The organism is Streptomyces sp. NPDC050508 (assembly GCF_040655155.1).
In the GTDB taxonomy this organism is placed as follows: domain Bacteria; phylum Actinomycetota; class Actinomycetes; order Streptomycetales; family Streptomycetaceae; genus Streptomyces.
Window position 1 is genome coordinate 227,887 of the sequence record NZ_JBFAJJ010000010.1, and the last position, 111,609, is coordinate 339,495.

Sequence of the window (111,609 nt, forward strand, 5' to 3'; positions counted from 1 at the left end):
GTGGCTGTGGGTGACCCGGCGGACCCACGGCACGGGCGGCGGGCGGGCGTTCGGGTACGCGCGGGGGCAGGGGACGATGACGGCCGGGCTCGTGTTCGTGTGCGTGATCGAGTCGCTCTGCATGTCCGTGCTGCTGCGGAACTGGCCGCGGACGCACCATGTGGTGCTCGCCCTGGACGTCTACACCGTCGCGTTCCTCGTCGGCCTGCACGCGGCGACCGTGGTCCGCCCGCACGTCCTGGAGCCGGGCTCGCTACGGATCCGCCGGGGCGCCCACGTCGACCTGCGCATACCGCTGGAGCAAGTCGCCTCCGCACGCCGGGAGTTGCGCATGACCCACGAGCGGACCGACGGCGAACTGAACCTCCCTGTCGGCTCGCAGACCACCGTCACACTCCAACTCACCGAGCCCGTACCGCACTTCACGTTCTTCGGTCGCCGGCATGACGTCGACACCGTCCGCTTCCACGCCGACGACGCCGACGGTCTCGTACGGGCGATCAGGCAGGCGATCAGTCAGGCGATCAGTCAGGCGATCACGCGGGAGCGAACCGTACCTTCGCCGTCCCCGGGTCTGCCTGGGTGAGGCGGACCCGCAGCCGCTCCCCCAGGGGCAGCGGAGTCGTGCCGCCCTCCAGCCGGGCGACCACGGCCGGGGAGTCCAACTGCACCTTCCCCACGGTGGGTTGGCGTTCCTCCACGTCCACCACACAGCCGTCGAAGAGGTCGCCGACGCGGTCCTTCAGCAGGGCGGCCTCGACGATGTCGACGCACTCGCGCTCGACGGTGCCCGCGAGGCGGGTGCCGTCGGCCATCTGCTTGGGGAGGGCGTCGAGCCCGGCCAGGACCCAGGCGGGCGGGGACCCGGCCGCGAGGCAGAGCTCGGAGGCGTACCGGTCGACCAGCCGTCGTAGGGGCGCCGTGCAGTGGGTGTAGGGGGCGGCGACGGCCGCGTGGGTGGTGATGGCGGGGAGGTTGCCGTCGTGGAAGACCGTGTAACCCGCGCCGCGCAGCAGCGCCGTGCACTCCTGGAGGAAGGCCGCGTGGTGCGGGCGGTGCGGGTCGAGGGAGCGGATGAGTGCGGCGTACGACATGTGGTGCGGCCAGTCGATGTGCAGGGCGTGCGCGGTGCGGTGGAGGCGGCCGACGGCGCCGTCCGGGGCGGCGGGCAGGGTGCGCAGGACGCCGGTGCCGTGCGCGAGCATCAGGTCGGCCGCGGCCATGCCGGTGAGGAGGGAGATCTGGGCGTTCCAGCCGTCGGCGGGGAGCGGGGCGCGGTAGGCGAGTTCGTAGGTGTGGTCACGTTGCACGATCTCCTGCTCGGGCACGTTGAGGGAGATGCCGCCGCGTTCGATCTCCAGGCGTTCGCGTGCCTCGCCGATGTCCTTCAGCAGCGCGAGCGGCTCCTCGGCGGTGCCCGTGTCGATCCGCTGTTGCGCGGTCGCGTAGTCGAGCTTGGCGCGGCTGCGGACGAGGGCCCGGCGGACGTCCACGGCGACCGTACGGCCGTCCGCGTCCAGGTCGATCGTCCACAGCACCGCCGGCCGGGTCACGTCCGGCAGCAGACTCGCGGCGCCCTCGCTCAGCAGGGGCGGGTGCAGCGGGGTCTTCTCGTCGGGGAAGTAGAGGGTGGTCACGCGGCGGTGGGCCTCCGCGTCCAGCGCGCCGCCGGGGGCGACGAAAGCGGCGACGTCGGCGATGGCGTACCGGACGCGGAAACCGGTACCCCGGCGGGACAGGTGCATCGCCTGGTCGAGGTCCATGGACGTGGGCGGGTCGATGGTGAAGAAGGGGATGTCGGTCGCGTCCTCGGCGGGCGGGGCCGGGGCCTTCGCGACGCGTTCCGCCTCCGCCAGCACCTCCGGCGGGAAGGTCTCGGGGACGCCGAGTTCGGTGCGGAGTGCGGTGAGGGCGGCGCGGAGCGGGGCTTCGGGGGTGCCGGTCACCCGGATGCGACGGCTGGGCATGACACGAGCGTAGGCACAATCCGCAGGCCCGCACCCTTTACGCTGGCGCAGCACCCACCATAAGGAGAAAACCACCGTGCTCGTCCTGCTGCCGCCCTCCGAAGGCAAGGCCTCCTCCGGCCGCGGTGCCCCGCTCAAGCCGGAGTCGCTGTCGCTGCCGGGACTCACCGAGGCCCGCGCGGCCGTACTCGACGAACTCGTCGACCTGTGCGCCGCCGACGAGGACAAGGCACGCGAGGTGCTCGGCCTGAGTGAGGGGCTCAGGGGCGAGATCGCGAAGAACGTCGACCTGCGGACCGCCGGTGCGCGGCCCGCCGGGGAGATCTACACCGGTGTCCTCTACGACGCCCTCGACCTGGCCTCCCTCGAACCGGCCGCCAAGAAGCGGGCCGCGCGCTCGCTGCTCGTGTTCTCCGGGTTGTGGGGCGCGGTGCGGGTGACGGACCGGATTCCGTCCTACCGCTGCTCGATGGGTGTACGACTGCCCGGGCTCGGGGCGCTGGGCGCGCACTGGCGGGCGCCGATGGCGGCTGTGCTGCCCGAGGTCGCGGGGAGCGGGCTGGTGCTGGACCTGCGGTCCTCGGCGTACGCGGCGGCGTGGAAGCCGAAGGGCGAGGTCGCGGGGCGGACGGCGACCGTACGGGTGCTGCACGCGCCGACCCGGAAGGTCGTCAGCCACTTCAACAAGGCGACGAAGGGGCGGATCGTGCGGAGCCTGTTGGCCTCGCCGGGCGCGCCCGGGACGCCGGGTGAGCTGGTGGAGGCGTTGCGGGACTTGGGGTACGAGGTGGAGGCGGAGGCGCCCGCGCAGGCGGGGCGGGCCTGGTCGCTGGATGTGCTGGTGGACGAGATCCACTGAGGGTTTCCGAGCACTCGTTGCAGCATGCGCAATGAGCTTTGCGCATGCTGCACCACCTCGGCAGGATGAGGCCATGCCTTCCTCACCCGTGCTCGATCTCGCTCCCGTTCTGCCCGTCGTCGTCATCGAGGACGCCGCCGACGCCGTACCGCTCGCGCGGGCGCTGGTCGCCGGTGGGCTGCCGGCGATCGAGGTGACGTTGCGGACTCCGGCCGCGCTGGACGCGCTGCGGGCGATCTCGCGTGAGGTGCCGGGGGCGGTGGTCGGGGCGGGGACCCTGCTCACTCCGGGGCACGTGAAGGAGTCGCTGGCCGCGGGGGCGCGGTTCCTCGTCAGCCCCGGGTGGACGGATCTGCTGCTGGAGGCGATGCAGGGGTCCGGAGTGCCGTTCCTGCCTGGGGTGTCGACCACGTCGGAGGTGGTGGCGCTCCTGGAGCGCGGGGTGCGGGAGATGAAGTTCTTCCCGGCTCAGGCGGCGGGCGGTACGGCGTATCTCGCCTCGCTGGCGGGGCCGTTGCCGCAGGCGCGGTTCTGTCCTACCGGTGGGATAGGGATCAACTCCGCGCCCGAATACCTGGCGTTGCCCAACGTCGGCTGTGTGGGCGGGAGTTGGATGATCCCGGCGGATGCGGTGGCCGCGCGCGACTGGGGGCGGATCGAGGCGCTGGCCCGCGAAGCGGCGGCGCTCAGCGCAGGTGGGACGTGTCGTTGAACAGCCGTACGCTCGCGTTGCCGTCCGTGTAGTACGCCACCGCCGAGAGGGAGGCCGCCGACAGTTCCATGCGGAACAGGGACTCCGGCGGGGCGCCCAGGGCGAGTTGGACGAACGTCTTGATCGGGGTGACGTGGGTGACGAGGAGGACGGTGCGGCCCGCGTAGGCCGCGATCAGCTTGTCCCGGGTGGCGGCGATACGGGTTGCCGTCTCCGTGAAACTCTCGCCGCCGCCGGTGGGTTGGGCCGTGGGGTCGGCGAGCCACGTGGTCAGGTCTTCGGGGTAACGCTCGCGGACCTCGCCGAAGGTGAGGCCCTCCCAGGCGCCGAAGTCCGTTTCGCGCAGGCCGTCTTCGATCGTCACGTCCAGGCCGAGGCGGTTCGCTACGGCTGCGGCGGTTTCCCTTGTGCGGGTGAGGGGGGACGCGATGATGTGCTGGATCGTGCCGCGGGTTGCCAACGCGGTTGCGGCTCGGGTGGCTTGGTCCTGGCCGACGGGTGAGAGGGAGGGGTTGGTGCCGCCGCTGCCTGAGAAACGCTTTTGGGGGGTGAGGGGCGTTTCGCCGTGGCGGAGGAGGACGAAGGTGGCGGGGGCGCCCATGTCTGCGGGGGCCCAACCTGGGCTGGGGGTTGCTGCGTTGCGCGCGGCGCGGGTGTCGGCGGTGGACTTATCGGTAGTCGTCACAGTGCGGGCCGGTGGGGGCTGGTCGCGCAGTTCCCCGCGCCCCTTAGGTGTCTCGCCTGAGCCTGCGCTGGAAAGCTGGTCGCGTTCGCGCCCCTGAAGAGCCTCAGCTGAGCCTGTGCTGCGAAGTTCCGCTGTCGAATCCGCCGCCGACCACTGCTCGCCGCGCTTCCCCGCGTCCATCGCCTCGTTGGCCAAGCGGTCCGCGTGTTTGTTCTGGGCCCTGGGGATCCACTCGTACGTCACCTGCTCGGGCGGAAACACCGCGCCCGCCTCTGCCGCCAAGGGCTTCATGTCGGGGTGTTTGATCTTCCAGCGGCCCGACATCTGCTCGACGACCAGCTTGGAGTCCATGCGGACGTGGATGTGGGCCGACGGGTCCAGGGCGTGGGCCGTGCGGAGGCCTGCCAACAGGCCCCGGTACTCGGCGACGTTGTTCGTGGCGATGCCGATGTACTCGGCCGCCTCCGCCAACGTCTCCCCCGTCGTCGCGTCGATGACGACGGAACCGTAGCCCGCGGGGCCCGGGTTTCCCCGGGAACCGCCGTCCGCCTCGACGATGAACTCCCGCACGGCACAAGCTCCTTACAGGCCGGACTCGGACGTGCGCACCAGGATGCGGCGACAGTTCTCGCAGCGGACCACCGTGTCGGGGGCCGCCGCGCGGACCTCGTTGAAGTCGGTGATGGCGAGCTCCTGGCGGCAGCCCTGGCAGGTGCGCTGGTACAGCTTGGCCGCGCCGATGCCGCCCTGCTGCTGGCGGAGCTTGTCGTAGAGCTTGAGGAGGTCCGCGGGGATGGTGGCCGAGACGACCTCCCGCTCCTTCTCGGCCGTGGCCTCGTCGGCGTCGAGGGTCTCGTAGGCGGCGTCCCGGCGGGCGGTCGCGTCGTCGATCTTGCCCTGCACGGAACCGACCCGCTCGGTCAGTTCGGCGGTGCGCTCCTGCGCGGACTCACGGCGCTCCATGACTTCGAGGACGATGTCCTCCAGGTCGCCCTGGCGCTTGGCGAGGGAGACGATCTCGCGCTGGAGGTTCTCCAGGTCCTTGGGGGACGTGACGGCACCCGAGTCGAGGCGCTGCTGGTCGCGGGTGGCGCGCTGGCGCACCTGGTCCACGTCCTGCTCGGCCTTGGTCTGCTCACGGGCGCAGTCGCTCTCCTCGGTCTGCACGGCCACGAGCAGGTCGCGCAGCTGGGTGAGGTCCTTGGTCAGCGAGTCGATCTCGGCGTGCTCGGGCAGGGAGTTGCGCTTGTGCGCGAGCTGCGACAGGCGTACGTCGAGGGCCTGGACGTCGAGAAGTCGGATCTGGTCGGCGGGCGCGGCGTTCAGTTGGGGGCTCCCATTGAGTCAGAAGAAGGAGGGCGCGAAGCGCTCGTTGGAAGGGCGGTGGTGGGCGACGGGTGGGCGGACGCCGCGTGGGCGGTCCAGGGGTCGGTGACCGTCTTGGAGACGTGGACCCTGAGGTCCCATCCCTCGCGGTCGGAGATCTCGTCGAGCTGGGCGGCGGCCAGCTCGCACCAGGGCCACTCGGTGGCCCAGTGCGCCGCGTCGAGCAGCGCGAGAGGGTTTTGGGGGTTCTGAGAGTTCTGGGCGCGGGCCTCGGATACGGGGTGGTGGCGGAGGTCCGCGGTCAGGAAGGCGTCCACGCCTGCCGCTCGTACGTCGTCGAAGAGGCTGTCGCCGGAGCCGCCGCTGACCGCGACCCGGTGGACCAGGGCGTCGGGGTCGCCGGCGACGCGGATGCCCTGCGCCGTGGCGGGCAGGCGCTCGGCGGCTCGGGCCGCGAGGTCGCGCACCGTCAGGGGGTGGTCCAGCTCGCAGATCCGGCCCAGGCCCCTGCGGCCCTCCGGATCGGTCGGGTCCGGTACGAGCGGTCCTACGACCCTGAGGTCGAGCGCGCCCGCGAGGGCGTCGGAGACTCCCGGGTCGGCGCGGTCGGCGTTGGTGTGGGCGACGTGCAGCGCGATGTCGTGCTTGATCAGGGTGTGCACCACGCGGCCCTTGAAGGTGGAGGCCGCGACCGTGGTCGTACCGCGCAGGTAGAGGGGGTGGTGGGTGACCAGCAGGTCGGCGCCCAGCTTCACGGCCTCGTCGACGATCTCCCGCACCGGGTCGACGGCGAACAGCACACGGGTGACGTCCTGGTCCGGGTCGCCCACGACGGTGCCGACCGCGTCCCATGACTCGGCCCGCTCGGCGGGCCACAGGTTCTCCAGCGCGGCGACGACTTCGGACAGGCGGGGTACGGACTGACGGGGCACGGGGAAAGGCTACCTGGCCGGGCTGAGGGGCTGAACCGCTGAAGCTGTCGTATGACGGCCTACGGCCCCGTTCAGCACACCCGCCCCGTTTTCCTCAGGCGAATCGTTACTTGGCCACCCTTATTGGTGAAGCGGCCACTCATCGGTCCCACGGCCGTACGTGCGAAAACTAGTTTCGTCGCCGGAGGTGACCGAACCATGACGGCCTGTGCGATCGAGCCCACGGCGGCGGACGAGGACGGGGACGAGTGCGGGGACCCGCGCAACGGTGGCACCGCGTGTGCGATCACCGCGGACGGGGCGTACGCCGCCCGTCTCGCACCGGCCGGCGACTGTCTGTTCCCGGAGCGGTGGACGCTGGACGGCCCCGAGCCGTACGCCGTGCCGCTGCCCGGCAACCAGCCCGAGGAGCCCGGCAGCGAAGTGCAGCCGATGAGCGACGGGCGGGTGCTCATCCGGCGGCTGGTCGACGGGCGGCACGCCTTCTCGTTGCTGTACCCGACCGGGCCGGGCACCGGTGAGCTGCTGCTCGGCGCGATCGAGTGCCCGGACCCGGACACCCGGCTGCGGCTGCTGCCGCCTGCGCCGGGCGGCGAGAAGGCGTACGCCCTCGCCGTGGGCCGGCGGTCCACCGCCGTGTGGCTGGTGGCGGGCGGGGCGTTCGGTCCGGAGCATCTCGCGATGGTCCCCGGGCGCTGTTCGGGCGGGGTCTGGCTGGACCGGGCCGGGCGGATGCTGGCCCTGGACCGGGAGGTCGGCGGGCGGACCAAGGCGATCGTGGTGGATCTGGAACGGGACGGCGAGGTGTCGCCGCTGCTGCAGATCGCCGCGGACAGCGACGACCGGCTGCTGGCGGCCGACCCGGACAGCGGGCTGCTCCTCATCCGCTCGGACGCGCCGTCGCCGGGGCGGGAGGACCGGCTGGGCTGGGGGGTGATCGGCTCCACGCTGCCGGTGCGGTTCCCGGAGTGCCTGCGGGTGCCGGACTGCACGGTGACGCCGTTCGCGATCCAGCCGGGGCAGGTGCTGATGCCGGAGAACTGCGGGGTGGCGCTGCGCGTCGACGGGCCGGCCGGCACCTGGTTCGCTGTGTGGCGGCCGGCCGAGCGGCAACTGCTCCAACTCCCGGCGCCCGAGGGGTGGTTGGCGGGCTCCGGGCTGTGGACCGAGGATGGGGTGCTGCAACTGCCGTATGCCACAGGGGATGTGCCGTGCGGCGTGGCACGGTTCGCGGTGCCCAGGGGGGCGGGGGGAACGGGGGACGCGGGGAGCCCGGGGGCTACGGGGGAAACACGCCCGGGGGATCCGGTTCGGGACGGGACGGTGGGCGCGCCTGGGGAGGCCGCGCCGGAGCCGTCGCCGTCGTCGGAACCGGATCCTCCGGTGCCGGTCGCACCGCGTCCGGTGCCCTTGCGGGAGGCTCCACTCAAAGGCCGGGTGGCGGTCGGGTAACGAACTGGTGTGCCTCGGTAACGAAGTCGTTCCGGACGGCAGGCCGTCTCGCTTCACCCCGGGAACGGCTGGATAAGATCGCCGGGCTGTAAGAAGGATCATGTTGCTACGGGGTGAAGTTTCCGATGAACGACACGAACACCGCGCAGACCATGTCTGCCGACACACACGAGGCCTCCGGCCACGGCAAGCACCGGGGCCCGGTTTCGGCCCAGGACGGCGATTCGGCCGCCCACGGCCGGCACCGCAAGCCGTCCGAGCAGTCCGAGTACGCGACTGCCTGAGTCAGTACCGCACGGCCCCGCTCGTCTCCGGACGGGCGGGGCCGTTCCGTTGCCTACCCCGCGCCGGGCTCCCGCCTGAGCCCGAGCACCTCGGCCGCCGCGAACGTCTCGCCGTCCGGCCGCCGCGCGTAGTGCGGAGTGAGTACGGCGTCCAGCTCGTCGTAGCTGAAGGTGTCCTGCTTGCTGTCGAACTTGGCCTGGACGTGCGGGCGTTCGACGATCGCGACCATGCCGCCGTGGACGACGAGGAGCTGTCCGTTGACGCGTTCGGCGGCGGGTGAGGCCAAGTAGCCGACGAGCGGGGCGACATGCTCGGGGGCAAGGGGGTCGAGGCCGTCGTCGGGTTCCTGGAAGCCGGCGAAGACGTCCTCGGTCATCCGGGTGCGGGCGCGTGGACAGATGGCGTTGGCCGTCACGCCGTACTTGGCGAGGGCGAGGGCCGTGGAGGTGGTCAGGCCGACGATTCCGCCTTTCGCCGCAGCGTAGTTGGGCTGTCCGGCGGAACCGGCGAGGAACGCCTCGGACGAGGTGTTCACGATCCGCCCGTACACCGGTGCGCCGGTCGCCTTGGACCGTTCGCGCCAGTGCGCGGACGCGTAGTGGGTCGTGTTGAAGTGGCCTTTGAGGTGGACCCGGATCACCGAGTCCCACTCGCCCTCCGTCATGGAGAAGACCATGCGGTCGCGCAGGATGCCCGCGTTGTTGACGAGGATGTCGAGCCTGCCGAACTCGGCGATCGCCAACTCGACCAGTTCACTGGCCTGTTGGGAGTCGGCGACGTCCCCGGTGTGGGCGACGGCCCGGCCGCCCGCCTCGCGGATCTCGGCGGCGACCCGTTCGGCTGGGCCCGCGGAGGCCTCGCCGGAGCCGTCCCGGCCCGGCTGCCCGTAGTCGTTGACGACGACGGCCGCGCCGAGCCGGGCGAGTTCCAGCGCCTCGGCCCGGCCGAGGCCGCGTCCGGCGCCGGTGACAATCGCCGCAAGTCCCTCAAGTGGCAACGACATACCCAGCCCTCAGATCTCGATGCACGTACGCAGGGCCGTCCCCTGGCGCATCTGGTCCAGGGCCTCGTTGATGTCGGCCAGCGGCACGCGGTGGGTGATCAGGCCCTCCAGGTCGACGCGGCCCGCCCGCCACAGGGCGATCGTGCGCTCGTAGGAACGCAGCACGTCTCCCCCGCCGTACATCGAGGGCAGGATGCGCTTCTCGTCGAAGAACAGCTCGAACATGCTGAGTTGGAGATAGTCGTCCAGGGCGCCCGCGCCGACGACGACGAGGGTGCCGCCGCGGCGGGTGTTCTCGTAGGCGGTGCGGGCGGTGGCGGAGCGGCCGACGACCTCGAAGACGTAGTCGAAGCCCTCGCCGCCGGTGACCTCCTGCTTCGCCGTGGGCAGCTCGTCCGGTGAGATCGCCCTCGTGGCACCGAACTTGAGCGCGGACTCGCGGCGTGAGGCGACCGGGTCGACGGCGACGATCTCGGCGGCGCCCTTGAGGCGGGCGCCCTGGATCGCGGAGATGCCGACGCCGCCGCAGCCGATCACGGCGACCGACGAACCGGCTTCCACGTCCGCGGTGTTGAGGGCGGCGCCGAGTCCGGTGGTGACCCCGCAGCCGATGAGGGCGGCGATGTCGAAGGGCACGTCGTCGGGGATCGGTACGGCGCAGCCCGCGTCGACGACGACCTCCTCGGCGAAGGTGCCGGTGCCCGCGAAGCCGAAGACGTCCCCGCTGGGGCGCTTGAAGTTGGGGGTGCCCGCGTTCATGAACCCGGCCAGGCACAGCTGGGTCTGGCCGCGCTTGCAGGCGGGACACGCGCCGCAGGCCGGCAGCCAGCAGACGACGACCCGGTCACCGGGCTTCAAGTGGCTGACGCCCTCGCCGACTTCGAGGATCTCCCCCGCACCCTCGTGCCCGGGTACGAAGGGGGCGGGCTGCGGCAGGACGCCGGCCATCGCGGACAGGTCCGAGTGGCACAGCCCCGTGGCGCGCACCCGGATCCTGACCCGGCCGGGCCCGAAGCCCGTCGCCTCGACGTCGTCGAGGACCTCCAGTTTGTCCTGGCCTATCTCGTGCAGTACGGCTGCGAGCATGGTGCGGCTCCCCTCAACTCTGGGCCTGTCTCAGGAGTGTTCGACGATCGTGTCGGCGAGGACGGGCGCGTCGTCCCGTTCTACGGCGCTCACCGCGACCCGTACGGTGCCGGTGCCTGGGCCGGCATCGCCCTGGCGCCACATGCGGATGCGCAGCGTCTCGCCGGGGAACACCACTCCGGCGAAGCGTGTGTCGTACGCGCGCACCCGGGTCACATCGCCGCCGAGCAGTGTGTCGACGACCGCCTTGAGCGTCATGCCGTAGGTGCACAGCCCGTGCAGGATGGGCCGGTCGAAGCCGGCGAGCTTGGCGAACTCGGGGTCGGCGTGCAGCGGGTTCCAGTCGCCGGAGAGGCGGTAGAGGAGGGCCTGGTCCTCGCGGACGGCACGCTCAACCACCTTGTCGGGATCGCCCGTTGGGGCCTCCGGCCGAGTGGAGGGGCCGCGGTCGCCGCCCCAGCCGCCCTCTCCCCGTACGAAGATCTGCGCGTCGTTGGTCCACAACGGGCCCTCGGCGTCGGCGACTTCGGTGCGCATGACGAGGACGGCCGCCTTGCCCTTGTCGTAGACGGCGGCGATGTGGCTGGTGGTGGTCGCGGCGCCCTGGGCCGGGATGGGGCGGTGCAGGCGCAGGGACTGGCCGCCGTGCAGGACGCGGGCGAGGTCGACCTCGATGCCGGGCATGGACAGGCCGCTGATCACACCGGGCGAGCCGTTGCCCGCGACGGTGGCGAAGCTCGGCAGGACATGCAGCCGGGACTCCAGGGTGTAGCGCAGCTCGTCGGGGTCGGCCGCCGGGGTGCCCGCGCCGAGACCGAGGTGGTAGAGCTGGACATCCTTGGTGGTCCAGGAGATCTCGCCGGTCCGGGGTTCGGCCGCGAGGGCCAGGGCTGCGTCGATGGGCATGGGGCTCCTGATCGCCGGTGGTCGAAGACCTCGGTGCGGCCGTCCGCACCGTCGGCCGCACCGAGGTCGTCACGGGCCGACCTAGAACGCGTTCCAGTCCGGCGACCCTTGTATAGCCGAGCGTCCCCCAGTTGTGAAGGCTCCTGACGCTGTGTCAGTTCTGCCGGGCAATGACATTTGTCCTGCCCGAGTCCGTACATGCGCATCTGCCGGGCGAGGGGTGCGGATCCGTAGCGTCGCAGTCATGACACAGACAGGTGGGACGGCGGGTCGGTCGGAACGCGCGGTGTCCTTCGCGGGGGCGGTCAAGACCTTCGGCGCGGTGCGTGCCGTGGACGGGGTGGACCTGGAGATCGGGTGCGGGGAGACGGTCGCGCTGCTCGGCCGCAACGGCGCGGGCAAGTCGACGGCGATCTCGCTGCTGCTCGGGCTGAACCCGCCCGACGCCGGCACGGTCGAACTGTTCGGCGGGGCACCGGAGTTGGCCGTACGGAACGGCCTGGTCGGAGCCATGTTGCAGGAGTCGCGGGCGGTGCCCCGAGTCACCGTCGGCGAGCTGGTCGCGTTCGTCGCCCGGCGCTATCCGGCGCCGATGCCCGTCGCACGGGCCCTGGAGCTGGCCGGTATCGGCGAGCTGGCCGGGCGGCGGGTGGACCGGCTGTCGGGCGGGCAGACACAGCGCGTGCGGTTCGCCGTGGCGCTGGCCGGGAACCCGTCGCTGATCGTCCTGGACGAGCCGACCGCGGCGCTGGACGTGGAGGCGCGGCACGCGTTCTGGCACTCGATGCGGGCGTACGCGCGGCGCGGCCACACCGTCCTGTTCTCCACGCACTACCTGGAGGAGGCGGACGCGCACGCCGACCGCATCGTCGTCATCGACCGCGGCCGGATCGTCGCCGACGGCACCGGCGAGCAGCTCAAGCGGGCGGCCGGCGGCAGCCTCGTCTCCTTCGACCTGGCGGGCCGCTCCACCGAGGACCTGCCCCTGCTCCCCGGCGTACGGACCGTCGAAGTACGCGGCGACCGCGCCCTGCTCCGCACCGACGACTCGGACGCGACCGTGATCGCCCTCGCCGCGCGGAACGCGATCCGCGGCCTGGAGGTCACCCCGGCGTCCCTCGACGACGCGTTCCTCGCCCTGACGGCACACGAGTTGGAGACGGTGTGATGTTCGACTACCTGCGCCTCGAAGTACGCCGCACCCTGCGCGACGTCGGCTTCGTGATCGGTGGGATCGCGATGCCGGTGATGATGTACCTGCTGTTCACGAACCTCGGTGGCGACGACAGCGGCTACAAGGCCACGGCGATGGTCGGCATGGCCGCCTACGGTGCGGTCGGGTCCGCGCTCAACACCGGTGGCGGGGTCGCCGAGGACCGGGCGATCGGCTGGCTGCGGCAGTTGCGGGTGACTCCGATGACCCCGCGCCAGGTCGTGCTCGGCCGGGCGCTGACCGGTTCGGTGACCGTGCTGCCCGCGATCGTCGCCGTGCTCGCGGCGGGCGGCCTGGTGAACGGCGTACGGCTGGACGCCTGGCAGTGGGCGGCGGTCGCGCTGCTGCTGTGGCTGGGCTCGATCCCCTTCACCCTGCTCGGTCTCGGCAACGGCTACGGGCTCACCTCCCAGACCACCGGCGTCGCCAACATGGCCTGCAACCTGGGGCTCGCGGTGATCGGCGGCCTGTGGTTCCCGATCAGCCTGTTTCCCGACTGGCTGCGCGCCATCTCCCACTACACCCCGACCAATCGCTTCGCCGAACTCGGCACCTCCGTCGCCGACGGGCACGCCCCGGCGCTCGGCGCGATCGTGGTGCTGACGGCTTGGCTGCTCGCGTTCGGTTCGTACGCTGTGCTGGCGTACCGCCGGACCGGGCGGACCGTGTGACCGGGGGAGCGAGAGAGATGACCTGGATGCGAGGGATCACCTGCCAGCTGCAGCAATGGCGGGCCGCGCGGGCCCAGTGGAAGGCCGACATGGCCGAGTTCAAGGTCGCGCAGAAGGAGGCGCGCCGCAGGGGCGAGTTTCCCGAGAACCCCGGCCCGCCGCCGACCGGCTTCTCGCTGCTGCCATGGCTGCTGATGGGAATGGGCTCCTTCTCCAACCTCCTCCAGGGCAAGACCCCCAACCCCTGGATCGGCGCTCTGGGCCTGCTCGCCTTCAACTCCCTCTACATCTACGTCGTGTTCCGCTCCTTCGTGAAGGAGAAGCGCACGGCGGTCTCGACCCTGGTGGCCCTGGTCCTGATGGGCCTGATCACCTGCGGCCTCGCCCTCGGCTACGGCGGCAACTGGCTCTACTTCTTCCCGCTGCTCGGCCTCGCCACGGGTGCCGTCGTGCGGGGCCCGCGTCTCGGCCAGGTCGGCCTCGCGTTGACCGCACTTGCCGCCGCGGTCTCCGTGTACCGGTCGGGCTGGGACGCCATCAACATCGCGTACGGCACGTTCCTGTCGACGATGGTGACCGCCGCGATCCTCTCCCTCTCCGAGGCCGTACGCGAACTGCGCGCAGCCCGCGAGGAGTTGGCCCGCCGCGCGGTCGAGAAGGAGCGGATGCGCTTCTCCCGCGATCTGCACGACCTGCTCGGGCACACCCTCTCGGTGATCGTCGTGAAGTCGGAGGCGGCCCGGCGCCTCGCACCCCGCGACATAGACGCCGCGCTCGACCAGATCACCGACATCGAATCGGTCGGCCGGCAGGCGCTCACCGAGATCCGCGAGGCGGTCACCGGCTACCGCGAGGGCAGCCTCGCCACCGAACTGGACCGCGCCCGCTCCGCCCTGTCCGCGGCCGACATCGACCCGGTGGTCCGCCAGTCGGGCCCGCCCCTGACCCCGCAGACCGAGGCCCTGCTGGGCTGGGTGGTCCGCGAGGCGGTCACGAACGTCGTACGGCACAGCGGCGCGACCCGCTGCGAGATCACCCTCGACGGCGTCCTGGACCGCGCCCGCCTGACGGTCGCGGACGACGGACCCGGGGACGGAGGACCGGCGGCGACCGGTCCCGCCGAGGGCATCGGCATCGGCGGAACCGGCCTGAAGGGCCTGACCGAACGCCTCGCGACGGCGGGCGGCTCCCTGCGGGCCGGCCCGTCGCCGCGCGGCGGCTTCACGGTCACCGCCGAACTCCCGGTGGAGGCCGTGGAGTTGACGTCCTCTTTCGTGGTTACGGCGCCCAGGGAGCCGTGACCACCCAACTCACGTCGTCCGTCCACGAGGTGGCGCTGTCGAAGGCGTTCGAGCCGCCGTCGCTCGCTATGTAGACGTTGTAGTTGTAGTGCCGGAGGTATCTGGTCGGGTAGTTGTACGACGCGAACGACGTGCCCGTGCCGCTCTTGCCGGTCGAGGCGCAGAACGTGGCGTCCTGTCTGAACTGCGTTGTGCCGACCATGGGTTGGCGGTAGAGCTGGTAGTTGTAGTGGCGCAGGAAGTCGCCCGGGTAGTTCCGTGACTCGAACGAATAGCAGGAGCTGTCGGCCAGTCCCCTGCGGACGATCCAGGTGGCGTCGCCCTTGTCGAGCGCCGCGCTGCTCGACGTGATGGCCGAGAGGACCGCCGCGTTGTTCTGGTGGCGGATGTAGTCGGCAGTGCAGCACGAGGTCGTCGCGCGCAGCGAGATCTCCGAACCGGCCGCCAGCGTGCCGGTGGTACCGGTCGAGCCGCCGTAGCCGACGGACACGATGTTGGCCTGTACCGAGTTGTCGGCGGCGTCCGTGGGGATGCCGGCGGTCATGACGCCCTCGAAGAACGAGCCGATGGAACCGTTGCTGTTGTCCCCGCCGGTGCCCAGGACGATCGCGCCCTCCTGGTGCATGGGCGAGTAACCACTCGTGGTGGGTTCACCCCCGGAATAGCTGGTCGTGAGACTGCCCGACTGCGCATTCCCGTATTTCAGCGCGAAATGGTCCTGACCGTTGTTTTTCAGCAAAGCGGTGACGAACGGTATCGCGCCGGTGCCGGTGTTCGCCGTGTTCTTGCTGTACCCGGAGTCCGACTGGAACAGCCCGTTCTCCAGGTCGGCCTGCACCCAGGGGCCCCCGCCGTAGCAGGGCGAGAACCAGCACTCGGTACCGAAGTTGATCGCGTCCATGTGACCGTTGCCGGTGTCCTGGTTGTTGGTCTCCGCGTTGCCGTAGTCGAAGCAGCAGCTGCCGTTGACGTGGGTGCCCGAGGTCACCATGTACATCCCCTCGGCGGCGCCGTTCGTGGCCACGCCCGAGGTGGAGTTGTCGCGGTAGCCCATGCCGGCCGAGATCTCCAGCCCGTAGACCTGGTGCCCGCCGACGGTCACCGGCAGCGCGTCCGCGGGCGCCCCGACATCGGCGACGCCGGCCCCGCCCGCGCCCTCGATCGTGAGGTCGTTGTGGCGCGTCGACTGGTCGTAGATCTTGGTGATAATGCACGTCGTACCGGAACAGAACGAGTCCTGGGCCGCCGCGTTGGCATACCCCCCGGCCGCCAGCAGGCCGATGTTCGCGGTGGCGCTGTCGGAGGCGCGCTGCACCTGGTACAGCGAGCCGTTGTACGACGAGTAGAGCGCCCTGACGAGACTGTGCGCGGCGACGCAGGGTGTCCCGGCGGCGGCGTAGATGTCGCACGGCAGCGAGGTGGCGGCGGACGCCTGCGGAACGCCGACGGCCAGCGCGACGACGGTCACGAGCGCGGACAGTGCGGCCAGTGCCGTACTTCTCAGCCGGCGCGGCCGAGTGCGGAGGAAACTCAAGAACACGGTGCACCTCTTCCGTTCTGGTAGGGCAGTGCGGGTGGAGCACACGGTGGAGCACCGGCGCCTGGTCGAAATACCGGACGCCGTTCGATCGATATACCGAACCCATTCGCGATCGAAATGTCGAACTGCCGAAAATTTGTCGAAAGGTTTCCGGAATCGGCCCGGTACGGGAAATTCCAAGGTGATTGCAGAATGCCGAGGCGATTGTTTGCCCGTAGCCGGAGACCGTCAAGACTCGCGGACGCGAACAATGAAGAGTTTTTGATAACCGCCCCGGATCTCCCTGGGCCTTACGCTTGCCCCGTGGATGAGATGCCCCGGGACCACCGGCCCGCCAAGTCCGTCAGAGTGCTGCTCGCCGAGGACCAGGGCATGATGCGCGGCGCCCTCGCCCTGCTGCTCGGCATGGAGCCGGACCTGGAGGTCGTCGCCCAGGTCGGGAGGGGTGACACGATCGTGGACGCCGCCCTGACCCACCGCCCCGACGTCGCCCTCCTCGACATCGAACTCCCGGGCATGAGCGGCCTGGACGCCGCCGCCGAACTCCGCGAACAGGCCCCCGACTGCCGGGTGTTGATCCTCACGACCTTCGGCCGCCCCGGCTATCTGCGCCGGGCGATGGAGGCGGGCGCGGCGGGCTTCCTGGTGAAGGACGGCCCCGTGGAGGACCTCGCCGCCGCGATCCGCCGCGTCCTGACCGGCGAGACGGTCATCGACCCGGCGCTCGCCGCCGCCGCGTTGAGCGCGGGCCCGAACCCGCTGACCGCCCGCGAATGCGATGTCCTCAAGGCCTCGGTGGACGGCGCGACGGTCTCCGACATCGCCACCCAGCTGCACCTCTCCGAGTCCACCGTCCGCAACTACCTCTCCTCGGCGATCGGCAAGACGGGCACCCGCAACCGCATGGAGGCGATGCGGGAGGCACGACAGCAGGGGTGGCTGTGACAGCAGGGGTGACTCTGTGACCTTCCGTCAGCCCGCCGCCGCGGTCTTGATGAGCGGCGCGTCCCGCGAGAGCTCCCGGAACCCGAGGCCGTAGTACAGCCCGCGTGCCCGGGGATGCCCCGGTGCGCCCAGGCAGGCGACCGTCGCCTGTGTGGCCCCGGCCGTCCGCGCCCGGTGCATCCCGTGCAGCAGCATCGCCCTGGCCAGCCCCAGGCGCCGGTAGTGCGGATGCGTCCCGACCGGCTCGAACTCGGCGGTCCTGTTCGCCTCGTCGAACCACATGATCGCCGAGGATGCCATCGTGCCGTCCGGCGCCTCCACCAGGAAGTGCAGGTCGCCGCGGTACGCCGTCGTCTGCCGGACGCCCTGATAGGCCTCGATCGTGTATGGCGAGGAAGGCCAGGCGTCCAGATGGGCCTGCACCGCGGCCTTCGGCCCGGCCTCGTCGGCGGTGCGGAACCGGAACCCGTCCGGCAGGACCGGCTGTTCCACGTCGACCAGGTCCCGCTCGTTGAGCTGGGTCCAGGACCCGTCGTCGCCGAGTGCGGTCAGGTCGGTCCGGTAGCCGTGTGCCGCCCATCGCCCGAGGGCGAACTCATCGGCGGCGCTCGGCATCACCGTACGTTCGATGCCCGCCGCCACACCGTCGTACCAGTCGATCACCTCGTCGACCAGCCCAGCGTGGTCGGGATGGACCTGGTACGTCAGACAGGCGTCGGTGACGTCCTTCACCGATCCGTCGCCGCGCCGCACCCGGTGCGGAAGCCGGGCCCAGCCCCACGCCACCAGATCCCCGCCGGAGAACCACAGCCGACGCGGCCGGTTCGCCCCGTCGCGGGCCTGCTCCCTGCCCCAGTTCCAGGCCAGTTCGCCGAACGTCGCTTCGGCGTTCACCAGGTCCTGGCGGGTGGCCGTGACGCGCTGCGCCAAACCCTGCATGAGGTGCACGTCCGCTGCGGTCACGAGCTCGACGTTCGTCATGGTGGGCCACTGTGTCAGGGGCCCCGGAAAGCCGTCGAACCGTTTTCCGGGGCCGCCGGTCGCGTCACCGCTAGTCGGTGGTCACCTCCGCCGACTGGTAGGCCGTCCCCGCCGGGGCCACGCACACGAACCAGTTGTCCGCAGAGCCGGCCGCCGGACGGATCGCCGCCTCGTCGCTGTTCACGTCGGCCCCCGCGGCAACCCTGCGGGCCACGGTGGACGAACCGTCCTTCCAGGTGCAGGTGACGGCCTTCGCGGTCCTGGCGACCTGGCCGACCACCAGACGCTGGGGGCCGTCGGTCTTCTTCGGGTCCAGGGAGGTCGCGCCCGACTTGAGGTCCGTGCCCGCCATGGTGTCCGCCTTGGAGGCCGAATCCCCCATCAGGAAAGTCGGGTCTCCGCTCCCGAAGGCCTGCTTCACGAAGTACGTGATCTTGCCGACCAGTGCGGACGGGCTGTCCTTGTCCCAGGGGTCCTCGTGGCGGTTGGCCATGGCCTGAACCTGGGCCTCCGCCTCCGCCTTGGTGAGGGGGGCGCCCCACACGTCGACCGAGATGTACCAGGTCTCGCCCTTCTCGGTGCCCGCCGCGAGCATGGTTTCCTGCGGCACGTACACATGCCGCTCCTCCGGGGTCGACGGCTGCGTCGCCGTCTGGGTCACCGCCGGTGTCGCCTCGATCCCCTTCCCGTCGCGCAACCCGGCCAGCGCCAGCGTGCCCGACGCGCCCGTGATCACCAGTGCCGCGGCCGTGGCGAGCGCCCAGCGGCGGGCCCGGCGCCGGCGGCCACCGCGGATCACCGCCTGGTAGGGGGCTATACCGATCTCGACCTCGTCCGCGGCGTCGGCCAGCAGGAGGGCGATGTCTGTGTCCGTCATGGTGTGGTTCTTCTCCCGGTCCGCGCTCATCACTTCGGCCCTCCCTGCGTCACCATCTCGGCAAGTCCTGGTATGGCGCGGAGCTTCGCGATCCCCTTGGCCGCGTTGCTCTTCACCGTGCCGACCGAACAGCCCATGGCCTGAGCCGTCTGTGCCTCGGTCAGGTCCTCCCAGTACCGCAGCACCACCGCCTCCCGCTGCCTCGGGGGCAGTTGGGCCAGCGCCTTCAACAGGGCGTTGCGATCCTCGGCCTGGGCGATGCGGTCACCGGTGTCGGCGACCTCGCGCACCAGCCCCGAGTCGTCCTTGGGAGCCAGGAACTCCTTGAGCCTTCTGCGGTGCTTGCGTGCGTGCGCGTTGATCATCACGCGCCGTACGTACGCCTCCGGATCGTCGGCCGAGCCGACCTTGCGCCAGGCCACGAAGACCTGTTCGAGCGTCGACTGGACCAGGTCCTCCGCGGCGTGCTGCTCCCCCGTAAGAAGAAATGCCGTCCGCATCAACCGCGGCCAGCGGCCGATGACAAAGCTCTGGAACCCGTCATCCCGGGCCTCCCGAGCCTGCTTGCGATCCCCCATGGGCACCTCCTAGATGTCTAAAGGAGTCCATGAGCCGCCCGGACCGTTGCCTCACTTCTCAAAAATCGTGGAAGTGGGACCCGTGGGAGTCGTAGGAGTAGTCGGAGTAGTAGGAGTCACGGACTCCGCAGGCTCCGTAGAAGTCCCGGACCCCGTGGACGCGCCCGGTCCCGCCCCCGGTCCCGCCGCCTTGCCCCAAGGCAGCCACACCGCCATCAGCACCACCCCGCCGAGCAGCACCCCCGTCCCCGTACGGAACGCCAGCGCGTACCCCTGCGTCAGCGCGTCCGGCGTGCTGCCACCGCTTCCCACCACGCTCGCGGTACGCGCCGCAGCGATGGTCGACATCACGGCGAGACCCAGCGAACCGCCCATCGTGCGCGAGGTGTTGATCAGCCCGGAGACGAGGCCGGCCTCCCCCGGCGCGGCGCCGGACGTGGCGAGTGCGGCGAGCGGGGTGGCCGTCAGGCCGGCGCCCAGCATCATCAGGATTCCGGGGAACATGATCTCGGTCAGGTAGTCGCCCCGCGCGGTCATCAGGGACTGCCAGCCGAAGCCCACCGCCGCGAGCAGTGTCCCGAGCACGGCGACGTTGCGCGCGCCGAGCACCGGCATGAAGCGGGGTGCCGACTTGGAGCCGAGGAGGACGGCCAGGGAACTCGGCACCAGTGCGAGACCCGCCTCCAGCGGGCTGTACCCGAGCACGTTCTGTGCGTACAGCGTCATGAAGAACCACATGCAGAACATCGCGGAGCCGGACAGGAACATCGCCGCGTTCGCCGACGACACCGCCCGTGCCCGGAACAGTCCGAGCGGCATCAGCGGAGCGGCCGTGCGGGCCTCGACGACGAGGAAGAGCGCGATCAGCGCGACTCCGGCGGCCAGCGGCACCAGGGTGGCGGCGGCCGTCCAGCCCTCGGCCTCGGTCTGCGAGATGCCGTACGCCAGCACGCCGAGCCCCGCCGTGACCAGGACGGCACCGGGCAGATCGAGCCGCCGCCGGTCTCCGGCCCGTCTCTCCGGGAGCCACCGCAGCGAGCTGAGCAGCACCACCGCGCCGACGGGCACGTTGATGAGCAGCACCCACCGCCAGGACAGCGTGTCCACGAGCACCCCGCCGACGAGTCCGCCCGCGGCACCGCCGCCGGCGCCGACCGCCGTCCAGGTGGCGATGGCCCGTGCGCGGGCGGCGCCCTCCGCCACCGCCGAGGTGACGATGGTCAGCGTCGAGGGCGCCAGCACCGCGGCCCCCAGTCCCTGCACGGCCCGGGCGAGCAGCAACTGCCAGCCGTCCTGGGCCAGTCCACCGCACAGCGAGGCCAGGGTGAACAGCGCGAGCCCGACCAGGAACATCCGTTTACGGCCGTAGAGGTCACCGGCCCGCCCGCCGAGCAGCATGAACCCGGCAAAGGCGATGGCGTACGCGTTGACCACCCACTGCAGCCCCGGCGCGCTCATCCCCAGGTCGGCCCGCATCGACGGGAGCGCCACGTTGACGACGGACACGTCGAGGACGACGAGGAACTGTCCGGCACACGCGAGCGCCACGACCAGCCAGGCGGGCGGTCCGCTACGACCGGACGGACGGGGTATTCGGGAGACATCAGCGGCTCGGGGCATGAACGTCATACTCTCAACCGGCCCGCGCCCCTTGCATCGGCATTTCGCCCGACCACAGGACCGCCGTACGACCTAAGCCGCAGCCGTAGCCGCCCGCAACAAGGTCACCACCGCGGCCCCGCCCAGCCCGATGTTGTGGGCGAGCCCCACCTCGGCCCCCGGCACCTGCCGCTCCCCCGCCGTCCCCCTCAACTGCCATACCAGCTCGGCAACTTGGGCGATCCCGGTGGCCCCCAGCGGATGCCCTTTGGAGATGAGCCCGCCGGACGGGTTGACCACCCACCGCCCGCCGTACGTCGTCCCCCCGGACTCGACGAGCTTCCCGGACTCCCCGGGCTCGCACATGCCGAGTGCCTCGTACGTCAGGAGTTCGTTGATCGAGAAGCAGTCGTGGAGTTCTACGACGTCCACGTCCTCGATGCCGAGTCCGGACCGTTCGTACACCTGGCGGGCGGCGGCCCGGGACATGGGCTGTCCGACGACGTCGATGCAGGAGCCGGAGGCGAAGGAGTCCTCAGTGTCGGTGGTCATCGCCTGGGCGACGATCTCGACGAGCGAGTCCGTCAGCAGGCCGCGGGCCTCCGCGAACCGTTCCGAGACGACGACCGCCGCCGCGGCGCCGTCCGAGGTCGGGGAGCACTGGAGCTTCGTGAGTGGGTGGTGGACGACCCTTGCCGCGAGGATGTCGTCGACGTCGTACACGTCCTGGAACTGGGCGTACGGGTTGTGCGCGGAGTGCCGGTGGTTCTTGGCGGCGACGGCGGCGAGCTGGGCCTCGGTCGTGCCGTACCGCTCCATGTGTTCGCGGGCCGCGTCGCCGAAGATCTGGGCGGTGGGCGGGGTCATCTCGAAGCCGTGCCGGGCGGCCATGATGCCGTAGTGCCGGGCGACGGGGGAGGTCGCGAAGTCCCCGCTGTCGGCGCCCCCGCCGAGCGCGCCCCGCTTCATCTTCTCGAAGCCCAGCGCGAGGACGCAGTCCGCCGCCCCGCCCTCGACGAGCTGCCGGGCCAGCATCAGCGCGGTCGAACCCGTCGCGCAGTTGTTGTTGACGTTGTAGACGGGGATGCCGGTGAGACCGAGCTCATAGGCGGCGCGCTGGCCGGCGGTCGAGGGCTGGAAACAGTACCCGACAGGAACGTGTTCCACCTCGCCGTAGGAGATGCCGGCGTCCGCGAGGGCGGCGTTCCCCGCCTCGCGCACCATGTCCCAGTACTGCCACTCCCGGCTCTCGGGCTTCTCGAACTTCGTCATTCCGACGCCGGCGACATAGGCCTTCATGGCGGCCGAGATTAGAACACGTTTCAGTAAATGGCCAGAGCTGACAGAGGGTCAGATATTCATGGGACGGTCAAGGATTCGTTAGTGCGCCGAAGCATCGGAATAGTTGCCCATGCATACGAGGTTTACCGTGCACTTATCCCGCACGGTTCAACCGGTTCCACCCCACTCCCTCGGCCTGGAGGCCTCACTCCATGACGCACACGTCGACCGACCAGCTGGCACGGAGGCCGTCCGGCGCCATCGTGCCGGTGCTCGCCTTCGCGGGCATCGTTGTCGCGGTGATGCAGACCCTGCTCGTCCCGGTCATCAAGGACCTGCCGCAGCTGCTGAGCACCGAGCCCAGCAACGCCACCTGGGTCCTGACCTCGACGCTCCTGTCCGGAGCCGTCGCCACGCCGATCATGGGCCGCCTCGGCGACCTCTACGGCAAGCGGCGGATGCTGATCACCAGCCTGGCCATCATGGTGGCCGGCGCCCTGGTCAGCGCCCTCACCAGCGATCTCCTCACGATGATCGCGGGCCGTGCGCTGCAGGGCTTCGCGATGGGCGCGATACCCCTCGGTATCGGCCTGATGCGCGACATGCTGCCCCGCGAGAAGCTCGGCTCCGCGATGGCCCTGATGAGCTCCTCGATCGGCGTCGGAGGCGGCCTCGCGCTGCCGCTGGCGGCCCTGGTCGCGCAGCACGCCGACTGGCACGCCCTGTTCTACGGCGCCGCCGGTCTCGGTGTCCTCGCCATCGCCCTGACCCTCATCGTCGTACCGGAGTCCCCGATGCGCGCCGAGGGCACCTTCGACGTGCTCGGCGCGATCGGCCTGTCCGCCGGTCTCGTCCTCTTCCTCCTCCCCATCACCAAGGGCAGCGACTGGGGCTGGACCTCCGGCACCACGCTCGGCCTGTTCGCCGCGGCGGCCGTCGTCCTGCTCCTGTGGGGCGTGATGGAGCTGCGCCTGAAGGCCCCGCTGGTCGACCTGCGCACCACGGCCCGCCCTGCGGTCCTCTTCACCAACCTCGCCTCGATCATGGTCGGCGTCTCCTTCTACGTCGTCTCCCTCGTCCTGCCCCAGCTCCTCCAGCTGCCCAAGTCCACCGGTTACGGCCTCGGCCAGTCGATGGTCACCGCGGGCCTGCTGGTCGCGCCGCTCGGCCTGACGATGATGTTCACGGCCCCCGTCTACGCCCGCCTCTCGGCGAAGTACGGCCCCAAGGTCACCCTGATCCTCGGCATGCTGATCATCGGCATCGGCTACGGCGCGGGCCTCGGCCTGATGAGCGCGGCCTGGCAGAGCCTGGTCATCGCGGTCGTGCTGGGTGCGGGTATCGGTCTCGCGTACTCGTCGCTGCCCGCGCTGATCGTGGGTGCGGTGCCGGCGTCGGAGACGGGTGCGGCGAACGGGCTCAACACCCTGATGCGGTCCATCGGTACGTCGGTCTCCAGCGCCGTGATCGGCATGGTGCTGGCCAACACCGCGAACCATGTGGGCGGGGTCGCGATCCCGACGATGCACGGCTTCCACGTGTCGTTCCTGATCGCCACGGGTGCGGTTGCCGTGGGTCTGCTGATGGCGCTGTTCCTTCCCAAGCCGAACCGGGCACCGCAGTTGAACTTCAGCAGCGAGGAGGAGGCCAACCTTGAGCGCGCCGAGGAGGTTCTTCGGGGCTTCCGCGGGCGGGTTCTGGGCGCCGACGGTTCGCCTGTCGCCCGTGCCAAGGTCACGCTGATCGACCGGCGTGGTCGGCAGGCCGGGGCGACGCTCTCCGAGGAGGACGGGAGTTACGTGCTGGCCGTGCCGTCTCAGGGGGCGTATGTGCTTGCCGCACGAGCTGCGGGGCACGGTCCATTGGCCTCGTCTGCGACGCACGGCGGGGACGAGGCCGCGGTTGACCTGGACTTGTCCTTGCCCGGTGAGACTGTCAGCGCGTAATCGGTAGTTCGTCGGGTGCAGGTGCGTGGGGGCTGGTCGCGCAGTTCCCCGCGCCCCTAAAAGGAACGTAGCCTGGCCGCGTTTGCATACTCGCCCCGTATCGAAGGGACCGCCGCCATGTCTCCGGCACCCAAGCCCGAAATCCTTGCCGCGTTCGAGGGGGCGAAGGGGTTCATGCCGGTCGATGAGGGGCTTGCCCTGTATGCCGCCGCCGTAGAAGCCGGCGGGCTCGGGCTGCCGTTGCTGGAAGTCGGGACGTACTGCGGGCGCTCGACGATCCTCCTTGCCGACGCCGCCCGCGAAGCCGGGGTCACCGCGCTCACCCTCGATCATCATCGGGGCAGTGAGGAGCAGCAGCCGGGGTGGGACTATCACGACCCGGAGACCGTCGACCCGGAGATCGGGCTGATGGACACGTTGCTCACGTTCCGCAGGGCGCTCCACCGGGCGGGCCTGGAGGAGCACGTGGTGGCCCTCGTCGGGCGCTCGCCGCAGATCTCGCGCATCTGGGGCACCCCCCTCGGCCTCGTCTTCGTCGACGGCGGGCACACCGACGAGCACGCGAACGGTGACTACGAGGGGTGGGCGCCCCATGTCGCCGAGGGCGGGCTGCTCGTCATCCATGACGTGTTCCCGGTCGTCGAGGACGAGTTCACCGGCCAGGCGCCCTACCGCGTGTACCTCAGGGCCCTGGAGTCCGGCGCGTTCACGGAGGTCTCGGCGACCGGCTCCCTGCGTGTCCTACGGCGCACCGGCGCCGGTATCTGAGGTCAACTCGGCAGTCCGGCCAGCCAGTTGATCAAGTGCTGGTTGACCTCCGCGGGACGCTCCTGCTGGATCCAGTGCCCGCAGCCCTCCAGGATGTGCGAGCCGCGCAGGCCGGGCAGGGTCGCGGGGTAGGCGGCGATCGCGTCGGACAGCCAGGTGGTGGAGGCGTCCAGGGAACCGCCGAGGAACAGGGACGGCTGGGTGACAGGCGCTCCGTCGAAGGAGGCCAGGTCCTCCCAGTCTCGGTCCATGTTCCGGTAGCGGTTCAGGGCGCCGGTCAGGCCGGTGCGCTCGAACTCCCCCGCGTAGACGTCGAGTTCGGCCTTTATGTTGGCGCTTCGTTCTGTCTCACATAGCACGCAGTTATGTTCGCGTGGCTGCTGTCTCAGGGGTTCGATGAAGCGCACCAGCACGTCCACTGCCTTCGGTCTGCAAGGCGCCGACACCTTCTCTGGCCAGTCGGCGCCGGAGGCCGTGGTCCTACTGCACCGGACTACACAGACCCGGACAACTGATCCGTGGCCCTTCGACGCGTCCGCCGTGCTCGAACGGGCGGGAGCGTGCGCCGGCAAGTGCTTCATCCTCGGCCCCGACGGTTCGTACGACGTCCAGTTGAACCGATTCGGGCGCGAACTCGCCAGCTGGGGCGTGCGGTCGGACAACGGGCACGAGGGCTACATGCGCGACATCATGCTGTACTGCCGGTTCCTGCACGAATCCCGGGGAGGGAAGTCGATATGGGAGACGGACAGCGCTGATCTGCGCGCCTACAAGGTCGTCCGCATGCGCATGGGTGACGAGAACTCGATCAGTGCTGCCACGTGGCGCCGGTCCATCGCGGCTCTCGACAAGTGGGTGGAGTGGTCCATCTACGAGGAGCTGTTGGATCACGAGCCGTTCCGGTACATCGATAAGACGGTGATGACGCCACAGGGACCGAAGCGACTCCGGGTCAACGCCGAGTACGACGTGGACGACGCCCAAGAGCCCCTGCACATCGTCCAGTTCGTCGACTACCTGCTGTGGCGCAATGTCGGTCTGCGGGGCGAGCTGCCGGATGGCAGGCCGGACCCGAAGTGGCGTGGCCGGCACGGTGAGCGCAATGCGCTGTTCGCCGACTCGCTCGTCTACACCGGCATGCGCCTGGGCGAGGGGGCGAGTCTGCTGACGACCGAGCTTCCTCCCGTGGAAGTGGGCCGGGGCGAAATCTACCTCGCGGCTCAGGTGACCAAGCGGCACAAGGCGCGCAGGGTGTTCGGGAATCGACGGACGCTGCGGGCGTGGCACCACTACCTGTCGATCGAGCGTTCGGCCGTGGCGGAGCGGGCGCGGGCCCGTGGGCGGTACGTCGGGCTGGAGGAGTTCGTTCCGGTGGGTCGTGCGGGGCGTCACGCCTTGACGGTGGTGGGCTCTTCTCGCGCCTGGGCGTACTCGAAGATCGGCGTCGGCGTGCGGCGGAATCTGTTCCGTGTGGATGCCGTCGGCCTGCCGCGGGAGCCGTTGGCGCTGTGGCTGGGCGAGGACGGGTTTCCGCTCAAGCCTTCCACCTGGCAGTCAGCGTTCCGTCGGGCCAACGAGCGCTGTGCGTCCTTCGGGATCGACGTAGAGGTTTCGCCCCATACTCTCCGTCATGTTTTTGCAGTTCAGATGCTTGGTCTGATGCTGCGGCAGACCATCCGCGCGCTGGGGCAGCGGGAGGACCGGCGATTTACCAGGGCGGAGTTGGAGCGGCTGCTGTTCGGCAGCCCCATGCGCAAGCTGCAGCTGCTTCTCGGGCATGCGCACGAGTCGACGGTCTACATCTACCTGGACCTTCTGGATGAGTTCCAGGAGATCGTCCTGTCCGCGCTTGCGGAGTGGGACACCCAGGTCGCGGCCCTGGAGGCCGTTGCTGCGGAGGCGGCGGCGGCAGCATGAGGATGCGACGCGTTCGGTTCCCAGCAGCGAGCGAGATCCCCGCTCTTCCGGACCCGGTGCCCGGTATCGGGCCGGTCGCCTTCTCGCTTCAGTTCGGCGGGAAAGACATCTACTACGACCTCTCGCGTCTGCCGTGCCCCCGCCTCGTCAGGCCGCTCGCCCAGGAGTTGAGCCAGATCGGGGGTGACGACGGGACGATGGGCGGCAAGGATGCCTTCCGCGACGCGATCCGCGCCGTGCGGCTGTTCGTCGAGTTCGTGGCTGCGGCCGAGCCCGGACAAGCCGACGACTTCGCGCTGGACGACCTCGAACCCGAGCTTCTGGATGCCTTCGAAGGGCGCCTGGAGCGGGCCTTCCCGAAGGAAAGCGGCCAGCCGTACCAATTGCTGGCGATGGTCGTGCGTCTGCTGCGTGCCGTCCACGAGTCCGCCCCGGATGCCTTCAGCGCTGAGATGCACGGGCGGATCGGGTTCACGGCGACGACAGTGGAACGGCGGACCAGCAAACCCCTCGACGCCTTCCCGTTGCCGGTGTTCGAGCGTATGGAGGCCGCGGCGCTTGCCGACGTCCGCGAGATCCGGGACCGGATTCTGCGCGGTGAGCGGATGGCCGAAGCCGGCCAGGACCCCGAGACCGGTGGGTGGGGGCGGCTGGAGAACGTCCTGTGGCATGTCGCCCGCAACGGGCCGCTGACCAACGACATCGTGCGGAAGCATCGCCCGCTGCGGGCCCTGGGCGGGATCAGAGCCGTCAACTCGCACCTGTTCCTGACCAAGGCCGACATGGTGCCCTTCTTGACCTTGCTGATCTGCCAGACCGGCCTTGAACCCGAGTGCGCAAAGACCCTCACGGCGGACTGCCTGTCCAACCCGGCGCGCGGGTTCGTCAGCATCGCGTACGTCAAGAAGCGCGCGCACCAGCACACTCACAAAACGATGCGGGTGAGCGACGGGGGTGCCCTGCACTACCCGGGTGGCCTGCTCCGCCTCGCCCTGCGGCTCACGCAGCGCGCCCGTGAGTTCGCCGGCACCGATTCCCTGTGGGTGCTCGCCCTGGACGCCGGGATCCATGACGTTTACCGGGACGGACGCACCCACACGGCCCGGGACGCGGTGCCCTGGATGGCCCGGCATCGGATCGATGAGATGAAGGACCGCGGCGGCGGCCCCGTGTCGATGAACATGCGTCGTCTGCGCAAGAGCTACAAGTCGCGGAACTATCTGCGGGCCGGCGGCATCCTCGACGACTTCGTGTCCGGGCATACCAAGGAGATCGCCGCCGGGCGCTACGCCGACATCGAGGCTCACCGCGAGGTGCACGAGCAGGCGGTGGAGGACGGTCTCCGCGAAGCCCTGGACGCGGCTCTGGCCGCGCCGGTCGTGCTGGACGACGACGGCAGCCGCCTGGACGGCGGGGACCAGGACCTGGAGCCGGAAGAAGTCCGCGCCGCGCTCGGGACGGACAACGACGTCTGGCTGGCCTCTTGCCGCGACTACTACGACTCCCCCTGGGCGCGGAAGAAGGGAGCGGGTTGCCCGGTCTCGGTCTGGGGCTGTCTGGAGTGTCCGAACGCCGTCTTCACCACCCGGCACCTGCCGAGCCTGCTGTCCTTCCTCGACTTCCTCGAAGTACAGCGCGAGGAGTACGCCGCTGCCGAGTGGAAGGCCCGCTACGGCCTGGCCTGGGAGCGGATCGTCAACGACATCCGGCCGAAGTTCAGCACCGAGCAGATCGCCACGGCCACCGCCATCGCCGAAGCAGGCGGGCCGCGCCTGTCGCTGCCCGCACAGTTTGTGGAGCTCATCTCATGACCACCGCACCTCAACTCCGCGCGCGTCCGGCGACCCCGGTCCCGGACGACGCGTACGTCGTGCCCAAGCACCTCACCACCGCCGGGACCGGCCGCGGGCCGCGCGTCGGCGACATGGTCTGGGACCTGCGCCCCTTCGTCCCCCGGACCGCCCGCAAGAACGCCGTCTGCCACTTCTCGGGATTCGCCGACGACACTGCCATCCGCACGGCCAAGGAGTACCTCTACTCACGGTTCCGACGGGGCATCCCGGCCAGCTACCTGAGCGTCTCGACAGTGAAACCGATGAAGATCACGTGGGCCGCACAGGAACTGGCCCGCGTACGTAACGCCATGCACGACCTGCGCGAACTCGGCATTACGCGGCTCTCCGCGGTCACTGGGGAAGATCTGGTGGCGTTGCTGGACAAGTGGAAGAAGGGGTCCCTCTCCACCGCGGCGGCGCTCGTCACCACGATGAAGCAGCTCGCCGCCCACCGTGCTTTCCTCCACAGCGACGGACTGGACGTCCATCCGTGGCCGGGCCGGACAGCAGCGGCGGTCGTAGGCAAGGAGCCGAGACCGGACGAGAACAGCACGGACCGCATCCCCGAGGAAATCATGGGCCCGCTGCTGCGCGCGGCCGTCTTCTACATCACCATCGCCAGCCGCGACATCCGCGCCGCCCGCGCCGAGATACAGGTCCTCCAGGAGGCCGCACGTCTGCGGCCCTACAGCATGGGCGGAGCGAAGGAAGCCGCGTTCTCCTCCTTCATCGCGAAGCGCCAGGCGGCCGGGCGTGGCCTGCCAGCCCTGCCGCTGGAGGCGGTTTCCCGGCGACCGGGCGCTGTCGTGGTCGACGGAGTCGTCCAGTCGCCGAACGTCACCCTGATCGAGCTGCTGATCGGCGGCTACGCCCGTATCGATCACCTCGTAGCGCAGGCGGCGGCTGAGCTGGGGTTTGAGGAAGGCGGCCTCGACACGCCGATGTCGCCTTGGTCGAAGTCCGACCGGCCGTGGCGGCCGCGGCTGGATCCCACGAGTGTGAACCGGGAGACCGAGCACCTGCGCACGGCCTGCTGGATCGTGATCGCGTACCTTTCAGGACTTCGCGACGACGAGGTTCGCCTCCTGGGCCGCGAGTGCGCGTTCACCGAGACCGGCGACGACGGCCGGATCCGCTACAAGCTGCGCGGCCGGGTCTACAAGAACCGCAAGATCAGTGGCGATGAGGCCGAGTGGGTCGTCTTGGGCATCGTTCACCAGGCCGTCGAGATCCTCCTCGGCCTCCATGACGATCCGGACCATCTCTTCGGCTACTGGGGTACGGACATCACGGGCTATCAGCTCTTCGGGTCCGTTCCCTACCGGCTGGGACGCTTCCGCGACCATGCCAACGAGCTCTTCAGCACGGAAGCGGGACTGTTCATCCCCAACGACACAAGCGGCGTCGAGGTCTACGCCGCCCCGGACACCCTCGATTCAGAAAGCCACCAACACGGCGGCGGGGGTGAGGACCCGGACGGGCCTCTCGGCCTTACCGAGGAAGAACCTGATCGAGCAGGGGTTCCCTGGAGTTTCGACACGCGGCAGTTCCGCCGGACGCTGGCCTGGCATATCGCTCACCAGCCATTCGGCGTTGTCGCCGGCGCACGGCAGTACCAACATGCCCGAATAGTCATGTTCGAGGGATACGCGGGTATATCGGAGTCCGGCTTCGCCGAGGAAGTGGCGGCCAACGACGCGGTGGCACGGATGGACTACCTGGAGGATATCTACCGGGACTGGAACAACGGTGGCGTCGCCTCCGGCGGGGCTGCCGAGCGGATCTCGGCCGAGTTCGAGCGAATCCGCCGCGAGCTCGGCGACCTGCCCGGCGTCGTCGCGTCGCCTGCGCGGCTGCGGACGATGCTGCGGCACCTGACCAAGACGCTGCACCCCGGGGTACTCAACGACTGCTTCTACCAAGCCGCCACCGCAGTCTGCCGCAAGCGCGCCAAGGCCCTCGGCCGCCCGTTGCCGCTGCACAACATGTGTCTGAACTGCCACAACGCCCGCCGGTCGGCAGTGCACTTGCCCCAGCTCACTACCGCACGCGACCAGGCCCTGTCGGTGCTCGACCTGCCCAAGAAGGAAAGCGAGGCCCTGCCACGACTGCAGGTGATCGCCCTGACCGACTACGCCACCGAACTCGACGAACTCATCCAGAGCATCACCACGGACGACACCAAGGAAGGCGTGGGATCGGAGTGAACGACGAGACACGGCTGCGCATCCGGCGCACCTTCGACCGGCTCTCGACCAGCGGCAGGGTGCTCACCGACATCGACCGCGCGCTGGTGGAGGCGTTCGAGGGGCTGATGCACGGGCTGCCCGAACTCACTGACGGCAAGATCACGGTCGTGAATGTGTGCACCGAGGCTGGTGTCTCCCGTGCCTCCTACTACCGCTCGCCGGTGGCGCAGGCGGTGAAGGAGATCCTGGAGACACCGCAGACCCGCCGCCCGGAACCGGAGGAGCTGCGGGCGGAGGTATCCCGGCTGAAGAAGGCGGAGCGTGAACTTCGCACCGACCATGCCGCCGAGGTCCGCGAGCTGAAGGACACCGTGGCCACGTACGCCAACCAGATCCAGGTCCTGACCTTGCGCAACGCCGAGCTGGAGACCCAGAACGCCCGTCTCCTCGAACGGCTTCGGCAGTCCGGGGACAACGTCGCGGTCCTGTCGATCCCAAGCCCTTCCTCACTCTGACCGGGCGCGACACCTGTCGGTTTGTGCGGCCGCGAGAAGCGGCGGGAGGCGCGTTCGTTGCCCTCGTTCGCCGAAGCCTGGCTCGCCGCGGGTTCCTCAGGCACTATGCGGCGCTCCCCGCGCTCTGCGAGGAAGGTAATTGAGGGCGAGGAGTTGGCGCAGTGCTGGGGCAGCTCGGCGGCAGCATCGGCCGAACACGTGGATGGCTACCGGGCAGTTCCTGTCTCGCCTACTTCCGCGTGGTGACTTCACGCAGGGTGCGCTCGGCTGCAGCTCGCCTCGCATGGCCGACAGGGATTCACTCTTCCTGGATGACGCACCCCCCTGTCAGCGCCGCCTGCGGCAGGTGAGGGGCAATGAGCAGCATGCCAGGGACCGTCAGGAGGGCAACTGCTCCGAGCGCGCTCCAGGGGGCGGCGTTCGCGACGTCGAACAGGACCGAGAACATCGTTGGCGCGATCGTGGTCGCGATGGCAAAGGAGTATTGGAAAACGGCCAGGTAGCGACCTCGGACTTCGCTAGGAGCAGCGTCGGCAGCGAGCGCGTTGGAGACCGGGGAATGTATCAACTGGGCTGCCGAGTAGCAGAGGACCGCAAGAGTGAGGCAGGGGATCCGGAAGCCTGCCGGCAGCCAGAGCGGGCTCATAGTCAGGAGGGACCAGGCTGTCCACAGGATGCCGGCCAGGCAGAGAGCGGAGTGCCTGGGTATCGGGCGGAGCAGTCGAACTACCAGCGGCTGGAGCACGGCTTGGACCAGCGTGTTCATGGCCAGCAGCGGCCCTACCACCCAGGTAGTCGACGGCAGACGATGAGCGACGAACGGCGGCAGGGCGATGCTCAGCATCACGTTGCACAGCGCGAAGGCGGAGTTGAGCGCCACCAGCGCCAGATAGGGGCGGTCCGCCCACAGCGTGCGGTAGCCGCGCTCCAGTCCTTGCTTCGGCTGGGTACGAGTAGATACGGCAATACGCGGGATCTGTAGCCTGACCAGCAGGGCGGCTGCGAGCAGCAGCGCGGCGTCTGCCGCGATCACATCCCAGTAGACAGACACCGACCCGATCGACACGGCGACGCCGGCGATGAACGCGCCCACGCCGTACCCTGCGGCCCGCAGTGCTCCGATGGTGCCGAACCAGCGTTCGCGGGCGCGTGGGTCGCCATCGCTGCACGCCAGGTTGTCGACGAGCACGAAGATGGACGACCAGAAGATCCGCTGCCCTGACGACGCCGCGATGGCGGCGATGAGGAGGGCTGGGCGGTTGGAGGTCACTAGGTACCCGAGAAACCCGGCTGCCTGCACCCACTGTGCTGCCAGTACGACCGGCTTGGGTCCCCGGCTGTCAACGATGCGCCCGATCCACAGGGGTAGCGGGAGAGACACGATCCCGGCCAGGCTCAGGAGAGTTCCCACCTGCAGCAGGGAAGCGCCGGAGACTCTCACCAGGTAGAGCAAGGACACCGGGATGAACATCCCGTTCGCCAGGGAGTCGATCATCAGCACGAGAAACACGGCGGCGCTCCCAGCGGGGCGCCGCCGCGTCTGGTCGGGCTTCGCCGGGGGGCCCGGCAGGCGGTCCAGTCTCAAGCTCGCCGACCAGGATGGTTAGCCCAGCACATCAGCGAACGGTGTCGAATTGACGGTGGAAAGGAAGCGTGCGCTGAAGTCGCCCAGGTCGTAGTCCGGATTGGCGTCCAGCAGGTCCCGGAAGAAGGCGACCTGGTCATCGGGCAAGCGCTTCTGGTCACAGAGAATCGCCGACAACTGGCTTAGTCCATAGTAAGCGGGCGCGTAGAGCCGGTACTTCTTGACGAGTTCCGCAAACCGCGACCAGTCGACCTCGCTGGCAGCGGTCACGCGGGCCGCGTCAGCGATCGTCTGCAGATGAGGATCATGGAAAGCCTGAGTTACGCTGTAGGCGCGCCCCAGATACAGACAGAGATATGCCTCGGGATCGAGCCCTGGATATTCCAGGCCATCCGGCAACGTGACGACACGCCGGGAAGGCCATTGATCAGACTCGTCAAATCCGGAGGCGATTGAGAAGTGCAGATCAAAGGCCGCTGATACATAGGGCTTGCCGTCTACGATCGGCACCGTCTCGGGTACATAGCGCTCCAGCAGGGCGACATGTTCGTTCAGCCACTCCTGGTGAACGAATTTATAGTATGCGTGCGCTTGGTGGTGATTCTGCAGCATCCAGTCGAGGTCTCTCGACTCGAGCGGGATGAGGTAAGGTCCCGTTCCGTCGGCGTTGGGTCGAGAGCTGTCGATCTCCCCCTGCTTGAACCCAGCGTCGAGCACTATCTGGTGCGCCCTGCCGAGGTCGTCCGGCCGAATGAGGGGGTCTGCGTCCTGGATGAATCTCTTTCCGCTTGCGTTGGGAAATGCGTAGATCATGTCGAAGCCCTTGATAGGCATGACTTCTACACCGGCCGAGTGGAGAAGCGTGAATACGGGCCCAAGGGTGTCGATTCTTATCGCGGTGACACCGTCGAGAACCTCGCACAGTCGCCACATCTCGGCGAACCGTGGATCGTCGAAGTGGTCACGCACACCAGGCATGAAGGCCAGGCACTTCTGTTCTATCAGAAACCGAACGAACTCTACGGTTCGCTCCGCGATGACTTCAATCGAGCATCGCTGGATGAGACGCCGCCCATAGTCCTGTGCGCCGGGATGACTGGCGGAGACCAGTCCAGCACCCAGAGCAGCCAGTGAGAAGTGAGTCCTCTCGGCATTGCGGATCATCCCCGGTTCCCTCCCTTGCAGAGAAGCTGAACTGGACCAAAGAGCGCATCCCGCATGGTGATTCCACCCAACGGATATCCGGCGAATCCGACTGCTTCATGGTCACGGCCTGCTTCGATGAAAAAGGCAGGCCACCGATACCCCATAATCAGGCCGCCGAGATAGGTGTCCATAGTATCCGGATACACCGCTTCGGCACTGTCCGCCGCTGCGGGTTTCTCGTACGCGGCAATAGTGCGGGGCAGGGGCGGGAAGTTGGTCTGGTCGGCCATCACTATCCCCTTAGAACGTTTCACCGACCTGGACGGTAAAGCGCCCCAATGCCCTTCAGCAACCTGCAGGGCGATCCATTGCGTAACGTTTACTCTCCATTATGCTAAATTTGCTTTGCCGGTAGACCAAATCGGCCACCCAGGCGCATACCTTTTTGCCCGATTCTCAACATTTACGGCACTTTTGCATCTTGGTCTCGTCCCTGCACTTTCGCAGGTCAAGCGGTTGAATGGCGCCGGTCCTGCCGGGGTGGCTGAATCACCTCTGCAGCCACGATGCTGATCTCTTGCACAGGTTACGGGCATGTGCTTGTGTGATAGATCGTTTCACGGCAAGCGCTTTCAGGGCGCGACCGTCGATTGACGCTGCCCGCGCCTCTCCACGGCACTTGACTGTTTCCAGCTTGTCCGTGTTTTAGCACTGCACGCCTTTCTCCGTGTCTACGCGCCTTTCTCTGCGAAGGAAATCGAAAGAAGGAAAGAAGCATGGCGAGAGCACGAACGGGAGCCGGTGTCTCCACCACAGCGTCGACTGTGCTGTCCGAGGCTTGCCGACTTTCCTGGCTTACGTCGTTGGCCGCGGCAGGTCTGCGGAAAGTCACCGTGGTAGGCGGCTCCGGCCGGCGCGGCTCTGTGCTTGTCCGGCTCTCCTGTCCGGCATCGACGTGGACGTCCTGCTCCTGGATAGCCGCCCGTGTAAGCCGCTCGCCTGTACCTACTTCGGTCACTGCGGCATCTCGACCCCGGCGACCGTTTTGCCGTCGACCTTTGCCCGCGTCGGTGCGGAGGTCCTCCTCAACAGCGCTCCACGGGGTATGCCTTGTGTCCGGGGCCGTCGTACGGACTTCCGGAAGGTCAACGCGCACGGCGGCGAGAGCGTCCTGTCGGCCGCGCAGGCTGCCGGAGGCACCACGCGCAAGAGTGACGAGGCCGACCTCTGGGCCAGAGGCAGGTCCGACTCAATACAGAAGGCGGAGAACACGTTCCGCCGCGGTCCGGCCACGTGCCCGGACGATCCTCCCCCCTCCCCCCCTTCACGTCGCTTACCACCTGCGGAAACTGTGACGCATTGTGGCGTGGCCGGACGTAATCGGCGTCGGGAACCGGCGAGGCATTCCGGCGGCACTACGCCGCCGGCCCACTGCACCTCGTGACAAACCCAATGACTCCGTGAAGGAGGCGTGTGCTTGTGGAGCTGGAGCGTACAACGACAGCGCTGGATGTATTGGCCGAGGCTGTTCGGCTTGCCTGTGAGCCGAACGCAGCGGCACCGGCGAACCTGCCGGTTGATCTGCCATCCGTTCTGATTGATCCGCAACTGCTGCAAGGGGTGCTTGAAAGCTCCTTGGAGTCCAGGGTGGGGCCCATCCGCATCACCGGCTCCTTGGAACGACGACTCGTCTTCATTGAGCGTGCGGACGGGCGATGGGTCGTGGCTGATCTCGCCAACCAGCCGCACTCGACTCGTGATTGGCCCGTTTGGACACGCGCTCACCTATCACTGGACGACCCGACGTCCGCCGTGTGCCTCGCCCAGCTCAGCGAGGAGGCCAGCCACCGGCTGTCCCGTCCACGCGTCCTCCTGGCAGCCCTCTATCACCCTGAGTACTTTCCGTTGCCCCGTTTCCCCCTCGGCATCAGCGACGTAGCCCGAGCCGCCCGATCCCAGTTACTGGGGACTGTCACCCTGGCGGACATGCAACTGGGCAGCGATCTCGGCACGTTGATCGAGCAGGTCACTTCCGAGCTGCCCGACATTCTCGGCATCAGCGTCACCTTCGGCCAGCACGACCTACTCATAGAGCTTCTGGAGACAGTCCACGCCCTGCCGGAACCGCCCGTCGTCATCGCTGGCGGCAGCCTGACCGTCCGCAACGAAGGACTGCTCCTGCAGCGGTATCCGAAGCTGCTGATAGCACGCGGTGGCGGAGAGGCGACGATGGAGGCCCTATTGCAGCATTGGCACGGGGACATCGACAGACGCGAGATACCCGGCCTCGGGTTCAACGGTGCCGCACGCGGCGGAGCGCTGGCCATCGGAAGGCGTCACACCCCCAAGCCGGTGGCGCGAGATGCCAGTAACGACATCCTCCCCGAACTTGATCTGCTGCCGGCGACACTTCAGCGCCACGGTGTGGCCCAGCTTGAGACCAGCCGAGGCTGCACCAACTACTGCTCCTTCTGCCCACGGGGTCACAAGGGCATCTGGTCTGGCTCACAGCCGACCCAACTTCCCTGGATCCTCGGTGAGATCGGCAACGTCTTCGACCGTCACCCCGACATCGCGCGCGTCATCTACCTTGTCGACGAAGAGTTCATCGGCCGCGGTGACACAGCCGTGCAGCGCGCTCTGGAGGTTGCCGGGGCTGTGCACGACGCAGGTTTCAAATGGGAGTCGAGCTGCCGGATCGACCAGGTCGTCCTACCGGATCGCGACGAGGACTGGCATGTCGAGCGAGCCACGATGTGGCGCGGCCTCCTTGACCGCGGCCTGCGCCGGATGCTCTTCGGCGTCGAGTCCGGCGTCGACTCCATCCTCGAGCGGTTCAACAAGGAAACAACTGCTGACCAGAACGCTCTGGCCATAAGGACACTGTCGGCTCTGGGCGTGCCGACCCGTTTTACATACATCACCTTCGACCACCTGATGACGATCGAAGAGCTGAAGGCGACCCACGAATTCCAGGGCCGCACCGACTTGTTGATAAAACCGCAACCCCATCTGCCTGTGGAGGAGGTCGTGCGTGGTGTGCGTGACGAAGAATTCGTCTCTGCTCACTCCTCGGGACGTGCACTTCATACCGGCATCTCGTACATGTTGGTAAGCATGGAGTGTCTGATCGGTGCCGCATACACCCGACGGGTCGAGCAAGCAGGATTGGCCGGACAGTCTCGACCTTCAATGGGCCGGGTGGACGCGGAGTTCGCGGACTGGCGCATCGGTATGGCCTCCTACTGGTCCCAGCTGTGGGTGGACCGCAACTTCGCCCTGGACTACACCCTCAAGTCTCAGGAGAAGATCCTCGATGGCACCCCGCGTCTGGTCGTGCGCGAGACGCGGAGCGTGCTCAAAGACGCGAGCTACCGGGTACTCGGCGCGATGATCGACGCAATCAACGAGCAGCCGGATCAGCGCCTACCTGCAGCAGAGGCCGTCCTGAACGGGCGAATCGAACGGATCCTGAACCGGGAGATCGACGTCCTCCGGGACCGTATGAGTGAGGTCTTGACCCAGACTGTGTCGGTCCTACCCGCGGAGCACCGCCGAACCCTGCATGCCCAGCATGATCGTTGGACGTCAGCAGGCACGTGGGAGCTCATCAACGCCTCCGACTCGTGCGGCACGTGACGGAGATGACTGCGCGCAAGTCAGTTCCCGAAAGGGATGAATCCGGAACAGAAGCGGCGATAGGGCATGAGCTTCCATGCGGAGTACTGATCTCGTTTCTTCGAAGCATGCAGCAGTTGCTTCACCCAGGTGAATCGAATCCGCTCGTCTCGCTCCATGCCGGTGTCGATGCACGTCAGCATACGACGCGCCTTCTCGTAGACATCGGGCGTGACAACGCTCAGGTCCACCGTCGACTCGCCGGTCCGCCAGGTGAAAGCGAGGCGACTGCTCCCGAAGGGAGTCCGGACCACGCCGAGGCAGTCCGCCTTGTCCTCCAGCGCAAGCCGGATACGCGGCCACTGGCGGCTCTTCACCCCGACGCCGAGATCCACGTCCGAGCCCGGAAGATTAAGACGCAGGCCCTGCGATCCGAAGTCGCACCAAGCTGCATCAGTGAGTCGTCGGATCACGGCCCCTGCCGCTGCGCGAACACTGTCCAGATACGCGTCTTCCGCGCGGATCCCGTGCCAGAATCGGCGGGCCCTCTCGAACTCCGCCGCGGTGAAGTCGCCAGAGTCCACCCAGCCTTGCGCCACGATCGCGTCCAAGTCGAGTGAGGTGGCTACAGGTGTCATGGAAGCGAAGGTAGCTGATCCAGCTGCACCCACCTGTTCGGAAAGGCGAGAGTGACATGCACGATCCTTCAGCCGGTCCCGAGACTGGCCGGCCCCACCGCATCCTGAACGGTGGACTGAAGGTGTTCCCTCTGGGAGGCGGATGCTGGCCGATCGGCGGGCCAGGAGTCAACCGCGGTGTGCCGATGGGCTGGTCCACGACGAATGATGCCGCCTCCCGCACAGCACTAGAGGTGGCGTACGAACTCGGTGTCAATCTCTTCGACACTGCCGACGTCTACGGACACGGTCACTCCGAACGTCTCCTGGGCGGTCTGCTGCGGCAGGTTCCGCGCTCATCCGTCGTCGTCTCCTCGAAGGTCGGCTACTTCTCCGGCACCGCGGCACACGGCTACCTGCCCTCTCACATGCGCCGCCAACTGGAGACGTCATTGGAGAACCTTGGCACCGACCACCTGGACATCTACCATTTCCATCACCCCGACTTCGGCCCTGGAGACCGATACCTGGACGCTGCCATCGCTCAGATGCGGGGATTCCAAGCGGAGGGCCTCGTACGCAGTGTCGGGCTGCGCGGCCCGCACCGTCTGGCCAGCGAACGAACACAGCTACCTCCGGATGAACGGGAGGACAAGCACACTCGTTTCCTGCGCATCTTCGCGGCCGTACGCCCAGACTTTCTCGCGGTGCGCTACAACGCGCTGACCCCGGCCCCTGATCCGGGGCAGGTCGACGTCTTCGCCTTCGCGAAGGCAGAGGGCGTCAGCGTTCTCATCAACAAGCCCTTGGGTCAGGGGCTGCTCACCGGCAAGTACCACCCGGGAGAAATCTCCCGATTCGGACAGGGCGATCACCGACTGCGCAAGCGCTGGTTCACGCCCTCCGCACGGCAGGTGGTCCACGCGGAACTCGCCCCGCTGCGCGAACACTTCGGTCCCGGGACGGCTGACCTGTCACGCGCCGCATTGGGTGCCTGCCTGCGTTTCGGGGAGCACACGGCTGTCCTCGCCGGATTCACTTCTCCGGAGCAGGTGCGGCAGAACGTGGCTGCTGTTGACAACCCCCTCACGGCAGAGGAGCTAGCGCTTGTGATGACCACCGGCCTGTCGCTGCAGCGCCGCTTAAACGCGCTCGGCGAAGTCTTCGTCGACGAAAAGGTGAACGTCCGATGAGCAGCGGCCGACTGTCCATGCTGGTGTTCAACGCCCAACACGCGTCGCCGGAGCGAGCTCGCCGTCAGGCCGCGTGGCTGGCCGAAGAGCCGCAAGCCGACCTCCTCGTGCTGACCGAGGTCGGTCCTGGGCCCGGGGGAGACGTCCTCATCAACGAGCTCACCGTCCTCGGCTACGCCCACTGGCACGCACTGCCCGCATCCGGCCGTGATTTCCGCACTCTGCTGGCCTCGAGAGAGACCACGCTGGAGCCAGTGGACCCGCGCATCGAGACTTTGCCGCATCGTGGCCCCGCGGCGATCCTGCAGTCGGACAGCCATGCTCGGCTGGGCATCTGGGGCCTGTACGTCCCCTCGCGTGGCCCGCGGGAGCGTCGTAACGAGGACAAGCGCGCCTTCCAGCAGGCCGTCACCGAGGCGTTGCCCGGCCTGCTGAAGCAGTTCGGTGACGCCTGTGTCGTTGTCGCAGGCGACCTGAACGTCATCGAACCCAATCACGTCCCCGCCCACCGTGTCTTCGGACGCTGGGAGTATGACTTCTACGAGGCGTTCGGACGGTCGGGGCTGACCGACGTGTTCAGCACAATGACACCGCAGGAACGCGGGCATTCGTGGTACGGCCGAACCGGGAACGGCTTTCGGTTCGATCATGCCTTCACAAATGTGCCAGGGCGTGTCCTGACCCGTGCATACGACCACGCTCCACGTGACCTGGGTATCAGCGATCACGCATGCCTCCGACTGGGTCTCGACCTGACCGAACACCCCTCCCGGTAAAGGAATCGCCTCATGACCGCGCCGTTCATCGTCCTTGAGGGTCCGGATGGAGCCGGCAAGACCACGCTGGCCCGCTTGGTGGCCTCGATGCTGGCCCATCGTGGCCTGCGCCACCTCGATCGGCGCCAAATAGCCGACACCTCCCCCTTCGTCACCCACCTCATGCAGCAGCTCGCGAACATGCTCTGGAACTCGGGCGACAGCCGTGACCTGGCAGACGACTTCTGGGCTCACCTGCAGGCTTCCTGGTTCAGCGCGCACGGTCAGCACGTGGTGACCCCGGCTCTCGCCGAAGGCCCCGTCATCGTCGACGGCTGGTACCACAAGATGGCGGCCAAACTGTCGGAGCAGGACTGGTCCGAACCGGACCTGGACCGACTCTTCGCCAAGGTCCGCCGACCGGATCACGTCATTCTTCTGCGCACCTCCCCGAAGACGATGTGGGAACGCCGCGAAGGAACCCTGCGTCCCACCGAACTCGGCATGCACAATCGCCAGTACGCGGAGCTGGGCGAGCAGTCGTTCCTGGACTACCAGCAGCGCGCACTCGACAACCTGACCACCACGGCGGAGAGTCAGGGTTGGCACGTCGTGGACGTGGCGGACGACGAGGACGCAAATGAGACCGCAAGCCGACTGGTGTCGCTCCTGGAAGGCGTCCTGGATGCCCCCGCGGCGCCCACTGAGACCGCCGGTTCCACGGAGTTCAAGAGCACGTATGTCTGGCCCAACCCCACCTCGTCCTTGAAGACCACGGTGCTGAAGCAGATGAACCGCTCCCTCTCCGATCGAGATGGACGCGGCGTCATCGGCGAGTTCGAACGCACCTTCGCCTCCTTTGTCGGTACTAAGTACGCTCTGGCGCTGTCGTCGGGCACTGCGGGCCTGCACGCGATGTGTGCCGCCGCCGGCCTGGCCGAGGGCGACGAGATCATCGCTCCCGCATACACCTTCTTCGCCACTGCCACGCCGTTCGCCTACGAAGGCGTGCGGGTCCGTTTCGCGGATGCGGACTCGTACGGCAACCTCGACGCCGCATCGCTGCCGGGCCTGCTGACCGAGCGAACTCGCGCGGTCATCGTTACTCACATGTGGGGCATCCCCTGTGACATGACCGCCATCAGTGCCTTCTGCCGGAACAACGGCTTGCTCCTGCTGGAAGACTGCTCTCACGCCCACTTCGCCACTTGGGAGGGCCGTCGGGTGGGTACCTTCGGCGACATGGCCGTCTTCAGCACTAACCAGAAGGCGATCACTACCGGTGAGGGCGGCGTACTCGTCACAGACAATCCCCGCTTCCAGGAGCTCGCCCTTCTCCACGGTCAGTACAACAAGCGCTGTTTCCAGGAGATCCCCGGCGACCAGCCCCACGCGCGCTATGCGCTCACCGGCATGGGCCTGAAGTCGCGCTCCACCACGCTGGGCGCAGCCATCGGGATCAACCAGCTGGCGATCGCTGATGACATCAAGTCCCGACGGCGCGACATCCTGGACCGCTTCGACAAGGCGTTGGCCGACAATCCCGTCGTCTCGCTCTGCCGCAGCGCCGGCGGCCGAGGCCAGCACGGTCTGTACGTCATGGGACTGCGCTACGACGAGACAGCGGCAACCTGTTCCATGGCCGAATTCGTCGACCGCCTCACCACCGATGGTGCCGATTTCGACATCCCCGGCTCCACCGGCGTGATCGCTCACGAACCTCTCTTCCACCGCACGCAGCGCAGCCAGCCTTGGACCGAGGTTCCCGACGTCAAGGCCGAAGGCTTCCCGGGAGCGGATGCGTTCATCGGCTCGTTCTTCAAAGGGCCCCTCTATGGCTACCCGGGTGACGAGGAATCGGTCGAGCATCAGTTCGTCACGCTGACACGGCACGCCGCCGCCGTCGCCCGGTGACAGACATCCGGTCCGTCCTCGGCGAGCGTGACCTCCTGGACGGGAACGTGTTCTCCCCGGACCTCCTCGCCGCTCTGGGCGAAGAGGAAGCTGATCTGCCCATGCAGACCGGAAGTGTCGGCGACAGTCCCCCTACCGGGCTGTTCCGGCTGCCCACCGCCACCGCAGCGGTCCGTGCCACGGCCGCCAATTGGCTACAGAAGGGAAACACACACGACGAGCGGCTCCTTCACGAGGCCGAGACGTCCATGTTGTTGCGGCCGCCCGTTCACGAGCGCGCCCGCGCTGTGGACGAGGAACTCGCCGCACTGTTTCTCGGCGTCGCTCACTCCTGGCTGAGTGTCGCAGAGCGAGAGCGGGATCCGCGATACCTGAACGCGGCACTCAAGCTGATCGGTTGCGCTGTCCTGTCGGGACGCGCCGCGGCCCGTGGACGAGAAGCGCGCTCGGCGGTGGCGTCAGCGCTGGCAACGCTTGCCCGGACAGAGGCTGCAATCCCTTCCACCCTGCCTCCACCATCACACTCCGTGCCGAGCAGGTTGTCACCGCGCACCGAAGTCTCAGGGGACAGCCGCATTGTGGTTCTCGCCGGCGAAGGCTCCCGTGGGCTCCCCCTGTTCCTCAGCGCCGCACGAACGTGCGGCTTCACGGTTCACGGTGTGCTGCACCACGCCTCGGCACCCAGCGGTATCCCTGATAGCAGCGACTACCTCAGCGCCTGGTATCCGCTGGCCACAGCCCCCGCTGCCACCGCACCACCGGCGGAGACTTACGCGGGGCTGCACCAGCGCCACCTGCCGCACGGTGCCTGGGACGTGGCAGTCGAACAGCTGGCGGCATGGAACACCGGTTTGCTCGTCCTGCTGGGCATGGACGTGGTTCCGCCACACGTGCTCGAGGTCCCGACGGCCGCCACCATCAACGCTCACAACGGCGAACTGCCCGCCTTCCGCGGGATGGACGCCGTCGCGTGGGCCCGCCTGGCAGGCCAGCATCCAGTGTGCAGCGTGCATCGGGTCACCCGAAACGTGGACGCTGGCAACGTTCTGGCATCCGCAATCGTGGCCGCCGGCAGCCCGGACCTGCGGGCTGCAGTCAAAGCCTGTCAGATCAGGCTCTTAGCCGATTTAGCGGCCGACTATGCGGCCACCGGGAATCTGCCCGTCGGGAAAAGCCAGGACGAGACGGACGCCCGGCGCTGGTATCGGATGCATCCGGCGCTCCGACGCCTCCTGGACCGGCACCACACCGACTTGACCCGCCCGACCAACACCTATAAGGAGCCGTCGATTTGACAGCGAGTACATTCCAACTGCCGTCCCTGCACGGACTCGATTGGAACGACATGGGAGCCGTCTTTCCCGCCGCACGTGAGGCATTAGAGGCTCTAACTGCGGATCGCTGGGAACTGCTGCTCCACAAGCTCGACGAGGTACCAGCGAACCCGGCGTTGAGTGAAATGTGCGAGACCTACGACTTCCTCGACAAAGTCGTACTACACAACGACAAGGAGCACGGGTACCGCATCCGTGCCCACCTCTTCCGCGAGGGCTACTTCGATCGGCCGCACGACCACCGCTGGCCCTTCGCGTCTATGATCCTCACCGGTTCCTACCGCCACACGCAGTACGGCGACAACAGCGGCTTCGCCGACGCGGCCCCCGAGGATCTACGGCCGCTCTCCGTCCGCACCGAGCACGCCGGCAACTGGTACGCCCTGCACCACACTGCCGTGCACTCGGTGAGCGCCGAAGAGGGCACCCTGTCACTGGTGTTGCGAGGTCCTGCGGTCAAGGACAGCTTCCGCATCATTGAGACAGACCGCCGGAGCTCGTTCACGGTCAAAGGCACCGATCAGGAGACTCCCGAGGAACGCGCAGCCAAGCGCATGGGCGAGGAGCGACTGCGCACAACGATCGAGACCATCCGCTCCGCCCGCCCCAAGGGCATGTCCGTCGGAGCAGCACGGTGACGAATGACGACGCGATGCAAGGATTGCTCTTCGGTTCCGCTCAGGATGTCGTCGCGGACGACGTCGCCACACGCGAGCTACGGGTACTGACCCTCAACGTCCAGGGGGCGCCCGCCACCCGCCGCGATGACATCGTGGAATGGCTCTACGCGAGCGAGCACAACGTCCTCGTCCTGACCGAGGTGCGAACGAATGACAGTGGGAACCGCCTGATCCAAGAACTGGAAAGCAGCGGCTTCCGGACCGTCCTCACCCCCGCCGGGACCGACGACCGCTATCGGAGCATCATCGCGACCAAGGGTTACGAGCCACAGCCTGTGAAAGCAGACTTCAGCACGTCACGCCTGGTCATGGCTCGTCTGACCACCCATTTCGGACTGCTGGACGTCGCCGGACTGTACTCGGTCACCAACGGAATGAGCCTGAGCAGCAGCCTGGCCCGGCGAGACTTCCAGAAGCACGTCCTGGATGCCCTCACCCAGCACCGAGCGAGGCACGCAGGAGTCCCCTTCCTGCTCACCGGTGACCTCAATGTCCTGGAACCTGGCCACCAGCCCGCTGCGAACGACTTCGAGGAACACGACTACGCCTTCTACAAGGGGCTACTCGGCCTGCGCCTGGTCGACGCCTACCGTCAGGTTCATCCCGACGGCACGGACTTGAGTTGGTACGGCCCGTCTGGCGGGCAGCGACTCGACCACACACTTGTCGACGAGTCCCTCTCCCGTCGGCTTGCCGACTGCGGGTACGCACACGACGTGCGGACGCGGCGGATCAGCGATCACTCGGCCATGACAGCGCTTCTCAAGTGACGCATGCGCCTTGGAAACGTGGGTTCCACTCGAAAGTGTGGGACCCACGCCCTGCGCGGTGCGGCACGCTGACGTGTGGCATGCTTCACCGGTGGCTCTTCTCGACTACTCGGACTTCTGCGCCTCCAGCACAAGGTGGGACCCAATTGCAAGCAGCGATGTGCCGACCCTCGCTCATGCTTCGCCTGCCGAGCAAGAAAGAGCATTTGCCGCACTAGTGCTCCGGAATCACAAAGTCCGAGCGGTGCTGGAACGCCTTGCCAGCCTCGATCTTCCCCCGTGGTACCTGACGGCCGGAGCACTGTTCCAGACGATCTGGAACATCGCCGCTGGGCATGAGGACCTGAACTACGGCATCCGCGATTTCGACCTCTTTTACTACGATGCCGACGACTTGTCGTACGAGGCAGAAGACGTGTTAATCAAGCGATGCTTGGCCCGCGTCGGCGACCTGGGCGTAGAGCTGGAGCCTCGGAACCAAGCTCGCGTGCACCTCTGGTATGAGAAGAAGTACGGTCGTCCGATCGAGCCGTTTGACGCTCTGGAGGAACCTATCGCTTCCTTCGCGTTCACATGCTGTTCCGTAGCTCTCTCGCTGGCGCCGGACGGCGTGCTCACCACCTATGTGGCACACGGCTACGATGACCTGTTCCGCGGCGTCTTGCGCCCCAGCCCGAACCACGCGGTACCCGACAGTGTGTGTCGGATCAAGGCAGACTCCTATCGAGCAAGATGGCCCCAGCTGGTCGAAGTAGAACCGGCCTACTGAGAGCGCGGCTGTCAGCCAGGACGGCCTGGGCTCGGCTGTTCCGACCGCAAGTCCGCCGACCGGGCGCGCCGCCGGAGCTTGTCTAAAATATCGCGTAAGTCCGCGATGTGACAAGCTGGTCAGGGCTCTGACCTGGTCCTTCGACCAGCCGGGACGGACAGACATGAACGACAACGAGATCCCGGCCGTCGGACCGGTCGAGGACAAGCTCGTGGATGAGGTCGTCGAGTGCCTGCTGGTCCGCGCCGACGCCTCGGGCGCTGCCCTGCTGGGTGAAGGCGGGCTGCTGACGGAGGACTCGGGCCGTGCTGGAGCGAGCGCCGACCTCAATGCCCTGTTCTACGTCCGCGTCAACCTCGCCCAGAGCTTCCCGGCCGCCCCCATCCGCGACTTCCACTCCGACGAGTACTACAACGCCGAGCCCGACTGCCTGATCGTCCTCGGCGCCCCCGACGGCAACACCGCCTACGCCGAGTCCGACCCCCATCTGTCCTATCGCTTCACCCCGCCCTCGGAAACGGCCATCACCTTCCCGGGCCATGGCGACGTCCGTCTGGCCCCGCCGTGGGCGCCCGAGGGCGGCTGCTGGCGAACCTGACTGCTATCACCCGCCTCCTCCTTGACCAGGGCACCACCGTGATCCTGCTCGGCGGCTGCCTCACCTCCGGCATCCTGGGTGCCGCGAAGTGCCTGCTCAACGGCGAACGCGGCCAGCGCAACACCGCCTACCTCGACGGCATCGCCCCATACGGCGACCTCATCGCCGTCACCGCCCTGCAAGATCGGCGGCATCACCGTACCCCCGACCTGACCGCCGTCGAACCGCTGCTCGTACTCACCCGCGACACTGCCGGTGGCTTCACGACCCGCCTCGACAACACCGCCCAATACCCCGGCCAGTGACCACCGTCAGCCCCTGGGATGGTCCGAGACACCCTCTTCGAACACCACAACGCCGTTGTGCCCCAGTGAGGTCGTCCACCATCGTCGCCCCCTGAACCCACCGCTGCTGCCTGGTCCACGACCCGTCATGCTGCCAGGCGGCAGGGAAGCCTTGAGACACTTCCGCGTTGGAACAGGTTGACAGACCGCATAACGGCCGCGCTCAGCCAGGCGGGCCGGTCGGTCGCCGCTGGGAACCGCTCCCTCAAGGTCCCTCCCTCCCGGCTCACGAAGTGCGGGTCGGGGGTGCCGGGTGCGGGCATCGTGTCGGCGGAGAGGGCGGCGTAGAAACCGGCGAGCCAGCCGCGTACGTCCGGCTCGATCTCGGCCTCGGCGCGGCCGGGCCGCTGGAAGTAGGAGACGTAGAACTCCTCGTCGCCGCCCATTCCCGCGAAGATCTCGCTGGGGCGCGGGCCGCCGCGCGGGGTGTAGGGGACGCTCAGCAGTCCTACGGCGCGGAAGACGTCCGGCCTGAGGAGGGCGGAGTGGGCGGCGATGCCGGCGCCCCAGTCGTGGCCGACGATCACCGCGGAGCGCTCGCCGAGCGCGTGCACCACGGCCACGGCGTCCTCGACGAGGTCGAGCATCCGGTACGCCGAGGCGTCCTCGGGCCTCGACGAGCGGCCGTAGCCGCGTACGTCCACGGCGACCGCGCGGTGTCCCGCCGCGGCCAGGGCCGGGAGCTGGTGGCGCCACGAGTACCAGGACTCCGGGAAGCCGTGCACCAGCAGGACCAGGGGGCCGGTGCCCTGTTCCGCCAGGTGGATGCGGCCGGCGGGAGCGGGTACGAGCCGGTGTGCGACGTCCTTGAGCATGAGTCCTCCGTGTGACGTGGGCCGGTCCGTCGATCCTCTGTCCAGGCCCGGCCGACCCGCGACTCCTGTTGCCGCTTCAGCAAACCGGCCCTGGGTGGCGGTTAGGGTGGCTCTCGTGTCGTACGTAGGTCCGGACTTCGATCCCCCACAGCCCCGCCGTCCCCGTCGAGGGCCCCTGACCGTGGCGCTGGCCGCGCTTGTGCCGGGGGCGCTGATCGGGTGGTTCGTCTATGAGGCGGTGGGCAGCCCTGGTGACGGGCCGGGGGGTGCGGCGGCCGGTGTGTCGTCGAGTGCGCCCACGTCCCCGGCGGCCACCTCGTCGAACGACGACAAACCGCCGAACCCGAGTTCCCTCAGGGGCAAGGTCGTCGTCATCGACCCGGGGCACAACGTCACCAACTTCCAGCACACCGCCCAGATCAACCGCAAGGTGAACATCGGCACGAACTGGAAGGAGTGCGACACGACGGGGACGTCCACCAACGCGGGTTACTCGGAAGCCCAGTTCACGACCGATGTGTCCCACCGGCTGAAGGCGCTGCTCGAAAAGCAGGGCGTCACGGTGAAGTTGACGCACGACGGTGACTCGCCGTCCTGGGGGCCGTGCGTGGACCAGCGGGCCAGGATCGGCAACGACGCGCACGCGGACGCCGCGATCTCCCTCCACGCGGACGGCGCGGCGGCCGGCGACCGCGGCTTCCATGTGATCCTGCCGGCCTCCGTGCACGCGGGCACCGCGGACACCCGCGCCATCGTCGCCCCCTCCGCCGCGCTGGGCCGGAGCATCAAGGGCGACTACCTTCGCGCGACGGGCGAACAGCTCTCCAACTACGTCGGCGACGGTACCGGCCTCGTCACACGTAAGGATCTCGGCGGTCTCAATCTGTCAACGGTTCCCAAGGTGTTCATCGAGTGCGGCAACATGCGCGATAGCAAGGACGCCGCACTGCTGACGAACGGCGCCTGGCGACAGAAGGCGGCGCAGGGGATCTCTGAGGGAATCGTGAGTTTCCTGCGCGGGTAACGATCAGTGGGCTGATCCGGGCGGACACCCTGACGGGGTGGACGATAGGGTCTACCGACGACGAGACGACCTACGAAGGACCTGAAGTGAATATCCGCTCCCTCACACGAGGCGACGGCGTGGTGATCGGGGCAGCGGTATTGCTCTTCATCGCGTCGTTCCTCAAGTTCTTCACGGCCAATGGGATCAACCTGGACGTGACCGCGTGGACAAGCCTCGGTAACGGCCTCGGCACCTACATGGGCGGCGTCATCGGTGCCGCTCTCGTCGTCGTCAACCGTTGCCTGCCGCAACCGCGCAAGATCGTGGGCCTGGACCTCGGGACAGTCGGCGTGGCGTTCACGGTGCTCACCGCGTGGACCCTGTTCTGGACGCTGGTGGACGTCGGGGACAGCGTGAGCGCCGGCGCGGGCCTCATTCTCGGCTTCATCGCCGCCCTCGTCATGGCCGGTGCCGCCATCGCGACGCCGCTCGTCCCGGCCCTCCAGGCCGCCCTCGTCCCCGCCCCCAAGCCGATCGCCCCGCAGCCCTACGGCGCCCAGCCTCCCGGCGGTTACGGCTACCCCGGTGCCGGTGCGCCGCAGCCGTCGTACGGCACTCCGCCCCAGCAGGCCCAGGCCGCGCAGCCGTTCGGGCAGCCGCAGCCCGCGCCCGCTCCGGCCGGGGAGTTCTCGCCGTTCTGGTTCGCCGTGCCGGTGGCCCGGCCGCTGTTCGCGGAGGACGGCTCGCCGTCGCCGATCGCCGAACTCGCCCCGGGTACCTGGTACCTGGCCGTGGAGCAGCGCGGTCCGGCGCTCGTCGCGCAGACGCAGGACGGCCGTCGTGGCGTACTGCAGGACACCTCGGGGATCCAGCGCGGCTGATCCCCCGCAGCGTCTCCCACGGCCCCTCGCCCTTCCGGGCGGGGGGCCGTTGTCGTACAGTCGCAGCCGTCCATCGGTTGACTGACGGTCCGTCAGATCCGTGACTGTGGAGGCGATATGCGGCTCGGTCTGGCACTCGGATACTGGGGGCGCGGGCCCTCCGCCGACCACCTGCCGCTGGCCCGGGAGGCCGAGCGGCTCGGGTACGACTCCGTGTGGACGGCCGAGTCGTGGGGGTCCGATGCCTTCACCCCGCTGACCTGGATCGCCGCGCAGACCTCAAGGATCAAGCTGGGTACGGCCGTTGCGCAGATGGCGGCGCGGTCGCCGACGACGACCGCGATGCACGCGCTCACGCTCGACCACCTCTCCGGCGGGCGCGTGCTGCTCGGGCTCGGGCTGTCGGGGCCGCAGGTGGTGGAGGGCTGGTACGGGCGGCCGTTTCCGAAGTCGCCGTTGACCGCGACCCGGGAGTACGTCGACGTCGTACGGCAGGTGCTGCGGCGGGAGGCGCCGGTCGAGGTGGACGGGCGGTTCCACGCGCATCCGTACCGGGGGGAGGACGGTACGGGACTCGGCAAGGCGCTCAAGTCCATTACGCACCCGCTCCGTTCGGACCTGCCGATCCTGCTGGGTGCCGAGGGGCCGAAGAACGTGGCGCAGACGGCGGCGATCGCGGACGGCTGGCTGCCGTTGTACTGGTCGCCGAGCCGACCGGAGGTCTACGGCACGACGGCCTTCCGCGACGGCTTCCTCGTCGCACCCATGGCGCAGGTGAAGGTCTGCGACGACGTCGCCGAAGGCCTCCTCCCGGTGAAGATGATGCTCGGCTTCTACATCGGCGGGATGGGGCACGCGGCCCGTAACTTCCACGCCGATCTGATGGCGCGCATGGGGTACGCGGAAGAGGCCCGGCGGATACAGGAGTTGTTCCTCGCCGGTCGCCGGGAGGAGGCCGTGCTCGCCGTGCCGGACGCGTTCGCCGACGAGATCTCGCTCGTCGGGCCGCGTGAACGGATCGCGGAGCGGCTGGAGTTGTGGCGCAAGGGCCCGGTGACGGACCTGCTGGCCCTTGCGCCCGACCCGCACACGCTGCGGGTGCTGGCGGAGCTGAACTCCTAGGAGCCGCTCAACTCACCGTCAGCCGCCCGCCAGTTGGCCTGCCGACGGCACCTTGTCGGTCACCTCGGCGCCGGCACTCTTCCCGGCGTCCTTGACCTTGTTGATGATGTCGTCGAAGGAACTCGCCGTGGCGTCGGTCGAGTCGCCCTTGCGCAGCTTGGACGGCAGGTCCTTGAGGGAGTCGATGCCGGCGCTGAGCGGAGCGAGTGCCTTGGAGAGCGTGGGGTCGCCCTTGGCGTTCTTGGTGGCCGCCTTGAGCCGGTTGTACGCGAACGCGCCCGCGAGGCCCGCCTTGACGAGCGCGAACCTGCGTCCGCTCGCGCCCTTCTTGAACTTGCCCGCCTTCCAGGGCTTCACGATCCACTGGTAGGTGGCACCGGCGGCGAGGCCCGCGTTCGCGACGAAGCGCGTCTTGGCGAACTTCTGCCGTTCGGCGGAGGTGCTGGGGCTCGGGGTGGCGGCGGCTGCCGCAGCCACGACTGCCGCGGTGTCCTGCGTGGCGTCATCGGTGGCGCTGCCGCAGGCCGTGGCACCGGCGAGCAGGGCGCAGCACAGGGTGAGCGCCACGAAGAGGCGCCGTATCGGTACGGGCACGGGGTCCTCCGGGGTGTTCTCCCCGAGTGGGTGTGTCTGTCTACCCCGGCAGCCTCACCCGGACCGGGCGGTTGCGCCACTTGAGCGAACCCGTTCGGGTTTCATGCACGTTTGAGCGGCAATCCGGTGTGCATGTCCCCTGAATCCCGTCGCGGCCCCAATCAGGCCGGCAACATCGTCGCGGTCGCCGCAGACATCGCGGCCTTGATCCTGGGTCTCTGGATCCTGATGTACCTACTGGACGCGAACCGAGGGAACGACCTCGTGAAGTTCGTCCATGACGCGGCCACCTGGCTCGCAGGCTGGTCCCACGACCTGTTCACGTTCCACAGGGCATGGGCCCGCGTCGTCTGCGGCTATGGCCTGGCGGCCGTGGTCTACCTGTTCATAGGCCACGCCATCGCCAACCGTATGCACAAGTACTAGGCCCGGCCGCAGCAGTCCGGGTCAAGACCGTTCGGCAGATGCTCGGCGCCGAAGACCGCGCACGTGGCGTCGTGGCCGCCCAGAGCGGCCACGGCCAGAAGCAGGGAACCGGCCGTCCACGTGGTCAGCTCGCGCGGCCACACCGCATCGTCCTCGAAGACATACCCCGTCCAGTACAGCCCGGTCTCCGCATCGCGCAGGTGCTGGATCGACTGGAGGATCTCCAGCGCCCGGTCGGACTCGCCCAACACCCACAGCGCGAGGGCGAGTTCGGCCGACTCGCCCCCCGTCACCCACGGGTTGGGGACGACGCACCGCACACCCAGTCCCGGCACGACGAACCGGCTCCAGCCCTCCTCCACCCGGGACTTGGCCTCCACACCGGTCAACGCGCCGGCCAGGACCGGGTAGTACCAGTCCATCGAGTAACGGTCCTTGTCCAGGAACCGTTCCGGGTGGCGGCGGATCGCGTGCCGTAGCGCGCCGACCGCCAACTCCCAGTCCGGCTGCGGCTCTTCACGCTGTTCGGCGATCGCGAGCGCGCAGCGCAGCGCCTGGTGGATCGAGGACGACCCGGTCAGCAGCGCGTCCGCCGTGTCCGTACCGTCGTCCTCGCGCTTCCAGCCGATCTGCCCACCCGGCTGCTGAAGGCGCAGCACGAACTCGACCGCCGCGAAGACCGTGGGCCACAGCCGGTCGAGGAACGTGTCGTCGCCGGTCGAGAGGTAGTGGTGCCACACGCCTACGGCGACGTAGGCGACGAAGTTGGTCTCGCGCCCCCGGTCCGTGACCGCATCCGGGTCCCCGTCCGCGTAGGCCGCGTACCAGGACCCGTCCTCGTTCTGGTGCCGGGCGAGCCAGGTGTACGCCCGCTCGGCCGCCGCGTGCTCCCCCGCCGCGTCCAGCGCCATCGCGGCCTCGGTGTGGTCCCACGGGTCGAGGTGATGGCCCCGGAACCACGGGATCGCCCCGTCCTCCCGCTGCACGGCGAGGATGCCGGCGACGGTCGCGGCGGCCTGCTCGGCAGTGAGGACCCCGGGCAGGACGAGGTGTTCCGTCCGGGGAGTGGTCACTTGGCTTCCGCCAGGGGGAGGTGCGGCTTGGTCGCGTAGGCCACGAAGCTCTTGCCGATCAGCGGGTTCAGCGCCTGTTCGGCGACCCGGGTGGCGAGGGGTTTCTTCATGATGTCCCAGACCAGGAGCTTGTGGTACGCCTGCACCGGCAGCACCTTGTCGTTGTCCACGCCGAACGCGCACTTCAGCCACCAGTACGGCGAGTGCAGCGCGTGCGCGTGGTGGGTGCCGTACGGCTTGAGGCCCGCCTCGCGGATCTTGGCGAGGAGTTCGTCCGCCTTGTAGATGCGGATGTGGCCGCCCTCGACCTCGTGGTAGGCGTCGGACAGGGCCCAGCAGACCTTCTCGGGGCCATAGCGCGGGACGGTGATGGCGATCCGGCCGCCGGGCTTCAGCACCCGGACCATCTCGGCGAGCACACCCTTGTCGTCCGGGATGTGCTCCATGACCTCGGAGATGATCACGACGTCGAACGACTCGTCCGGGAACGGGAGTTGGAGCGCGTCGCCCTCCATCGCGGTGGCGGTGGCGCCGGCCGGGGCCTCGCCGGCCTCCTTCATCGCCGCGAACCACTTGGCGACCTCGCGGATCTCCTCGGCGTTCTGGTCGAGGGCGACGACCTGGGCCCCTCGCCGGTAGCACTCGAACGCGTGCCGCCCGGCACCGCACCCGAGGTCCAGGACACGGTCGCCAGGGGCGAGCGGGAACCGGGAGAAGTCGACGGTCAGCACGTGGCCCTGCTTTCGGGATAGACACCGGTAACACTGGTCGGAGAGGGCGAGGGGGAAGTCGTACGGCCAGGGATCGCCTCGCGGTAACGGGCCGCCGTGCCCTCGGCCGCCTTCGCCCAGGTGAAGCGGGCCAGGACGCGTTCGCGGCCCGCCGCGCCGAGCCGGGCCCGGAGTGCCGGATCGGCCAGGAGTCGGCTCAGGCCGGAGGCCAGCGCACCCGGGTCGCCCGGCGGTACCGCCAGGCAGGTCTCCCCGTCGCGCCCGGCGACCTCCGGGATCGCCCCGCCCGTCGTGGCCACGAGGGGCGTCCCCGTGGCCATCGCCTCCGCCGCCGGGAGCGAGAAGCCCTCGTACAGGGACGGCACGCAGGCGACCTCCGCCGAGCGGACCAGGTCGACCAGTTCGGCGTCCGAGATGCCCTTCACGAAGTCGACGGCGCCTTCGAGGCCGTAGCGCTCGACGGCTTGGGCGACCGGGCCCTCGGCCGGGCGTTTGCCTACGACGATCAGGTGGGCGTCGGGGTGTTCGGTGCGGACCTTCGCCAGGGCCTCGACGAGGAAGACGAGGCCCTTGAGGGGGACGTCCGCGCTGGAGGTGGTGACGATTCGGCCCGGTACCTGCGGTACGGCCGGGTTCGGAGAGAACAGGTCGGTGTCGGCGCCGATGTGGACGACGTGGATGCGGTCGTCGCGGACGCCGAGGTGGTCGATGATCTCCTGGCGCGAGGTGCCGGAGACGGTGAGCACGGAGGGGAGGCGGCGGGCCACCCGCTTCTGCATCTGGGTGAACGCGTACCAGCGGCGCTTGGACATGCGCTGGCGCCAGTCCTCGGCCGCGTCCAGCTCCAACTGCCGGTCCACGGTGATGGGGTGGTGGATCGTCGTCACCAGCGGGGCACCGACGTCGCCCAACAGGCCGTAGCCCAGCGTCTGGTTGTCGTGCACGATGTCGAACTCGCCACGCCTGGCGCGGAGATGACGGCGGGCGCGGAGCGAGAACGTGAGGGGTTCGGGGAAGCCGCCGGTCCACATCGTCGCGACTTCGAGGGCGTCGATCCAGTCCCGGTACTCGTCGCGCTTCGGGGTGCGGAAGGGGTCCGGCGAGCGGTAGAGGTCGAGCGAGGGCAGCTCGGTCAGGGAGATGCCGTCGTAGCCCTCGTCGAGCACGGGGTACGGCTGTGATCCGATGACCTCGACGCGGTGGCCGAGGCGGGCCAACTCGCGGGAGAGATGGCGGACGTAGACGCCCTGGCCCCCGCAGAACGGGTTCCCTTTATAGGTGAGGAGTGCGATACGGAGCGGTCGCTCGCCGTCGGCTGCCAGGTCCTCCTGGGGACCCGCCTGACTGGCCTCAGCGGTCACTCTGAGCCCCCTTCTCCCTGCACTGTCCCGCGAGATTACGCCGGGACGCTAATCTAGAACAAGTTTCAGACTTGATCGTCCAGGAGGTTCTGAATCTACCGGCCGGTAGGGGCGCTGAGAGAAGTGGATCAGGTGATTCACACCACGGCCCAGGCCCTGCCATGATCGGTGCGATCACCCGCCCTCACCGACAGTCACGGATCGGGAGCCATGCCAGCGCAAGCCAAGCCCGAAGCCACTGCGCGGACCTCGCCGCCCCTCACCGAGCGGCAGGAGGCCCGGCGGCGGCGCATCCTGCACGCGAGCGCGCAGCTGGCCAGCCGGGGCGGTTTCGACGCGGTGCAGATGCGGGAGGTCGCGGAGTCCTCGCAGGTCGCGCTCGGCACGCTGTACCGGTACTTCCCGTCCAAGGTGCATCTGCTGGTCGCCACGATGCAGGACCAGCTGGAACACATGCACGGCACGCTCCGCAAGAAGCCGCCGGGCGGCGACAGCGCGGCCGAGCGGGTCGCGGAGACCCTGATGCGGGCCTTCCGCGCGCTCCAGCGCGAGCCGCATCTCGCCGACGCGATGGTCCGCGCGCTGACCTTCGCGGACCGCAGCGTCTCCCCCGAGGTCGACCAGGTCTCCCGGCAGACCACGGTGATCATCCTGGACGCGATGGGCCTCGAACACCCCACGCCCGAGCAGCTGTCGGCGGTCCGGGTCATCGAGCACACCTGGCACTCGGCCCTGATCACCTGGCTGTCGGGCCGCGCGTCCATCGCCCAGGTGAAGATCGATATCGAGACAGTGTGCCGCCTGATCGACCTCACGGAGCCGGGCGGCGACCGATAATCCCCGCATGGCGCTCATCCACCACACCCACGTCAAGCCCACCAAGCTCGAACTCCTCACCACCTGGCTGCCCACCCGCTCCTGGTATCACGGCCCCGCCGAACCGGAGTTGGTGAAGTCCGGCGGGTTCCGGCTCGACGACCCCGAGGGCGAGGTCGGCATCGAGTTCATGGTCGTCACCGACGACTCGGGGGCCTACCTCGTGCCGCTCACCTACCGGGGCGCGCCGCTCCCCGGCGCCGAGCACGCCCTCGTCGGCACCATGGAGCACGGTGTGCTCGGTCCGCGCTGGGTCTACGACGGCTGTCACGACCCGGTGCTGACCGCCGGGTTGACGGCGTTCATCGAGGGGCGCGTGGAGGCGCAGGCGCAGAGCGTCTCCCACACCCTGGACCGGGAGGTCGCCCGCTCCTGGACCGGTGCGGTACGCATCCCCGCCCTGGGCGCCCCGACCGACACCGACAAGGCCACCGAGTTCGCCGTACCGGACGGCCCGACCCTGCGGGTGCACCGGGTGCTGAACCCCGGCTCCACGCCCCCCGAGGACGCGATCGGGCACGTCACCGGCGCCTGGGCGCAGGCCGACGGCACCCGTGTCCGGGCGCTGTTCGCCGCGCTCCAGCCCAGCTAGGCCCTGTCGGGCTACTCCTCCGGCGGGAACACCGGTTCCCCGCTCCCCATCAGCGTGATCATGATGGCCTCCACCGGGCACCCCTCCGCCGCCGCGAGGATCTTCTCGTTGGCGTCGGTCTCCGGCTCGGCCGGGTGGGACTGCATGGCCGCGTCGAGGTGGAAGCGGTCGGGGGCCTGGTGGACGCACTGCGCCGAGCCGATGCAGATGGAGCGGTCGACCTCGACCTGCCAGCGGTCGCCCATCCCCCGCTCACCCCTCCCAGCCGGCCGGCAGGTGGATCATCTTGTGTTCGAGGAACTCGGAGAAGCCCTCGGGCCCGAACTCCCGTCCCACACCGCTGTTCTTGTAGCCGCCGAAGGGGCCGAGCATGTCGAGGCTGAAGGTGTTGACGTTGTAGGTGCCGGTGCGGACCTGGCGGGCGATGTCGATGCCGTGGGCCACGTCTCCCGTCCACACGCTGCCGCTGAGGCCGTAGTCGGAGTCGTTCGCGATCTTCACCGCCTCGGTCTCGTCGCCGTACGGGAGCAGGCAGATGACCGGGCCGAAGATCTCCTCGCGGGCGATGCGCATCGAGTTGTCGACATCGCCGAAGAGGGTCGGTTCGACGTACCAGCCGTGGTCCAGGCCGGGTGGACGGCCGCCGCCCGTAAGGATCTTGGCGCCCTCCTCCTGGCCGATGCGGATGTAGTCGAGGTTGCGCTGCTGCTGGCGCTTGGCGACCAACGGGCCCACCTGGGTGGCCGGGTCGAGCGGATCGCCGACGACGAGGGCGCTCGCCGCCTGGGCGAACGCGTCCGCGAACTCGTCGTAGCGTGAGCGCGGTACGAGGATGCGGGTCTGGGCGACGCACGCCTGGCCGTTGTTCATCCAGGCCGCCGAGACGATGCCGGGGACGGCGGTCGTGAGGTCCGCGTCGGGCAGCACGATCGCCGCCGACTTGCCGCCCAACTCCAGTGTCACGCGCGTGAGATGGCGGGCGGCGACCTCCATCACGCGCTTGCCGGCCGGGACCGAGCCGGTGAAGGAGACCTTGTCGATGCCGGGGTGTCCGACGAGGTACTCGCTGACCTCGCGGTCGGCCGGGAGGATCGACAGGACGCCGTCCGGCAGCCCGGCCTCCTTCGTGATCTCGCCCAACAGGTAGGCGTCCAGGGGCGATTCGGGCGACGGCTTCAGGATCGCCGTGCAGCCGGTGAGCAGCGCGGGCGCGAGCTTGGCGGCGGCCACGAACTGCGGGACGTTCCACGGGACCACGGCCGCGACCACCCCGACCGGCTCCCGGCGGACAAGGATCTTGCCGAGGACTCCGTCGCGGTACTCCTCGTAGGTGAAGTTCTTCGCGACGGTGATCGCCGCGTCCCACACCATCATCGCGCCGAGGGCCTGCCCGAGGATGCTCCAGGAGTACGGCGACCCGTTCTCGGAGGAGATGACGCGGCCCATCTCCTCGTACCGTGCGGCGATTCCGTCCTTGATGCGGGTGACGACCGCGAGCCGTTCGTCGAGCGTCATGCGCGGCCAGGGCCCCTCGTCGAAGGCCCGGCGGGCCACCGCGACGGCCCGGTCCACGTCCGCGGTGGACGCGTGCGGTACGCGTCCGATGACCTCCTCGGTGTGCGGGGAGATCACCTCGATGACGTCCTTGCCCAGGGGGTCGGTCAACTCCCCGCCGATGAACAGCTGTCGGTGTTCCACGAGCTCCGTCATGGCCGAACGCCTCCCCGGTACCGCTGTCTGACGATCCATCAGATACGAAGACTGAATACCAGTTCCGGTCGATGGAGTCCACGTATAGTGGCCGGAAGGCGGCGATTGGGGAGTCCATGGCTCAGGTCCACGACCACGGCGGCGGCGTTCGTTCCATCGAAGTCCCCATCCCCGACAACCCACTTGGCACCACGCTGGTGTACGTCGTCGACACCGACCGCGGACCGGTCCTGGTCGACACGGGCTGGGACGACCCGGCCTCGTGGGACACCCTCGCCGAAGGTCTTGACGCCTGCGGTACGCCGGTCGGCGAGGTCCACGGCGTGATCATCACCCACCATCACCCCGACCACCACGGCCTGTCCGGGCGGGTGCGCGAGGCGTCCGGGGCATGGCTCGCGATGCACGCGGCGGACACGGCGATCGTACGGCGGGCCCGTTCGACCCAGCCGGGCCGCTGGCTGGCGTACATGACCGCGAAGCTCGCGGCGGCCGGAGCCCCCGAGGAGCACCTCGCACCCCTGCGCGCCACCCGCCCGCGCAGCGTGCCCGGTCTCGCGCCCGCCCTGCCCGACCGCGAGATCGTCCCCGGCGAACTCCTCGACCTGGCCGGGCGCCGACTGCGCGCGATCTGGACGCCGGGCCACACCCCCGGACACGTCTGCCTGCACATGGAGGAGGACCACCCGGCCCAACTCCCCGGCCATGGACGCCTGTTCTCCGGCGACCACCTGCTCCCCGAGATCACCCCGCACATCGGCCTGTACGAGGACCCGGACGACACCACGATCGCCGACCCGCTCGGCGACTACCTCGACTCCCTGGAGCGCATCGGCCGCCTCGCCCCCGCCGAGGTGCTCCCGGCCCACCAGCACACCTTCACCGACGCGACCGGCCGCGTACGGGAGTTGCTCGCCCATCACGAGGACCGGCTGACCGGACTCCTCGCACTGCTGTCGGAGCCGCTCACCGCCTGGCAGGTCGCGGAGCGGATGGAGTGGAACCGGCCCTGGGCCCAAATCCCCTACCAGTCACGGAACATCGCGGTGTCCGAGGCCGAGGCGCATCTGCGGCGGCTGGTGAAGCTGGGGCAGGCGGAGGTCATGACGGGGAGCGAGCCGGTGACGTACGTGGCGGTGTAATTCGGTCGTGGCCAGGGGCGCCGGGCTGGTACCAACTCCCCCATGGACCCTCTGGAGCAACTCCTCGCCGAGCGCGCCTGCGAGCGCGTCATCCTGGACTTCGTCCGCCGCCTCGATCTCGGTGAACCGTCCTCCGTCGCCCAGCTGTTCACGGCCGACGGATCGTGGGAGTGGCCGGACGGCGACCGGCTGGTCGAGGGGCGGGAGGCGCTGCGGAAGTACTTCGGATCACGCCCCGCCGACCGGCTCTCGCGTCGTCTGATGTCGAACGTCCTCGTCACCCTCACCTCCCCCGACGCGGCGATCTCGACGGCGTACTTCTCGACGTACCGGGTCGACGGCTATCACGGCGGACAGGTCACCGCGGGACCCCCCGTCCAGGTCGGCCACTACGAGGACACCTTCCGCAAGGTGGACGGGAGTTGGCTGATCTCCACCCGGACGCTGTTCCTGCCGTTCGGCGGCCCCACCCGGCGTCACTGACGGCGCGTCGCGTAGGTGATTCCCTCGTCGTACGACATCGCCAGGCCCGCGCCGTACGCCGTCGTGTAGGTGGCGTGGCCGAGGTGTTCGCGGACGCGGAGTTCGCAGGTGCGGCGGGTGGCGATGAGGTCGGGGGAGTCCATCTGGGCGCGGCCGGTGAGTTCCCAGAGGCGGGTGCCTATGCCGAGGAGGCGGGCGGCGCGGTGGGCGTCGCCGGTGCTGACGACGGCGGCGGCCAGGAGGTCGAGGGACATGGCGGCGCCGGCGGTGTTGTGCAGCAGGGCGTGGCCGGCGATCGAGGTGCGGGCGCCGGTCACCGCGGCCGGTAGGTCGCCGCGCGCCAGGTCCGCCTGGGCGATGAGGTAGTCGGCGTAGGCCCCGCACCAGTACTCGCCCTGTTTGCGGCCGGCCGTGCGCACCTCGTCGGCGACCTCACGGCCGCGTTCGTACTCGCCGCGCAGCACGTGCGCGAGGGACAGCGCGAGGCGGACCTGCAATTGCGCGGCCCCGAACCCGTCGTCGCGGATGGGGAGTTGGGGTGCGGCGGCGAGGACGTCGATCGCCTCGGCCTGGCGGCCGGTGAGGGCCAGGTGGCCGCCCCTGAGGTAGACGGCGGCGGCGACGGCCACCGGGTCGCCCTGTTCGCGGGCCGCGTCGGCGCAGCGCACCGCCCAGTTGGCCGCGGCCTCCTGGTCGCCCTGGAGGATGGCGACCGCGCCGCGCGACCACAGGGCGAGGGTGCGGCCGGGTCCGGGCGGCGGGTCGGCGGCGAGGGCCTGGTCGAGGCAGTGCTGGGCCTCGCGGAGGTAGCCGCAGTGCCGCCACAGGAAGCCGACGTGGCCCGCCATCTCCACGGCCGCAGCCGCGTCGTCCGGCTCGGAAAGCGCGTAGTCGACGGCCGCGCGCAGATTGGCGTGTTCGGTCAGGACGCGCTCGCACCAGGCGGCCTGCCGTCCGGTGTTCCACTCGGCGCAGCCCTGGCGGGCGAGGAGCGCGTAATGGTCGCGGTGGCGTCGGCGTACGGCGCGTTCCTCGCCGAGGGCGTACAGCCAGTCGGTGCCGTACTCGCGGACGGTGTCGAGCATCCGGAAGCGGGACGGATCGGTGCGGTCGGGCAGGACGATGGACTGGGCGACGAGCCGGTCGAGCAGCCCGGCGATCCGCTCCGGGGCCAACGGGCCGCCCGCACAGACCTGTTGGGCGGTCTCCACGCAGAAGCCGCCGGTGAAGACCGCGAGTCTGGCCCACAGCAGGCGTTCGAGCGGGGCGCACAGTTCGTGGCTCCAGCCGATGGCGGTGCGCATGGTCCGGTGACGTGGCGGGCCTTCGCCGGTGTCGGAGGTGAGCAGGTCGAGGGACGAGGGCAGGCGTTCGCCGAGCCGGGTGTGGAGCTGGTCGAGGGTGAGGTCGGCGAGGCGGGCGGCGGCGAGTTCGAGGGCGAGGGGGATGCCGTCGAGGCGACGGCAGACGGCGGTGGCGCGGCCGGCCACGTCGTCGTCGCTCAGCGGGCGTCCCGCGGCGGCGGCACGCTCGGCGAACAGGGCGACGGCGTCGCCGACTTCGGCGAGGTCGCCGGTCCGCCCGTCCACGGGCAGCGGTTCGAGGTGCAGGACGTCCTCGCCGGGCAGCGCGAGCCGTTCCCGGCCGGTGACGAGGATGCGCAGGCCGGGCAGGCGGGGCAGCAGGGCGGAGGCGAGCCCGGCGCAGTCGGCGAGGACGTGTTCGCAGGAGTCGAGGATCAGCAACAGCCGTCTGCCGGTGGCCCATTCGGTGATGACGTCGATCACGGGGCGCGTCGACTGGTCGGCGAGCCGGAGGGTCTCCATGACGGTCAGGTCCACGAGTCCCGCGGTGTGCAGGGGCGAGAGTTCGGCCAGCCAGACACCGTCGGGGTAGGCGTCCCGGACCTCCGCCGCCGCGCGCAGTGCGAGCCGGGTCTTGCCGACCCCGCCGACCCCGACGACGCTCACCAGCCGGGGCGGGCCGGTCCCGGGGTCCAACGCGGTGTGGAGCCGGGCGAGTTCGGCGCGCCGCCCCACGAAACTGTGCGTCTCGGGCGGCAGATTCCCAGGGCTCCCGGGGTCCTCGGGGTTCCTGGGGTTCCCGTGAGTGGTGTCCGGCACGAGGTCCAGTGTGTCCGTACGTCATCGATTCCATGCGTGGGTCCCGGAACCAGGCCAACGGCTGCCCGGAAAAGACACAACGCCCGCAGAACAACAGTCCTTTCCGATCACTCTCCGGCCCGTTTCGACGGGTTGAGGTCGAGAGCTGGTCAACTCCCCGTTGGTGCGGGTGGGGAGACGGAAATTCCGCGATCGTCGTGGCGTGAACGCGATGAATGGGGGACGCCGCTTGCTCGCCGCACCGGTCGGGTGTCTGCTGGCGGCCACGCCGGGTCTGCTGATCGGCAGGGTGCAGCCGATCCTGCCGCTGCTGGCGATCGGGCCGCTGATGGCCTCGACGTTCCTGAGTGCCCGCCGTACGTTCCTGGTCTGCTGCTGGACGGTCCTGATCGCGCTGGCGGCGGGGCTCGGCGCGGGGACGCAGCTGAGCGCCGGGTTCGCCGTCCGCTGGGGCGGGCTGCTGCTGGGCTGCGCGTGCAGTGTGTACGCGGCGTGGCAGCGCGGCCGGCTCCGCGAGCGGCTCACGCAGGTACGGGAGGTGGCCCGGATCACCCAGGAGGCGATCCTGCGGCCCGTATCCCGCACCCTGTCCGGCACCCATGTCTCCACCCGCTACCACTGCGCGCACCGCGAGTCGTCGGTCGGCGGCGACCTGTACGACCTCGCGGTGACGCCGTACGGGCTGCGGGTGCTGGTCGGCGACGCGCGCGGGCACGGCCTGGACGCGCTGCGGACGGCGGCCGACACGGTCACCGGATTCCGTGAACTCGTCTCTACGGCACCGGACTTGACGTCCCTCGCCAAGGCGCTGGACGCCCGCCTCTCCCCCGGCCTCGGCCCCGAGGACTTCGTCACGGCGGTGCTGGCCGAGTTCGGGCCGGGTGAGGTGCGGCTGGTCAACTGCGGTCATCCGGCGCCCCTGCGCTCCGGCCAGCGCCTGGAACTCCTCGAACCCCTCGTCCCCGCCCTGCCGTTGGGCCTCCACCCGGACCCGCACCAGTACCGGGTCCGCCTCCAGCCCGGCGACCGCCTCCTCCTCTACACGAACGGCCTGACCGAGGCCCGCGCCCCCGACGACACCCCGTTCGCCCTGCTCACCGAGTGCGCGACGGCGCTGGACGAACCGATACCGGACGCGGCCCTGCACACCCTGTACGACCGGCTGCTCGCCCATACCGGCGGAGCGCTCACGGACGATCTGGCACTGGTGCTGTGCCAGCCGACGGAGGTGGTGGCGCCGGTGCGGGTCTGAGGCCCGGCCGGTTCAGCCCACCTTGACGAGGAGCTCGGTGAGTTCGGCGGGCTTGGTGATCATGCAGTCGTGGCCGGACTCCAGTTCCCACACCTGTGCCGGGGTGCCGTTGGGCTGGATCGCGGGGACGGGCCGCCGCTCGAAGCCCTCCGGTTCGCTGCCCACGCAGTGGATGTGGGTGCGGGGGATGGCGTTGGCGGCGGGGTTGTCCAGCCGGACGGGCTGCTGGAGGCAGAGCGTCGGCTGGTCCGAGAGCATCGTGCGCAGCCAGGCCAGGTCCTCCGGGTCGGTGACCCCGAACAGGCCGCCGGGCGGCGGGAGTTCAGGCAGCGGCGGAATCCGCCAGGGGGTGTCGGACCGTGCGGCCAGATCGATCAGGACCTGGGTCACGGGCAGGATGTCGGTCGCGCGCTCGCCGTCCACCGGGACCATAGCGTCGAGGTGGACGAGCTGCGCGATCCGGTCCGGGACCCGGTTGGCCGCGCCCGAGACGACCAGCCCCGCGTAGCTGTGCCCCACCAGGACCACGTCGGTGAGGTCCTCCTCGGTGATCAGTCCGACGACGTCCTCGATGTGGGTGTCGAGACCCACCTCGGGGCCGAGCAGGTGCGCCTTGTCGCCGTACCCGGTGAGGGACGGCGCGAACACCCGGTGTCCGGCCGCCGTCAGCAGCGGGACCACCCGGTCCCAAGCCTGCCCGCTGTGCCAGGCTCCGTGTACCAGCAGATATGTCGACATGCTTGTCGCTCCTTGTCGTGGTGGCCCGGGTTGCCGCGGGCCACCGGCGACGCTGCCGCCCCGGCTCCGCACCAGCCAGGGCCCCCGCGACCCTGGGGGCGACAGGGCCAGGCAGGCGCCCGGCCCACCGATCTACAGTGGCGAGATGGCCGACGAACCGAACCTGCTGGGCGAGTACGTGCGCGCCCGCCGTGAACTCGTCACCCCCGAACAGGCCGGGATCCCGGTCTACGGAGTACGGCGGGTACCGGGCCTGCGCCGCGAGGAGGTCGCGATGCTGGCCGGTATCAGCGCCGACTACTACCTGCGCCTGGAGCAGGGCCGCGACCGCAACCCCTCCGCACAGGTCCTCGAAGCCATCGCCCGCGTGCTGCGGCTCGATGGCACCGCGACGGCCCATCTGCTGCGCCTCGGTGCCGAGGGCCCCCGCCGGCACCGCGCCCGGCCCCAACGCCGGAAGGAGACCGTCCCGCCGAGCATCACCAAGCTGCTCGCGACGCTCGCGCTCCCCGCGCTGGTCGAGGGCCGCTACTTCGACGTGCTCGCCGCCAACGACCTCGCGACCGCCCTGTCACCGCGCTTCACGGCGGGCGCCAACCGCCTGCGGTCCCTCTTCCTCGACCCCGCCGAGCAGGCGCTCCATCCGCACTGGGAGAAATCCGGCGGAGGCATCGTCGCCGCCTTCCGCGAGTCCGTCGGCACCGACACCGACGACCCCCGGTTCATCGAGCTGGTCGGCGAACTCTCCCTCGCCAGCCCCCTGTTCAGCCGGCTCTGGGCCCGCCACGACGTCCAGGCCTGCGAAGCCGCACCCAAGTGTCTGGACCACCCCCAGGTCGGCGCCCTCCGGCTGAACCGGGAGCGGCTGAGCATCGACGGCGCACCGGGCCAGACCCTCGTCATCTACCACCCGGACCCCGGATCCGACGCGGCCGGCAAACTCGCCCTCCTGGCCTCCGCCATCCAGCCACCGGCGCAGCCCGACAAGAGTCCGATACCCGCCTCCGCCGTGAGGCCGGAGGGATCGGCGTTCGAGACGCCGGTCACGTTCGACGGACCTCCTGTGTGAGGCGTCGCGCACCAGCCGTCACAGAGGCGGTGAAGCACCCCACATGACCCATGTCACCAACGATGCGGATTAGTAGGGATATGGGCATGGCATGTACGCGTCTACATACCCTCTGACCTGGGGTTTGAGAGCCAGGTCACACAGTTCACCATTCACCCACATGCGACCACAACTAGTAAAAGGGGTCTTTGCGGACACGGATCGAGAGTGCTTCTCTGGAGCAGTCGCACGGCGCCGACGAGCCCTCACGGCCTCGGCGCCGACGCATTGCCACCGCCGCGCACCGCGTGACACCGGCAGGCGTACGACGTCTCTGTCCCCGAAGAAACAGGTTCTCCGTGTCCGTCTCCCGCATCGTCGCTCGCATCGCCTCCCCGAAGAAGGCCCTGACCGCCGCCGCTCTGGCCGCCGCCACCACCGGTCTGGTGCTGACCTCGGCTCCCGCCCAGGCCGCGACGACCTCCGCCTCCTCCGCTCAGGCGATCGCGCACAAGATGATCCCGAGCGCGGCGCAGTACAACGCGTTCAGCAAGATCGTCGAGCACGAGAGCGGCTGGAACGTCACCGCCACGAACTCCTCCTCCGGCGCCTACGGCCTGGTCCAGGCGCTGCCCGGTTCGAAGATGGCCTCGGCCGGCTCCGACTGGAAGACCAACGCCGCCACGCAGATCAAGTGGGGCCTGGACTACATGAACTCCCGCTACGGCAGCCCCACGGCCGCCTGGAGCTTCTGGCAGTCCAACGGCTGGTACTGATCACCGGCCCCACACACGCACCACGCGGCGGCGGTCCCCGGCACTCCGGGGGCCGCCGCTACATTGCGTTCATGGACCAGAACACACAGCCCCAGTCCTACGACCGTGAGGCGCGCGGACTCCGGCTGGTGGTCGTGCTGCTGGGGCTGACCGTGGTCAGCGGGCTGATCGACGCGGTGAGCTATCTGGGCCTCGGTCATGTCTTCACTGCCAACATGACCGGCAATGTCGTCGTCCTGGGCTTCGCCGCCGCCGGGGCACCCGGCTTCTCGGTGTCGCGCACCCTGACCTCCCTGGGCGCCTTCCTGGTGGGGGCGGCGGTCGGGGGCCGGATCGCGGTACGGCTGGACACCGGCTCGCGCCGGACCTGGGCCCGGGTGAGTCTCGGCGCGGAGGCGCTGCTCGTGGGCGTGGCCGCGCTGATCGCCTTCGTGGCACCGGGCGACAGCGCCACCACACATCCCTTGATCGCCCTCACCGCCTTCGCGATGGGCCTGCGCAACGCGGTGGTCCGCAAGCTCAGGGTCACCGACTTCACGACCACCACGGTTCTGACGATGACCCTGACCGGCCTGGTCGCCGACTCGGTCGCGGGCGACGGCCGGGGCCCCGGCACCTTCCGCCGGCTGTCGGCGGCCGTCGCGATGGCCGTCGGCGCGTTTCTCGGCGCGTGGCTGATCCTGCACCACGATCTGCGCTACCCACTCCTGCTCGCGGCCCTGGCCGCCGGAGTGTTCGCACTGACCGCGTCTGGCCGGGAGTAGCCCAAAGGCCGGTCAAGAAGGCAGAATTCGTGCGTCCAAGTCCCACGATCAAGAGGATCGATCACGCATGATCACGCTCACGAAGGAAGACGGTCCGGCGGATCTGGACGGAGTGACCCATCTGGAGATCGGGGCGTCCTGGGACCCGACCGTCGGCAGCAGCGGCGGCATCATCGGGAAGCTGCGCCAGAAGGCCGGTACGGACCTCGATCTCATCGCCATCGCGATGCAGGGCCAGGACCCGGTACGGCTCGCGGGGCTCGACTCCGTGGACCCGCTGGGCAACGGCTCGCTGGTGCACAGCGGGGACAACCAGACCGGCAAGGGCGAGGGCGACGACGAGACGGTGACCGTCGACCTCGCGCGGATACCCGGCAACATCACGTCGATCGTCTTCGTCGCCGCCGCCTACAAGAAGGGCAGTTCCTTCCAGAAGGCACGGAACATTGCCTTCAAGGTGTACGACGCGACGGGCGGCAGCACCCAGCAGGTCGCCGAGATCTGGCCCAACCTGCTCAGCTCCGACAACGGCTGCGCGGTCGCCAAGGCGGTCCGGGACGGTGGGAGTTGGAAGCTCCAGGTCATCAACGAGACCGGGAAGATCAAGCAGGGGGACGAGAAGGAGCTCATGAAGTTCGCCGTACGGAAGTAGGCCGCAGCCTCGCGGACATGAGCAGGCGAGACGGGCCGGCGGCGCCGGGATGCCGCCGGCCCGAGCTGTGCGTTCAACCGGGGTACCTCAACCGGCGGTCACCTGAAGCTCTTTGACGCCGTTGATCCATGCGGAGCGCAGGCGGCGCGGGTCGCCCGTCAGGGTCAGGTTGGGCATCGCGTCCGCGATCGCGTTGAAGATCAGGTCGATTTCGAGGACCGCGAGGGACTTGCCGAGGCAGTAGTGCGGGCCTCCGCCGCCGAAGCCCAGATGGGGGTTCGGGTCGCGCATGACGTCGAACTGGTCCGGGTTCTCGAAGACTTCGGGGTCGTGGTTGGCGGAGGCGTAGAAGATGCCGACGCGGTCGCCCTTCTTGATCTGCTTGCCGCCGAGTTCGGTGTCCTGGGTCGCCGTACGCTGGAAGGCGTTGACCGGGGTGGCCCAGCGGACTATCTCCTCGGCGGCGGTCGACGGGCGCTCCCGCTTGTACAGCTCCCACTGGTCGGGGTGGGTGAGGAACGCGTGCATGCCGTGGGTGATGGCGTTGCGGGTCGTCTCGTTGCCGGCCACCGACAGCATGAGCACGAAGAAGCCGAACTCGTCGGAGTTCAGGTTGCCTTCGTCCTCGGCGGCGACCAGCGTGCTGACGATGTCGTGGGCCGGGCACTGCTTGCGCTCGGCGGCCATGTTCATGGCGTAGGAGATGAGTTCGGCGGCGGACTCGGCGCCGACCTCCTCCGTGATGGCGTACTCGGGATCGTCGTACGCGATCATCTTGTTGGACCACTCGAAGATCTTGACGCGGTCGTCCTGCGGGACGCCGATCAGCTCGGCGATGGCCTGGAGGGGCAGTTCGCAGGCGACCTCGGTGACGAAGTCGAAGGGGCCGGAGCGGGCGCGGGCGGTCTCGACGATCCCGTGGGCGCGGTTGCGCAGCCGCTCCTCCAGAGCGCGGATCGCCCGGGGGGTGAAGCCCCGCTGCACGATCTGGCGGACGCGGGTGTGCTCGGGCGGGTCCATGTTCAGCAGGATCAGCCGCTGAACGTCGATCGACTCGCGCGTCATGTGCTCGCCGAAGCGGATGATCGCCGTGTTGAGGGTCGAGGAGAAGATCTCCGGATGCGTGGAGACGTACCGGACGTCGGCGTGCCGGGTCACGGCCCAGTAGCCCTCGTCCTGGAACCCCGCGATGTTGAGGGGCTGCGGTATCCAGCGCACCGGCTCGGCCGCGCGCAGTTCGGCGAACTCCGGTAGCGGGACGCGGTGGTGGAGCAGGTCCGGGTCGGTGAAGTCGAACCCGTCGGGGAGAGCTGGACAGGGCATGGGCACTCCAGCCGTTTTCTGACGGTTCATCAGGAACAAGGGAATGCCCGTGAAGGTAATAACGGGTTCTACAAGTCGCAAGAGGCACGGCGACCCGAATTCCCTGCACGACCCTTGCGGTTGTGGACGGACTGTCAGCAGACTGCACACAGAACTAGAACGCGTACTAGTTCTGCGCGGCAGGTGGCCGGGACGCCCGCGCCGCGCGGTGTACGAGGAGAGGACGTGTCCCATGGTCGCGGAACCCGTCATCGTGGAAGCCGTACGCACCCCCATCGGCAAGCGCGGCGGAGCGCTCGCCAACCTCCATCCCGCCTATCTCCTGGGCGAGACCTACCGTGAACTCCTCGGCCGCACCGGCATTCACGCCGACTGTGTCGAGCAGGTCGTCGGCGGCACGGTGACGCACGCCGGCGAACAGTCGATGAACCCCGCGCGCAACGCCTGGCTGGCCATGGGCCTGCCCTACGAGACGGCGGCGACGACCGTCGACTGTCAGTGCGGCTCCTCGCAGCAGGCCTCGCACATGACCGCCAACATGATCGCGGCGGGTGTCATCGACGTCGGGATCAGCTGTGGCGTCGAGGCGATGTCACGGGTGCCGCTCGGGTCGGGGTCGAAGCACGGACCGGGGAAACCGTTCCCGGACGAGTGGAACGTGGACCTGCCCAACCAGTTTGAGGCCGCCGAACGCATCGCCCGCAACCGGCGGTTGACCCGCGAGAACGTCGACTCGCTCGGCCTCATCTCGCAGGAGCGGGCGGCCATCGCCTGGTCCGAGGAACGCTTCAAGAAGGAGACGTTCGCCGTCCAGGTGCCGACGACTGAGGACGAGCAGCGCGCGGGCCTCGGCATGTGGCGGCTCGTCGACCGGGACGAGGGCCTGCGCGACACGACGATGGAGGCGCTGGCACGGCTGAAGCCGGTCATGCCGACAGCCGTTCATACGGCGGGCAACTCCTCCCAGATCAGCGACGGCGCCTCGGCGATCATGTGGGCGTCGAAGCGGATGGCGCGGGCGCTGAAGCTGCGGCCCCGGGCGCGGATCGTAGCTCAGGCACTGGTCGGATCGGATCCCCACTTCCACCTCGACGGCCCGATCGACGCGACGCGAGCCGTGCTCGGCAAGGCGGGCATGACGCTCAAGGACATCGACATCGTCGAGATCAACGAGGCCTTCGCATCAGTGGTGTTGAGCTGGGCGCAGGTCTTCGGCCAGGACCTGGAGAAGGTCAACGTGAACGGCGGTGCGATCGCCCTCGGCCATCCGGTCGGGGCGACGGGCGCCCGCCTGATCACCACGGCTCTCCACGAACTGGAGCGCGCCGACAAGGAGTTCGCGCTGATCACTATGTGCGCGGGCGGGGCGCTGGCGACGGGGACGATCATTCAGCGGCTGTAGCCGACCAGTTGGCGGGGGTCAGATGCTCCTCGGCGCAGGCGCGGAAGGCCGCGAGCAGTCGGCGGTTCTCCTCGCCTGCGCGGACGGCCAGGACGACCGGGATGGGGGCCACACCCTCCAGCGGGACCGTGGTCAGATCGGGTCGCAGGCCCTTCCGGACGGCGCCCGCCGGAGCGAGCGCCACCGCCTCGCCCGCGGCGACGAATTCGAGCTTGTCCTCCAACTCCTGGACGAGTGGCCCGTCCGGCACCGGTCGGCCGTCCGGGCGGGGGTCGACGCGCCAGAACGCGTTGAACTCCGGGTCGGGGAAACGGGGTACGGGCTCGTCGGCGATGTCGTCGAGGGTGACGTACTCCTTGCCGGCCAGCCGGTGGCCGACCGGCATCAGCAGCACCCTGGACTCCTCGTAGAGGACCGTCACGCTCAATCCCTCGGTGGGGAACGGGAGTCGGCCCACCACCACGTCCACCCGGTGCTCCAGCAGGGCGGACGGCAGCTCGCCCCAACCGAGAAAACGGCTGTGCACGTCGGCGTCCGGGTAGCGCCCGCGCAGAGCACGTACCGCCGGGGTGACCATGAACCCGGTCATGTACCCGATGACGACACGGCTCGGCTGCCCGACCGCCCGTGCCACGGCCGCCGCCTCCGCCGCCGACCGCAGCAGCGCCTCGGCCCGGGGCAGGAACGCCGCACCCGCTTCGGTGAGTTGAGTGCCCTGCGTGGTCCGGTCGAAGAGCCGCACCCCCAACTCCCCCTCAAGCCGCCGGATATGACGGCTCAGCGACGGTTGTGCCAGATGGAGGGCGGCTGCCGCCCGCCCGAAGTGCAGTTCCTCGGCGACGACGGTGAAGCAGCGCACCAGGCGCAGGTCCAGGTCACTCATACCTCGACTGTACGACGGCACGAGCTGCACTGATACCGGAAGTGAATCACGCCTTCCGGAACCGGTCTTGGACGCGCCGGGTGCGGTGCGCGCAGGCTGGAAGCACACCGATTCTTCCGACCCGACCTTGATCTGGGTGATTTCGTCATGCGTGTTTTCGTCACCGGAGCGACCGGTTTCGTGGGCGGTGCCGTGGTCCGCGAACTGCTCGCCAACGGTCACCAAGTCCTGGGCCTGGCCCGCTCCGACGCGTCGGCGGACCGGCTCGCGGCGACCGGGGCGGAGGTGCATCGGGGTTCCCTGGAGGACCTCGACTCACTCCGCACTGGTGCGGCGGCCTCCGACGGAGTGATCCACACCGGTTTCATCCACGACTTCTCGAACTACGCCGCGTGCGTCGCGATCGACCTGAGCGCGGTCAGGGCCCTGACCGAGGCCCTCGCCGACTCGGACCGCCCGCTCGTCGTCAGCTCCGTGATGAGCCACGGCCGGACCGAGGACGACGTGCCCGACCCCGCCGCCCGCCCCGACCTGCCGCGCCTCCCGGCGGAGGTGACGGCCCTGGCGGCGGCAGCGCGAGGCGTCCGCGCGTCGGTCGTACGACTGCCGCAGGTGCACGGTGAGGGCGATCACGCCTTCGTCCCCGGTGTGATCGACATCGCCCGCACCAAGGGCGTCTCGGCCTACGCCGGGGACGGCACCACCCGTTGGGCCGCCGTCCACCGCGATGACGCGGCGCTGCTGTACCGGCTGGCCCTGGAGAACGCTCCGGCGGGCACGGTCCTGCACGCGGTCGCCGACGAGGGCGTACCCGGACGGGACATCGCCGAAGTCATCGGCAACCGGCTGGACCTACCGGTGACGAGCGTGCCGGTCGAGGACGCCGAGGCCCACTTCGGCTGGCTGGGCCACTTCGTCGCCACCAACCTGGTGGGCACGAGCACACTGACGAGGGAGCGGTTCGGCTGGACCCCGACCCGGATCGGCCTGCTCGCCGACCTCGACCACGACTACTACTTCAACCAGCCGTCGTAGCGGTCCAGTTGACGAAGGTGGTGAAGGCGGCGGGAGCGAGGGTGAGGATCGGCCCCGCCGGGGTCTTGGAGTCGCGGATGGCGAGGGTAGGGGTGGGGCAGGCGGTTTCGGCGATCTCTATGCAGTTGCCGCCCTGGTCGCTGCTGTACGAGGACTTGCGCCAGGCGAGCGGACCGAGCGGCGCGCACTCGATGCAATTGCCGCCCTGATCACCGCTGTAGCTGGACTTCCGCCACTGAGTCCCCGTCGGCATCGCGTTGTTCCCCATAACGTTCCTCCATCACGCGCCGGATCAGCTCCGCCGAGTCTCTGAGGGAAAGGGCGGCGGCCTGCAGATGATCGTAACGGAGCGAACAGTCCCTGACAGTGTCTGGGTTAGCCGTGGGATGCGCGCTTCCGTAGCCCTCGGTGTAGACGATGGGCGGATCGCTCGGGAAGCGGTAGAGGTCGTACGAGCCTGTCAGTCCCGCGTGCGCTCCGGTCGAGTGCGGCAGGATCTGGATGTTGATCCGAGGATCGTCCTCGTAGGTCAACAGGCGGGCCAGTTGGTTCCTCATGGTCTGCCGACCGCCGATCTCCAGATACAGCGCGGCCTCGCTCAGGATCGCCCAGAAGACCGGCGGCTCATTCTTCTCGAAGATGCGCTGACGAGCCATGCGTACGGCGGTCCGGTCGTCCAGGTTGCTCTTGTCCAGCGTGCCGAGCACGGCACGGGCGTACTCCTCGGTCTGGAGGAGACCGTGGATCATCTGAGCCTCGAAGGAGCAGATGTCGACGGCCCGCGCTTGCAGTTCAGCCACCTGCTGGAACCACGCGGGGAGTTGGCTGCGCAGCACGAGATCAAGCAACCGGGTCAGCAGCCCACCGGTGTTGAGAGCAGCGTCGACCGCCCTGCTGAACGCCAGCGTGGGGAGCTTCTTGGCCGTCTCGATCTGGCCGATCAGTGACCCGGTGTAGTTGATGATGACGCCGAGTTGGCGTTGGGTGAGGCCGGCCGCCTCTCGGTAGCGGCGGAGTTCATAGCCGTAGTAGTCCAGCGCCGAAGCCCCTGGATCAAGCGTGGCGATGTGCACGCGAAGCCCCCTGTGTCCACACGCGAACGGGTTGTATTCATGCCGTTGCCGAGGGTAGCGGCGGCACGTCAGTCTCGTAGCGTGAACGAACCAACTCCCCCCGCCATGCTGGCCTTTCCCCACCGCCAGCAGTACGTCATGCACCTCACCGTGGGTGAACACTCGGCCCGGCACATCCGCCGTATCGTCCGCTCGTTCCTGCTGGAGTGGGGCAGGTCGGAGCTGTCCGACGCCGTGGAACTCGCCGTGACGGAGCTGGTCGCCAACGTCGTGCGGCATGTTCCGGACCGGCGCTGCGGGCTGCGGTTGCTGCGGCAGGCGGTGGGAGTACGGGTGGAGGTGACCGACAGCTCCCCTCAACTCCCGGACCTGCACGCGGAGTTGGACACCGAGTCGGAGAACGGGCGTGGGCTCGTCATCCCGGACGCGGTGACCGACAAGTGGGGGGTGTCGCCGGCGCCGGGGGGTGGGAAGACGGTGTGGTTCGAGTGCGGGACGGGCCGCATTGCGAGCGGGAACGAAGAGCCAACCATTCTGTCGCGCAAGACGTCTTGAGTGTGGAAGTCTGTCCTTCGACGTCGAGCAGAAAGCGGTGGCTGTGGCTTCTGCGCAACTCTCCTCCGTACAATCCGGGGACAGGAACGAGAACCGGGAAATGCGTTTCCGGTCTCTGTACGAACGCGGTCGCGTTCCGATCCTGGCCACACTCCCCGTCATTCCGCTGTACGCGGTGTGGGGTGTATTTCTGGCCACCGGTGGCGGGGACCTTGCGGCGCAGTACGCCTGGGCGGGATTCGTCGCGCGCCACCCCGGTTCGGCGTACAACCTCTTCTGGTACGGCGGAATGCACACCGCGAATTACAGCCTGCTGTCACCTCATTTGATGGCGTGGCTCGGTGTGCGGACCGTCACGATCGTGTCCGGTGTCGCGGCGTCCTGGTTGGCGGCGCGGCTGCTGGAACGGACCGGAATCAAACGGCCTTTGTGGCCCGCCCTTCTCGTGTCCCTGGCGCTCTGGTGCAACGTGGCGTCGGGGCGCACCACATTCGCCCTCGGCGTGGCGATCGGTCTGGCCGGGTGTCTGGCACTCGTCGGTCCGAAGAGCCGACCGGTACTCGCCGCGACCGGCAGCGCCCTCGCCACCATGGCCAGCCCCGTGGCCGGACTTTTCGTGGCGGTCGCGGGCGCGGGCTACTTGTTCACCCGGCGATACCGGGAGGCCGCCGCACTGCTCGTGCCCCCGTTCCTGGTGGTCGCCCTGACCACCGCGCTGTTCCCGTTCCAGGGCGAGCAGCCCATGGCCGCCGGACGGATCTGGCAGCCCGCGCTGCTCTCCGCCGCGGTGCTGCTCGCTCCTCGCGAGTGGCGCGCGCTCCGGATCGGCGCCGCGGTCTACGCCGTCGGAGTCGTCCTCACCTACCTGATCGCGTCGCCGATCGGGACGAACGTCGAGCGGCTCGCGGAGCTGCTCGCGCCGGCGGCCCTCCTCACTGCGGCGATGGGCCCCCGGCTGCACCTGGTCCGCCGATTGGCCCTGGTGGTCGCACTCTGCCTGTCGGTCAACTGGGTGGCCCAGAAGACGATCGACGACCTGCGCGTGTCGACCACGGTGCCCGCCTGGGCGTCCGACACCAAAGCGGTCATCGCTGCCCTGGACCGCCTCGGCGCCGATCGAACCAGGGTCGAGGTGGTACCGGCCCGCAATCACCGCGAGGCCAGCGGCCTGGCCCCTTACGTCAACTCCGCGCGGGGCTGGAACCGGCAGCTGGACGTCGAACGAGGGCGGCTCTTCTACGACGGCTCGTTCACCCCCGGCGCCTACCGCGCATGGCTGAACGGCTCGGCGGTGGGATACATCGTCCTGCCCGACGGCAAGCCCGACGGGCCCGCGGAGCAGGAGGCGGCTCTCGTCCGCAGTGAGCCCGACTGGCTCGAACCGGTCTGGAGGGACACGCACTGGCGCGTCTACCGGGTGCGCGACGCCGTACCCCTGGTCTCGGCGCCGGCCACCGTGGTCCGTTCCGACAGTGCGGAGCTCGTCCTCCAGGTGGAGCGCCCCGGCTCCGTCACGGTCCGCATCGACTACTCGCCGTGGCTGTGGTCGGACCGGGGCTGCCTGGAACAAACAGGCCGGTGGACCAGGTTGACGGCACCTTCGGCAGGCGAGTACCGGCTGAGTTCGCGCTATCGGCCGCCCTGGAGCAGCCAGTGCTAGCGGGCGGGAAGCGGGCGGGCGGCTGCCGGACGGCTCAGGCGTGAGCCGCGGTATCGACGTCGGCGGCAGTCCCGGGTCGCTGCTGCCGCGACTTCCGCGCCCGGCGCGCGACGAAACGGTCGGCTTCCGGGGTGCGCTGGTAGTACACCTTGTTGCCCTCGCGCGTCCGGTTCAACAGGCCTACGCGGTGCAGCCGAAGCAGATGGTAGGAGACCGTCGACGCGCTCAGGTGGTGCCGTTCGGCGAGTTCCGTGGTGGTACGCGAGCTCCCCAGGTCCGACAGCAGAAGCAACCGAGCCTGCCCGATCACCTCGCCCCAGGGTTCCGGCACCGCCCGCGGTTCCCCCTCGGGCCACTTCGGGAGTCCTCGCGCGACCGGGTAGGAGAGCTGGATCTCGTCCTCGCCCCACGGGTCGACGCTCAGCCGCCAGGTCGGCGCCATCGGCGAGGGATGGAGCACGATTCCCCGGGATTCGCGTACGTCGAAGGTGTACTCGTCCTCGATGCGCAGCACACCGGACCGGTAGGTGATCGCCGGGTGCAGGGAGTTCAGCGTGGCACTCAGTCCGCGCTGAGCCATGGACGCGGCCCTGTGCCGGATGTCCTCCTCCACCAGAGTTCGGGCGGTGTCCCACCTGGCCGACATGTGTCCGGCCCAGAATTCCCCGAGTTCCCACGCGACCCGCTGCGCGAAGATTCGCTCCCCCGACTCCAGAACGGCCCGTATTCGTCGTAACTCGGCGGAGACCATCCGTCCGCCGGTGCGCGCCTGGTGCAGGAATCTGTTCATCTGCCGCGCTACGACTTCACTCGGGGCCGATGCCACCCGATACAGTTCCGCATCGAGGGTGCCTGGAAATTCCCCGTTGGCCAACAGGAATCCCGGTATATACGTTCGCGTTTCGCTGCGTATCGCCAGAAGCAGGCGCAGCTCACGACGTATGAGAGTGTTCTGGACCGCCGCCGCTTCCGGATGATATCCGCCGTCGGCCCCTCGCCCACGATTCAGCAGGAATCCCATCTGCGCCAATGGAGAAACCACGAATCTGGTGCCCGTCAGAGCATGCGCATCGAACTGAACCGAAATCACGCGTCCCCCTACCGTTCCCCTCGGAAGGATGCCGGCGTGGTCATGCGCCGACTCACCGACCCTCACACATCCCACCGGTCATCACCAGCCCATTACTTCCCCTTTCACATAACCAGGAGAAGGGAAAGCGTGATGAATAGGGCGACATCCGGACGAGTCGATTTACGCATCTCGGACATTTGATCACTATCGAAACAGGACCGCCCGAGCGGCGTCGAGATGACGGGCCTTGGCGGCTGCCAGCCGACCGAAGTACTCACTCCTGAGCCGGACAGCCTGTTCCTGACGCCCTTTCTCCTCGCGGTGCCACACGGCGACCAGGTCCGCCCGCCGCTTGCACCGGACGTCGGCCACAGCGGTGGCCAGCTCCTTCCGCGACGGGTTCTGCGACCTGTGCCAGGCGGGATCGCTTCCGGCACCGGCCGGGTCGCGGTAGGAAAACCCGTACCCGTGCATGCACCTGCCCCACGAAGCCAGGGCCCGGGACACGGGAAGGCTCTTGCGTGATTCGTTCAGGATGCGGTAACTGAGATCGCTCATCGGGCCTTCGTCCACCTGGGTCCCCTGCGCCAGCTGACGCCCCGCCCGTACATAACATCCGTTCTCGGGGTCGAACGCGTCCTTCTGCTCCGCCATGCTCAGGCGGCTTTCCCGCCGCTGTTTCCGCGCCGTCACCTCGGTCGAGCCCAGCAACTGCGGCGTGGTGTGATAACCCAGTTCCTCCGCCACCGGCATCTCGATGACGCCGTAGCGACGGCGGTTTCTCAGGTCGATGAACGTCGAATGATTGTTGACCAGTTCCCAGTCATGTCCCCGCCGCTTCATGCAGTCCCGGGTCAGGATGTCCTGGGCCCCTTCGATCAGATAGATGTCATTGACCGAGAGCCGGTAACGGTCGAACGGCAGGACAAGGCTCCGAACCTCGGAAGTGGGCGGTGGGGCCGTCGGTGGGGCCACCGTCCCGGAGCTCCCCGAATACGCTGTACAAGCGGTCAGGAAGAGCAGCAGGGTCACAGTGATCAGTCGCGCGCGCGGCATCGAAATCCTTCTCCTCCAGAAAGAATCTTCCAGAAAAAGAGGTGGTGCCGACGCGGAACGTCGGCACCACCTCAGGAGAACTACAGGAAGATCACACAGCTCGCGTTGTCGTTGAAGTCGCCGAGCTTGGAGTCCACGCTGTTCGGCTTCGCGGTGTAGTTCTCACCCGTGCAGTCGCCACCGATGGTCCACATACCCACGTAGGACGAGGTGTTGTTCCGCATGGAACTCGCCTTGTTGTTCATGATGGTGGTGGTGCCGGCCCAGTACTTGTTGTTGAGCTCGCGGTCGGTACCGGAGAAGCTCGCGTCGTGGCCGCCGTAGTTCTCGTTCTCGTAGAGGACGAAGTAGGAGGCCTGCACCCCGGATTCGTCGGCGGAGGCGGTGGACGCGACACCGATCGTGCTCGCGGTGCAGAGAGCCAGGAGTCCGAGCGACAGAGCAATCTTGCGCTTCACGTACGATCCCTCTCGTTTCAACGCCGGTGAGTTCGACGGACACCGTTTCCGGCCCCGTCAGGGATCCATCTAATGAGGCACGATCACACACGGACAGATCATTCGAGAATTATCGAACGTGAAGAAGAAACGCTCAGTTCCGCGCGCCCGCCGCCTGCCCCACGCTGTGGCTCGCCTCGTCCCTCTGCCACGCGTCGTCCCACGACCTGACGGCCCGAGGCCCGGACAGGACGTAGGTGAGGAGGAAACCGGCACCCACCACCACGGCACCACCCAGCGCGTCCAGCACCCAGTGGTTGGCCGTCGCGACGATCGCCGACACGGTGAACAGCGGATGCAGCAGGCCGAGCGCCTTCATCCACCACTTGGGGGCGAGGGCCACGATGACGATGCCGCACCACAGCGACCAGCCGAAGTGCAGGGAGGGCATCGCCGCGTACTGGTTGGTGACCGCGGTCATCGCGCCGTAGTCCGGCTTCGCGAGGTTCTGGGCGCCGTGCACCGTGTCGATGAAGCCGAGCCCGGGCATCAGCCGGGGCGGGGCCAGCGGGTACAGCCAGAAGCCGAGCAGGCCGAGCAGGGTGGCGATGCCGAGCGAGCTGCGGGCCCAGCGGTAGTCCACCGGCCGCCGGACGTAGAGCACACCGAGGATCGTCAGCGGTACGACGAAGTGGAACGACTCGTAGTAGAAGCCGAGGAAGTGCTCCAGCCACGGCAGTTTGACCACCGAGTGGTTGGCCCACTGCTCGATGTCGATATGGAGGGCCTTCTCGATCGAGTGGATCTGGTGCCCGTGCTCCTCCGCGACGCCACGGCCCCCGGTCGCGGCCGCCCGCACCGAGGAGTAGGCCGCGTAGAAGACCCGGATCAGCAGGAGCTCCAGCAGCAGGTTGGGGCGGGTGAGCACCCGGTGCCAGAACGGCAGCAGCGGCACCCGGGACCAGCGGGCCAGGACCGGCGCCGCGTAGTCGGTCGGGATCGGCCGACGGTAGTAGGGCGACGCGCAGGACAGGAACGGTACGAGGGTGGCCGCGGCGAGGGCCATGAACAGCGGCACATTGTCCCGCAGGAAGTACATGGCCGGCACGTTCGGCAGCAGCATCTTCGACGGCAGCGTGACCACCAGGACCACCACCACCGGCCACACGAACCGGTCCGAGGCGCGCTTGCCGACCCGGCCGACCACCGCGAGCAGCACCCACAGGAGCTGGTGCTGCCAGGTCGTCGGCGACACGGCGATGGCCGCGCAGCCCGTGATCGCGACCGCGAGGAGCAGCTGTCCGTCGCGCGCGTACCGCACGGCCCGGCGCAGGCCGAGGCAGGTGACGGCCGCGCCCAGCGTCAGGAAGACGCCGATCTCCAGCGGCCCGGTGAGACCGAGGCGCAGCAGCGCGCCGTGCAGGGACTGGTTGCCGAGCCCGTCCGCCGCGCCGCCGAGGCCCGCACCGGCCATGTGGTGCACCCAGTAGGTGTACGAGTCGTGCGGCATCGCCGCCCAGGCGATCACCACGCTCGCGGCGAACGTCAGCGCGGAGGTGACCGCGGCGCGGCGGCGGCCGGTGAACCACAGCAGCGGCGCGAACAGCAGCACGGTCGGCTGGAGCGCGGCGGCGAGGCCGATCAACACGCCACTGGCCCGCTCACCGCGCACCGTGAAGCAGCCGAGCAGCACGAGCAGGACCGGGATGATGCTGGTCTGTCCGAGCCAGAGCGTGTTGCGCACCGGCAGCGACAGCATCAGCAGGCTGATCGCGACGGGCGCGGCGAGCAGCGACGCACGGCGGGTGACGGGCTGCGGCAGGGCACGGGAGACGACCAGGCCGAGCGCGACGACGAGCAGCAGCGTGCCGAAGGTCCAGCCCCAGCCGAGGGCCTGTTCGGCCGCCCGGGTCAGCGGTTTGAGGACGAGCCCGCCGAAGGGTGTGCCGGTGAACTGCGTCGAGTCGTACAGCGAGCCCTTCACATGCAGCACGCCGTTCGGCCCGACCCAGGTCTCCAGGTCGGTCAGCCGCTCCCCCTGTGGGGTGCTGAGGACCACGGCCACCTGCCGTACGGCGAGAACCGCGGCGACCAGCCACAGGCCCAGGCGCGCCACGCGCAGACGTGCCCTGGCCGCGCCGGCGGCCGTGGCCCCGAATGCTCCTGCGGCTCCTGCCGGTCGCCCGCTGTGCTCCACGTTCGCCACGCCTCGTAGGCCTCCCGCCCCGCTCGTCCCACGCGTCACACGCGTGGCTGTTTCCTCTGCGAACCCTATGAGGTTCGCACCCCCTGCGGGAGGGACGCAGGCAACCCCCTCTTCACCTGACGTCCGCCCTGTCTTTTGTCCGGATGACGATAGTCGGCGCCCGGTTGCCCGGGCACGGCAAATATCCGCGTATCCGTACAGTGCGTGATTGCACACGAACGGGTTCGTAACAATTCTCACCGGATTCACGAAAGGCACCGGCACATGAGCGAGTCGCAGCTGTGGGACGACGTCGACGACTACTTCGTCAGCCACCTCGCCCCGGAGGACGAGGTGCTTGAGGCGGCCGTACGCGACAGCGAGGCCGCCGGGCTCCCGCAGGCCGCGGTGACCGCCAACCAGGGCAAGCTGCTCCATCTCCTCGCCCAGCTCCAGGGCGCCTCCCGCATCCTGGAGATCGGCACCCTCGGCGGCTACAGCACCATCTGGCTGGCCCGCGCCCTGCCCGCCGACGGCCGGCTGGTCTCCCTGGAGTACAGCCCCCGGCACGCCGAGGTCGCCACCCGCAACATCGCCCGCGCGGGCCTCGACAAGGTCGTCGAGGTTCGGGTGGGCGCGGCCCTGGAGTCGCTGGCCGAGCTGGCCGACGAGCACCCGGACCCCTTCGACCTGGTCTTCGTCGACGCCGACAAGGTCAACAACCCCCACTACGTCGAGTGGGCGCTCAAGCTCACCCGCCCCGGCAGCCTGATCATCATCGACAACGTGGTCCGCGGCGGCCGGGTCGCCGACCCGGCGAACACGGCCCCGGACGTCCGGGGCACGCGCGCCGCGATCGAACTGATCGGCTCGCACGCGCGCCTGTCGGGCACGGCGATCCAGACGGTGGGCGGAAAGGGCTACGACGGGTTCGCGCTGGCGCGAGTCCTCGACTGACTCGGCCCACTCGGCCCACTCGGCTGAGCCGCCCCCTCCCTCCCCCCGGCCCCGCTCGGGGTCTCAACCCTCGTGGTAGAAGCCGACGTTGACGCTGCGCGGCCCGGTGCGGTCCTGGATGACGATCTCGCCGCTGCCGCCGCGGGGCAACGGCACGCTGCCGCCGTAGCCGACGGTCTGGGCGTACTCGCCGACGATCAGCCGTACTTCGGAGGACGGGTCGGGCTGGGAGCCGCGCAGCCAGCTCACCTGCCAGGTGCCCTCGGGGCCGCACAGGAACTCCAGATGGACCCGCGAGATGAACAGCCAGTCGTCCGGTGTCACCAGCCGGCACACCGTCTCGTCCCGGCCCACCCGCAGTACCGCGCCCGGGTCGCTGGGCGCGTCGGCCATCAGCATGCCGGCGGTCGCGCCCGCGTCCGTCCCGGAAACCGTGGCCATGGTGAGTTCGAGCACGTGCGCTTCCCCCTTGAGGTGTCCTTACACAGCCGCCGCATGATAAATCCCCCGGCCACGCCGCGTCCGGCACAATGGAGTCATGACCGAGCGAAAGCCACCGGGTGTGTCCTTCGAGTCCTGGGTCGACAAGCAGATCCGGGACGCCGAGCAGGCCGGCGAGTTCGCCCGACTCCCGGGCGCGGGAAAGCCGTTGCCGTCCGGTTCCGACACGACGTACGACGAACTGTGGTGGATCAAGCAGAAGATGGCCCGCGAGGGCATCTCCGTGCTCCCGCCGACGCTGGCGCTGCGCAAGGAGGCCGAGGACGCCCTGGCTGCGGCGTACTCGGCCCCTTCGGAGCGGATCGCACGGCAGATCATCACCGAGGTCAACGTGAAGATCCGCGACATGATGTTCAAGCCGCCGCCCGGCCCTCCGCTGGGAATGAAGCCGTACGACGTGGAAGAGGTCGCACGGGAGTGGCGGGAGCGCCGGGCGGTTGACGGAGCGGATGGAACGGATGGACCAGGTGGAGCCGGCGGGTCAGATGTGTAGAAGCCGTTCCGTCAGTTCGCGGTAGTCCCGCAGGGCCAGGCGGAGTTGCTCGGTGTCGTCCGAGCCCTCGGACTGCCAGGAGCCGTGCAGGGTGGCGCGGCGCTTGGTGACGGCCTCCGTGAACCGGGTGGCGACCTCTTCCAGGACATGGTCGGCCTCCTCCACGGCGGACCGGGGCTCGTCGACGAACCCGGTGACCGCGTGCTGCAGCCGCAGGCTGAACTTGTCGCTCTCGTCGTGCGGCAGCAGGCTGCCGTTCCCGGAGCCGACGGCGGGGGCGGGCTCGGGCGCGTGCACGGGCCGCGCCGACGGCTCGGTGCGCTCGGTGCGGGCCGTGGACTCGCGCGGCGGGGTCGTCGTCGTGTCGCCTTCGCGCGGGGCCGGGATCGCCCGGTCGGACCCGAACGGCGTCGCCTTCCCGGCATCCCGCTGCTCGGTCGTCTTCTCGGTGTCCCGCTGCTCCGTGCCGGCCTTCGTCGGGTCCCGGCGCTCGGCGCGCTCCGCGTTCGTGTCGCCGGTCGGCCGTATCGCATCGGACATCTGGCTCAACTCCCCTTCAGTGCCTGCTTGTTGAACGGCCCGAACGCAAGGCGCCCGGTACGCCCGCTGCCGCTGCCGTTCCCGTTGCGGCTGTCGTCGCTCACCAGGTCGTAGAAGAGGGCACGGGCTTCGAGCATGGCCTCGCGCATCTCCTCGGTACCGGCCTGGCTCTCCGGTGTGCCGTTCGTGCGCGCGGTGACGACGCGGTGCACGCGCCGGTAGCCGTGGACGTGGTCCGCGTGGTGCACGGACAGCGCGTCGAACTGCTTCTCGTACTCCGCGACGTCGGGGAAGCCCCGAGCCCCGGCCACCTCGCCGAGCAGCTGGTCGACGTCCGCCACGGCCGTACTGGGGGAGTCGACGAAGAGCTCCTGGGCGGCGGACCAGCGGGCCTGGTACTGCTCACGGGCCGCGGGCTCAAGCGGCCGCTCGTGCAGCGAACCGTGCTGGTCGACGCGCTCGCCGAGCTCGCGCTCCGCGGCCTTGGTGTCGCCGTCGTGCCGGGCCACGGTCCGGTCGTACTCGGGCCCGAAGCGGCGTTTCAGGCCCGAGCCGCCGATCGCGCCTCGGGCACGCAGCGCCAGGGCGGCCGCGACCACGCCGACCACGATCACGATCAAAACGATGATCACGCCTGTGGACATGAGTGCCTTCCGGGTTCTTGGCCAACCGGCTCTCGTAGCCGGTCGGTTCCTCTACCGGGTTGCCGTAAAGGCACCCTTCAAACGACGGCCACAACCCCGGGGGAATTCATGGCGCCGGTGTGTCGATTCCACGGCGGCCCGATCGACACACAGGTACGACACACAGGTACAAGAGTCACCGAGGAGGTTGTCATGGGTGAGGTCATCGCAAGGCTGGCCATGTCGCTGGACGGGTACATCGCGGGTCCGGAGTCGGGGCGGGAGCATCCGCTGGGCATCGGTGGGGAGCGGATGCACTCCTGGGTGTACGGGCTGCGGAGCTTTCGCCGGATGCAGGGGATGGAGGGCGGCACGGGCGGCCCGGACGACGAGCTGCTCGCCGAGTGGACCGAACGGCCGGGCGCGGTGGTCATGGGCCACGGCATGTTCATCACCGGGGAGATCCCGTGGGGTGACGAACCCCCCTTCCACGCCCCCGTGTTCGTCGTCACCCACCACCCGCGCGAGTCGGTGGTGAAGAAGGGCGGCACGACCTACCACTTCGTCACCGAAGGCCCCGGCCGCGCACTGGAGTCGGCCCGCGAGGCGTCCGGCGGCAAGGACGTCTCCCTCGCGGGCGGCGCCGACCTGGTCCAGCAGTTCATCACCGCCGGGTGGCTGGACGAACTGCTCCTGCACGTCGTACCGGTGCTCGCGTGCGGCGGACGGCGCCTGTTCGACAACGTGGGCGACGCGCACATCGAGTGGCGGAAGACGCAGGTCCTGGACTCTCCCGAGGTGACCCATATTCGGTTGCGCCGCATCCCCACCGGCTCCTGACAATGTCCGCATGACCTGGACGATCGCCCCGGAACCCTACGACTCCCCCGTCGCTGCCGCCCTCTGGCGGGCGTACTACACCGAGGTGAGCGACCGCTGGTACCTACTGCACGAGAACCACCGCACGGACCCCGCCGAACTGGAACGCGAGATCGCCGCCCAAACCGGTGCCGAACTCGCCCTGCCCGGCGGCCTGTTGCTGGTCGCCCGGTACGGGGGCGAGCCGGCCGGCAGCGCGGGCGTACGACTCCTCGACGCGACGACCGCCGAACTGAAAAGGGTCTTCGTCCACGAGGAGCTGCGCGGCCGGGGCGGCGCCCCGAGGCTGGTGACGGCCGCCGAGGACGCCGCCCGCAAGCTGGGCGCCAAGGTGATGATCCTCGACACCCGGAACGACCTGGTGGAGGCCCGCACCCTGTACACCCGGCTCGGCTACGAGGAAACCGAGCGGCACAACGCCGACAAGTACGCAGAGCACTGGTTCCGCAAACCCCTCAACTGACGCTCGCCAAGGCCCTGTTCAACCAACGGCGAGGGCCCACCAACTCCCACTGTGCCAACGCGCCGGCCGAGAGGGAGCCGTAGGGGCGCGCCGGTGTCGAGAGGCTGGGGGTCCCCCCTCTGGGGGAGCGCGGAGGCGCGCAGCGCCGAGCACGGTGGGGCTCTCGACACCGGCTTAAGGCGCCCCGAAGGCGACCGAACCAAAGTGGTACGGCCCACTGCAAGGAACACCGGGTCCCTCAAAGACCTCAACTAACCTTGGTCGCCGTCCCGTTGTGCGGCTGCTCCCGATCCGACCCGCACAACTCCCCGTTCAGCTCCTTCACCAGCTGAACAAGATCCGTGGGCCGATCCGGCCCCCACCAGTCCCCCAACGTCTCCGCAAGGGACTCCTCGCGGGCCTGGGCGAGCTTCTCGGCCACTTCCCGCCCCTGGTCGGTCAGTTGGAGGTCCAGGCCCTCCCGTACGGCCAGCCGCCGCTCCTCGACCTGGCGGACCGCGGCGAGGATCACCGGCAGCGGCACGGTACTGCGTTCGGCGAGCACACCCGGTTCCGCCCAGCCGTCCCGCTTGATGCGCAGGAGCAGCCAACTGGCCGCGGGCAGAAGGTCGTAGCCCGCCTTCCTGGTGATGGTCTTGTAGATCTCACGGCGCCCCTCCCGGGTGCCGAGCACGGACAGCGCGCGGCAGACCTCGTCGTAGGAGGACCGTTGGACGGGGTTGCTGGCGAGGGTCTCGGTGACGTCGGGTGCGGTGACCGAGCCGCGCAGCTTGTCCTCCTTGAGGAACCACGCCAGGACGAAGCCGACGAGGGCGACGGGAGCGGCGTACAAGAAGACGTCGGTGATCGAGGACGCGTACGCGTGCAGGGCCTCCGGCCGTACCGCGACGGGCAGTTGGGAGATGCCGCGCGGGTCGGACTCAAGACCGTGCGGTGTGACGCCCGCCGGCAGCGAGGTGCCCCGGAGGGCATCCGTGAGCTTGTCGCCGAGGCGGCTCGCGAAGATCGTGCCGAAGATGGCGACGCCGAACGAGGCGCCGATGGACCGGAAGAAGGTCGCGCCGGAGGTGGCGACGCCGAGATCCTCGTACGAGACGGCGTTCTGCACGATGAGCACCAACACCTGCATGACCAGGCCGAGTCCGAGCCCGAAGACGAAGAAGTAGGCGCTCATCTCGGCGGTGGAACTGTTCTCGTCGAGCCGGTGGAGCAGGAGCAGACCGAGCGCGGTGATGCCGGTGCCCGCGATCGGGAACACCTTCCACCGGCCGGTACGGCTGACGATCTGCCCGGACGCGGTGGACGAGATCAGCATGCCGAACACCATCGGCAGCATGTGGACGCCGGACATGGTCGGAGTGATGCCCTGCACGACCTGGAGGAAGGTCGGCAGGTAGGTCATCGCACCGAACATCGCGAAGCCGACGATGAAGCTGATGACGGCGGCGAGGGTGAAAGTGCGAACGCGGAACAGCTTCAGCGGGAGGACGGGTTCGGCGGCCTGCCGCTCCACCGCCACGAACGCCACGATCAGGACCACCCCGAGCACCGCGAGCCCGATGATCTGCGGCGAGCCCCAGCCCCAGGTCGTGCCGCCGAGCGAGGCGACGAGGACCAGGCAGGTCGCGACCGCGGCGATGAGGAAGGTGCCGAGGTAGTCGATGACGTGCCGGGTCGACTTGCGCGGGATGTGCAGGGCGGTCGCGATGACGGCGAGGGCGACGACACCGACGGGGAGGTTGATGTAGAAGACCCAACGCCAGCTCAGATGCTCGGTGAACAGCCCGCCGAGCAGCGGCCCGAGGACACTCGTCGCGCCGAACACCGCGCCGAACAGCCCTTGATAGCGCCCGCGTTCACGCGGCGAGACGACATCACCGACGATCGCCATCGACAGCACGATCAACCCGCCGCCGCCCAGCCCCTGCAGAGCCCTGAAGCCGATCAACTGAGGCATGTTCTGCGCCGCCCCGCAGAGCGCGGACCCGACGAGAAAGATCACGATCGCGATCTGGAACAGCCGCTTCCGCCCGTACTGGTCGCCGAGTTTGCCCCACAGCGGGGTCGCGGCGGTCGAGGCGAGCAGATACGCCGTGACCACCCACGACAGATGTTCAAGGCCGCCGAGGTCACTGACGATCGTCGGCAGCGCGGTCGACACGATGGTCTGGTCGAGGGCGGCGAGCAGCAGCCCGAGAAGCAGCGCCCCGATCGAGACGAGGACGTTGCCCGACACGTGTTCCTGGGCGGAACTGCCCCGCCGCGGGGGCCTCTCCGGTGGCTGCGCGTCCTGCACATTCCCCGTCATACCGTGCGCATCGCCGGCCATGAAGACCTCCCGAGGCTCTCGTTACACATCCATGGTGATCGGTATGGCCGGTTACGGCCTGTTGAGTCCGTGGGGAAGCCGACATTCCCGCGGTCCGAGGAGACGGCGTGAAGGAGATCCGCATAACCTCGGGAGTTCGACGGGGAGGGACGAACACGTGAACGAGACGATGGGCCACATATGCCCGGAGTGCGGAACACCCCGGGCAGCCGACGGCTCCCCGTCCTGCGCCTGTACGCAACGGGCGTCCGACGCCCTGCGCGACGCGCGCACGGCGGAGGCGGCAGCGGCGGAGGACTTCGACCCGTTGCGGATCAGACCGTATGTGGAGCTGGGGAACGCGCTCACCCCTGAGGGGACGGTGCCCCCCGAGGGCGAGACCCAGCGACTGCCGGCGATCGAGGAGACGATGCCGCTACGCGCGGTGACGCCCTCGCCGCCCCCGCCACTCCCGCCACCCTCAGGAGTCTTACCGACCTCACCGACCTCACCGGCCGCTCAGGAGGAGACGTCGGTCCTCCCCACCCTGCGGGGCCCCTCGGACACCGCCCCGATCGCGACCGACCTGAGCCTGTTCGCGGGCGACGGGGACATCCCGGAACCGCCCACGGAGGCCGACCCGCCGCGCCGCCACCGCCGCGCCGTGCTCCTCGCCGTCGCGGGAGCCGTGGTCGTGGTGGCGGTGGCGGCCGGTTTCGCGAGCGGCCTGTTCTCGTACAAGACGCCGTCCCGGGACGACGCGGCACCCCAGGACGTACGGGCCGGCGTCCCGACCGTGTCGAAGAGCGCGGCATCGGTGACGCCGTCCACGAGCCGCTCTACGTCCGCACAGCCGACGTCGGCGTCCCCGACCCCGTCGCTCAGCGCGAGCCCGTCCCCGTCGGCCTCGTCGAGCCCGTCCGCCACGGCGTCGCAGTCCACCGCGCCCAGCCGGACCCCGACGGCCACCGCCACGTCGAGCGCCTCCGCGACCGGCCGCCAGGGCGGCAGCAGCACCGCCCCGGTCCTGCAACTCGGCAGCAAGGGCCCCGAGGTCACCGAACTCCAGCTCCGCCTGGCCCAGTTGAACCTCTACACCGGCCCCGACAACGGCACCTACGACACCCAGGTGCAAACGTCGGTACGCACCTACCAGCTGGCCCGCGGCATCCAGTCCGACACGCTCGGTGTGTACGGCGCGGCAACCCGAGCACGACTGGAGTCAGAGACGACCGAGCCGTGACGCTGCGCTTGCGGGGCGGGTCTGAAGGTGCCGGTGTCGATTCCGGTTCCGGAGTTGAAGGGCGCCGGTTCCGGTTCTGGAGCTGAAGGGTGCCGGTGTCGGTTCCGGAGCTGAAGGGCGCCGGTGCTGGATCCGAAGCTGAAGGGCGCCCCTTCCGGCGCGCTGCTCGGCACCGGGCGACCGAACGCCACCGCGGGGGCCTACGGCCGTAGGCCAACAACTGTGGGCACACGGCCGTTAGCCAACAGACGTAGGCCAACGGCCGTGTGCCCACACTCGTTGACCAACCCCCGTTGACCAACCCCCGCAGACCAACGCGCACCGGCCACCCCCTACCCCACGTGCAACCGAATCCCCCCACCCTCCAACCCCTCCACCCGCACCTCACGCAGATCCCGCACCACCACATCCGCCCGGTGGAACCCGGCCTGCGGCCCGACCCCCACCACCCGCATCCCCGCGGCGCGCCCCGCCGCGATTCCCGCCCCGGAGTCCTCGAAGACGACACAGTCCGCGGGTGCGATGCCCAGTTCGGCGGCGCCCTTCAGGAAGCCCTCGGGGTCGGGCTTGCTGGCGCCGACGGACTCGGCGGTGATCCGGACCTCCGGCAACTCCAGGCCCGCCGCGCCCATCCGCGCGGTGGACAGCGCGACGTCCGCCGACGTGACGAGCGCGTGCGACAGCCCCCGCAGCGAGGCCAGGAACTCCGGCGCGCCCGGGATCGGGACGACGCCCTCGACGTCGGCGGTCTCCTCGGCGAGCATGCGGGCGTTCTCGGCGTAGTTCTGTTCCATGGGCCGGCCGGGCAGCAGCAGCGCCATGGACGCGTACCCCTGTCGGCCGTGCACGACCTTCATGACCTCGTCCGCGTTCAGCCCGTGCCGGTCGGACCAGTTCCGCCAGATCCGCTCGACGACGGCGTGCGAGTCGACGAGGGTGCCGTCCATGTCCAGCAGGAGGGCGCGGGCGGTGAGCACGGTGGTGGCCGTCATCGGCAGGCTCCAAGGAACGGGAGAGATGTACGTCGGTCAACCCGGTCGCCCCGGTCAACCCCCGGAGGGACAAGGTGGCCCCGTCCGCCGGTCAGGGAAAACGGACGGGAGCCACTTTGTTTCTCTACGGTACAAAACCGAACGGGCATCGCGCCACCACCCCCGGAAACAGTTCACTCACCGTTCAGCTCGCCCCGCCCGTGATCCCACCCGTCAGGCCGTCGCGGCCTCCCAAAGACTCCACGCCCCCAGCGCCAGCATCAGCACCGCCGCGACCTGCGTGATCAGCTTCAACGGCACCCGCTTCATCAGGGCCTTTCCGCCCACGATGCCCAGCCCGGCGACCGCCCACAGCGCGAGCACCGCACCGAGGCCGACGGAGAACGGATCGTCGTAGCGGGCCGCGAGGTTCGCCGTCATGATCTGGGTCAGGTCACCGAACTCGGCGACCAGGATGAGCATGAAACCGGCGCCGGACACCTTCCAGAAGGACTGGTCCTTGGGCTTGCGGACCTCCTCCTCGTCGTCGCCCTTCTTGAAGAGGAGCACCGCCGCCCCGCCCAGGAAGAGCACACCGGTGACCGCGGCCACGAGCTGCTGCGGGAGCAGCGTGAGCACGCTGCCCGCCGCCACCGCGAGCACGACATGGAGCAGGAACGCGGCGGCCACGCCGACGAAGACGTACGAGGCGCGGTAGCGGGTCCCGAGGACGAGCCCGGCGAGCGCGGTCTTGTCGGGGAGTTCGGCAAGGAAGACGACGCCGAAAACGAGCGCCGTCACGCTGATGCTGATCAAGGTTCCTCAATCGGTCGGGGCTGCCCCACCGAGAGTGTGATTGCTGTCCGCGGACACCTCGGCACGGCAGCACACAGGAAAAAGACTGGTGCACTGCTTTACCGAAGGTCTCGCTGGCCGATCCATCCACATGCACGCGATCACCCGCACGCGATGGACCTGCCTCCGGGCGCCGGCTCAGACGAGCTGAGCAGTATGTCGACGGTCCGGCGAAGAGCTACTCCCCTTCTGCGTCATTCATAGTACGTGACCGCCAAAGCATTGCCTTGTCATGCTCGCGTCACTAACTTCTTACCGAACACACACCTGGCCGCAACACGGCACCGCAAGCATTCCTTCGCTCGCACTCCAAGACCCCCACACCACAAGGGAGTTCGCATGCCGAAGTTCTACGCGCGTCGACGGCTGAGCATACTCGCGGCTCTTACCGGACTCATGGCTTTCGCAGGAATCCTCAACGGCCCGACCGCCTCCGCCGCCCTCCCCACCCCGGTCAGCGCCGCCACCGCCCGCACCTACCTCGCCTCGCTCACCGTGGCCACCGAGGTCCGCACGGGCTACGACCGTGACCTGTTCCCCACCTGGATCACGATCAGCGGCACCTGCAACACCCGTGAGTACATCCTCAAGCGGGACGGTACGAACGTCGTCACCAACTCCGCCTGCACCGCGACCAGCGGCAGCTGGTACTCGGTCTACGACGGCGCCACCTGGACCGCCGCCTCCGACCTGGACATCGACCACCTCGTCCCGCTCGCCGAGGCCTGGGACTCCGGCGCCCGCAACTGGACCACCGCCGCGCGCCAGGGCTTCGCCAACGACATCACCCGGCCGCAGCTGATCGCCGTCACGGACAACGTCAACCAGTCCAAGAGCGACCAGGACCCGGCCGAGTGGATGCCCCCGCTCACCTCGTACGCCTGCACCTACGTCCGTGCCTGGGTCCAGGTGAAGTACTACTACGACCTCTCGGTCGACACGGCCGAGAAGGCCAAGCTGACCTCGGTCCTCAGCGGCTGCTGATCCTTGGCGGCTGCTGATCCTTTTCGGCAGCCCGGGAACCTGGTCACTGACCTCCGTCGTCCGTACCGTACGGGGCGACGGAGGAAGGTGATCAACCGTGGCCGGACTGCGCCTTGGACCACTGCTTCGCTACGCCGACGGCTCGTCCGCGACCGTTTGGGTCGAGGCGAGCCGTCCGTGCGCCGCCGAGGTGCGCTGCGCGGACGGCGCCCGCGGCACCGCCCGGACCTTCCAAGTCGCGGGCCACCACTACGCGTTGGTGCCGGTCGAAGGCCTCACGCCCGGGACGTCGACACCGTACGACGTGTTCCTGGACGGCACGCACGTGTGGCCGCTGCCCGACTCGCCCTTCCCGCCGTCCGCGATCCACACCCCGGACGCCGACGGGACCGTCCGCGTCGCGTTCGGCTCCTGCCGCTGGGCCGCGCCGCCCGCCGACGACCACGACCCGGTGGGCCCGGACGCCCTGGACACCCTGGCCTCGCGCATCGCACGCGACCCGAAGTCCGAACGACCGGACGTACTCCTCCTGTTGGGCGACCAGGTGTACGCCGACGAGGTCTCCGACGCGACCCGACGCTGGCTGTCCGCGCGCCGCGACCTGGGCGAGCCGCCCGGCAGCGAGGTCGCGGACTACGAGGAGTACACGCGCCTCTACTACGAGTCCTGGCTCGACCCGGAGATCCGCTGGCTGCTGTCCACCGTGCCGTCCTGCATGATCTTCGACGACCATGACGTCATCGACGACTGGAACACCAGCGCCGCCTGGCTGGCCGACATGCGGGCCACCCCGTGGTGGCGCGAGCGGCTGCTGAGCGGCCTGATGTCGTACTGGGTCCACCAGCACCTCGGGAACCTCTCCCCCGCCGAACTGGCCGCCGATCCCCTCTACTTGGCGGTCCAGGACACCCCCGACGGCACCGACGAGCTCCGCGCCTTCGCCTGCCGCGCCGACGCCGACCCGACCACCGTCCGCTGGAGCTACCGGCGCGACTTCGGCCGGGTACGGCTGCTGATGGTGGACAGCAGGGCGGCCCGCGTCCTCGACGAGCAGCATCGCGCGATGCTCGACCCCGGCGAGGCCGACTGGCTGCGCACCGAGGCCCTCACGGACGCCGGCTCCTACGACCACCTCCTCATCGGCACCTCACTGCCCTGGCTGCTGCCCCACCTGATCCACGACGCCGAGTCCTGGGACGCGTCCCTGTGCCGCGGCGAACGGGGCGCCCGCTGGGCCGACTTCGGCGAGAAGCTGCGCCGCGCGGCCGATCTGGAGCACTGGGCGGCGTTCCCGAAGTCCTTCGAGGAGTTGACGGGCCTGATCGCCGAGGTGGGCTCGGGGGACGACGCACCGGCGTCGGTGCTCGTCCTGTCGGGAGACGTACATCACGCGTACGTGGCGGAGCCCAAGTGGCAGACAGGAACGCCGAGTTCGCGCGTCCTCCAGCTCACCTGCTCCCCCGTCCACAACTCCATCCCCTCCTACATACGCCTCGGTTTCCGCTTCGGCTGGAGCGCCGTCGCCCGCGGCCTGGGCCGCCGCCTCGCCCGGCACGGCCGTTGCCCGCACCCCTCGGTCAAGTGGCGCAAGACGGGCGGTCCTTGGTTCGGCAACCAGCTCATGACCCTTACGCTGCACGGCCGTTCGGCCCGGCTGCGGCTGGAGCAGGCGCGGTCGGACGGGACCCTGAAGACCGTGGAGGAGTCCCCCCTCACACCCCCGTGACCTCGCTGCGGGCATGATGAGGCGGACCGTCCGCTTCCGGTGGGCGGTTTACTCCATTGCGCCCCACACGCCCGGGAGTCACCCCTTTGTCTGCAGCGAACGCGTCCGACGGCGCACCGGCCCCCGTCCCGGCATCCGTCTCCGTCGCCGTGGTCGGCGCCGGTCCGCGCGGCACCAGCGTCCTGGAACGCCTCTGCGCCTCTGCGCCGGAACTCCTCCCGCCCGGCACCCGGCTCACCGTCCACGTCGTCGACCCGGCGCCCCCGGGCCCCGGCCGGGTCTGGCGCTCCGCGCAGTCGCCCGAGCTGCTGATGAACACCGTGGCCTCCCAGGTGACCCTCTTCACCGACACCAGCGTCGACTGCTCGGGCCCGATCCGCCCCGGCCCGAGCCTGCACGAGTGGGCGCCCGCCGAACTGGGCCCGGACGACTACCCCACCCGCGCGCACTACGGCCGCTATCTGGAGTGGGTGTTCGCCCGCACGGTCCGTGAGGCACCTAAGGCCGTCCGCGTCGAACCACACACGGCCCACGCCGTACGCCTCGACGACACACCCGACGGCCACCAGCGCCTCACGCTCGACAACGGCCGTACCCTGTCCACCCTTTCGGCCGTGGTCCTCGCGCAGGGCCACCTCCCCAAAGCCCCGGACACCACCCACCGCCGCCTCTCCTCCTACGCCGACCGGCACGGCCTGCGCCACCTCCCGCCCGCCAACCCGGCCGACGTCGACCTGTCCGTCGTACGACCAGGCGAACCAGTCCTGTTGCGCGGCCTGGGTCTCAACTTCTTCGACCACACAGCCCTGTTGACGACGGGCAGGGGCGGCCGTTTCGTCCGCACCGGGAACGACACGCTGCGCTACCTCCCCTCCGGCAACGAGCCGCGCCTGTACGCCGGTTCACGCCGCGGCATCCCGTACCAGGCCCGCGGTGACAACGCGAAGGGCCCCTACGGCCGCCACACCCCCCTCCTCCTCACCCCCGAGGCGATATCCGCCTTCCGCAAACGCGCCGACTCGGCCGAGCCGCCCGAATTCCTCACGGAGATATGGCCGTTGGTGGCGAAGGAGGTCGAGACGGTCTACTACACCGCGCTGCTACGGCCCTCCCGGCGCCCGGAGTTGACGGAATTCACGGAGCGCTTCCTCGCCATCCCGCACCGCGACCCCCAAGAGGCCCTGATCCTCGACGAGTTCGGGGTCGTAGCCGCCGACCGCTGGAGCTGGGACCGGCTGTCCCGCCCGTATACGGAAGCCGATCTCGCGCATCCCACCACCTGGCGGGACTGGCTGCTGTCGTATCTGCGCGAGGACGCCGGGCACGCCGCGCTCGGCAATGTGGACGGCCCGCTCAAGGCGGCCCTGGACGTGCTGCGCGACCTGCGCAACGAGCTCCGGCTGGTCGTCGACCACCGCGGCCTCGCGGGCGACTCGCGCCGCGACCACCTGGACCGCTGGTACACCCCGCTCAACGCGTTCCTGTCCATCGGCCCGCCCCGGCGCCGTATCGAGGAACTGGCCGCGCTGGTGGAGGCGGGCGTGGTGGAGGTGCTCGGGCCGCGGCTGGAGGTGCGCGAGGAGGACGGCGCCTGGGTGGCGCGCTCCCCCGAGATACCGGGCTCGGCGGTGCGTGTGACAACCCTCATAGAGGCCCGGCTCCCCGAACCGGACCTGCGCCGTACCGCCGACCGACTGCTCGGCCGGCTGCTGCGGACGGGCCGGTGCCGGCCGCACACGGTGGATGGTTACGAAACGGGAGGACTCGACGTAACACCACGTCCGTACCGTCTGATCGACCGTCAAGGAGGCGTCCACGCAAGGCGGTTCGCGTTCGGGGTGCCCACGGAGGGCGTGCACTGGGTGACGGCGGCGGGCGCTCGTCCAGGCGTGGATTCGGTCACGCTTTCGGACGCCGATGCGGTGGCGAGAGCGGTTCTACGTGCGGCGACGACCGAACCGGAACCGCAAACGGAAGCCGAACAGTGGCCAAATGTTGAACTTGCAAGCATTGATTAGGTTCACCTAACGTTGATCGCTCACTCGGCTCGTCCCCAGACCGGTCCGCGACCCGGACCGGCCCGACCGAAGGAGCACCCCCCACGTGACCCCTCACATCAACGGACGCCTCAACAGGGCCCAGCCGTACGCCGTCGGCCTGTTCCGGATCGTCGTCGGCCTGCTCTTCGCCTGCCACGGAGCGGCCTCGCTCTTCGGCATCCTCGGCGGCGCCGCCGGCACCGACGGCGGCACCCTCGACGCGGGCACCTGGCCCGGCTGGTACGCGGCCGTGATCCAGCTCGTCGGCGGCACGTTCGTCCTGCTCGGCCTCGGCACCCGCGTGGCCGCGCTGATCACCTCGGGCTCGATGGCGTACGCGTACTTCGACGTCCACCAGCAGGCGGCCCTGTGGCCGATCCAGAACGGCGGCGAGGCCTCGGCGATGTTCTGCTGGGCCTTCCTGCTGCTGGTGTTCACCGGTTCCGGCGCCCTCGGCGTGGACCGGCTGTTCGCGAAGCGGTCCGCGACCGCGGAACGGACACCGGCCGAGCAGACGCCGGTGACCGCCTGACCTGTCGCACAACAGACCGCTGCCCCCTCCCTCACCTACGAGGGAGGGGGCAGCGGTACGTACGTCAGGGAGCCCAGCCGAACGGCACCGTGAAGCAGGCGGCGCGGACCTTGCTACCCGGCATGTCGTGGATCACGACGGAGGACGCCTCGCCCTGCCGGAAGCCCCAGCCGTGCCGGGCATCGGCCTCGGCCGCGCCGTGCTCGTCGGCCGTGAAGTCGAGCCAGACCTCGTTGTCGGCGGTGACGTCGGCCGGGTCCGTGGACGGCTTGTGCTGGAAGTGCCCGCCCGCGGCGGCCGGGTCGGCGCCGCACGGCTTCTGGTGCACATGGACGGCGTACGCGTGCCCCGGCACCATCCCGTCGACCCGCAGCTGCACGGTCGTGGCCCCACTCACCGCAGTGTGCTGGCTCACTTGAATCCACGCAGCGGCGGGAACCAATGTGCCGTCATACGTCACCGCCGCCGACGGCACGAGGGCGGTGGGCGGCGCGAACCGCGCGTCCGTCCGCATCCAGTAACCGTCCGGGGCGCCGACGCCGGCACCGCCCGTACCGCTCGCCAGTACGGCCGCGACGACGGCGCCCGCGCACATGCCTGCCACCATGATGTGTACCGTTCCTCACGTTCAGGTGCGTATGACTGGATACGCTCACATCCCCTTAACGTTGCTACGGGACGAAAGCCCCGGCCGCCCCCTGGGACGGGGCAGCCGGGTGAACACACTGTGCGGATCACACGCGCCCCCCGTGAATCTCCTGTCACCACCCAGGCGTACGCTGTATGGCTGTCACTGGCCGCCCCTGCCGCTCCCTCGCGACACCGCGGCAGGTCTGGCCCACGGGGGAGTTCACGGGGAGATGCGTTGTTCGAGAGTGTGGGGTCGCTGACCGGCAGCCCATGGATCTACGCCATGGTCGCCCTGTCCGTGCTCCTTGATGTGTTCCTGCCGGTTCTGCCGAGCGGTGTCCTGGTCATCGCGGCCGCGACGGCGGCGGCAGCGGGCACCGGTGCGGCGGCCGACGCCGTTCCCGTCCCGCACGAGGTCCCCAGCATCCTGGCCCTGATCGCGTCCGCCGCCACCGCGTCCGTACTGGGCGACCTGGTGGCGTACCGCCTGGCCTGGAGCGGCGGCGAACGCCTGGACCGCGCCATCTCCCGCTCCCGCCGCCTCACCACCGCGCAGGAACGTCTCGGCCAGGCCCTGGCCCGCGGCGGCGGCGCCCTGGTCATCCTGGCCCGCTTCGCCCCCGCCGGCCGCTCGGTCGTCTCCCTCGGCGCCGGCGCCGCCCACCGCCGAGCCCGCGACTTCCTCCCCTGGTCAGCCCTGGCCGGCCTCTCCTGGGCGGCATACAGCGTGGCCCTGGGCTACTACGGCGCCCAATGGCTGGGGGCGACCTGGCTGGCGACGGGGGTGTCGCTGGCGGCGCTGTTCGGGGCGGGGGCGGGGGCGGCGTATGTGATGCGGCGGCAGCCGGGGGCGGCTGCGGAGGCTAGCGCGTCTTAGGGGTCAGGTCCGTTACGGATCAGGGGCGCGCGTTCGTTTTGGATCGGGGGCGCGCGTCCGTCTTTTAGGGGCGCGGGGAACTGCGCGACCAGCCCCCACCGGCCCGCAGCTTCATCACAGATCGAAGGCGCACGTTCGCTTTGAATCAGGGGCGCGCATCCGTCTTTCAGGGGCGCGGGGAACTGCGCGACCAGCCCCCACCGACCCGCAGCTTCGTCACAGATCGAAGGCACGCGTTCGTTTTGAATCAGGGGCGCACGTCCGTTTTTCAGGGGCGCGGGGAACTGCGCGACCAGCCCCCACCGACCCGCACGTTGACCACTACGCTCCCCTCGCCGCACCCCTCACCTCAAGCCCGCCCAACAGCTCAGCCGTAGCCTCCGCGATCACATCCACCGCATGGTCGAAGACCTCGCGATTGTGCGCGGCGGGCGCCCGGAACCCGGAGACCTTGCGCACGAACTGCAGCGCGGCGGCGCGAATCTCCTCCTCCGTGGCCTCGTCGGACAGGGCAGGCGGTCGAAGCGTCTTGATACTGCGGCACATACGTCCAGTCTCGCGCCCCGGAGGGAATATCGCCGCCCCTCTCCCCGATTGTGCAGAACATGACCACCGTGAAGATCGTCTACGTCGGCGGGCCAACAGCCGTCATCGAGCTCGCCGGCCTGCGCCTGCTCACCGACCCCACCTTCGACGCCCCCGGCGAATACCCCGTCGGCGCGCGGAAGTTGACGAAGACGACGGGCCCGGCGTTCATGCCCACGGAGCTCGGCCCGGTGGACGCCGTACTCCTCTCGCACGACCAGCACCCGGACAACCTCGACACGGCGGGCCGCGCGTACCTCACCGACGCACCCGCACCCCTGGTCCTGTCCACGGCGTCGGCCGCGGCGCCCGACCGCCTGGGCACCGACGTCCATGCCCTCCCCGCCTGGAAGCACATCGAACTCGGCCCCCTCCGCATCACGGCCGTCCCCGCCCTGCACGGCCCCACCGGCTCCGAACCGGTCGTGGGCGAGGTCACCGGCTTCGTACTGTCCGGCGAGGGCCTGCCCAAGGTGTACGTCAGCGGCGACAACGCGTCACTCGACCTGGTGCGGGAAATCGCGGACCGGGAGGGCCCGTTCGACGTGGCGGTGCTGTTCGCGGGCGCGGCCCGTACACCGCTCGTCCCGGAGGCGCCGCTGACCCTCACCAGCGAGCAGGCGGCGGAGGCGGCGCGCATCCTGGGCGCGCGGCACGTCGTACCGCTGCACTTCGAGCACTGGGGCCACTTCACTCAGGACGGCCCGACGCTGACGAAGGCGTTCGCGGAGGCGGGCCTGACGGAGCGGCTGCATCTGCTCGCCCCAGGGATGTCCGTGGCCCTCTGACCCCTGCGATGATCTCTTCCGAGGCGGCCACCGTTCACGGGGCCGACCGACGAGAGGAACAACATGGCGAACAAGGAACTGACGGTGGCGGTACTGGGCCCCGGCGGCGTGGGCGGCCTGCTCGCGGGACTGTTGTCCCGGGCCGGCCACCGGGTGATCTGCCTGGCCGGGGAAGAGACGGCCGGCACCCTCCGTACGGACGGAATCCGGGTCCGCAGCGGCCGGTTCGGCGACTTCACGGCGCCCGTCGAGGCGGACACGGAACTCCGCGAACCGGTGGACGCCTGCCTGGTCACGGTCAAGGCGACGGCCCTGGACGCGGCGCTCACCCGCGTCCCGGCGAAGGCGCTGGGCGACGGCCTGCTCGTCCCGTTCCTGAACGGCGTGGAACACCCCACCCACCTGCGCGCCCGCTACACGCCCACCCGGGTCGCCCCCGCGATCATCCGGGTCGAGTCAACTCGCCTCGCCCCCGGGGTGATTGAGCACGGCAGCCCGTTCGCGGAGATCGACCTGACGGGCGACATGGTCCCCCGCGAACGCCTGGAGGCGCTGGCAGCGGCACTTGCCGAGGCCGGTCCCAAGACCCAGGTCCTGCCCGACGAGACGGCCGCGCTCTGGGCCAAGATGACGTTCCTGGCCCCCCTCGCCCTCCTCACCACCTGCTACGGCCTCCCCCTGGGCGACGTACGCACGCGCCACCGCGAGGAGTTGACGGCGCTGCTGGAGGAGACGGCGGCGGTGAGCCGGTCGTACGGCGGTCCGTCGGACCCGGCGGGGGCACTCGCGCGCTACGACACGTTCCCTCCGCAGACGAAGTCGTCGATGCAGCGTGACGCCGAGGCGGGCCGTCCGCTCGAACTGGACGCGATCGGCGGGGCGTTGCTGCGCGCGGCGGAGCGACAGGGCGTCGCGGTGCCGGTGACGGCAAGGCTGGTAAGGGAGTTGGCGGCGCCCGGCGCCAACTGACAGGCAGGTCACCCCTGGAGGTCGACCATCCAGTCGTGGGAGGTGAGCCAGTGCCCCTTGGGGTACTCGAACTCCACCTCACCGAGCAGGGTGAACCCGGCTTTCCGGCACACCGAGTTGGACGCGTGATGGTCGACGCTCGGAAAGGCGTGCAGATACCGATGGCGCCCGTCGGCCCGCGCCACCTCCACAACGGCGCGGGCCGCACGGGCGGCCAGCCCACGCCCCTGGAACTCGGGCAACACGCCCCACCCGGTCTCCCACACCGACTCCCCCCGCCACTCCCGCTCCCAGAACCCGATCGAGCCGACGGTCTCCCCGCTCCCCGCCGACTCGACCCGGTACATGCACCCCCGCTCCAGCCCGACATACCGCCGATGCCGCGCAACAAGCTGCGCCTCGGTCTCGGGACCCCCCAAGTGGGCAGTCATCTCAGGGCTGTTGACCCGCTCCAACAACCAGAAGTCGCCGTCCGCCCAGGGCTGGAGCCGCACGTGTTCCTCGTCCATGGCGAGCACACTAGGCGGGGCCACTGACATCCTTCGGACCCATAGGTGTCGGGGCGACGTTCGACCATCAACCGAGGTAGTTCGCGCGCCCCTCGTCGTCGAGCTCGAAGGAGCCCTCGGGGATGATGCAGAACTCGTTGCCCTCGGGGTCCCCCATCACCAGGAACCCGCCGTCGTCGTACTGCTCCAGCCTGCGCCCGCCGAGCATCTCGACCCGTAGCTGCTCGCCGGCGGGATCGGGAGAGGTGATGTCGAAGTGCATCCGGTTCTTGCCCGCCTTGGCCTCGACGGTCCGCTGAAAGCCCAGCCCCAGGCCGTCTTCCCGCCGCAGCCAGACGTACGGACCCATACGGCCCACGACCGGCCTGCCCAGCAGCTCGGACCAGAACGCGGCGAGTCGCTCGGGGTCCGCGGCATCGACGATGAGGGCATTGATCTTCATAGGTGAGTCCGCCATGCCCCGATCCTCTCAAGCGGGCCCGCGACCAGATCACCGCGCACCCGTTCGCATGAAGTCCCGGAAGAAACTCGCGACCCAAAATCGAACAGGCGTAGCATTAGCGCGTGGCTACGACCTATGACTTCCCGAGTGACCTCCTCGCCGGTCAGGAGGAGCTGCATCAGGTCCGGGCCGAGCTGTCGGCCCTGCTGAAGCGGCTGCCCTGGTCGGTCGAGCCCCTGGACGGGTTCAGCGACACAGGCGGCTGGCGCAAGGTGGAGCGCCCCGCCTCCCCCGGCTGGACGCCCGACGAACAGGCCGAGGTGGAGAAGCTCCGGCAGCGGGAGCACGAGCTCGCGGTCTTCGTCAGCGGGCACCGCTTCTGGACGGAGGTCATGGCGGCGGAGCGCGTGGAGACGCGTATGAAGCTGAAGCACGCCCACGAGAAGCCATCGATGGACGACAAGGCGGACAATGGCTAGCAGAAGCCTTGAATCGCCGAAGCTATCGAGAGGCGGCGATCGACCATGGCCGACCACCCGCACGCACTCCTCGTCCGCAAGGGCTACGACGCCTTCGTCCACGGTGACATGGACACCCTGCGCAGCCTGATGTCCTCGGACGCCACGCACCACGTCCCCGGCAGCCACCCGTTGTCCGGCGACTTCAAGGGCCAGGACGCGATCATCGACATGTACGGCCGGCTCTTCACGCAGACGAACGGCACCCTGCGCGTCGAACTGCGCACGATCCTCGTCGACGGCCGGGGCCACGCGGTCACCCTCCACCACGTCACGGCCGAGCGCGACGGCAAGAGCATCGACGAGCCCGGAGGCATCGTCTTCCGCATCCTCGGGGACAAGATCACGGACCTGGACGAGTGCGTCGAGGACATCGACAGGGCGAACGAGTTCTGGTCCTAGTCGGGCCCCAACTAGGCCTTCCGCAAAGCCCGTTGAGCCACGACCAAAGCCACCACAGCCCCCACGGTACCGGCGGCCCGGAAGCCGCGCGTCGAGCGCCAGGACAGCACCGACCACCGTGACTGCGCGGACAGCACGGACCCCGTACTCAGCCACGACCCGGCCGACACCAACGACAGAGCCGAGCCGATCGACCCGACCGACAGGGCGCTCCCGATCGACCCGACGGACAGGGCCGACCCGACGGACCCGATGGACAACACGGACCCCACCGAGCCGATCGACAGCACCGAGTCGTGCGACCACAGGGACAGCACGGAGGTCGATGCGGCGGTGCCAGGTTCACTCATGCGCCCATCCTGCCCATCACCCTCGGAAACCGCGACACCCCCGCACGACACCTGCGCACGAAGCCGCCGTTCAGGCGCCGCGTGGAGGACGGACACCCTGTACGAGTTCGGCCGTGGCCTTCCACAGCGCCCCCTGAACGGCTTCGCCGCGCCCCGCCTCAGGGCACCGCAGAGCCTTCGCCCCCTTGGCCGCGAAGTAACCGCCGGCACTCTCGGCGAACGCGGGATCGGGGTCGGTCGCGAGTTTCACGATGATGTCGGCACCGTGCCGGGGATTGCCGATGTTCAGCGCGGTGAGAACCTTCTCCAGGGCTCCGGCGAGGGGCAGTTCGCGCCCCAGACCGGTGGTGTTGAACCCGGGGCAGCAACAGGCGACGGCGACACCCGCACCCTTCAACTGACGCCCGAGTTCCTGCGTGAACATGATGTCCATCAGCTTGGAGCGGCCGTAGAGCAGGCTCGAACCGCGACGCGTGAACTCCGCCGTGTCGGTCAGGTCGGCCGGCAGGTCGAGGACACCGGCCCGCGACGAGGCCCGGGAGGCGACCGTGACGATCCGGGCGGGCGCGGACGCCGCGAGCCGTTCGCGCAGGGCGTCGGTGAGAACCCAGGGCGCGAGATAGTTCACGGCGGTCATCTCGGCGTAGCCCTCGGAGGTGACCCGCTGGGAGAAGGCGTGCAGGCCCGCGTTGTTGATCAGTACGTCGATTCGTGGATACCGGGCGGCGATCTCCTCACCCACCTGCCGCACCTCGGCGAGCAGCGACAGGTCCGCCAGGAAGACATCCACAGCGGCGCCCGGCACCAGCCGCTCGATCTCCTCCCGCAACGCATCCGCCTTCGCCCGACTGCGGGCGACGACACCGAGCCGGGCACCGCGCCGAGCCAGCTCGAACGCGGCGAGCCGACCCATTCCGTTCGTCGCACCGGTCATGACGATCACGGGCGGCCGGTCAACCATGCGATCAGCCATACGATTCGCCTCCTGGCCGTATTGTTGAGGTATCTCATCAAGTTCACGAACAACGTAACACTCGATGAGGTACCTCACCAATGAAGCCCGAAGGCTCCGAAGGCCCGAAGGAAACGACGGAAACGAGGACCGAGGAACAATGACGGCGAGCGACCGCACCCCGACCCCCGACCCCACCCCCGCCGAGGTCGGACTGCGCTACCTGTCCCTCGGACACCACCTGCGCAAGACGGTCGACGACACCATGACGGCCGCCGGCCTCTCCCTCGCCCGCACGAAGGTCCTCCAGGTACTCGAACTCCGGGGCGCCGTACGCCAGTCGATACTGGCGCAGGACTTGGGCCAGGCCCCCCGGTCGGTCACCCAGTCCATCGAGGCGCTGGAGCGCGAGGGACTGATCGAACGGACGCCGGACCCCGACGACGGCCGGTCGAAACTGGTCCGCCTCACACCGAAGGGCGCCAAGGCACTGACGGCGGGAACGGCAGCCGGAGAGGAGGCTCTACGGAAAGTCTTCGGCCCGTTGGGACACGAACAACTGGCAGCGCTGGACCGCCTCCTGGACACGATCCAGGCGGGCCTGCCGACGGAACTGAAGAGAGAGCCAGGCCATCCGCGCCGTGCGCCGCGCTCCGTAGGATGCCGCACATGACCGGAAGCGTCGTGCTGTGGGACTTCGACGGGACGTTGGCGTTCAGGGCCGGCAGGTGGCGCGGGTCTCTGGTGGAGGCGTTGGAGGAGGTCGCGCCCGGGCACGGGGTGGTCGGTGCCGATGTGCGGCCCGGGCTGCGCGACGGCTTTCCCTGGCATCGGCCCGAGAGCGGGCATCCCGAGCTGGGCACCCCTGACGCCTGGTGGGACGCTCTTCAGCCGCTCTTCGTGAAGGCCTACGTCGGCGCGGGCGTCGATGCCCGGCTGGCCGCCCGCGCCGCACGGGGCGTGCGGGCTCGCTACACCGATGCGCGCCGCTGGACCGTCTTCCCCGACAGTGTCGCCGCGCTGGAGGAACTCGCCGCGGCCGGCTGGCTGCACGTCGTCGTCAGCAACCATGTGCCGGAACTCGACGGTCTGCTGCACGACCTCGGGCTCGACGGATACTTCACGGCTGTCGTCAACTCCTCCCTCGTCGGCTGGGAGAAGCCGCACCGGCGGATCTTCGAGATCGCCCTGGAACGGGCCGGGCGTCCCGAGCGGGTCTGGATGGTCGGCGACAACCCGGTGGCCGATGTCGCCGGCGCCCGAGCCGTCGGAATCCCCGGCATCCTCGTCCGTGCGGGACAGGACGGACAGGACGACGGGCTGCGACCGGCCGTACAGCGCATCCTCAAGGAAAGAGGCCTCCCGGATATCTCTCCGGAAGGCCTCTGACCTGCTGCTTATCCTGGTGGGCGCGGACGGTTTCGAACCGCCGACATTCGCCTTGTAAGGGCGACGCTCTACCCCTGAGCTACGCGCCCAGGACGAGTCGACAGCCTACATTGCCGGGGGGCCTGTCCTGCAAACCCGTATCGGGAGGGAAGAAGGTCCGGAGGGAGGTCAGGGCGTTGTCGGGGCGTTGCCGGGGGTTTTCCCCACCCCCGGTCCGGGAGCGCGCCGGATGCCACCGCGGAGCGCCGATCCCTACGGTCGAAGGGCGCCGTAGGAGTCACCGGGGCTCCGCGTCCGTCCCAGGGGGAAATCACCGTGACCCGCACGCACACCCGCACCCGCACGCACAGCCGCGTCCTCACCGCGACCGCCGGCGTCGCCCTGCTCCTCGCGGGTGCCACCGCGTGCGGCGGTGCCTCCGCGAGCGACGACAGTCATCCCGATCACCGGACCTTCGCGTTGCAGGGGCACACCCTCACCATCGACTCCGACGACTCGGCGCTGGAGGTCGTCGCCGCGGACGCGAACCCGGCGGGGAAGATCGAGGTGACCCGGTGGTGGCAGGGCAGCGTGGCGATCGGTTCGGATCCCAAGGTGACGTGGGCGATGGAGGGCGACCGGCTGGTGCTGCGGATGAAGTGTTCCGGGGTGATCGCCGACTGTTCGGCCAAGCACCGGATCGAGGTGCCGCGCGGGGTCGCCGTGAAGGTGGAGGACGGGGACGGAAGTGTGCGGGCGCAAGGGTTCGCGGACGCGCTCAGTGTGCGTACGCACGACGGGTCCGTGCACGTGACCGACTCCACCGGGCCGCTGGTGCTGCGCAGCGGGGACGGTTCCGTGCACGCCGAGGTGTCGTCCCGGCAGGTGCGGACGACCACCGGTGACGGATCGGTGCACCTCGAACTCGGGGCCGTACCGGACCTGGTGGAGGCCGGCAGCGGGGACGGGTCCGTGACGATCGCGTTGCCCGAGGGCTCCACCAAGTACCGCGTGGCCACCAAGACCGGGGACGGATCGGTGGATGTGTCCGTGCCCCGGGACTCGTCGAGTTCTCATGTGGTGACCGCCCACACGGGCGACGGGAAAGTCACGGTGCGGAACGCGAACTGACCGGCCCGTGTGTTCGTCCTCTACCGGTGGGAGAATGACAACGGTCAGGACGCAAGACACGGGAGAGGGATGTGACGGCGACACCAGCGCAGCCGTATTCGCCGCTCACACGGCCCCGGCACGGCTCCGCCGCCGTCCGTTCCGCCCTCGACACCCTCACCCTGCTGAGCCTGCCGCTGCTCGCGCTGCCGGCGCTGGCCGCCACGTTCGCGGGCGGTGGCACCCGGCGCTGGTTCGGCGGGCGGGCGGAGAGCCAGCGGGCCGAGGCGCAGGCGGCGAAGGACGCCGCCGCGGCGGCGTTCTACGAGCTGGACACCGCCCAGCGGGATCTGCGGATCTCGATAGACACCATCACCGCGGTCGACGACTCCCCGGCCGCGCGGCGCGCGGTGACCGACTTCGAGGCGCTGGGGCGGCGCATCGACGAGGCGAGCGGCCGGTACATCAACGCCGTCGACGCGCACGACCTCGACCGCGACGACCTGGAGGCCGCCGCCGCGAACCGCGCCCGCACCGAACTGACCGCCGCCAAGGACCAGTTGGGGCAGGTCAAGCAGGAGCTGGACCGGTTCGAGAGCGGGCTCGGGCCGCTGCTCGGCAAGGCCGAGACACAGCTGGCCCGGCTGGCGCCCGCCGTCGAGCGGGCCCGGCAGGCGCTGCTCGCCGCCAGCAACGCCCTGGACGCCGTACGGGCATCGGGGCTCCGGGCCGACGCTCTCGCCGCCCGGCTCGCCGCGCTCGGTCCTGAGCTGACGAAGCTGAACCAGGGCGCCGGGCAGCACGGCGTGCCGCAGACGCTGGAGCGGGCGACGCAGGTCGCGCGGGAGGCGGAGGCCATCAGGGCCGAGGCCGACGGGCTGCCGGAGCGGGCCGCCGAGATCGACCACCGGCTCGTGTCGCTGCGCACCCGCGCCCAGGCGCTGACCACCCGCGCCGGTCAGGTGGACCCGGTGCTGAGCGAGCTGCGGCGGCGGTTCTCGGCCGCCTGCTGGCAGGACCTCCAGCACGTTCCCGACCAGGCCGGCGAGAACGTACGGCAGGCCGAGCTGAAGCTGAAGGAGGCGCAGGCCGCCCGGGACGCGCAGCGCTGGCCGGACGCCACGTCCCTGCTGTCGACGGTACGGGCGCTGCTGAACACCACCGACGAGGCCGTGTCGGCCGCCGGTGACCGCCTGCGCCGGCTGAACGCCGTACAGAAGGACCCCCAGCAGGAGATCGACCGCACCCGCTTCGCGATCCGCGACGCCCAGCGCCTCGCGATGTCCGGCCGCAGCACGCCCGAGCCGCGCCACGCCCGCCCGCTGGACGACGCCGTCGCCCGCCTGGACCGCGCGATCACCACGCTGGAGGGCCGCCACCCCGACTACTGGCACTTCCTGACGGAGACGGAGGCCGTACGGCAGTCCGTGGCGCGGGTGGTCGGTCAGATCCGTGAGGAGCGCGGGACACCCGGGCACAACTGAGGCCCCTCTCCGCCGGTACCAGAAGTCACTGCAGGGTCGTCCGGGGCGCGCGGTTCAGTCGGTCGCTGTCGCGGTACGGTGTGCGGCAGTCGATCGCCTGTTCTGTGATCGCTGACCAACTAGGCTGACCCACAAGGGGGTTCCATGAATCACCGCCGCCCACTCCACCGTCGAAGACTGATCGCGATATCGGTCGGTTCGGCGAGTGCGCTGGCCGTCGTGCTGGGTGTGGGGCTGACATCGGCGATGGCCACCGGAACGTCGTCCGTCAAGCCTGCGGCCACCGCGTCCTCGTCCGCCCAGAGCACGCCCTGGGCGCCCGAGAACGACGAGGCGCCGCTGGGCCTGAGCGGCCAGAAGAAGGTCGTACGTCCGCAGACTCTCGCGGCCGGCCGCAAGGCCGCGTCCGCTCTGCAGCTCAAGATTCCCGCGCCGAGCGGGAAGTACAGCGTGGGCATGGTCGGCCTGCACCTCGTCGACAAGACCCGTACGGATCCGTACGTGTCCGGCAGCACGTCCCGCGAGCTCATGGTCTCGCTGTGGTATCCGGCCACCGCCACGTCCGGGCACTACCAGGCGCCGTGGATGCCGTCGATCTCCGGCGCCCACTTCCTCGCCACGCGCGGGCTGTCGTCGCAGTTGGTGACCCTGCCGACCACGGCGGGTCATGTTCTCGCCCCGGTGAACACCACGCTCGGCAAGCTGCCCGTGCTGCTGTACTCGACCGGGCTGCACTCGGACCGCGCGATGGGCACCGCGCTCGTCCAGGACCTCGCCAGCCGCGGCTACCTCGTCGTCACCGTGGACCACACCCACGACGCCAACGAGGTGCAGTTCCCGAGCAACCGGCTTGAGACCAACAAGATGCCGTCGGGCACGCACTCCTCCGACACGCTCAAGGTGCGCGCGGCCGACATCAAGTTCGTCATCAACCAGCTCAAGACGCTCAGCACGGGCGGCAACCCGGACGCCGGCAAGGCCACGCTCCCCACCGGGCTGACGAAGTCGGTCGACATGACCCGCATCGGGATGTTCGGCTGGTCGCTGGGCGGCGCGGCGGTCGTCAACGCCATGCAGCTCGACAGCCGTATCGTCGCCGGCGCCAACCTGGACGGCCAGTTCTTCGGGACGGCGCCGAGCAAGGACCTGAAGCGCCCCTTCATGCTCTTCAGCTCCGCCAACCACAACCGCAGCAACGACGCGTCGTGGCGCACGCTGTGGTCGCACCTGAAGGGATACAAGGTCGACATCAAGCTCAAGGGCGCGGCACACCTGTCCTTCAGCGACAACGAGTGGATGCTTGCCCAGGAGGCTCAGCTGCTCGGGCTCTCCAAGGCGCAGCTCCAGCAGCAGTACGGCACGATCGACCCGACCCGCGCGATCGCGGTCCAGCGCGTCTATCTCGCGGCCTTCTTCGACCAGGAGCTGCGCAACCAGCACAGCACCCTGCTCGACGGGACCAGCAGCAAGTACCCGGAGATCTCGTTCGTCCCCTGACCTGACGACTGATCAGACATCCGGCATCCGAAGGGCGGATCCCGTTCGCGGGCCCGCCCTTCGGCATGTCGGGAGTGATGGTGGCCCGGTATCTGCCGGCCCGCCGCCCAGTGGCCCGTTCACACGTACGACACTGGGATGATTGTGTGATGGTAATGTGATGGCGCAGGGCTAGAGTGTTTGATTGGTCGAACATTCGGGCGCCCGGCGCCAGTTGAGGAAGGATTTCCTGCCCTGCCCTCCGCTCCCAGGGCGCCGCGCCGACACCGCATCCGCCGCCGCGCCGACATGCCGATACTTGGCGGGGTGCGCCCGCCGATCGCCTCACTCGTCGTACTTCTGCTGGTGGTCGCCACCCTGACCATGATCGCCCTCGACGGCATTCATGCCGGGCGGGTGCCGCAGGCCGCGTTGGACGGCGAGCAGCAGATCGCCGCCGACACCTCGCTGTCGCTGCGCACCACGATCGACGCCGAGGCGCGCACGGTACGCCGTACCGCCGACGCGTACCCGGCGACAAGCACCTCGACCCCCGCGACCGCGCTCAAAGGACTGACCGCCGGCAAAAAGGCGATCCTCGGCGGTGTGCTGCTCGACCCGAAGACCGGCAAACTCCTGGCGGCCGGCGGGAAGACCGTGCAGCTGGCCGGCGTGAACGTCGTCAAGGCGGCGTCCGGGCACGGGGCGATCGCACCCCGGCTGGTGACCTCGGCCGGCACGCGGCAACTGCTGTACTTCGCCAGGCTCACGCTGCCCGCGCAGCAGGAGGACGCCAACCAGGACCAGAACCAGATCCTGACCCAACGGCGCTGGCTCCTGGTCGTCTCCGAGGCGCTCCCCGCCCCCACGGTGTACGGCGACGGACGCACCGCCCAGCTGCTGGACGCGAGCGGTACCGCGCTCGCCACCAAGTCCCACGGCACGGCGTCACCGGCCGCCGCCGACAGCGGTCTGCCCTCGGCGGCGAGCCGCGCGGCGAAGGCGTCGGCGCGTGACACCGACGCCTCGGGAAGCCTGCTGGGCGCCGCCACGGGCAGCGGGCGCACGGTGGCCGGCTGGGCCCAGGTCGCTTCGACGACCGGTCCGGGCGACACCGACGACCTCGGTCTCGTGGTGCTCACTCACCACGCGGTGTCCGCCACGACCACCACCGTCGACTACTCGGGCTTCGCGCTCCAGGCGGCGGGTGCACTGGCCCTGCTCGCGCTGCTGCTCGGGCTGGCTCTGCACTACTCCCTGCAGCGGCCGCTGCTGCGGTTGTACCTGTCCTCCGGCCGCCTGGCCCGCGGCACGACCGAGGACGGGCCGGCCGCGTGGGAGGAGCTGTCCCGGCCGGTGCCGGTGCACGGCTTCGGGGAACTGGCCCGGATCGGGCGGGCGTTGGAGTCGCTGCGCCGACAGCTGCTTGGCGAGAGCGGCCCGCAGGATTTCCCGGCCCGGCGCGGACCGGGCTACCGGGCGCTGGCCTTCGTCGGCGTGCTGGTGGTGATCTGCTGGACGGTACCGATGATCTTCGTGCTGAACCGGGCGGACACCGCGACCGCGGTCCCGGCTCCGGTCCTCGCCGTCCAGCAGACGCGCACCGAGATCGCGTCGAACCGGATCCGGCAGTCCCTCGACCAGCTGTACACCGACCTGAACGGCGCGACCGCGAGCCTGCCGGGCACGAGCAGGGCCGCCCAGACCAAGGTTCTGCGGCACACCCTCACCGACCACAAGCAGTACCGCTCGCTGTACCTCCTGGACCGCTCGGGCCGCATCACGCTGCGCGTGGGCGACGCACCGCTGCGGACAATCGTCCACGTGCCCGACGGCGGCGGGATCACCACCGTCAACACCTCGGGCCGGATCCCGGCGATCGCCGCCTACGCCCAGGTACCGGCCGCCAAGGGCAAGGCCCCGGCGGCCGGGGTGGTCCTGTTCGGCGAGATCGACGTGAAAGCGCTCAACTCCGTACTGCCCAGGCCGAAGCTGGGCAGCGTCTGGGTGACGGACGACGACGACAAGGTGCTGGCGGCGAGTGTGGGCTACCGCGCCTTCCAGGCACTGCCCGACTCCGGCCTGAGCCGTCTCGCCCGCGCCACCCAGGGCGCCCCGGGGACCGCGGGCACCGCGGTCTCGCGGGTGCTCCGCACCTCCTCGGGCCCCTCGGTCGACGCTGCCGCGCCGCTGGCACAGAGCGGCCCGACGGCCCGCCTCGGCTGGCACGTGGTGACCGCGGAACCCGCGGCCGCGCTCCAGATTCCCGCGGTGCAGGCCGAGCAGCGCACCATGCTCGCGGGGATCCTCGGCCTCACCCTGGGCGCGGCCTGCCTGGGCTGGCTGTACGTCGTGGTGATCCGGCCGCTGCGCTCGGTCGCGGTACTCGTCGAGCGGCTCGCCGGCGGAGACCGCCGCACCGTGCTCCACCCGGTCAACCACGACGAGGTCGGCTCGGTCACCCGCAGCCTGGAACTGATCCGCCAGGCCCTGGCGGAACGCGACCGGGCCGACAGATCCAGCCACACAGCAGGGCCCTCCCCGTCCCTGCGCCAGACCACCCTCCAGCGGTAGAAGGACGGAATCGACGTGCTCTTCCTCTACGTCATAGTCCTGCTGTGCTGCTCCGGGTTGTGGATCGCCGGAATCGTGGAGCAGCGGCGGCACTTCGCCTCGCTGGAACAGATACCGACGCGGGTGCTGGTCAACGGCATCCGCGGCAAGAGTTCCATCACCCGGCTGTGCGCGGGCGCGCTGCGCGGCGGCGGCCTGGTCACGGTGGCCAAGACCACCGGCACCGCGGCCCGGTTCATCCATCCGGATGCCACCGAGGAGCCGGTGTACCGCAAGTTCGGGCTGGCCAACATCGTCGAGCAGATCGGCATCGTGCGGCGGGCGGCGACCTATCGGCCGGACGCGCTGGTGATCGAGTGCATGGCGGTGATGCCCGCGCTGCAGGAGATCAACCAGGAGAAGCTGATCCGTTCCACGATCGGCGTGCTGTGCAATGTCCGCGAGGACCATCTGGAGGAGATGGGGCCGACGCTGGACGATGTCGCCCGCTCGCTCTCCCGCTCGATGCCGGTGGGCGGGGTGTGCGTGACGGCGGAGAAGGACCGGCTGCACATCCTCCAGGAGGAGGCCGACAAGCGGAACTGCCGGCTGATCGCGGTCGATCCGGAGTCGGTGACCGACGCCGAGCTGCGCGGCTTCAGCTGGTTCACCTTCAAGGAGAACGTGGCGATCGCGCTCGCCGTCGCCGAACTGCTCGGCGTGGAGCGGCAGACCGCGATGCAGGGCATGTGGGACGCGCCGCCCGACCCGGGCGTGCTGTCGGTGGAACGTTACGTCACCCCCGAGGGCAAGCAGCTGCGGTTCGCCAACGTCTTCGCGGCCAACGACCCCGAGTCGACGCTGATGAACGTCCAGCAGCTGGAGGATCTGGGCGCGATCCGACGGCCGGTCAGCGTCGTCATCAACTGCCGCCCGGACCGGGTGGAGCGCAATGGCCAGATGGGCGCGATCGTGCCCGAGCTCGCCGCCGAGACGGTGTTCCTGATCGGCCACCCGACCAAGAGCGCCCGCGACGCGATCCCGGCCGGCTTCACCGGGCGGGTGGTGGATCTCGGCGGCGACCGCCGGGACCCCGAGGAGGTGACCGAGGCGATCCTCGCGGAACTCGGCCCGTCCTCCTCGCTGGTGGCGATCGGCAACATCCACGGCCAGGGCGAGCTGTTCCTGGAATGCCTCGCCGGGCTGCCGCTGGACACCTCCGAGGAGCCGCTCGACGCCATTCCCCAGGGCGACGGCCTGGACCAGGAGACCATGCAGATCGTGTTGGTCCGGCCGCAGGTCGCGATGGCCCGGCCGCCCGAGCCGGAGCCGTTCAGCTGGGTGGCGCCGCTGGAGACGACCCAGAGCATCCACATCCCGAATCAGCGCGAACTCGCCCGCCAGTTCGCCGCCCGCCAGAGCCGGCCCGACAGCCAGAGCGCCACAGACGACCCGCGCTACCCCTACGATCCGTCCCAGTCCACGAGGAACCCGTGATCCCCGCCAACCTCACCGCACAGACCGCCGCGCTCGGGATCGCCCTCGGGCTGGTCTTCTCGCTCGTCTGCTACCTGACCACCAACCTCTCCCCCGGAGGGATGATCACCCCGGGCTGGATCGCCCTCACGCTCCTCACCGAGGTGCAGATGGCCGCGCTGATGGTCGGTGTGGCGGTACTCACGTACTTCACGACGAGACTGCTGCAGCGCACGGTGATCCTCTACGGCAAGCGGCTGTTCGCCGCCGTGGTGCTGAGCGCGGTGCTGATACAGACCACCGTGATGCTCGCCCTCAGTCACGAGTTCCCGCTGCTGTACACATCACAGACCCTTGGCTTCATCGTCCCCGGTCTGGTCTCCTACCAGATGGTCCGTCAGCCGATGGCGGCCACGCTCATCTCGACCACGGCGGTGACGCTGGCCACGTACGTGGTGCTGGTCTCCG

The 111,609-nt window shown here is 69.4% G+C and carries 109 protein-coding genes, 1 tRNA gene and 2 pseudogenes (2 of these 112 cut by a window edge); 64 read left to right on the top strand and 48 right to left on the bottom strand.

Annotation, left to right across the window (positions count from 1 at the left end; all coding sequences use genetic code 11):
• Positions 1 to 586: the 3' portion of a hypothetical protein gene (locus tag AB0I69_RS28180; RefSeq protein WP_363098497.1), read on the top strand. The gene continues 53 nt to the left of window position 1, outside the view; the window shows 586 of its 639 coding nt (coding positions 54–639); the start codon falls outside the window, past its left edge; the stop codon is at positions 584 to 586.
• Here the strand turns inward: AB0I69_RS28180 and AB0I69_RS28185 are convergent.
• Positions 537 to 1,967 carry an RNB domain-containing ribonuclease gene (locus AB0I69_RS28185; protein WP_363098498.1) on the bottom strand — a complete coding sequence of 477 codons (1,431 nt, stop codon included), beginning with the start codon at positions 1,965 to 1,967 and terminating at the stop codon, positions 537 to 539. The two genes, AB0I69_RS28180 and AB0I69_RS28185, sit on opposite strands and share 50 nt — an antisense overlap.
• 76 nt (positions 1,968 to 2,043) lie before the next feature.
• Here AB0I69_RS28185 and yaaA point away from each other — a divergent pair, with 76 nt between their 5' ends.
• Together yaaA and eda are read left to right on the top strand one after the other, a co-directional pair.
• Entirely contained in the window at positions 2,044 to 2,826 is a 783-nt protein-coding gene (gene yaaA / locus AB0I69_RS28190) for a peroxide stress protein YaaA (RefSeq protein WP_363098499.1), read from the top strand.
• A gap of 73 nt (positions 2,827 to 2,899) precedes the next feature.
• Positions 2,900 to 3,538, top strand: a complete 639-nt coding sequence (gene eda, locus AB0I69_RS28195; RefSeq protein ID WP_363098500.1) for a bifunctional 4-hydroxy-2-oxoglutarate aldolase/2-dehydro-3-deoxy-phosphogluconate aldolase — start codon at positions 2,900 to 2,902, stop codon at positions 3,536 to 3,538.
• Here the strand turns inward: eda and AB0I69_RS28200 are convergent.
• Genes AB0I69_RS28200 through AB0I69_RS28210 form a run of 3 tightly spaced genes read right to left on the bottom strand, consistent with a single transcriptional unit; the run spans position 3,513 to position 6,481 of the window.
• Positions 3,513 to 4,793 carry a bifunctional RNase H/acid phosphatase gene (locus AB0I69_RS28200; RefSeq protein WP_363098501.1) on the bottom strand — a complete coding sequence of 427 codons (1,281 nt, stop codon included), beginning with the start codon at positions 4,791 to 4,793 and terminating at the stop codon, positions 3,513 to 3,515. The two genes, eda and AB0I69_RS28200, sit on opposite strands and share 26 nt — an antisense overlap.
• Positions 4,794 to 4,805: 12 nt before the next feature.
• Entirely contained in the window at positions 4,806 to 5,549 is a 744-nt protein-coding gene (locus AB0I69_RS28205; protein WP_363098628.1) for a C4-type zinc ribbon domain-containing protein, read from the bottom strand.
• Positions 5,546 to 6,481 (bottom strand): Nif3-like dinuclear metal center hexameric protein, encoded by a 936-nt coding sequence (locus AB0I69_RS28210; protein ID WP_363098502.1) that lies wholly within the window; start codon positions 6,479 to 6,481, stop codon positions 5,546 to 5,548. The genes AB0I69_RS28205 and AB0I69_RS28210 overlap by 4 nt, the downstream gene beginning before the upstream one ends.
• Before the next feature lie 198 nt (positions 6,482 to 6,679).
• On the opposite strand from AB0I69_RS28210, the gene AB0I69_RS28215 reads away from it, so the two are divergent.
• Both AB0I69_RS28215 and AB0I69_RS28220 read left to right on the top strand, forming a co-directional pair.
• Positions 6,680 to 7,933 (top strand): hypothetical protein, encoded by a 1,254-nt coding sequence (locus AB0I69_RS28215; protein WP_363098503.1) that lies wholly within the window; start codon positions 6,680 to 6,682, stop codon positions 7,931 to 7,933.
• Between the two features lie 125 nt (positions 7,934 to 8,058).
• Entirely contained in the window at positions 8,059 to 8,217 is a 159-nt protein-coding gene (locus tag AB0I69_RS28220) for a hypothetical protein (protein ID WP_363098504.1), read from the top strand.
• A 53-nt stretch (positions 8,218 to 8,270) separates the two neighbouring features.
• On the opposite strand, the gene AB0I69_RS28225 is transcribed toward AB0I69_RS28220, so the two are convergent.
• The 3 genes from AB0I69_RS28225 to AB0I69_RS28235 are packed head-to-tail and all read right to left on the bottom strand — an operon-like array spanning position 8,271 to position 11,213.
• Positions 8,271 to 9,221 carry a 3-oxoacyl-ACP reductase gene (locus tag AB0I69_RS28225; RefSeq protein WP_363098505.1) on the bottom strand — a complete coding sequence of 317 codons (951 nt, stop codon included), beginning with the start codon at positions 9,219 to 9,221 and terminating at the stop codon, positions 8,271 to 8,273.
• 9 nt (positions 9,222 to 9,230) lie between these two features.
• Positions 9,231 to 10,307, bottom strand: a complete 1,077-nt coding sequence (locus tag AB0I69_RS28230; RefSeq protein WP_363098506.1) for a Zn-dependent alcohol dehydrogenase — start codon at positions 10,305 to 10,307, stop codon at positions 9,231 to 9,233.
• 30 nt (positions 10,308 to 10,337) lie between these two features.
• A complete protein-coding gene (locus AB0I69_RS28235; RefSeq protein WP_363098507.1) occupies positions 10,338 to 11,213 on the bottom strand; it encodes a MaoC/PaaZ C-terminal domain-containing protein in 876 nt (291 codons plus the stop codon).
• 244 nt (positions 11,214 to 11,457) lie between these two features.
• Here AB0I69_RS28235 and AB0I69_RS28240 point away from each other — a divergent pair, with 244 nt between their 5' ends.
• Genes AB0I69_RS28240 through AB0I69_RS28250 form a run of 3 tightly spaced genes read left to right on the top strand, consistent with a single transcriptional unit; the run spans position 11,458 to position 14,398 of the window.
• A complete protein-coding gene (locus AB0I69_RS28240) occupies positions 11,458 to 12,381 on the top strand; it encodes an ABC transporter ATP-binding protein (protein ID WP_363098508.1) in 924 nt (307 codons plus the stop codon).
• Positions 12,381 to 13,097 carry an ABC transporter permease gene (locus AB0I69_RS28245; RefSeq protein WP_363098509.1) on the top strand — a complete coding sequence of 239 codons (717 nt, stop codon included), beginning with the start codon at positions 12,381 to 12,383 and terminating at the stop codon, positions 13,095 to 13,097. The genes AB0I69_RS28240 and AB0I69_RS28245 overlap by 1 nt, the downstream gene beginning before the upstream one ends.
• 17 nt (positions 13,098 to 13,114) lie before the next feature.
• Positions 13,115 to 14,398: a sensor histidine kinase gene (locus AB0I69_RS28250; RefSeq protein WP_363098510.1), complete on the top strand. Its 1,284-nt coding sequence runs from the start codon at positions 13,115 to 13,117 to the stop codon at positions 14,396 to 14,398.
• Here AB0I69_RS28250 and AB0I69_RS28255 read toward each other — a convergent pair.
• Positions 14,376 to 15,938 (bottom strand): alpha-L-arabinofuranosidase B, encoded by a 1,563-nt coding sequence (locus AB0I69_RS28255; protein ID WP_363098511.1) that lies wholly within the window; start codon positions 15,936 to 15,938, stop codon positions 14,376 to 14,378. The genes AB0I69_RS28250 and AB0I69_RS28255 overlap by 23 nt on opposite strands.
• A 312-nt stretch (positions 15,939 to 16,250) precedes the next feature.
• On the opposite strand from AB0I69_RS28255, the gene AB0I69_RS28260 reads away from it, so the two are divergent.
• The gene (locus AB0I69_RS28260) at positions 16,251 to 16,883 is read left to right on the top strand and encodes a response regulator transcription factor (RefSeq protein WP_363098629.1); all 633 of its coding nucleotides are present in this window, start codon (positions 16,251 to 16,253) and stop codon (positions 16,881 to 16,883) included.
• 27 nt (positions 16,884 to 16,910) lie between these two features.
• On the opposite strand, the gene AB0I69_RS28265 is transcribed toward AB0I69_RS28260, so the two are convergent.
• The 5 genes from AB0I69_RS28265 to AB0I69_RS28285 all read right to left on the bottom strand — a co-directional run bounded on the left by AB0I69_RS28265 (position 16,911) and on the right by AB0I69_RS28285 (position 22,217).
• Positions 16,911 to 17,864, bottom strand: a complete 954-nt coding sequence (locus AB0I69_RS28265; protein ID WP_363098512.1) for a GNAT family N-acetyltransferase — start codon at positions 17,862 to 17,864, stop codon at positions 16,911 to 16,913.
• 70 nt (positions 17,865 to 17,934) lie between these two features.
• Positions 17,935 to 18,771, bottom strand: coding sequence for a hypothetical protein (locus AB0I69_RS28270; protein WP_363098513.1), 837 nt, complete (start codon positions 18,769 to 18,771; stop codon positions 17,935 to 17,937).
• The gene (locus tag AB0I69_RS28275) at positions 18,771 to 19,319 is read right to left on the bottom strand and encodes a SigE family RNA polymerase sigma factor (RefSeq protein ID WP_363098514.1); all 549 of its coding nucleotides are present in this window, start codon (positions 19,317 to 19,319) and stop codon (positions 18,771 to 18,773) included. Before AB0I69_RS28275 ends, AB0I69_RS28270 begins: the two co-directional genes overlap by 1 nt.
• A gap of 51 nt (positions 19,320 to 19,370) precedes the next feature.
• Positions 19,371 to 20,948, bottom strand: a complete 1,578-nt coding sequence (locus tag AB0I69_RS28280) for a DHA2 family efflux MFS transporter permease subunit (RefSeq protein ID WP_363098515.1) — start codon at positions 20,946 to 20,948, stop codon at positions 19,371 to 19,373.
• Between the two features lie 63 nt (positions 20,949 to 21,011).
• Positions 21,012 to 22,217 (bottom strand): lipid-transfer protein, encoded by a 1,206-nt coding sequence (locus AB0I69_RS28285; RefSeq protein ID WP_363098516.1) that lies wholly within the window; start codon positions 22,215 to 22,217, stop codon positions 21,012 to 21,014.
• A gap of 194 nt (positions 22,218 to 22,411) precedes the next feature.
• Here AB0I69_RS28285 and AB0I69_RS28290 point away from each other — a divergent pair, with 194 nt between their 5' ends.
• Entirely contained in the window at positions 22,412 to 24,145 is a 1,734-nt protein-coding gene (locus AB0I69_RS28290) for an MFS transporter (RefSeq protein WP_363098517.1), read from the top strand.
• A gap of 117 nt (positions 24,146 to 24,262) precedes the next feature.
• Positions 24,263 to 24,913 carry a class I SAM-dependent methyltransferase gene (locus AB0I69_RS28295; protein WP_363098518.1) on the top strand — a complete coding sequence of 217 codons (651 nt, stop codon included), beginning with the start codon at positions 24,263 to 24,265 and terminating at the stop codon, positions 24,911 to 24,913.
• 2 nt (positions 24,914 to 24,915) lie between these two features.
• Here the strand turns inward: AB0I69_RS28295 and AB0I69_RS28300 are convergent.
• A pseudogene (locus tag AB0I69_RS28300) lies at positions 24,916 to 25,233 on the bottom strand (alpha/beta hydrolase); the annotation flags it as partial.
• A 76-nt stretch (positions 25,234 to 25,309) separates the two neighbouring features.
• Here AB0I69_RS28300 and AB0I69_RS28305 point away from each other — a divergent pair.
• From AB0I69_RS28305 to AB0I69_RS28320, 4 genes are all read left to right on the top strand, one after another.
• Positions 25,310 to 26,830, top strand: a complete 1,521-nt coding sequence (locus tag AB0I69_RS28305) for a tyrosine-type recombinase/integrase (protein WP_363098519.1) — start codon at positions 25,310 to 25,312, stop codon at positions 26,828 to 26,830.
• A complete protein-coding gene (locus AB0I69_RS28310) occupies positions 26,827 to 28,641 on the top strand; it encodes a hypothetical protein (protein WP_363098520.1) in 1,815 nt (604 codons plus the stop codon). Before AB0I69_RS28305 ends, AB0I69_RS28310 begins: the two co-directional genes overlap by 4 nt.
• 113 nt (positions 28,642 to 28,754) lie before the next feature.
• Complete coding sequence (locus tag AB0I69_RS28315) at positions 28,755 to 30,872, top strand: hypothetical protein (protein ID WP_363098521.1); 2,118 nt, start codon at positions 28,755 to 28,757, stop codon at positions 30,870 to 30,872.
• A complete protein-coding gene (locus AB0I69_RS28320; RefSeq protein WP_363098522.1) occupies positions 30,869 to 31,369 on the top strand; it encodes a hypothetical protein in 501 nt (166 codons plus the stop codon). Before AB0I69_RS28315 ends, AB0I69_RS28320 begins: the two co-directional genes overlap by 4 nt.
• A 298-nt stretch (positions 31,370 to 31,667) precedes the next feature.
• Here the strand turns inward: AB0I69_RS28320 and AB0I69_RS28325 are convergent, their stop codons facing one another.
• The 3 genes from AB0I69_RS28325 to AB0I69_RS28335 form a co-directional block, all read right to left on the bottom strand.
• The gene (locus AB0I69_RS28325; RefSeq protein ID WP_363098523.1) at positions 31,668 to 32,879 is read right to left on the bottom strand and encodes an MFS transporter; all 1,212 of its coding nucleotides are present in this window, start codon (positions 32,877 to 32,879) and stop codon (positions 31,668 to 31,670) included.
• A gap of 93 nt (positions 32,880 to 32,972) precedes the next feature.
• Positions 32,973 to 34,118 carry a nucleotidyltransferase family protein gene (locus AB0I69_RS28330; protein ID WP_363098524.1) on the bottom strand — a complete coding sequence of 382 codons (1,146 nt, stop codon included), beginning with the start codon at positions 34,116 to 34,118 and terminating at the stop codon, positions 32,973 to 32,975.
• Positions 34,115 to 34,390, bottom strand: a complete 276-nt coding sequence (locus AB0I69_RS28335; RefSeq protein WP_363098525.1) for a hypothetical protein — start codon at positions 34,388 to 34,390, stop codon at positions 34,115 to 34,117. The genes AB0I69_RS28330 and AB0I69_RS28335 overlap by 4 nt, the downstream gene beginning before the upstream one ends.
• Before the next feature lie 1,183 nt (positions 34,391 to 35,573).
• Here AB0I69_RS28335 and AB0I69_RS28340 point away from each other — a divergent pair.
• Positions 35,574 to 37,739 (top strand): radical SAM protein, encoded by a 2,166-nt coding sequence (locus AB0I69_RS28340; RefSeq protein ID WP_363098526.1) that lies wholly within the window; start codon positions 35,574 to 35,576, stop codon positions 37,737 to 37,739.
• A 20-nt stretch (positions 37,740 to 37,759) separates the two neighbouring features.
• Here AB0I69_RS28340 and AB0I69_RS28345 read toward each other — a convergent pair whose 3' ends face one another.
• Positions 37,760 to 38,356 (bottom strand): hypothetical protein, encoded by a 597-nt coding sequence (locus AB0I69_RS28345; protein WP_363098527.1) that lies wholly within the window; start codon positions 38,354 to 38,356, stop codon positions 37,760 to 37,762.
• Between the two features lie 56 nt (positions 38,357 to 38,412).
• On the opposite strand from AB0I69_RS28345, the gene AB0I69_RS28350 reads away from it, so the two are divergent.
• From AB0I69_RS28350 to AB0I69_RS28390, 9 genes are all read left to right on the top strand, one after another.
• Positions 38,413 to 39,528, top strand: coding sequence for an aldo/keto reductase (locus AB0I69_RS28350; protein WP_363098528.1), 1,116 nt, complete (start codon positions 38,413 to 38,415; stop codon positions 39,526 to 39,528).
• Positions 39,525 to 40,304 (top strand): endonuclease/exonuclease/phosphatase family protein, encoded by a 780-nt coding sequence (locus tag AB0I69_RS28355; RefSeq protein ID WP_363098529.1) that lies wholly within the window; start codon positions 39,525 to 39,527, stop codon positions 40,302 to 40,304. The genes AB0I69_RS28350 and AB0I69_RS28355 overlap by 4 nt, the downstream gene beginning before the upstream one ends.
• Before the next feature lie 12 nt (positions 40,305 to 40,316).
• Positions 40,317 to 42,197 carry an aminotransferase class I/II-fold pyridoxal phosphate-dependent enzyme gene (locus AB0I69_RS28360; RefSeq protein WP_363098530.1) on the top strand — a complete coding sequence of 627 codons (1,881 nt, stop codon included), beginning with the start codon at positions 40,317 to 40,319 and terminating at the stop codon, positions 42,195 to 42,197.
• On the top strand, positions 42,194 to 43,492 hold the full coding sequence (locus AB0I69_RS28365; RefSeq protein ID WP_363098531.1) for a formyltransferase family protein: 1,299 nt from the start codon (positions 42,194 to 42,196) through the stop codon (positions 43,490 to 43,492). Before AB0I69_RS28360 ends, AB0I69_RS28365 begins: the two co-directional genes overlap by 4 nt.
• Complete coding sequence (locus AB0I69_RS28370; RefSeq protein WP_363098532.1) at positions 43,489 to 44,169, top strand: hypothetical protein; 681 nt, start codon at positions 43,489 to 43,491, stop codon at positions 44,167 to 44,169. The genes AB0I69_RS28365 and AB0I69_RS28370 overlap by 4 nt, the downstream gene beginning before the upstream one ends.
• Complete coding sequence (locus tag AB0I69_RS28375) at positions 44,166 to 44,981, top strand: endonuclease/exonuclease/phosphatase family protein (RefSeq protein ID WP_363098533.1); 816 nt, start codon at positions 44,166 to 44,168, stop codon at positions 44,979 to 44,981. The genes AB0I69_RS28370 and AB0I69_RS28375 overlap by 4 nt, the downstream gene beginning before the upstream one ends.
• A gap of 91 nt (positions 44,982 to 45,072) precedes the next feature.
• A complete protein-coding gene (locus AB0I69_RS28380; protein ID WP_363098534.1) occupies positions 45,073 to 45,750 on the top strand; it encodes a nucleotidyltransferase family protein in 678 nt (225 codons plus the stop codon).
• A gap of 163 nt (positions 45,751 to 45,913) precedes the next feature.
• A complete protein-coding gene (locus AB0I69_RS28385) occupies positions 45,914 to 46,348 on the top strand; it encodes a hypothetical protein (RefSeq protein WP_363098535.1) in 435 nt (144 codons plus the stop codon).
• On the top strand, positions 46,315 to 46,653 hold the full coding sequence (locus AB0I69_RS28390; protein ID WP_363098536.1) for a hypothetical protein: 339 nt from the start codon (positions 46,315 to 46,317) through the stop codon (positions 46,651 to 46,653). The genes AB0I69_RS28385 and AB0I69_RS28390 overlap by 34 nt, the downstream gene beginning before the upstream one ends.
• A 200-nt stretch (positions 46,654 to 46,853) precedes the next feature.
• Here AB0I69_RS28390 and AB0I69_RS28395 read toward each other — a convergent pair.
• Positions 46,854 to 47,507: pseudogene (locus AB0I69_RS28395) on the bottom strand (alpha/beta hydrolase); the annotation flags it as partial.
• Positions 47,508 to 47,622: 115 nt separating this feature from the next.
• On the opposite strand from AB0I69_RS28395, the gene AB0I69_RS28400 reads away from it, so the two are divergent.
• The 3 genes from AB0I69_RS28400 (at position 47,623) to AB0I69_RS28410 (ending at position 50,516) form a co-directional block, all read left to right on the top strand.
• Positions 47,623 to 48,531 carry an N-acetylmuramoyl-L-alanine amidase gene (locus tag AB0I69_RS28400; RefSeq protein WP_363098537.1) on the top strand — a complete coding sequence of 303 codons (909 nt, stop codon included), beginning with the start codon at positions 47,623 to 47,625 and terminating at the stop codon, positions 48,529 to 48,531.
• An 86-nt stretch (positions 48,532 to 48,617) separates the two neighbouring features.
• Complete coding sequence (locus AB0I69_RS28405; RefSeq protein ID WP_363098538.1) at positions 48,618 to 49,394, top strand: DUF5336 domain-containing protein; 777 nt, start codon at positions 48,618 to 48,620, stop codon at positions 49,392 to 49,394.
• 117 nt (positions 49,395 to 49,511) lie between these two features.
• Positions 49,512 to 50,516 (top strand): LLM class F420-dependent oxidoreductase, encoded by a 1,005-nt coding sequence (locus AB0I69_RS28410; RefSeq protein WP_363098539.1) that lies wholly within the window; start codon positions 49,512 to 49,514, stop codon positions 50,514 to 50,516.
• A gap of 18 nt (positions 50,517 to 50,534) precedes the next feature.
• On the opposite strand, the gene AB0I69_RS28415 is transcribed toward AB0I69_RS28410, so the two are convergent.
• Entirely contained in the window at positions 50,535 to 51,110 is a 576-nt protein-coding gene (locus tag AB0I69_RS28415) for a hypothetical protein (RefSeq protein WP_363098540.1), read from the bottom strand.
• Between the two features lie 132 nt (positions 51,111 to 51,242).
• Here AB0I69_RS28415 and AB0I69_RS28420 point away from each other — a divergent pair, with 132 nt between their 5' ends.
• Positions 51,243 to 51,536, top strand: a complete 294-nt coding sequence (locus AB0I69_RS28420; protein ID WP_363098541.1) for a hypothetical protein — start codon at positions 51,243 to 51,245, stop codon at positions 51,534 to 51,536.
• Here AB0I69_RS28420 and AB0I69_RS28425 read toward each other — a convergent pair.
• From AB0I69_RS28425 to AB0I69_RS28435, 3 genes are read right to left on the bottom strand one after another with little or no spacing between them, the layout of a single operon-like run.
• Complete coding sequence (locus AB0I69_RS28425; RefSeq protein ID WP_363098542.1) at positions 51,533 to 52,609, bottom strand: prenyltransferase; 1,077 nt, start codon at positions 52,607 to 52,609, stop codon at positions 51,533 to 51,535. The two genes, AB0I69_RS28420 and AB0I69_RS28425, sit on opposite strands and share 4 nt — an antisense overlap.
• Positions 52,606 to 53,340 (bottom strand): class I SAM-dependent methyltransferase, encoded by a 735-nt coding sequence (locus AB0I69_RS28430; RefSeq protein WP_363098543.1) that lies wholly within the window; start codon positions 53,338 to 53,340, stop codon positions 52,606 to 52,608. The genes AB0I69_RS28425 and AB0I69_RS28430 overlap by 4 nt, the downstream gene beginning before the upstream one ends.
• The gene (locus AB0I69_RS28435) at positions 53,334 to 54,701 is read right to left on the bottom strand and encodes a glycosyltransferase family 4 protein (protein WP_363098544.1); all 1,368 of its coding nucleotides are present in this window, start codon (positions 54,699 to 54,701) and stop codon (positions 53,334 to 53,336) included. The genes AB0I69_RS28430 and AB0I69_RS28435 overlap by 7 nt, the downstream gene beginning before the upstream one ends.
• A gap of 210 nt (positions 54,702 to 54,911) precedes the next feature.
• On the opposite strand from AB0I69_RS28435, the gene AB0I69_RS28440 reads away from it, so the two are divergent.
• The gene (locus AB0I69_RS28440; RefSeq protein ID WP_363098545.1) at positions 54,912 to 55,538 is read left to right on the top strand and encodes a TetR family transcriptional regulator; all 627 of its coding nucleotides are present in this window, start codon (positions 54,912 to 54,914) and stop codon (positions 55,536 to 55,538) included.
• Positions 55,539 to 55,545: 7 nt separating this feature from the next.
• Positions 55,546 to 56,169: a 1,4-alpha-glucan branching protein gene (locus AB0I69_RS28445; protein WP_363098546.1), complete on the top strand. Its 624-nt coding sequence runs from the start codon at positions 55,546 to 55,548 to the stop codon at positions 56,167 to 56,169.
• A gap of 11 nt (positions 56,170 to 56,180) precedes the next feature.
• Here AB0I69_RS28445 and AB0I69_RS28450 read toward each other — a convergent pair whose 3' ends face one another.
• Positions 56,181 to 56,414 carry a ferredoxin gene (locus AB0I69_RS28450; RefSeq protein ID WP_363098547.1) on the bottom strand — a complete coding sequence of 78 codons (234 nt, stop codon included), beginning with the start codon at positions 56,412 to 56,414 and terminating at the stop codon, positions 56,181 to 56,183.
• A 7-nt stretch (positions 56,415 to 56,421) separates the two neighbouring features.
• Positions 56,422 to 57,879, bottom strand: a complete 1,458-nt coding sequence (locus AB0I69_RS28455; RefSeq protein WP_363098548.1) for an aldehyde dehydrogenase — start codon at positions 57,877 to 57,879, stop codon at positions 56,422 to 56,424.
• Between the two features lie 116 nt (positions 57,880 to 57,995).
• Here AB0I69_RS28455 and AB0I69_RS28460 point away from each other — a divergent pair, with 116 nt between their 5' ends.
• Both AB0I69_RS28460 and AB0I69_RS28465 read left to right on the top strand, forming a co-directional pair.
• Entirely contained in the window at positions 57,996 to 59,021 is a 1,026-nt protein-coding gene (locus AB0I69_RS28460) for an MBL fold metallo-hydrolase (protein ID WP_363098549.1), read from the top strand.
• A 42-nt stretch (positions 59,022 to 59,063) separates the two neighbouring features.
• The gene (locus AB0I69_RS28465; RefSeq protein ID WP_363098550.1) at positions 59,064 to 59,504 is read left to right on the top strand and encodes a nuclear transport factor 2 family protein; all 441 of its coding nucleotides are present in this window, start codon (positions 59,064 to 59,066) and stop codon (positions 59,502 to 59,504) included.
• On the opposite strand, the gene AB0I69_RS28470 is transcribed toward AB0I69_RS28465, so the two are convergent.
• Positions 59,498 to 61,627 (bottom strand): hypothetical protein, encoded by a 2,130-nt coding sequence (locus AB0I69_RS28470; protein ID WP_363098551.1) that lies wholly within the window; start codon positions 61,625 to 61,627, stop codon positions 59,498 to 59,500. The two genes, AB0I69_RS28465 and AB0I69_RS28470, sit on opposite strands and share 7 nt — an antisense overlap.
• Positions 61,628 to 61,838: 211 nt before the next feature.
• Here AB0I69_RS28470 and AB0I69_RS28475 point away from each other — a divergent pair, with 211 nt between their 5' ends.
• Complete coding sequence (locus AB0I69_RS28475; protein WP_363098630.1) at positions 61,839 to 62,879, top strand: PP2C family protein-serine/threonine phosphatase; 1,041 nt, start codon at positions 61,839 to 61,841, stop codon at positions 62,877 to 62,879.
• A 12-nt stretch (positions 62,880 to 62,891) separates the two neighbouring features.
• Here the strand turns inward: AB0I69_RS28475 and AB0I69_RS28480 are convergent, their stop codons facing one another.
• Positions 62,892 to 63,617: an alpha/beta hydrolase family protein gene (locus tag AB0I69_RS28480; protein WP_363098552.1), complete on the bottom strand. Its 726-nt coding sequence runs from the start codon at positions 63,615 to 63,617 to the stop codon at positions 62,892 to 62,894.
• 145 nt (positions 63,618 to 63,762) lie between these two features.
• Between AB0I69_RS28480 and AB0I69_RS28485 the strand changes: the two genes are divergently transcribed.
• The 4 genes from AB0I69_RS28485 (at position 63,763) to AB0I69_RS28500 (ending at position 66,857) form a co-directional block, all read left to right on the top strand.
• A complete protein-coding gene (locus AB0I69_RS28485; RefSeq protein ID WP_363098553.1) occupies positions 63,763 to 64,686 on the top strand; it encodes a helix-turn-helix transcriptional regulator in 924 nt (307 codons plus the stop codon).
• A 338-nt stretch (positions 64,687 to 65,024) separates the two neighbouring features.
• Positions 65,025 to 65,441, top strand: a complete 417-nt coding sequence (locus AB0I69_RS28490; protein ID WP_363098554.1) for a transglycosylase SLT domain-containing protein — start codon at positions 65,025 to 65,027, stop codon at positions 65,439 to 65,441.
• Between the two features lie 71 nt (positions 65,442 to 65,512).
• Entirely contained in the window at positions 65,513 to 66,205 is a 693-nt protein-coding gene (locus AB0I69_RS28495) for a YoaK family protein (RefSeq protein WP_363098555.1), read from the top strand.
• A 67-nt stretch (positions 66,206 to 66,272) separates the two neighbouring features.
• On the top strand, positions 66,273 to 66,857 hold the full coding sequence (locus tag AB0I69_RS28500; RefSeq protein WP_363098556.1) for a TerD family protein: 585 nt from the start codon (positions 66,273 to 66,275) through the stop codon (positions 66,855 to 66,857).
• A gap of 87 nt (positions 66,858 to 66,944) precedes the next feature.
• Here AB0I69_RS28500 and AB0I69_RS28505 read toward each other — a convergent pair whose 3' ends face one another.
• Positions 66,945 to 68,180 carry a cytochrome P450 gene (locus AB0I69_RS28505; protein ID WP_363098557.1) on the bottom strand — a complete coding sequence of 412 codons (1,236 nt, stop codon included), beginning with the start codon at positions 68,178 to 68,180 and terminating at the stop codon, positions 66,945 to 66,947.
• Between the two features lie 232 nt (positions 68,181 to 68,412).
• On the opposite strand from AB0I69_RS28505, the gene AB0I69_RS28510 reads away from it, so the two are divergent.
• Positions 68,413 to 69,582 (top strand): steroid 3-ketoacyl-CoA thiolase, encoded by a 1,170-nt coding sequence (locus AB0I69_RS28510; protein WP_363098558.1) that lies wholly within the window; start codon positions 68,413 to 68,415, stop codon positions 69,580 to 69,582.
• Here AB0I69_RS28510 and AB0I69_RS28515 read toward each other — a convergent pair.
• A complete protein-coding gene (locus AB0I69_RS28515) occupies positions 69,566 to 70,465 on the bottom strand; it encodes a LysR family transcriptional regulator (protein ID WP_363098559.1) in 900 nt (299 codons plus the stop codon). The genes AB0I69_RS28510 and AB0I69_RS28515 overlap by 17 nt on opposite strands.
• Positions 70,466 to 70,612: 147 nt before the next feature.
• Here AB0I69_RS28515 and AB0I69_RS28520 point away from each other — a divergent pair, with 147 nt between their 5' ends.
• Positions 70,613 to 71,500 carry an SDR family oxidoreductase gene (locus tag AB0I69_RS28520; protein WP_363098560.1) on the top strand — a complete coding sequence of 296 codons (888 nt, stop codon included), beginning with the start codon at positions 70,613 to 70,615 and terminating at the stop codon, positions 71,498 to 71,500.
• On the opposite strand, the gene AB0I69_RS28525 is transcribed toward AB0I69_RS28520, so the two are convergent.
• Entirely contained in the window at positions 71,484 to 71,753 is a 270-nt protein-coding gene (locus AB0I69_RS28525) for a DUF397 domain-containing protein (protein WP_363098561.1), read from the bottom strand. The two genes, AB0I69_RS28520 and AB0I69_RS28525, sit on opposite strands and share 17 nt — an antisense overlap.
• On the bottom strand, positions 71,710 to 72,573 hold the full coding sequence (locus tag AB0I69_RS28530) for a helix-turn-helix transcriptional regulator (protein WP_363098562.1): 864 nt from the start codon (positions 72,571 to 72,573) through the stop codon (positions 71,710 to 71,712). The genes AB0I69_RS28525 and AB0I69_RS28530 overlap by 44 nt, the downstream gene beginning before the upstream one ends.
• Positions 72,574 to 72,678: 105 nt before the next feature.
• Here AB0I69_RS28530 and AB0I69_RS28535 point away from each other — a divergent pair, with 105 nt between their 5' ends.
• Positions 72,679 to 73,128 carry an ATP-binding protein gene (locus AB0I69_RS28535; RefSeq protein WP_363098631.1) on the top strand — a complete coding sequence of 150 codons (450 nt, stop codon included), beginning with the start codon at positions 72,679 to 72,681 and terminating at the stop codon, positions 73,126 to 73,128.
• Between the two features lie 100 nt (positions 73,129 to 73,228).
• On the top strand, positions 73,229 to 74,788 hold the full coding sequence (locus AB0I69_RS28540; protein WP_363098563.1) for a hypothetical protein: 1,560 nt from the start codon (positions 73,229 to 73,231) through the stop codon (positions 74,786 to 74,788).
• Positions 74,789 to 74,822: 34 nt separating this feature from the next.
• Here the strand turns inward: AB0I69_RS28540 and AB0I69_RS28545 are convergent, their stop codons facing one another.
• From AB0I69_RS28545 to AB0I69_RS28560, 4 genes are all read right to left on the bottom strand, one after another.
• The gene (locus tag AB0I69_RS28545) at positions 74,823 to 75,578 is read right to left on the bottom strand and encodes a helix-turn-helix domain-containing protein (RefSeq protein ID WP_363098564.1); all 756 of its coding nucleotides are present in this window, start codon (positions 75,576 to 75,578) and stop codon (positions 74,823 to 74,825) included.
• Positions 75,579 to 76,064: 486 nt separating this feature from the next.
• The gene (locus AB0I69_RS28550) at positions 76,065 to 76,916 is read right to left on the bottom strand and encodes a hypothetical protein (RefSeq protein WP_363098565.1); all 852 of its coding nucleotides are present in this window, start codon (positions 76,914 to 76,916) and stop codon (positions 76,065 to 76,067) included.
• An 80-nt stretch (positions 76,917 to 76,996) separates the two neighbouring features.
• On the bottom strand, positions 76,997 to 77,374 hold the full coding sequence (locus tag AB0I69_RS28555) for a peptidase inhibitor family I36 protein (protein WP_363098566.1): 378 nt from the start codon (positions 77,372 to 77,374) through the stop codon (positions 76,997 to 76,999).
• Positions 77,375 to 77,507: 133 nt separating this feature from the next.
• Entirely contained in the window at positions 77,508 to 79,559 is a 2,052-nt protein-coding gene (locus AB0I69_RS28560) for a bifunctional glycosyltransferase 87/phosphatase PAP2 family protein (protein WP_363098567.1), read from the bottom strand.
• Between the two features lie 264 nt (positions 79,560 to 79,823).
• On the opposite strand from AB0I69_RS28560, the gene AB0I69_RS28565 reads away from it, so the two are divergent.
• Positions 79,824 to 80,495 (top strand): O-methyltransferase, encoded by a 672-nt coding sequence (locus AB0I69_RS28565; protein ID WP_363098568.1) that lies wholly within the window; start codon positions 79,824 to 79,826, stop codon positions 80,493 to 80,495.
• Between the two features lie 63 nt (positions 80,496 to 80,558).
• Here AB0I69_RS28565 and AB0I69_RS28570 read toward each other — a convergent pair whose 3' ends face one another.
• Complete coding sequence (locus AB0I69_RS28570) at positions 80,559 to 80,951, bottom strand: hypothetical protein (protein ID WP_363098569.1); 393 nt, start codon at positions 80,949 to 80,951, stop codon at positions 80,559 to 80,561.
• Positions 80,952 to 81,033: 82 nt separating this feature from the next.
• Here AB0I69_RS28570 and AB0I69_RS28575 point away from each other — a divergent pair, with 82 nt between their 5' ends.
• Positions 81,034 to 81,489, top strand: coding sequence for a DUF1992 domain-containing protein (locus tag AB0I69_RS28575; RefSeq protein ID WP_363098570.1), 456 nt, complete (start codon positions 81,034 to 81,036; stop codon positions 81,487 to 81,489).
• On the opposite strand, the gene AB0I69_RS28580 is transcribed toward AB0I69_RS28575, so the two are convergent.
• Complete coding sequence (locus tag AB0I69_RS28580) at positions 81,478 to 82,029, bottom strand: hypothetical protein (RefSeq protein ID WP_363098571.1); 552 nt, start codon at positions 82,027 to 82,029, stop codon at positions 81,478 to 81,480. The genes AB0I69_RS28575 and AB0I69_RS28580 overlap by 12 nt on opposite strands.
• Positions 82,030 to 82,034: 5 nt before the next feature.
• Complete coding sequence (locus AB0I69_RS28585; protein WP_363098572.1) at positions 82,035 to 82,673, bottom strand: hypothetical protein; 639 nt, start codon at positions 82,671 to 82,673, stop codon at positions 82,035 to 82,037.
• A gap of 192 nt (positions 82,674 to 82,865) precedes the next feature.
• On the opposite strand from AB0I69_RS28585, the gene AB0I69_RS28590 reads away from it, so the two are divergent.
• Both AB0I69_RS28590 and AB0I69_RS28595 read left to right on the top strand, forming a co-directional pair.
• On the top strand, positions 82,866 to 83,492 hold the full coding sequence (locus AB0I69_RS28590; RefSeq protein ID WP_363098573.1) for a dihydrofolate reductase family protein: 627 nt from the start codon (positions 82,866 to 82,868) through the stop codon (positions 83,490 to 83,492).
• Between the two features lie 10 nt (positions 83,493 to 83,502).
• Positions 83,503 to 83,994, top strand: coding sequence for a GNAT family N-acetyltransferase (locus AB0I69_RS28595; protein ID WP_363098574.1), 492 nt, complete (start codon positions 83,503 to 83,505; stop codon positions 83,992 to 83,994).
• Between the two features lie 247 nt (positions 83,995 to 84,241).
• Here AB0I69_RS28595 and AB0I69_RS28600 read toward each other — a convergent pair whose 3' ends face one another.
• A complete protein-coding gene (locus tag AB0I69_RS28600; protein WP_363098575.1) occupies positions 84,242 to 86,323 on the bottom strand; it encodes an MFS transporter in 2,082 nt (693 codons plus the stop codon).
• 157 nt (positions 86,324 to 86,480) lie between these two features.
• On the opposite strand from AB0I69_RS28600, the gene AB0I69_RS28605 reads away from it, so the two are divergent.
• Positions 86,481 to 87,545, top strand: a complete 1,065-nt coding sequence (locus AB0I69_RS28605) for a peptidoglycan-binding protein (protein WP_363098576.1) — start codon at positions 86,481 to 86,483, stop codon at positions 87,543 to 87,545.
• Positions 87,546 to 87,877: 332 nt separating this feature from the next.
• Here the strand turns inward: AB0I69_RS28605 and AB0I69_RS28610 are convergent, their stop codons facing one another.
• Positions 87,878 to 88,537, bottom strand: a complete 660-nt coding sequence (locus tag AB0I69_RS28610) for an HAD-IA family hydrolase (RefSeq protein ID WP_363098577.1) — start codon at positions 88,535 to 88,537, stop codon at positions 87,878 to 87,880.
• 213 nt (positions 88,538 to 88,750) lie between these two features.
• Positions 88,751 to 89,332 (bottom strand): TMEM165/GDT1 family protein, encoded by a 582-nt coding sequence (locus AB0I69_RS28615; protein ID WP_363098578.1) that lies wholly within the window; start codon positions 89,330 to 89,332, stop codon positions 88,751 to 88,753.
• Between the two features lie 378 nt (positions 89,333 to 89,710).
• Between AB0I69_RS28615 and AB0I69_RS28620 the strand changes: the two genes are divergently transcribed.
• The 4 genes from AB0I69_RS28620 (at position 89,711) to AB0I69_RS28635 (ending at position 94,652) form a co-directional block, all read left to right on the top strand.
• Positions 89,711 to 90,355: an HNH endonuclease family protein gene (locus tag AB0I69_RS28620; RefSeq protein ID WP_363098579.1), complete on the top strand. Its 645-nt coding sequence runs from the start codon at positions 89,711 to 89,713 to the stop codon at positions 90,353 to 90,355.
• 97 nt (positions 90,356 to 90,452) lie between these two features.
• On the top strand, positions 90,453 to 92,081 hold the full coding sequence (locus AB0I69_RS28625; RefSeq protein ID WP_363098580.1) for an alkaline phosphatase D family protein: 1,629 nt from the start codon (positions 90,453 to 90,455) through the stop codon (positions 92,079 to 92,081).
• A gap of 86 nt (positions 92,082 to 92,167) precedes the next feature.
• On the top strand, positions 92,168 to 94,099 hold the full coding sequence (locus AB0I69_RS28630) for an FAD/NAD(P)-binding protein (protein ID WP_363098581.1): 1,932 nt from the start codon (positions 92,168 to 92,170) through the stop codon (positions 94,097 to 94,099).
• Between the two features lie 97 nt (positions 94,100 to 94,196).
• Positions 94,197 to 94,652, top strand: a complete 456-nt coding sequence (locus tag AB0I69_RS28635; RefSeq protein ID WP_363098632.1) for a DoxX family protein — start codon at positions 94,197 to 94,199, stop codon at positions 94,650 to 94,652.
• Between the two features lie 64 nt (positions 94,653 to 94,716).
• On the opposite strand, the gene AB0I69_RS28640 is transcribed toward AB0I69_RS28635, so the two are convergent.
• Positions 94,717 to 95,259, bottom strand: a complete 543-nt coding sequence (locus AB0I69_RS28640; RefSeq protein WP_363098582.1) for a superoxide dismutase family protein — start codon at positions 95,257 to 95,259, stop codon at positions 94,717 to 94,719.
• 258 nt (positions 95,260 to 95,517) lie between these two features.
• Between AB0I69_RS28640 and AB0I69_RS28645 the strand changes: the two genes are divergently transcribed.
• Positions 95,518 to 96,159, top strand: coding sequence for a VTT domain-containing protein (locus AB0I69_RS28645; protein WP_363098583.1), 642 nt, complete (start codon positions 95,518 to 95,520; stop codon positions 96,157 to 96,159).
• Between the two features lie 321 nt (positions 96,160 to 96,480).
• Here AB0I69_RS28645 and AB0I69_RS28650 read toward each other — a convergent pair whose 3' ends face one another.
• Positions 96,481 to 96,705 (bottom strand): DUF2277 domain-containing protein, encoded by a 225-nt coding sequence (locus AB0I69_RS28650; protein ID WP_363098584.1) that lies wholly within the window; start codon positions 96,703 to 96,705, stop codon positions 96,481 to 96,483.
• A 59-nt stretch (positions 96,706 to 96,764) separates the two neighbouring features.
• On the opposite strand from AB0I69_RS28650, the gene AB0I69_RS28655 reads away from it, so the two are divergent.
• Positions 96,765 to 97,532, top strand: a complete 768-nt coding sequence (locus AB0I69_RS28655) for an MBL fold metallo-hydrolase (RefSeq protein ID WP_363098585.1) — start codon at positions 96,765 to 96,767, stop codon at positions 97,530 to 97,532.
• Between the two features lie 63 nt (positions 97,533 to 97,595).
• Complete coding sequence (locus tag AB0I69_RS28660) at positions 97,596 to 98,501, top strand: 2-dehydropantoate 2-reductase (protein WP_363098586.1); 906 nt, start codon at positions 97,596 to 97,598, stop codon at positions 98,499 to 98,501.
• 8 nt (positions 98,502 to 98,509) lie between these two features.
• Here AB0I69_RS28660 and AB0I69_RS28665 read toward each other — a convergent pair whose 3' ends face one another.
• The gene (locus AB0I69_RS28665) at positions 98,510 to 99,010 is read right to left on the bottom strand and encodes a GNAT family N-acetyltransferase (RefSeq protein WP_363098587.1); all 501 of its coding nucleotides are present in this window, start codon (positions 99,008 to 99,010) and stop codon (positions 98,510 to 98,512) included.
• A gap of 67 nt (positions 99,011 to 99,077) precedes the next feature.
• On the bottom strand, positions 99,078 to 99,467 hold the full coding sequence (locus tag AB0I69_RS28670) for a VOC family protein (RefSeq protein WP_363098588.1): 390 nt from the start codon (positions 99,465 to 99,467) through the stop codon (positions 99,078 to 99,080).
• Positions 99,468 to 99,574: 107 nt separating this feature from the next.
• Between AB0I69_RS28670 and AB0I69_RS28675 the strand changes: the two genes are divergently transcribed.
• Together AB0I69_RS28675 and AB0I69_RS28680 are read left to right on the top strand one after the other, a co-directional pair.
• Positions 99,575 to 99,931: a hypothetical protein gene (locus AB0I69_RS28675; protein ID WP_363098589.1), complete on the top strand. Its 357-nt coding sequence runs from the start codon at positions 99,575 to 99,577 to the stop codon at positions 99,929 to 99,931.
• 45 nt (positions 99,932 to 99,976) lie between these two features.
• Positions 99,977 to 100,372 carry a nuclear transport factor 2 family protein gene (locus AB0I69_RS28680; RefSeq protein WP_363098590.1) on the top strand — a complete coding sequence of 132 codons (396 nt, stop codon included), beginning with the start codon at positions 99,977 to 99,979 and terminating at the stop codon, positions 100,370 to 100,372.
• Between the two features lie 11 nt (positions 100,373 to 100,383).
• Here the strand turns inward: AB0I69_RS28680 and AB0I69_RS28685 are convergent, their stop codons facing one another.
• Complete coding sequence (locus tag AB0I69_RS28685; RefSeq protein WP_363098591.1) at positions 100,384 to 100,722, bottom strand: hypothetical protein; 339 nt, start codon at positions 100,720 to 100,722, stop codon at positions 100,384 to 100,386.
• 70 nt (positions 100,723 to 100,792) lie between these two features.
• A complete protein-coding gene (locus AB0I69_RS28690) occupies positions 100,793 to 101,695 on the bottom strand; it encodes an SDR family NAD(P)-dependent oxidoreductase (RefSeq protein WP_363098592.1) in 903 nt (300 codons plus the stop codon).
• 139 nt (positions 101,696 to 101,834) lie between these two features.
• On the opposite strand from AB0I69_RS28690, the gene AB0I69_RS28695 reads away from it, so the two are divergent.
• Both AB0I69_RS28695 and AB0I69_RS28700 read left to right on the top strand, forming a co-directional pair.
• Positions 101,835 to 102,347, top strand: coding sequence for a MarR family winged helix-turn-helix transcriptional regulator (locus AB0I69_RS28695; RefSeq protein ID WP_363098593.1), 513 nt, complete (start codon positions 101,835 to 101,837; stop codon positions 102,345 to 102,347).
• Positions 102,344 to 103,063 carry an HAD-IA family hydrolase gene (locus AB0I69_RS28700; RefSeq protein WP_363098594.1) on the top strand — a complete coding sequence of 240 codons (720 nt, stop codon included), beginning with the start codon at positions 102,344 to 102,346 and terminating at the stop codon, positions 103,061 to 103,063. Before AB0I69_RS28695 ends, AB0I69_RS28700 begins: the two co-directional genes overlap by 4 nt.
• 14 nt (positions 103,064 to 103,077) lie before the next feature.
• On the opposite strand, the gene AB0I69_RS28705 is transcribed toward AB0I69_RS28700, so the two are convergent.
• Positions 103,078 to 103,152, bottom strand: a tRNA-Val gene (locus AB0I69_RS28705).
• Between the two features lie 226 nt (positions 103,153 to 103,378).
• Between AB0I69_RS28705 and AB0I69_RS28710 the strand changes: the two genes are divergently transcribed.
• The 6 genes from AB0I69_RS28710 to AB0I69_RS28735 form a co-directional block, all read left to right on the top strand.
• Positions 103,379 to 104,173, top strand: coding sequence for a DUF4097 family beta strand repeat-containing protein (locus AB0I69_RS28710; RefSeq protein ID WP_363098595.1), 795 nt, complete (start codon positions 103,379 to 103,381; stop codon positions 104,171 to 104,173).
• 71 nt (positions 104,174 to 104,244) lie between these two features.
• Positions 104,245 to 105,636 carry a hypothetical protein gene (locus AB0I69_RS28715; protein WP_363098596.1) on the top strand — a complete coding sequence of 464 codons (1,392 nt, stop codon included), beginning with the start codon at positions 104,245 to 104,247 and terminating at the stop codon, positions 105,634 to 105,636.
• A gap of 144 nt (positions 105,637 to 105,780) precedes the next feature.
• Complete coding sequence (locus AB0I69_RS28720) at positions 105,781 to 107,133, top strand: hydrolase (RefSeq protein WP_363098597.1); 1,353 nt, start codon at positions 105,781 to 105,783, stop codon at positions 107,131 to 107,133.
• A 306-nt stretch (positions 107,134 to 107,439) separates the two neighbouring features.
• A complete protein-coding gene (locus AB0I69_RS28725; protein ID WP_363098598.1) occupies positions 107,440 to 109,686 on the top strand; it encodes a HAMP domain-containing protein in 2,247 nt (748 codons plus the stop codon).
• 15 nt (positions 109,687 to 109,701) lie between these two features.
• The gene (gene pgsB, locus AB0I69_RS28730) at positions 109,702 to 111,162 is read left to right on the top strand and encodes a poly-gamma-glutamate synthase PgsB (RefSeq protein ID WP_363098599.1); all 1,461 of its coding nucleotides are present in this window, start codon (positions 109,702 to 109,704) and stop codon (positions 111,160 to 111,162) included.
• A protein-coding gene (locus AB0I69_RS28735; RefSeq protein WP_363098600.1) for a poly-gamma-glutamate biosynthesis protein PgsC/CapC crosses the window boundary here: on the top strand, positions 111,159 to 111,609 show its 5' portion. 32 nt of this gene lie beyond the right edge of the window; the window shows 451 of its 483 coding nt (coding positions 1–451); the start codon lies at positions 111,159 to 111,161; its stop codon lies beyond the right edge, outside the window. The genes pgsB and AB0I69_RS28735 overlap by 4 nt, the downstream gene beginning before the upstream one ends.

Bases quoted from the DNA above. Each gene is read 5' to 3' on its own strand.
- AB0I69_RS28185 (WP_363098498.1), bottom strand. From the start codon at position 1,967: ATGCCCAGCCGTCGCATCCGGGTGACCGGCACCCCCGAAGCCCCGCTC.
- eda (WP_363098500.1), top strand. From the start codon at position 2,900: ATGCCTTCCTCACCCGTGCTCGATCTCGCTCCCGTTCTGCCCGTCGTC.
- AB0I69_RS28215 (WP_363098503.1), top strand. From the start codon at position 6,680: ATGACGGCCTGTGCGATCGAGCCCACGGCGGCGGACGAGGACGGGGAC.
- AB0I69_RS28220 (WP_363098504.1), top strand. From the start codon at position 8,059: ATGAACGACACGAACACCGCGCAGACCATGTCTGCCGACACACACGAG.
- AB0I69_RS28225 (WP_363098505.1), bottom strand. From the start codon at position 9,221: ATGTCGTTGCCACTTGAGGGACTTGCGGCGATTGTCACCGGCGCCGGA.
- AB0I69_RS28230 (WP_363098506.1), bottom strand. From the start codon at position 10,307: ATGCTCGCAGCCGTACTGCACGAGATAGGCCAGGACAAACTGGAGGTC.
- AB0I69_RS28235 (WP_363098507.1), bottom strand. From the start codon at position 11,213: ATGCCCATCGACGCAGCCCTGGCCCTCGCGGCCGAACCCCGGACCGGC.
- AB0I69_RS28240 (WP_363098508.1), top strand. From the start codon at position 11,458: ATGACACAGACAGGTGGGACGGCGGGTCGGTCGGAACGCGCGGTGTCC.
- AB0I69_RS28245 (WP_363098509.1), top strand. From the start codon at position 12,381: ATGTTCGACTACCTGCGCCTCGAAGTACGCCGCACCCTGCGCGACGTC.
- AB0I69_RS28250 (WP_363098510.1), top strand. From the start codon at position 13,115: ATGACCTGGATGCGAGGGATCACCTGCCAGCTGCAGCAATGGCGGGCC.
- AB0I69_RS28260 (WP_363098629.1), top strand. From the start codon at position 16,251: ATGCCCCGGGACCACCGGCCCGCCAAGTCCGTCAGAGTGCTGCTCGCC.
- AB0I69_RS28265 (WP_363098512.1), bottom strand. From the start codon at position 17,864: ATGACGAACGTCGAGCTCGTGACCGCAGCGGACGTGCACCTCATGCAG.
- AB0I69_RS28270 (WP_363098513.1), bottom strand. From the start codon at position 18,771: ATGAGCGCGGACCGGGAGAAGAACCACACCATGACGGACACAGACATC.
- AB0I69_RS28275 (WP_363098514.1), bottom strand. From the start codon at position 19,319: ATGGGGGATCGCAAGCAGGCTCGGGAGGCCCGGGATGACGGGTTCCAG.
- AB0I69_RS28280 (WP_363098515.1), bottom strand. From the start codon at position 20,948: ATGACGTTCATGCCCCGAGCCGCTGATGTCTCCCGAATACCCCGTCCG.
- AB0I69_RS28285 (WP_363098516.1), bottom strand. From the start codon at position 22,217: ATGAAGGCCTATGTCGCCGGCGTCGGAATGACGAAGTTCGAGAAGCCC.
- AB0I69_RS28290 (WP_363098517.1), top strand. From the start codon at position 22,412: ATGACGCACACGTCGACCGACCAGCTGGCACGGAGGCCGTCCGGCGCC.
- AB0I69_RS28295 (WP_363098518.1), top strand. From the start codon at position 24,263: ATGTCTCCGGCACCCAAGCCCGAAATCCTTGCCGCGTTCGAGGGGGCG.
- AB0I69_RS28305 (WP_363098519.1), top strand. From the start codon at position 25,310: ATGAAGCGCACCAGCACGTCCACTGCCTTCGGTCTGCAAGGCGCCGAC.
- AB0I69_RS28310 (WP_363098520.1), top strand. From the start codon at position 26,827: ATGAGGATGCGACGCGTTCGGTTCCCAGCAGCGAGCGAGATCCCCGCT.
- AB0I69_RS28315 (WP_363098521.1), top strand. From the start codon at position 28,755: ATGGTCTGGGACCTGCGCCCCTTCGTCCCCCGGACCGCCCGCAAGAAC.
- AB0I69_RS28330 (WP_363098524.1), bottom strand. From the start codon at position 34,118: ATGATCCGCAATGCCGAGAGGACTCACTTCTCACTGGCTGCTCTGGGT.
- AB0I69_RS28335 (WP_363098525.1), bottom strand. From the start codon at position 34,390: ATGGCCGACCAGACCAACTTCCCGCCCCTGCCCCGCACTATTGCCGCG.
- AB0I69_RS28345 (WP_363098527.1), bottom strand. From the start codon at position 38,356: ATGACACCTGTAGCCACCTCACTCGACTTGGACGCGATCGTGGCGCAA.
- AB0I69_RS28350 (WP_363098528.1), top strand. From the start codon at position 38,413: ATGCACGATCCTTCAGCCGGTCCCGAGACTGGCCGGCCCCACCGCATC.
- AB0I69_RS28355 (WP_363098529.1), top strand. From the start codon at position 39,525: ATGAGCAGCGGCCGACTGTCCATGCTGGTGTTCAACGCCCAACACGCG.
- AB0I69_RS28360 (WP_363098530.1), top strand. From the start codon at position 40,317: ATGACCGCGCCGTTCATCGTCCTTGAGGGTCCGGATGGAGCCGGCAAG.
- AB0I69_RS28385 (WP_363098535.1), top strand. From the start codon at position 45,914: ATGAACGACAACGAGATCCCGGCCGTCGGACCGGTCGAGGACAAGCTC.
- AB0I69_RS28410 (WP_363098539.1), top strand. From the start codon at position 49,512: ATGCGGCTCGGTCTGGCACTCGGATACTGGGGGCGCGGGCCCTCCGCC.
- AB0I69_RS28420 (WP_363098541.1), top strand. From the start codon at position 51,243: ATGTCCCCTGAATCCCGTCGCGGCCCCAATCAGGCCGGCAACATCGTC.
- AB0I69_RS28440 (WP_363098545.1), top strand. From the start codon at position 54,912: ATGCCAGCGCAAGCCAAGCCCGAAGCCACTGCGCGGACCTCGCCGCCC.
- AB0I69_RS28445 (WP_363098546.1), top strand. From the start codon at position 55,546: ATGGCGCTCATCCACCACACCCACGTCAAGCCCACCAAGCTCGAACTC.
- AB0I69_RS28450 (WP_363098547.1), bottom strand. From the start codon at position 56,414: ATGGGCGACCGCTGGCAGGTCGAGGTCGACCGCTCCATCTGCATCGGC.
- AB0I69_RS28455 (WP_363098548.1), bottom strand. From the start codon at position 57,879: ATGACGGAGCTCGTGGAACACCGACAGCTGTTCATCGGCGGGGAGTTG.
- AB0I69_RS28460 (WP_363098549.1), top strand. From the start codon at position 57,996: ATGGCTCAGGTCCACGACCACGGCGGCGGCGTTCGTTCCATCGAAGTC.
- AB0I69_RS28465 (WP_363098550.1), top strand. From the start codon at position 59,064: ATGGACCCTCTGGAGCAACTCCTCGCCGAGCGCGCCTGCGAGCGCGTC.
- AB0I69_RS28475 (WP_363098630.1), top strand. From the start codon at position 61,839: ATGAATGGGGGACGCCGCTTGCTCGCCGCACCGGTCGGGTGTCTGCTG.
- AB0I69_RS28480 (WP_363098552.1), bottom strand. From the start codon at position 63,617: ATGTCGACATATCTGCTGGTACACGGAGCCTGGCACAGCGGGCAGGCT.
- AB0I69_RS28485 (WP_363098553.1), top strand. From the start codon at position 63,763: ATGGCCGACGAACCGAACCTGCTGGGCGAGTACGTGCGCGCCCGCCGT.
- AB0I69_RS28495 (WP_363098555.1), top strand. From the start codon at position 65,513: ATGGACCAGAACACACAGCCCCAGTCCTACGACCGTGAGGCGCGCGGA.
- AB0I69_RS28500 (WP_363098556.1), top strand. From the start codon at position 66,273: ATGATCACGCTCACGAAGGAAGACGGTCCGGCGGATCTGGACGGAGTG.
- AB0I69_RS28505 (WP_363098557.1), bottom strand. From the start codon at position 68,180: ATGCCCTGTCCAGCTCTCCCCGACGGGTTCGACTTCACCGACCCGGAC.
- AB0I69_RS28510 (WP_363098558.1), top strand. From the start codon at position 68,413: ATGGTCGCGGAACCCGTCATCGTGGAAGCCGTACGCACCCCCATCGGC.
- AB0I69_RS28515 (WP_363098559.1), bottom strand. From the start codon at position 70,465: ATGAGTGACCTGGACCTGCGCCTGGTGCGCTGCTTCACCGTCGTCGCC.
- AB0I69_RS28520 (WP_363098560.1), top strand. From the start codon at position 70,613: ATGCGTGTTTTCGTCACCGGAGCGACCGGTTTCGTGGGCGGTGCCGTG.
- AB0I69_RS28525 (WP_363098561.1), bottom strand. From the start codon at position 71,753: ATGCCGACGGGGACTCAGTGGCGGAAGTCCAGCTACAGCGGTGATCAG.
- AB0I69_RS28535 (WP_363098631.1), top strand. From the start codon at position 72,679: ATGCTGGCCTTTCCCCACCGCCAGCAGTACGTCATGCACCTCACCGTG.
- AB0I69_RS28540 (WP_363098563.1), top strand. From the start codon at position 73,229: ATGCGTTTCCGGTCTCTGTACGAACGCGGTCGCGTTCCGATCCTGGCC.
- AB0I69_RS28545 (WP_363098564.1), bottom strand. From the start codon at position 75,578: ATGAACAGATTCCTGCACCAGGCGCGCACCGGCGGACGGATGGTCTCC.
- AB0I69_RS28550 (WP_363098565.1), bottom strand. From the start codon at position 76,916: ATGCCGCGCGCGCGACTGATCACTGTGACCCTGCTGCTCTTCCTGACC.
- AB0I69_RS28565 (WP_363098568.1), top strand. From the start codon at position 79,824: ATGAGCGAGTCGCAGCTGTGGGACGACGTCGACGACTACTTCGTCAGC.
- AB0I69_RS28575 (WP_363098570.1), top strand. From the start codon at position 81,034: ATGACCGAGCGAAAGCCACCGGGTGTGTCCTTCGAGTCCTGGGTCGAC.
- AB0I69_RS28580 (WP_363098571.1), bottom strand. From the start codon at position 82,029: ATGTCCGATGCGATACGGCCGACCGGCGACACGAACGCGGAGCGCGCC.
- AB0I69_RS28585 (WP_363098572.1), bottom strand. From the start codon at position 82,673: ATGTCCACAGGCGTGATCATCGTTTTGATCGTGATCGTGGTCGGCGTG.
- AB0I69_RS28590 (WP_363098573.1), top strand. From the start codon at position 82,866: ATGGGTGAGGTCATCGCAAGGCTGGCCATGTCGCTGGACGGGTACATC.
- AB0I69_RS28595 (WP_363098574.1), top strand. From the start codon at position 83,503: ATGACCTGGACGATCGCCCCGGAACCCTACGACTCCCCCGTCGCTGCC.
- AB0I69_RS28600 (WP_363098575.1), bottom strand. From the start codon at position 86,323: ATGGCCGGCGATGCGCACGGTATGACGGGGAATGTGCAGGACGCGCAG.
- AB0I69_RS28610 (WP_363098577.1), bottom strand. From the start codon at position 88,537: ATGACGGCCACCACCGTGCTCACCGCCCGCGCCCTCCTGCTGGACATG.
- AB0I69_RS28620 (WP_363098579.1), top strand. From the start codon at position 89,711: ATGCCGAAGTTCTACGCGCGTCGACGGCTGAGCATACTCGCGGCTCTT.
- AB0I69_RS28640 (WP_363098582.1), bottom strand. From the start codon at position 95,259: ATGGTGGCAGGCATGTGCGCGGGCGCCGTCGTCGCGGCCGTACTGGCG.
- AB0I69_RS28650 (WP_363098584.1), bottom strand. From the start codon at position 96,705: ATGTGCCGCAGTATCAAGACGCTTCGACCGCCTGCCCTGTCCGACGAG.
- AB0I69_RS28655 (WP_363098585.1), top strand. From the start codon at position 96,765: ATGACCACCGTGAAGATCGTCTACGTCGGCGGGCCAACAGCCGTCATC.
- AB0I69_RS28660 (WP_363098586.1), top strand. From the start codon at position 97,596: ATGGCGAACAAGGAACTGACGGTGGCGGTACTGGGCCCCGGCGGCGTG.
- AB0I69_RS28665 (WP_363098587.1), bottom strand. From the start codon at position 99,010: ATGGACGAGGAACACGTGCGGCTCCAGCCCTGGGCGGACGGCGACTTC.
- AB0I69_RS28670 (WP_363098588.1), bottom strand. From the start codon at position 99,467: ATGGCGGACTCACCTATGAAGATCAATGCCCTCATCGTCGATGCCGCG.
- AB0I69_RS28680 (WP_363098590.1), top strand. From the start codon at position 99,977: ATGGCCGACCACCCGCACGCACTCCTCGTCCGCAAGGGCTACGACGCC.
- AB0I69_RS28685 (WP_363098591.1), bottom strand. From the start codon at position 100,722: ATGAGTGAACCTGGCACCGCCGCATCGACCTCCGTGCTGTCCCTGTGG.
- AB0I69_RS28690 (WP_363098592.1), bottom strand. From the start codon at position 101,695: ATGGCTGATCGCATGGTTGACCGGCCGCCCGTGATCGTCATGACCGGT.
- AB0I69_RS28695 (WP_363098593.1), top strand. From the start codon at position 101,835: ATGACGGCGAGCGACCGCACCCCGACCCCCGACCCCACCCCCGCCGAG.
- AB0I69_RS28700 (WP_363098594.1), top strand. From the start codon at position 102,344: ATGACCGGAAGCGTCGTGCTGTGGGACTTCGACGGGACGTTGGCGTTC.
- AB0I69_RS28720 (WP_363098597.1), top strand. From the start codon at position 105,781: ATGAATCACCGCCGCCCACTCCACCGTCGAAGACTGATCGCGATATCG.